A 114288-nucleotide genomic window follows, 5' to 3' on the forward strand; every position below is an offset into this window, starting at 1 on the left:
GGTACTGCAGGGGGGACCCTGTGGGAGAGTAGGACGCCGCCGAACAATTCTTCAGAAAAGGCCCACCCGGGTTCCCGGGTGGGCCTTTTCGCGTTTTCCGGGAGAAGCGGGATCCGAGGATCGGGGAGCGGGAAGCCCGGGAGCCTAGAAACCCGGAGGCCCGAAAAAGATCTTGGCCGGCCATGTCGAGAACCCGTGGCCTGCTCCGTCCCCGGGGTGGACGCGGCCACAATGGGTCGCACCAGCACCGAGGGAGAAGCACGATGGCCAAGTACCTGCTGCTCAAGCACTACCGAGGCGCCCCGACTCCGGTCAACTGCGCGCCGATGGACCAGTGGACGCCGGAGGAGGTGACGGCGCACATCACGTTCATGCAGGACTTCGCGGCCCGGCTGGAGCAGACCGGTGAGTTCGTCGACGCCCAGGCGCTCGCGCCCGAGGGAACGTGGGTCCGGTACGACGGCGAGGGGCGTCCGCCAGTGACCGACGGGCCGTTCGCCGAGACCAAGGACCTCATCGCCGGCTGGATGGTGATCGACGTCGACAGTTACGAGCGCGCGCTCGAACTGGCCGGGGAACTGTCCTCGGCCCCCGGGGCCGGGGGCAAGCCGATCCACGAGTGGCTGGAGCTTCGCCCGTTCCTGGCCATGCCGCCGACCATCACGGAGTGACCTCTCCGATGAACGAGGCCCTGATCCGGAGCCTCACCCCGGGTGTACTCGGTGTTCTCGTCCGCCGCGGAGCCGATTTCGCGGCGGCCGAGGACGCCGTGCAGGAGGCGCTGGTGGAGGCGGTCCGGGTCTGGGAGCGCGATCGGCCGAGGGATCCGAAGGGATGGCTGGTCACCGTCGCCTGGCGGAAGTTCCTCGACGCGGCCCGGGCGGACACCGCCCGGCGCCGACGGGAGGACCTGGTCGACCGGGAACCGGAGCCCGGGCCCGCGGCCGCGCTGGACGACACGCTGCAGCTCTACTTCCTGTGCGCCCACCCGTCGTTGACGCCGTCCTCCGCGGTGGCGCTCACCCTGCGGGCGCTCGGCGGGCTGACCACCCGGCAGATCGCCCAGGCCTATCTGGTGCCCGAGGCGACCATGGCGCAGCGGATCAGCCGGGCCAAGCGCACCGTCTCGGCCGTCCGGTTCGATCAGCCGGGCGATGTCGCCACCGTGCTGCGCGTCCTCTACCTGGTCTTCAACGAGGGCTACTCCGGTGACGTCGACCTCGCCGCCGAGGCGATCCGGCTGACCCGGCAGTTGGCGGCGGCGATCGACCACCCGGAGGTGGCGGGGCTGCTGGCGCTGATGCTGCTGCACCACGCCCGGCGGGCCGGCCGGACCGGGGCGGACGGCCGTCTGGTGCCGCTCGCCGAGCAGGACCGCGGCCGCTGGGACACCGGGTTGGTCGCGGAGGGCGTCGGGATCCTGCAGACGGCGCTGGCCCGGGACCGGCTGGGCGAGTTCCAGGCCCAGGCGGCCATCGCGGCGTTGCACGCGGACGCACTCACCGCCGACGAGACGGACTGGGTGCAGATCGTCGAGTGGTACGACGAGTTGGTGCGTTTGACGGACAGTCCGGTGGTGCGGCTGAACCGCGCGGTGGCGGTGGGCGAGGCCGACGGGCCGCGGGCCGGGCTGGCGGCGCTCGGGGAGCTGGACGACTCGCTGCCCCGGTACGCCGCCACCGCGGCGTACCTCCACGAGCGGGACGGGGACCGGGCGACGGCGGCCCGGCTGTACGCCGAGGCGGCCCACAAGGCGTCCAACCTGGCCGAGCGTGACCACCTGACGCGTCAGGCCGCCCGGCTCAACGCCCGGCTCAACGCCCGTCGCGGCGGCTGACGGTGGCGGGTCGGCTCACAGCCGGCCGGCCGCCTTGAGCGCCAGGTAGGCGTCCGCCAGGGCCGGGGCGATCTGGGCGGGCGGGGCGTCGAGGACGGTGACGCCGTGCCGGGTGAGCCGGTCGGCGGTGTGTCGCCGGTCGGCGCGGGTCTGTTCGGCGGCGGCGGCTCCGTAGACGGCCTCCACGGTGCCGCGGCCGGCCGCCAGCACGTCCAGGTGCGGGTCGGCGACGGAGGCGAGGACGACCTCGTGGCGCTTGGTGAGGAGCGGCAGCAGCGGGCGCAGGCCGTCCTCGACGGGCGCCGCGTCGAGCCCGGTGAGCAGGACGATCAGCGAGCGGTGCGGTGCCATCTTGAGCGCGGTGGAGACCAGCGAGCGCATGTCGGTCTCGTGCAGCGCGGGCTCCAGCAGGGCCATCGCGTTGGTGAAGGCGGGCAGGATCTCGCTGGGCGAGCTGCCGATGACGGCGGCGCGCTTGCGGGCGTCGTGGGCGAGCAGGTCGACCCGGTCGCCGGCGCGGGTGGCGAGGGCCGTGATGAGCAGGGCGGCGTCGAGGGCGGCGTCCAGGCGGGGGGCGTCGCCGACCCGGCCGGCCGAGGTGCGGCCGGTGTCGAGGACGACGAGGATGTGCCGGTCGCGTTCGGGGCGCCAGGTGCGGACGGCGACGGCGTTGCGGCGGGCGCTGGCGCGCCAGTCGATGGAGCGGACGTCGTCGCCGGGCAGGTACTCCCGCAGGGAGTCGAACTCGGTGCCCTGGCCGCGGGTCAACACCGAGGTGCGGCCGTCGAGTTCGCGCAGCCGGGCGAGCCGGGAGGGCAGGTGCTTGCGGCTGTTGAACGGGGGGAGGGCGCGGACCGTCCAGGGGACGTGGTGGGAGCCCTGGCGGCCGGCCAGGCCGAGCGGGCCGAGCGAGCGGACCGTCACTCGGTGGGCGTGGTGGTCGCCGCGGCGGCCCGGGGTGAGGATGGAGACGGTCCGGCGCCGTTCGCCGCCGGGGACGGCGAGGGAGTGCCGGGAGGCGGTCTCGGCGGTGCCGGGGCGCCACGCGGAGGGCGCCCAGGCGTCGCGGATCAGGGCCCGGAGCGGTCGCCCGGAGGGGTTGGTGACGGTGAGTTCGACCGAGGCGTCGTCACCGAGCCGGACGGTGGTGTCGCCGCCCCGGACGATCCGCAGGCTGCGGACGGGGGCGGCGAGCACCAGGTCGGCCAGGACGGCGAGCAGCAGCGCGCCGGTGACGGCCCCGATCCCGGTCCAGGAGGGCAGCAGCAGGCCCACGAAGAGCGCGCCGAGCGCGGCGATCAGGGCGGTTCGCCCGGTGAGGGCCATGCGGGTGCGCTCCTTCGGAAGCCCGGTGAATTCGAGGACCCGGTACGCCTACCGGTGGTGGATCAGCGGGGGGCGGGCGTCTGGGCGAGGACGGCCTGGATGACGGAGTCGGCGGTGACGCCCTCCATCTCGGCCTCGGCGCGCAGCGCGACGCGGTGCCGCAGGGTGGGCAGGGCGAGGGCCTTGACGTCGTCCGGGGTGACGTAGTCCCGCCCGGCCAGCCAGGCCCAGGCGCGCGAGGCGGCGAGCAGCGCGGTGGCGCCGCGGGGGGAGACGCCGATGGACAGCGACGGGGACTGCCGGGTGGCCCGGCAGAGGTCGACGATGTACGCCAGGACCTCGGGCGAGACGGTCAGCCGGGCGATCTGCTCGCGGGCGGCCGCGAGGTGCTCGGGCCCGGCGACCGGGCGGACGCCGGCGGCGGCGAGGTCCTTGGGGTCGAAGCCGGAGGCGTGCCGGGACAGCACCTGGAACTCCTGGTCGCGGTCGGGCAGCGGCAGGATCAGCTTGAGCAGGAAGCGGTCCAGCTGGGCCTCGGGCAGCGGGTAGGTGCCCTCGTACTCGACCGGGTTCTGGGTCGCGGCGACCATGAACGGGACGGGCAGCGCGCGCGGTTCGCCGTCGACGGTGACCTGCCGCTCCTCCATGGCCTCCAGCAGGGCGGCCTGGGTCTTGGGCGGGGTGCGGTTGATCTCGTCGGCCAGCAGCAGGTTGGTGAAGACCGGGCCGGGCTGGAAGGAGAACTCGGCGGTGCGGGCGTCGTAGACCAGTGAGCCGGTGACGTCGCCGGGCATCAGGTCGGGGGTGAACTGGATGCGCTTGGTCTCCAGGCTGAGCGCCGTGGACAGGGTGCGGACCAGCAGGGTCTTGGCGACGCCGGGGACGCCCTCCAGCAGGACGTGGCCGCCGCAGAGCAGCGCCACCACCAGACCGGTGACGGCGGCGTCCTGGCCGACCACGGCCTTGCCGATCTCGGCGCGCAGGGCGGTCAGTGCCGCGCGCGGGTCGGTGGTGGAGGTGGCGGGGGTGGCGGGTGCCGTGCCGGGGGTGATGCGGAGCTGGGCGGTCGCCTGTTCGGTCACGGGTTCCGTACCTGCCTTTCGAGGGCGTCGAGATCGTCGGCGAGCCGCAGCAGCGCGGCGTCGTCGGTGGGGGGCGGGCCGTACAGCAGGGCCCGGACGTCCCCGGCGGGTCGTTCGGGGAGGCGGCCGGCGACGGCCGCGCAGAGTGCTTCCGGCTCGGGTGCGCCGGCCTGGAGCGGGAGGCCCAGGGCGGGGGCGAGGCGGTGGGCGGCGGCTCGGCGCAGGGCCTCGGCGGCGCGGCCGCGGGCCCTGGCCCGCCGGTACAGGCGGGCGCGGCCCTCGGTGGTCTCGGCGGCGCGGACCACCACGGGCAGGTTCTCGCTGACCACCGGGCCGAGCCGGCGGGCGCGCCAGAGGGCGGCGAGCAGGGCGGCGACGGCGAGCTGGTAGAGGGCCCAGTGCCAGCCCTTCGGGATGAAGTCGCCGAGGGTCTTGCGCTGGGTGCCCTCGGCGACCGGCGCGGAGTAGTCGGGCAGGTGCCAGGTGAGGTGGGGCTGCGAGCCGAGCAGGCCGAGCGCGAGCGAGGCGTTGCCGTCCTCGGCCAGCCGGCCGTTCTGCAGGAACTGGCCGCTGCCGAGCACGATGACGTCGCCGCCCCCGCTGGGGGTGCTGACCAGCGGGTAGCCGTGGCTGAGCGGGTAGCAGCCGTCGCCGCGGCTGCCGCTGGTGTAGAGCGTGCCGCCCATCGAGGCGCTGCCGGCCCGGACGGCCTCGGGCAGCGCGCAGCTCGGGTGGGTGCTGCGGACGGCCGCGAAGGGGACGCCGCCGACCTCGTCGGAGGTGCGGATGCCGGGGGCGAGCGCGCTGAGGGCGGCCGGGCCCGGGTTGATCAGGACCAGCCGCTGGTGCCGGGCCGCGGCGACGGTGCGCAGCTCGGCCGGGCTGAGCAGGTCGGGTTCGGGCAGCAGCAGGGTGTCGGCGCCGTTCGCGGCGGTCGTGGGGTCGGTGCTGAGGTCGGCCTTGACGCCCTGGTGTTCGAGCAGCGCGACCACGGCGTGGGCGCCGTCGGAGTCGTAGGAGCGCGGGTCGGTCGGCGGGTAGCGGTGGCCCTGGTTGAGGACGGCGAGGCCGACGGCGGCGACCAGCAGGACGGCGAGGAAGACCAGGTACCAGCGGGCCCGGCGGATCAGGCCGCGCCCGGTGGGGGCGAGGCTGGTCGGGGTGGCGTCGGTGGGTCGTTCGGCGGGTCGTTCGGCGGCGGGGGGAGCCGGGGCGGTGCTGGTCATGCCGCTCCTCCCGGGGTCGAGGTCGGTGTCGGGGCCGCGGCGGAGGCGTGGACCGGACGGCTGCGCTCCAGCGTCCGGTCGAGGTCCAGCAGCAGCCGGTAGGCGGCCTGGTCGGCGGTGCGCTCGCCGTACGCGACGTCGTCGAAGGCGCGGGCGGCGGCGGCCAGCGCGGCGGCGTGCTCGGGCAGGGCCCGGCCGGCCTCGGCGGCGGCCTCGTCGGCGGTGCGGCCGGGCCGGGTGTCGAGCAGGGTGCGCTCCTCCAGGGCCCGGACCAGCGCGCGCATCTGCTCACGGACGGCCTCGGCCCAGCGCCCCGCGGCGGCGTGCCCGGCGGCGTCGGTGCGGTACTGCGCGGCGCTGCGGGGGCCGTCGGCGCCGTACACGCCGATGACGGTGCGGGCGGCGCGCTTGGGTGCGCCGAGGCGCCACCAGACGGCGGCGGCGATCACCACGGCGACGATCAGGAAGAGCACCAGGCCGGTGCTGCCGTCGGTGCCGCCGGCGGAGATGGTGCCCACGGCGCGGTCGATGTGGTCCCAGATCCAGTCGACGACGCGTTCCAGGATGCTCGGGTCGTTCTTGTGGTACTCGGCGTTGAGCAGCTCGTCGCGGGCGGCGTCACGGGCCGGGTCACGCGGAACGGTGACCGGGGCGCCGCCGGCGGCGAGGAGCCTGTCCCCCCAGATAGGCATCCGGTTCAGCGCCTCGCCGGGGTCTGGTCGGGGTGGTCGCTCCAGCCGGTGCCGCCCTGCTCGGCCAGTCCGGCGGCGCGGGCCAGCTCGATGTCCAGGGCCTCGCGGCGGATCCGCTGGTCGATGTAGACCAGCACGCCGACGGCGGCGAGGAAGGGGGTGGACAGCGCGGAGGCGATGATCCCGGCGATCGCGGTCATCACCATCATGCCGATGGACTCGTTGGCGGTGTCGCCGAGGCGGTCCATGGAGCCGAAGCCGAGCACCAGGCCGATGAAGCGGAACGGGATGGCGAGCGTCACCCCGACGATCCCGGCCAGGACCCGGCTCAGCAGGACGATGCCGAGGATCCGCCACCAGGAGCCGCGGGCCAGTCGCCGGGAGCGCGAGAGCGCCGTCAGCACGCCCTGCTTCTCCAGCATCAGCGCGGGGGCGGCCAGGCTGTAGCGGATCAGCAGCCAGATGCCGACCGGGACGCTCAGCAGGCCGACCAGGAACAGCAGGCCCGTGGTGCTGGGGCTGTCCGTGCCGCCGGCCAGGTAGCCGAGCAGCGGGGTGAAGCCGAGCAGCATCACGCCGACGCTCATCAGGGTGGTGAGCACGGTGAGTCCGAGCAGCTGCAGCAGCCGGGGGCGGGCGTCGCGCCAGGCGTCCCCGGCGGTTACCGACCGGCCGAGGACGGCGCGGCTGACCACGATGGTGAGCAGGGCCACGGCGAGCGCGTCGAGCAGCAGCGTCAGCGGCAGGCTGACGAGCAGGGTGAGGAGCTGGGTGGAGGCGCCGGTGCGGCCCTTGACCAGCAGCTGGGCGACGAAGGCGCCGGCCTGGTCGAGCACGGCGATGCCGAGCGAGAGGGTGAGCGCGGTGCGCCAGTGCCGGCGGACGGTGGTGACGGCTCCGTCGAGCAGTTCGCCGACGCTGAGCGGGCGCAGCGGGATGACGCCGGGCCGGGGGCTGCGGGGGACGTCCCAGCCGTACGGGTCGCGGCCGGGCGGCTGGGTGCCACGGTGCGGCTGCCCGTACTGAGCGCCCGAGCCGGGGGTGGCCTGAGGGGGTGCCGACGGCCCGGGCACGGCGGCGGGCGCGTCGGCCGGGGGCCGGGCGCCGTCGCGGGGCGGCTCGGACGAGCTGGGCGAGGCCCAGCCCGGAGTGTCGGTCATCACTGCTCCTCGGAGGGGCGTCCTGGGCGCGGCTCCGGGCGGATCTTTCGCCCGCGCGCAGCGCCCATCGTGCCATGGGGCCCGGAGACGCCCCAGGGGTATCCGGTTGCTGATCGGCAACGGGGGCCACCGGGGGGTCGGACGGCGGGTTCCGGACGGTTCGGCGGCACTCCGACGGGGGTTATTCGCCCGGTATGGCCGGAATTCGACGGCGGGGGAGTTGGCCGTTGTGGAGCATTGGCACTGCTGTGCGGCAGGTCACAATCCGGTAATGAGAAGATGGACCCATGAAGGGACGCGTCCTCGTCGTTGATGACGACTCCGCACTGGCCGAGATGCTCGGCATTGTGCTGCGTGGTGAGGGTTTTGAGCCGTTTTTCGTCGCGGATGGGGACAAGGCGCTAGCCGCGTTCCGGGAGAGCAAGCCCGATCTGGTCCTGCTCGACCTGATGCTGCCCGGCCGGGACGGCATCGACGTGTGCCGCCAGATCCGGGCGGAGTCGGGTGTCCCGATCGTCATGCTGACCGCGAAGACCGACACGGTCGACGTGGTGGTGGGCCTGGAGTCCGGCGCCGACGACTACGTCACCAAGCCGTTCAAGCCCAAGGAACTGGTGGCCCGGGTGCGTGCCCGGCTGCGCCGGGCCGAGGAGCCGACGCCCGAGCAGCTGACCATCGGCGATCTGGTGATCGACGTGGCCGGCCACTCGGTGAAGCGGGACGGGCGCAGCATCCCGCTGACTCCGCTGGAGTTCGACCTGCTGGTCGCGCTGGCTCGCAAGCCCTGGCAGGTGTTCACCCGGGAGGTGCTGCTGGAGCAGGTCTGGGGCTACCGCCACGCGGCGGACACCCGCCTGGTCAACGTCCACGTGCAGCGCCTGCGGTCCAAGATCGAGAAGGATCCGGAGCGCCCCGAGATCGTGGTGACCGTCCGCGGCGTCGGCTACAAGGCCGGACCCAGCTGAGGTGACGGACCGGGCTGAGGGCACCCCGTCGGGTACCGCGACCGACGGGGCGGGGGCCGTGCGCGGGGACGTGCTGAGTTCGACCACCCGCCGCCGCCGCGGCCCGTCCGGAATGTTCGGTCTGATGAAGCGTCAGTTTCGGCGGCCCGCGCGCCGGGTGAGCGCGCTGTACCGCCGGTCGATCCAGGTGCGCGTGGTCGCGGTGTCCCTGCTGGCCTCCATCGCGGTGGTCCTGGTGCTGGGCGTGGTCGTGGTGGCGCAGGTGCGCACCGGCCTGCTCGACACCAAGATCGACGCGGCCCGGGCGCAGGCCCGGATCGGCTTCCAGGTCGAGCAGAAGAAGATCGACGAGGCCCGGGACCAGACCCTGCGCGGCGCCGTCGACCCGACCACCGGCGAGACCGGCACCTGGCTGCTGCGCCAGGTCAACGACCTGGCCGCGAGCGGGCAGACGGTCTACTCGGTGATCGCGATGGCCCCCGGCACCGGGACGGTCGTCCCGGACAGCGCCGGCTTCGCGCCCCGCTACTCGGGCGACATCCAGCCCAGCAGCGTCCCGGACACCCTGCGCGCCAAGCTCTTCGCAGAGCCCGGCCAGATGTTCGACCAGCCGACCCGGATCCACCGCTCGCCCGAGGCCGGCGGCAAGAGCGAGCCCGGACTGGCCCTCGGCATGCAGTTCGTCGGCCCGGCCGACACCAGCTACCAGCTGTTCTACGTGTTCTCCTTCGGCCAGGAGACCGACACCCTCAACCTGATCACCGGCACCCTGGCGACCGCCGGCGTCTTCGTGGTCATCCTGATGGGCGGCATCGCCTGGGTCGTGGTGCGCCAGGTGGTCACCCCGGTGCGGATGGCCGCCGGCATCTCCGAGCGGCTCGCCGACGGGCACCTGGAAGAGCGGATGAAGGTGACCGGGACGGATGACATCGCCCGCCTCGGGGAGTCGTTCAACCGGATGGCCAACGCCCTGCAGGCGCAGATCCGCCAGCTGGAGGAGCTGTCCCGGGTGCAGCGGCGCTTCGTCTCGGACGTCTCGCACGAGCTGCGCACCCCGCTGACCACCGTCCGGATGGCCGCCGACCTGATCTACGACAGCCGCGAGGACCTCGACCCGATGGCGGCCCGCTCGGCGGAGCTGCTGCAGGGCCAGCTGGACCGCTTCGAGTCGCTGCTGGCCGACCTGCTGGAGATCAGCCGCTTCGACGCCGGCGCCGCGATCCTGGACGCCGAACCGGTCGACCTGCGCGAGATCGTCGCCCGGGTGGTGGAGGCCGCCGACCCGCTGGCCGACGCCAAGGGCAGCACCGTGGTGATCCGCGGTGACGGCGAGCCGGTGCTGGCCGAGGTGGACTCCCGCCGGATCGAGCGCATCCTGCGCAACCTGGTGGTCAACGCGCTGGAGCACGGCGAGGGCCGCGACGTCGTGGTCCGGCTGGGCTCGGCGGACGGCGCGGTCGCGGTCGGCGTGCGCGACTACGGCATCGGCCTCAAGCCGGGCGAGGCCTCCCGGGTGTTCCACCGCTTCTGGCGGGCGGACCCGTCCCGGGTGCGCACCACCGGCGGTACCGGCCTGGGCCTGTCCATCGCGGTCGAGGACGCCCATCTGCACGGCGGCTGGCTCCAGGCCTGGGGCGAGCCCGGCGGCGGCTCGCACTTCCGGCTCACCCTGCCGCGCACCCGGGGCGGCGAGATCAACCGGGCGCCGTTCCGGCTGGAGCCGGAGGACTCCCGCAACAACCGGGGCCTGGGAGCGTACGGCACGCCGTACCGGCGGGCGATCGCCCCGGCGGGCTCCACGGCGATGACCGCCGCCGAGGAGCCGGCCGAGGCGCCGGAGGGGGCCGGCAACGGGCTCGGCAGCGGGCTCGGCGGGGTGCTGAACATCGGCCCCGGGCTGGGGCGGAGCCGGATGCCGGAGGGGCCGCGTTCGGACCCCTCGGACGTGCGGACCGTGGGAGCCGGCTACGGCGCCACCGGCGCCCAGGTCATGGTGGACCCGACGCGCGGACGGCCGTCGGTGGCACAGCGGACGGCGGAACCGGACGCGACGGGTGGGACGGACCTGGAGGGGTCGCAGCGTGCGAAGGACGAGCAACAGGACTGAGCCACGGCTCGTGGCGGTGGCCGGCGTGGTGCTCGGCGCCCTGGTGGCGAGCGGCTGCGCGGCCATGCCGGACTCCGGCGGCATCACCAAGGTGGAGCTGTCCCAGGGCTCGGCCGACAAGAACCTGCAGGCCAGGGTCTTCCCGGTGGCGCCCGGCAAGGGCGCCAAGCCGCGCGAGCTGCTGACCGGGTTCCTGGACGCGGTGACCGCGGACGAGGGGTACGAGACCGCGCGCAAGTACCTCACCGAGCACGCCGCCGCGACCTGGAACCCGGACGCGGGCATCCAGGTGCTCTCCGCCACGAAGATCCCGTCCGACCAGGTGGTCGGCGACAAGGACACCGAGTACTCCGAGACGGTGTCCGGTCAGCTGGTCGCCAAGGTCGACGAGAAGCACTCGTACCTGCTGGTCACCGGGCAGAACAACAACGTCTTCGACTTCACCTTCACGCGTGAGGACGGCGAGTGGCGGATCGCCAAGCTGCCGCCCGGCGTGATCATGAACGAGACCAACTTCCGGAACAGCTTCCGGCAGGTCGAGCGCTTCTTCTACACCGCCCCCGACCCATCCGCGCCCCCCGCCGGCAGCGGCGGCCAGGAGGTGCTGATCGCCGACCCGATCTACCTGCGGCGCCGGGTCGACCCACTGGCCTCGGCCGCCAAGGCGCTGGTCGCCGGGCCCTCGAACTGGCTCTCGCCGGTGGCCCGGACGGCCTTCCCGAGCAGCACCACGGTCGACAAGGTGACCATCGACGACAGCCGGATCGCCCACGTGCAGCTCGGCGGCGCCGACCTCGGCGACGCGATGGCCTGCCGCCGGATGGCCACCCAGCTCTTCTACACCTTCGCCGACCAGGGCAAGGGGCAGGTCGAGCGGCTGGAACTGAAGGGCCAGCGGGGCTCCTGCACGGCCAGCCGCACCGACGACCCGGCCGTCGGCCCCGGCGCGCTGGCCGGCCGGCTGCCCGTGCAGCAGTACTACCAGCGCGCCGACAACGGCGTGCTGATGGCGGCCGACGAGGGGCGCGGCGGCGACCCGGTGCCCGGGGTGCTCGGCAAGCCGCACGTGAACGGCGCGCCCCAGCTGGGCACGGTCGCGGTCAGCCGGGACGGCGCCCAGGCCGCCGCGATCTCGGACGACGGCCACCAGCTCTACTCGGTGCCGCTGCAGCCCGGCACGGTGGCGCTGCCCGAACCCGTGCTCAGCTCCCCGGCGAAGGCGGGCGCCAAGGACGACGGCCTGGCCTCGCCCAGCTGGGACGGCCGTGGCGACCTCTGGGTGGTGGACCGCAATCCGCAGGGCCCGCGGGTGGTGACGGTGCGCGGCGGCAAGTCGTCCACCGTGCCGGTGACCGCGCAGACCGGGCAGCCGGTGCAGGGGGTGCAGGCGCTGAAGCTCTCCTCGGACGGCGCTCGGATCGCCCTGGTGGTCAAGTCGCCCGGGGTGAACGGCAGTTCACTGATGTTCGGGCTGGTGGAGCACGGCGGCACGCCGGCCGCGCCGACCGTGCGGATCACCGGGGTGCGCCCGGCGGCGCCATCGCTGGTCGACGTCGCCTCAGTGTCCTGGGCGGAGACCGACCAGCTGCTGGTGCTCGGCAAGGAGGCCGACCGCCCCCAGCAGCTCTACTACATCAGCACCGACGGCTCGCAGAGCACGGACAGTCAGCTGCAGACCGGCAACGGCCTGCCGTCCTCCCCGCAGTCCATCTCGACCGCGGAGTCCCGCGGGTACATCCTGGCCCAGCCCTCGCCGGTGCTCGCGGTGGCGGCGGGCACCGTCTACCGGCTGGTCAACAACCAGTGGCGGGAAGCCCAGTTGGTGGACAGGGCCCGGTCGTACTTCTACGCGGGCTGAGGGCGGACCGGCCGGCGTACCGGCCTCAGCCGGCCGGCCGCACCTCGGTGGCCGCGACCGTGGCGCCGGCCCGGGCCGGCAGTCCGGCGTCGGCCAGCGCCCGGGCCGCCTCGGCCAGGCTCGCCCCGGTGGTCACCAGGTCGTCCACCAACACCGGTTGACGGCCGGCCAGGCCCCGGCGGGCGTGCGGCAGGACGGTGAGCGCGCCGTGCAGGTTGCGCCGCCGCTCGGCGGCGTTCAGCCCGGCCTGGTCGGCGACCGGACGGGCGTGCCGCAGCAGCGGCGCGGCCCGGGCGTCCAGGCCGGCCCGGCGCAGCGACCGGGCGGCGGCCCCGGCCAGCCGCAGCGTCGGGTCGTGGCCCCGGGCGCGCACCGCCGAGCGGGCCGAGGGCATCGGCACCAGCAGCAGCGGCGGCGCGACCCCGGCCCGGGCCCCCAGGGCGGAGCGCACCGCCCGTCCGAGCGCCTCGCCGAGCGGCCCGGCCAGCCGCAGCGCGCCGCGCTCCTTGTGGGCGAGCAGCAGCTGTCGCACCGGGTCGGTGTACGGCGCGGCCGCGTGCGCCCAGGGCAGCAGCGTGGGGCCGGGGCGGGCGGAGGTCAGGGCCTGCCGGCAGGCCGGGCAGAGCTGGCCGCGTTCGGCCCCGCAACCGGCGCAGTCCGCGGGGAGCAGGACGTCCAGCAGCCCGGCCAGTGCGTGGCCGAACGGTGTCCGTGCGGACGGCGGACGGGAGGGGGAGGGGGACGGCGGCACGGCTGCTCCTGGCGGCGGCAGGCACGGAGAGTCAGCACAGGATCCGCCGTATGGGGGGCGTTGTCCAGGTATTTACCCTTACTTCACCCGCAGGAGGGTAGACAGGGTGCAACAGTTTGACCGCCCGCCTCCAGCACCGCCCGCAGTATCGGGTCATACCCATCGTTCCGCCCGGGGAGGCGAAAACCCCGCCTGAGGTGTTCGATAAGGCTCCAGGGGGTTTCAACCGTCCCTGATGGGGAGGAAGTGAGATGAGGGCCAGTCGTTCCCGCCGGTGGCGGGGGCGGGGGGCCGGCAGTGGATGGGCTGGTCCAGCTGGAGCTCAGTCCGGTCCGGTAGCACCCGGATCGGCGTCAGCACGAGGGATCGGAGTTCTGCGTGGACATCGTCGTCAAGGGCCGCAAGACCGAGGTGCCCAAGAGGTTCCGCGAGCACGTGGCCGAGAAGCTGGAGAAGGTCCAGAAGTTCGACGGCAAGGTGATCAGCCTCGACGTCGAGGTGTCCAAGGAGCACAACCCGCGGCAGGCCGACCGGTCCGACCGCGTGGAGATCACTCTTCGCACCCGTGGCCCGGTGATCCGGGCCGAAGCCGCCGCCGCCGACCCGTACGCGGCGCTCGACCTGGCCTCGGCGAAGCTCGACGCGCAGCTGCGCAAGTCCGCGGACCGGCGCCGGGTGCACAAGGGCGGCGCGAACGGCCGCACCCCCATCAGCGTCGCCGAGGCGACCGCGGCCCTGGCCGCGCTGCCTGAGCCGACGGCGCCGGAGGGCGAGACCAACGGGGTCGTCCGCAAGACCATGATGGGATCCCTGGAAGTGGAGGGCGAAGGCCCGCTGGTGGTCCGGGAGAAGACGCACTCGGCCGCCCCCATGGCGCTGGACCAGGCGCTCTACGAGATGGAGCTGGTCGGCCACGACTTCTACCTGTTCGTGGAGAAGGACAGCGGCCTGCCGAGCGTCGTCTACCGCCGGCACGGCTACCACTACGGCGTCATCCACGTGCAGCCGGACATGGCGGCCGGCGTGGCCAGTGGCGCGGGCGGTGCGATCGGCCGGTTCGACGACGAGGACTGACCGTCCCGGCAGTGACGATGGAGCGGTGACCCCGGCGGCAGTGGCCGCCGGGGTCACCGGCGTTCCGGGGCGTTTCGCCCGTACCGGGCACCGCGCGGTGGGACGGGTTCGAACGGTGCTCGGGTCCGTTGCGCCCGGGGTCACCCGATGCGGGGGAATCGGCGCCGGAGGGTGACCGCGGCGGTGGCGGGGCGTGGAATGATTGGGCGCACGTTGACCCGCGAAGGGGGAGGAGCGGATGGGGGATCACTTCGGGCTGGGGCCCGCTACGGGGCCGGTCACCGGGCTGCCACCGGGGCCGGAGGAGGAACCCGCGTACGCGCCGCGCCGGGGTGAGCCGATCCGCGTTCTGGTGGTGGACGACCACGCGTTGTTCCGCCGGGGGCTGGAGATCGTCCTGGCGGAGGAGCCGGACATCAAGGTCGTCGGCGAGGCCGGGGACGGTGCCGAGGCCGTGCTGAAGGCCGCCGACCTGCTGCCCGACATCATCCTGATGGACGTCCGGATGCCGCGCCGCAGTGGGATCGAGGCCTGTACGGCGATCAAGGACGTGGCGCCCAGCACCAAGATCATCATGCTGACGATAAGCGACGAGGAGGCCGACCTCTACGAGGCGATCAAGGCGGGGGCCACCGGCTACCTGCTCAAGGAGATCTCCACCGACGAGGTCGCCACCGCGATCCGGGCGGTCGCCGACGGGCAGTCGCAGATCAGCCCGTCGATGGCCTCCAAGCTGCTCACCGAGTTCAAGTCGATGATCCAGCGGCGCTCCGACGACCGGGACCTGGTGCCCGCCCCCCGGCTCACCGACCGGGAGCTGGAGGTACTGAAACAGGTGGCCACCGGAATGAACAACCGGGAGATCGCCAAGGAGCTGTTCATCAGCGAGAACACCGTGAAGAACCACGTCCGCAACATCCTGGAGAAGCTCCAACTGCATTCCAGGATGGAGGCCGTGGTGTACGCGATGCGGGAGAAGATCCTCGAGATAGGGTGACCGGCGCTCGCCGCCGCACCCGGGCCCGGACGGGGCCTAGTTCGCGAGCAGCTTCTCCAGGGTCGGGCGCAGCCGTTCGTCGTGCAGCGCTCCGACCCGCACTCCGTCGCAGCCGACCCAGGCGGCCGCTTCGCGCAGTGCGGTGGCCAGCACCTCGACGTGCCGGGCGCCCCGGCCTCGCTCGCGCCCGTGCTCGCCGGCGAGCGAGACCTGCCGGGCGACCAGGGTGCGCCCCTCCCGGGCCGGGTCGACCCGGCCGACCAGCCGGCCGCCGGCCAGCAGCGGCATCGCGAAGTAGCCGTGCACCCGCTTGTGCTTGGGGGTGTAGGCCTCCAGCCGGTGGGTCATCCCGAAGATCCGCTCGGTGCGGGCGCGGTCCCAGATCAGTGAGTCGAACGGCGAGAGCAGCGTGGTGCGGTGGCGCCCGCGCGGGGCGGTGGCCAGGGCCGCCGGGTCGGCCCAGGCCGCCGCCCGGGTGCCGCCCGGGCCCCAGCCCGCCACCTCGACCGGGACCAGCCCGGTGTCCGCCAGCACCGCGTCCAACTCCTCGGCACGCAGCCGGTGGTAGTCCAGCAGGTCGGCCCGGGTGGCCACGCCGAGCGCGGCCCCGGCCTGGGCGACCAGGGTGCGCACGCACTCCTCGTCGGACCGGTCCTGACCGAACAGGGCGTCGGGGATGGCCTGTTCGGCCAGTGCGTAGACCCGCTTCCAGCTCCGGCGCTCGGTGCAGACCACGTCCCCGAAGGCCAGCGCCCGCTCCACCGCGATCTTGGTGTCGGACCAGTCCCACCACTCGGAGGTCCGCTTGGCACCGCCCAGCTCGGTGGAGGTCAACGGCCCCTCGGCGCGCAGCCTGTCGAGCACCGCCCGGTACGTCTCGGGCGAGACCTGGTGGCTCCAGAGCTGACCGCGGTCGCGGTAGCGGCGGCGCCGGAAGGCGAACAGCGGCCACTCCTCGACCGGCAGGACGCAGGCCGCGTGCGACCAGTACTCGAAGCTGGTGCCCGCACCCCAGTAGGCCGCCTCGACCGCCGGGCGGCCGACCGCGCCGAGCCGGGCGTACGGCACCAGCTCGTGCGAGCGGGCCAGCACCGAGATGGTGTCCAGCTGGACCGCGCCCAGGTGCCGCAGCACCCCGCGCACCCCGGAGCGGCGGTCGGGCGCGCCCAGCAGGCCCTGGGCGCGCAGGGCGATCCGGCGGGCGTCGTCGGCGCTCAGGACGGTGACGGGGGCGGGCTCGGCGGAGGCGGCGGTCATGCCGGCGAGCGTAGCCGGGGGGACCGACAGCGGGCCCCGGTGCGGGGTCCCGATGCAGGGCCCCGGTTCAGCGCGGGCTTCGTGCGCCTTCGTGCGGCTGGTGCGGCTCGTACGCCTTCGTACGGCTCGTACGGCTCGTGTGGCTTCGTGGGGCCCGGCGCGGGCTCAGTCCAGGTCGGACGGGAGCAGCGAGGCGATCCAGGCGTCGTGGAAGACGCCGCGCTGGTCGGCGTACGACCGCAGGGTGCCCTCGTAGCGGTAGCCGACCCGCTCGGCGACCGCGCGCGAGCCCTCGTTGCCGACGTAGGCGAGCCACTGGAGGCGGCGCAGGCCGAGGTCGGTGAGCGCCCAGCGGGCGACCGCGCGGGCCGCCTCGACGGTGTGGCCGCGGCCGCGCTGCTCCTTCACCGTCCACCAGCCGACCGAGCCGGCGGCCGGGTCGTCCGGCTTGCGGACGACCGCCTGGGTGCCGACCAGGCGGCCCGTCCCGCGTTCGACCACACACCAGATGAACTCGGTGCCCCCGGCCAGCCCGCCGGGGGCCAGGGTGTGGACGAAGAATTCGGCGTCCTCACGGCGGTAGGGGACCGGGACGACCGTCCAGCGCTGGATCTCGGCGTCCTGGCAGGCGGCGAAGATCGCGTCGACGTCCGACTCCTGCGGGGCCCGTAGGACCAGGCGGTCGGTGGTGAGGGTGGGGAGGGAGGCGGGTGCACCCGGTGGTTCTTCCATGGGTGGATTATTCGTCGGCAGCGGGAACGCGGGCATCCGGATATACGGCCAACTCCCCGGTCCTTCGACCGTTTTGCCCCGGTGGGCGATGCTATCGGTCCATGTGCACGCGCGGGTGACACGGGAATACCGTGCTGACGCACCTCCCGGCGCGTTGGACTCCTCGCATACGATGGCCCGTGCGGTGGGGTGGACCCCCCGTGCAGTCGTCCAGTGCCAATACAGGCAAGGAGCCCGCTCAAGTGTCCGTCTTCGACAAGATCCTGCGCGCCGGCGAAGGCAAGATCCTTCGCAAGCTGCAGCGGATTGCTGCCCAGGTCAACTCCATCGAAGAGGACTTCGTCAACCTCACCGACGCCGAGCTGCGCGCGCTGACCGACGAGTACAAGCAGCGACTCGTGGATGGCGAGTCCCTGGACGACATCCTCCCCGAGGCGTTCGCCACCGTCCGCGAGGCGGCCAAGCGCGTGCTCGGCCAGCGGCACTACGACGTCCAGATCATGGGTGGCGCGGCCCTGCACCTCGGTTACGTCGCCGAGATGCGCACCGGTGAGGGCAAGACCCTCGTCGGCACCCTGCCGACGTACCTGAACGCGCTGACCGGCAAGGGCGTTCACCTGATCACCGTCAACGACTACCTCGCCGAGCGCGACTCGGAGTGGATGGGCCGGGTGCACCGCTTCCTCGGCCTCGAAGTGGGCGTGATCCTGGGCAACATGACGCCCGCCGAGCGCAAGCGCCAGTACGCGATGGACATCACGTACGGCACCAACAACGAGTTCGGCTTCGACTACCTGCGCGACAACATGGCCTGGTCGAAGGACGAACTCGTCCAGCGCGGGCACAACTTCGCGGTCGTCGACGAGGTCGACTCGATCCTCATCGACGAGGCCCGCACCCCGCTGATCATCTCCGGCCCGGCGGACCAGGCGACCAAGTGGTACGCCGACTTCGCCAAGCTGGTGCTGCGCCTGAAGATCGACCGCGACTACGAGGTCGACGAGAAGAAGCGCACCGTCGGCGTCCTGGAGGAGGGTGTCACCCGGGTCGAGGACTACCTCGGCATCGACAACCTCTACGAGTCGGTGAACACCCCGCTCGTCGGCTTCCTGAACAACGCCATCAAGGCCAAGGAGCTGTACAAGAAGGACAAGGACTACGTCGTCATGAACGGCGAAGTCATGATCGTCGACGAGCACACCGGCCGCATCCTGGCCGGTCGCCGCTACAACGAGGGCATGCACCAGGCGATCGAGGCCAAGGAGGGGGTGGAGGTCCAGAACGAGAACCAGACCCTGGCCACCATCACCCTGCAGAACTTCTTCCGGCTGTACGACAAGCTGTCCGGCATGACCGGTACCGGCACCACCGAGGCCGCCGAGTTCCACCAGATCTACAAGCTCGGCGTGGTGCCGATCCCGACCAACAAGACGCCGCTGCGCATCGACCAGCCCGACCTGATCTACAAGTCGGAGCCGGCCAAGTTCGCCGCCGTGGTCGAGGACATCGCCGAGAAGCACGAGAAGGGCCAGCCGGTGCTGGTCGGCACCGTGTCGGTCGAGAAGTCCGAGTACCTGTCGCAGGAGCTGCGCAAGCGCGGCATCCCGCACGAGGTGCTGAACGCCAAGCACCACGAGCGCGAGGCGCAGATCGTCGCCCAGGCCGGCCGCAAGGGCGCCGTCACCGTCGCCACCAACATGGCCGGCCGTGGCACCGACATCATGCTCGGCGGCAACCCGGACCACCTGGCGGCGGCCGAGCTGGCTCAGCGCGGGCTCTCCTCCGTGGACAACCCGGAGGAGTACGAGGCCGAGTTCCCGGCCGCGCTGGAGAAGGCCAAGGCCTCGGTCAAGGCCGAGCAGGACGAGGTCAAGGAGGCCGGCGGCCTCTACGTCCTCGGCACCGAGCGGCACGAGTCCCGCCGGATCGACAACCAGCTGCGCGGCCGCTCCGGCCGTCAGGGCGACCCGGGCGAGTCCCGCTTCTACCTGTCGCTGGGCGACGATCTGATGCGCCTGTTCAAGGCCGGCATGGTCGAGCGCGTGCTCTCGATGGCCAACGTGCCCGAGGACGTGCCGATCGAGTCCAAGATGGTCACCCGCGCGATCGCCTCCGCGCAGACCCAGGTCGAGCAGCAGAACTTCGAGATCCGCAAGAACGTCCTGAAGTACGACGAGGTGCTCAACCGCCAGCGCGAGGTCATCTACGGCGAGCGCCGCCGCGTGCTGGAGGGCGAGGACCTGCAGGAGCAGGTCGGCCACTTCATGGACGACACCGTCGAGGCCTACGTCAAGGCGGCCACCGGCGAGGGCTTCGAGGACGACTGGGACCTCGACAAGCTCTGGACGGCGTTCAAGCAGCTCTACCCGATCACCCTGGACCTGGCGGAGCTGGAGGAGGAGGTCGGCGGTCCGGCCGGCCTGACCCCCGAGTTCCTGATCAAGGTCGTCCAGGAGGACATCCAGGCGCAGTACGGCGCCCGCGAGGACACGCTCGGCGAGGAGATCCTGCGCGAGCTGGAGCGCCGCGTGGTGCTCTCGGTGCTGGACCGCCGCTGGCGCGAGCACCTCTACGAGATGGACTACCTCCAGGAGGGCATCGGCCTGCGGGCCATGGCGCAGCGCGACCCGCTGGTCGAGTACCAGCGCGAGGGCTTCGACATGTTCACCGCGATGATGGAGGGCATCAAGGAGGAGTCCGTCGCCTACCTGTTCAACCTGGAGGTCCAGGTCGAGCAGCAGGTCGAGGAGGTGCCGGTGGCGGACGCCGAGGTGCTGCTCGACAAGCTGGAGAAGGACGCCGCCCGCCCGGAGATCAAGGCCAAGGGCCTGGAGGCCCCGAAGCCCCAGCGGCTGCACTACACGGCCCCCTCGGAGGAGGTCGGCGGCGGTGTGGTCGAGGGCGACTTCGAGGACGCCGTGCCGGACGACGAGGGTGACGGGCTGACCCGCGCCGAGCGCCGCAAGGCCGCCAAGTCGGCCAAGGGCCGCCGCCGCAAGGGCTGAGCCCGCCGCAGGACGCCGCACAGGGCGCTGCTCCCGTACCGGGGCGGCGCCCTGCGCCGTCCCGTGCCCCGTGGTCGTCCTGTGCGCCGTGGTCGTCATCGGGCCTCCACGGCGGTGCACTGCCACTGGCCGGCCGGGCCGCGCTGCTCCAGCCGGAAGGCCACCATGTGGTGCCGACGGCCGAGGTCGACCCGTACGCAGGCCTCGACGGCGTCGGGTGAGGGTGACCGGTCGTGCACCGGGCCGAGCCGGGGCCGGTCGGCGGGGCCGCCGCGGCGCAGCGCACCGGCCCGGACCAGCGAGGCGAGCTGCCCGTAGCCGTCCAGGCTGGTGTGCCGCATCAGCTGGCCGGAGGGCCGGGCGCCGGTGAGCACCTCGACCAGCTGGTGGGCGAACCGGGCGGCGAGCGCCCGTGCGTCGTGCCGGACCGGCGCGGCGGTGCCGGGAGTGCCAGGAGCGCCGGGAGTGCCGGCGGCGTCGGCACAGGCGGCGCGCGGGTGGCGCGGCCGGCGCCCGGCCGGGTCGCAGCCGCCGGAGGCGCGGACCCGGCGGTGCGGGCGGGCGGCGAGGTGGGCGGCGGGATGGGTGGTGTGGTGGGCGCTGTGGTGGGTGGTGGGGCGGATGGTCACGGTGGCTCCCGGCAAGGGTGGTGCGAGTACGGACGGGTCAAGGCTGGCGGCGGTGATCACGAGCGGCAACGCGATTTCGGGCGGCTCGGGGCCCGGCGTGAAGTTCACCTATCCGGGTGAGTCGGCCAGTGCGGTGACGGGCCCGGCGATCGTTCCGGCGGCGCCCGGTTGACGTGCGGGGACGGGCCGTACGGCCCGAAAGGGGACGCCCGGGTACGGCGGACCGGGTGGCCCGGCCCCGGGCTCCCGTTGCGCCGCCCGGCCGTCCACGCGCACCATCGGAGCCTGACCCGATCCCCACGACGACGGGCGGCCGGGATGACGACAGTCGGGACGACCCCACGGGCGGTGGCTTCGCCGAGCCCGACCGCCGGGGGCGCACTCCGGCGCGGGCTGGTGCTGGGCGGCGGCGGGATGCTCGGCGCGGCCTGGACGGTCGGTGCGCTCTGCGCCGTCGAGGAGGCCACCGGACACCGGCCGGGCGAGGCGGACGTGCTGCTGGGCACCTCGGCGGGCGCGATCCTGGCCGCGCTGCTGGCCGGGGGCGTGCGCCCCGAGCAGCTGCGCGACCACCAGCGCGGCCTGCCGATCACCGAGGGCCCGCTGGCCGGGGTGGCGTTCGACTACGAGACGGCGGTGGGCGGCGCGCTGCCGCCCCGCCCCCGGGCCGGGATCGGCTCGCCCGACCTGCTGCGGGACGCCGTCCGGCACCCGCGCGAGTACCCGCTGCTGACCATGGTCTCGGCGATGGCGCCGCACGGCCGCGGCTCGCTGGCCCCGGTCGGCGAGCTGGTGCGCGGGCTGCTCGGCCCGGGCGGCTGGTCGACGCAGGGAGCGGCGGGCCCCGGCGCGGAGACCCCGGGCGCGGACGATCCCGGTGGTGAGGGCCCCGGTGGTGAGGGACCCGGTGACGAGGCCCCCGGCGACGAGGGACCCGGTGACGAGGCCCCCGGTGACGACAGCCCCGGCGCCGTGGCGCCGAGCCCGGCCGCCGCGCCGCTGCGGGTGGCCGCCGTGGACTACCGCAGCGGCCACCGGGTGGTCTTTGGTGACCCGGACGCCCCGGCCGTCCCGGTGGCCGACGCCGTGATGGCCTCCTGCGCGATCCCCGGCTGGTTCGCCCCGGTGCGCCTGGACGGCTCGGCGTACGTGGACGGCGGCTGCTGGTCGGCCACCAACGCCGACCTGCTGCTCGGCCGCGGCCTGGACGAGGTGTACGTGCTCGCCCCGATGGCCCTGCGGTTGGGCCCGCGGGCCGAGCGCCCCGACCGCGGCACCCTGGCCGTGCTGCGCGAGTGGCGGGTCCGGGACCGCCCGCGCGGCGTGCTGGCCCAGCTGGTCAGCCGCTACCGGCGCGCGGTGACCCGGCAGCTGCTGCGCGAGGCCGCGCTGCTGCGGGCCGAGGGCGTCCGGGTGCGGCTGCTCGCGCCGAACCTGGCCGACCTGGCGGTGATGGGCCCGAACCTGATGGACCCGGCCCGCCGCGGCGAGGTGCTGGAGAGCGCCCTGCGGAGCAGCCGGGAGGCGCTGGGCGCCGGGCGCGGGCCCGGCCCGAGGTGATCACGGGCGGCCCGGCGGCGCTTATTCTTGGGGCGCTGGATGCTGTGCCGTTGGACGACCACCCCGTTGGACGACCGTCCCGCTGGACGAACCCCCTGCTGGACGAACCCCCGCTGGACGAACCGGAGAGTGCCACCGATGCGCGTGTACGTGCCCACCACCCTGACCGGCCTGGCGGCGGCGCACGAGGGCGGCGCCCTGGAGCAGTCCGCCGCGTACGCCGTGACGCCCGCACTGCGCGAGTGGTACGTGAGTGACGACCTGGAGGAGCTGGAGTACGCGGCGTTGAACCGGGCCGCGCAGTCCTCGCTGCGGCTGCTGGCGGCCGACCCCGACTCCCCGCGCCGGCGCGTCGTGGTGGCGCTGGACGTGGCCGACTCGGCGGTGCGGCCCTTCCCCGGCGACGAGTACCAGGACCAGGCCTCGCTCGGCCGGGTGGTGCTGGCCGGCCCGGTGAAGCTGGCGAAGGCCGCCTCGGTGCACGCCGACGTGGCCGATGACGAGGTGGTCGAGGATGTCGCGGCGGCGGTGGCGGCGGTGGCCGCGGCCGACGCGGGCGACCAGGACGCCCAGTTCACCGTGGACGGCGCGGAGGACCACGACCTGCTCTGGTACGCGACCCAGGAGATCCCCGCGCTGCTGGCCTGAGACCGCAGTCCGGGCGCGGCCCGGCCCGCCGGGGTGAGGATCGTCCTACCGGCGTGTCGGCCGTTCGGGTTACCGTTTGATCCCGTGCGCACTCACATCGTTTGGGACTGGAACGGCACCCTCTTCCACGACATGGACGCGGTCCTCGGCGCGAGCAACGCCGCGTTCGCGACCATCGGCGTCGGCCCGATGACCATGCAGGAGTACCGGGAGCAGTACGAGATCCCGATCCCCCGCTTCTACGAGCGTCTGCTCGGCCGGATGCCCTCCGCGGAGGAGTGGCTGCGGCTGGACGACGCCTTCCAGGACCGCTACCGCGAGCTCAGCCCGACCTGTGGCCTGACCGAGGGCGTGCCCGAGCTGTTGGCGGGCTGGCGGGAGGCCGGGCACAGCCAGTCGCTGCTGTCGATGTACGTGCACGACAAGCTGGTGCCGCTGGTCGACTCCTTCGGTCTGACCGGCAGCTTCCTGCGGGTGGACGGCCGCAGCGGCCCGTCCGGCGGTCAGAAGGCGGAACAGCTGACGCGGCACCTGGCCGAGCTCGGCGAGTGGGTCGACCCGGCCCGTACGGTGCTGATCGGCGACGCGGCGGACGACGCCCTGGCGGCGCTGCACGCGGGGGCCCACGCGGTGCTGTACACCGGCGGCTCGCACACCCGGGAGAAGCTGGAGCCGGTCGGTGTCCCGGTGGTGGACAGCCTGGCCGAGGCGGTCGAGCTGGCGGGCCGGCTGGCGGGCTGAGCCGGGCCGTCCCGAACGGCGGACGTGGCGGGCGCCACGTCCGCCGTTGGCGTGTCTGGACGGGCGGATCGGTCCGGGCCTGGTCAGGCTGGTGTCGAACCCCAGCCCGAGCCCGAGCCCAACCCGAGCCCGAGCCCAACCCGAGCCCGAGCCCGACACCTCAGCCCGCACCCCCCGGCCCGAACCCGAGCCGCCGCCAGGACGGAGCCGCCATGCCCATCGACGCAGTCACCGAGGTGCCGACCCCGGTCAACGAGCCGGTGCGCGGGTATGCGCCCGGCAGCCCGGAGCGGGACCGGCTGGTCCGGCGGCTGGACGAGCTGGCCGCCGAGCAGATCCCGCTGCCGATGACCATCGGCGGCGAGCAGCGCTTCGGCAGCGGCGAGCGGATCGACGTCGTCCAGCCGCACCACCACGCGGCCAAGCTGGGTGTGCTCGGCAACGCCACCCGGGAGGACGCCCGGCTGGCGGTGGACGCGGCGCTGGCGGCCGGGCGGCAGTGGCGCTCGCTCTCCTTCGACGACCGGGCGGCGGTCTTCCTGCGCGCCGCCGACCTGCTGGCCGGGCCGTGGCGGGAGACGCTCAACGCGGCGACGATGCTGGGCCAGTCCAAGACCGCGCAGCAGGCCGAGATCGACTCCGCCTGCGAGCTGATCGACTTCTGGCGGTTCAACGTCGGGTTCGCCCGGCAGGTCCTGGCGGAGCAGCCGATCTCCTCCCCGGGGGTGTGGAACCGGGTCGACCACCGCCCGCTGGAAGGTTTCGTCTACGCGGTCACCCCGTTCAACTTCACCGCGATCGCCGGCAACCTGCCCACCGCCCCTGCGCTGATGGGCAACACCGTGGTCTGGAAGCCCGCGCCGACCCAGACCCTGGCCGCGTACCACCTGATGCGGCTGCTGGAGGCGGCCGGTCTGCCGCCCGGGGTGATCAACCTGGTCACCGGCGACGGCCTTCAGGTCTCCCCGGTGGCGCTCGCCGACCCGGCCTTCGCCGGGCTGCACTTCACCGGCTCGACCGCGACCTTCCAGTCGCTCTGGCAGACGATCGGCGCGAACATCGGCGGCTACCGGACGTACCCGAGGATCGTCGGGGAGACCGGCGGCAAGGACTTCCTGCTGGCCCACCGCTCGGCGGACCCGGAGATCCTGCGGACCGCGATGATCCGCGGGGCCTTCGAGTACCAGGGCCAGAAGTGCTCGGCGCTCTCCCGCGCCTACCTGCCGCGCAGCCTCTGGCTGAAGATCAAGGACGACTTCCTGGCCGAGGTGGACGCCCTGACGGTGGGCGACGTCACCGACCTGTCGAACTTCATGGGCGCCCTGATCGACCAGCGGGCCTTCGAGCGGAACCGGATCGCGATCGAGCGGGCGAAGGCGGATCCGACCGTCGAACTGGTGGCCGGCGGCCAGTACGACGACGCGATCGGCTGGTTCGTCCGGCCGACCGTGCTGGTCTCCTCCGACCACCGGGGCGAGATCTTCCGCACCGAGTACTTCGGCCCGATCCTGGCCGTCCACGTCTACGAGGACTCCCGCTGGGACGACGTGCTCGGCCGGGTCGACTCGGGCGCCCCGTACGGCCTGACCGGCGCGGTGATCGCCCAGGACCGTTACGCCATCGCCCAGGCGGTGGAGGCGCTGCGCTTCACCGCCGGGAACTTCTACATCAACGACAAGCCGACCGGTGCCGTCGTCGGCCAGCAGCCCTTCGGCGGCTCCCGGGCGTCCGGGACCAACGACAAGGCGGGCGCCGCGCAGAACCTGCTGCGCTGGACCTCGGCCCGGGCGATCAAGGAGACCTTCGTCCCGCCGACCCGGCACGGTTACCCGCATATGGGCTGAAAGCGAACATGGCACTCCGGTTTGGACATGGTGTCCAGGACGGACCCGACATCCTGCGGGATTGCGCCTCCCTGTCCCTGTGCACCTTCGATTGATCCGGTTAGGCTGGCTGACGTCGTCGGGTGGCTTGCAGGACGAACGAAACGTCCTACCCGCTGGGAGGGCGTTTCATGCGTGCCATGAGCCCCTTTCAGTCGGACGGTGCGGCAGGATTGCGAGCGACCCGTCGGTGTACACCCACACACCACCGAGTCACGCAACGGCGCGCGACAGGAGCCAAGAAGTCATGCAGACCAAGCTGGACGCAGCCAAGGCCGAACTGCTCAAGAAGGCAGCCGTAGCCGCTGAGAACAGCCAGGTGGGGGGAGCGGCGCCTGGGGAGGGTCTGAGCAACGGCGCTCTGACCGCGTACCTGCACCACTACTACCTGCACACCGCGCCCGAGGACCTGGTCGACCGCGACCCGGTCGACGTGTACGGCGCGGCCGCCTCCCACTACCGCCTGGGCCTCAAGCGCCCCCAGGGCACCGCCGAGGTGCGGGTCCAGACCCCCTCGGTGGAGGAGAACGGCTGGTCCTGCGGCCACACCGTGGTCGAGGTCGTCACCGACGACATGCCCTTCCTGGTCGACTCCGTCACCAACGAGCTGTCCCGCCAGGACCGCGCGATCCACATCGTGATCCACCCCCAGCTGGTCGTCCGCCGTGACATCACCGGCAAGCTGCTGGAGATCCTGGACGTCGACGCCTGCGCCCGCAGCCAGGCCGCCGGCACCGAGTGGCCCGCCGACGCGACTGTCGAGTCGTGGATGCACATCGAGATCGACCGCGAGACCGACCGCGACGACCTCCACAGCATCGAGACCAACCTGCGCCGCGTGCTCGGCGACGTCCGCGAGGTCGTCGAGGACTGGGGCAAGATGCGCGACAGCTCGCTGCGCCTGGCCGACGAGCTGGCCGAGGAGCCCCCGGCCGGCCTGGCCGAGCAGGAGGTCGGCGAGGCCTGGGAGCTGATGCGCTGGCTCGCCGACGACCACTTCACCTTCCTCGGCTACCGCGAGTACGACCTGGTCGAGCACGAGGGCGAAGAGGTCCTCAAGGCCGTCGCCGGGACGGGCCTGGGCATCCTGCGCTCCGACCCGCACAGCCACGACGACCGCCACCACTCGGTCTCCGAGGCCTTCGGCCGGCTCTCCGCCCCGGTCCGCGCCAAGGCCCACGAGAAGAAGCTGCTGGTCCTCACCAAGGCCAACAGCCGCTCCACCGTGCACCGCCCGGCCTACCTGGACTACGTCGGCGTCAAGAAGTTCAACGCCGCCGGCGAGCCGACCGGCGAGCGCCGCTTCCTCGGCCTGTTCTCCTCCGCCGCCTACACCGAGTCGGTCACCCGCATCCCGGTCGTGCGCCGCAAGGTCGAGGAGGTGCTGGACGACTCCGGCTTCTCCAGCGAGAGCCACGACGGCCGCGACCTGCTGCAGATCATGGAGACCTTCCCGCGCGACGAGATCTTCCAGACCTCGGCCGGCGAGCTGCTCTCCATCGCCACCAGCGTGCTCTACCTGCAGGAGCGCCGTAAGCTGCGCCTCTTCCTGCGCCAGGACGAGTACGGGCGCTACTTCTCCGCCTTCATCTACCTGCCGCGCGACCGCTACACCACGCGCATCCGGCTGCTGCTCACCGACATCCTCAAGGAAGAGCTGAACGGCGCCACCATCGACTACACGGTGTACGCCACCGAGTCGGTGCTGACCCGTCTGCACTTCGTGGTCCGGGTCGCCCCGGGCACCGAACTGCCCCGGCTCACCGACTCCGACATCGAGCGGATCGAGAACCGGCTGGCCGAGGCCGCCCGGTTCTGGATGGACGGCTTCCACGACCAGCTGCACACCGAACTGGGCGAGGAGAAGGCCGCCGAGCTCGGCCACAAGTACGCCAACGCCTTCCCCGACGGCTACCGCGCCGACTTCCCGCCGCGCACCGCCGTCTCGGACATCAAGCAGATCGAGGCGCTGCACGGCGAGGGCGACTTCCGCCTGAACCTGTACCAGCCGGTCGGCGCGGGCGACGACGAGCGCCGCTTCAAGATCTACCGGGTCGGCGGCCCGATCTCGCTCAGCGAGGTCCTGCCCGTCCTGCAGCGCCTGGGCGTCGAGGTGCTGGACGAGCACCCGTACGCGCTGCGCCGCTCCGACGGCACCACCGCGTGGGTGTACGACTTCGGCCTGAAGCTGCGCGAGGCCACCGAGCTCACCGACGAGGCCCGCGAGCGCTTCCAGGAGACCTTCGCGGCGACCTGGACCGGCAAGGCCGAGAACGACGGCTTCAACGAGCTGGTCCTCACCGCCGGGCTGAACTGGCGCCAGGCGATGGTGCTGCGCGCGTACGCCAAGTACCTGCGCCAGGCGGGCTCCACGTTCTCCCAGGACTACATGGAGGACGCGCTCCGCAACAACACCCACACCACCCGGCTGCTGGTCAACCTGTTCGAGGCCCGGCTGAGCCCGAGCCACCAGCTGGGCGCCGCCGAGCTGACCGAGGGCATCCTGGAGGAGCTGGCCGGCGCGCTCGACGAGGTCGTCTCGCTGGACGAGGACCGCATCCTGCGCTCCTTCCTGCACCTCATCAAGGCCACCCTGCGGACCAACTTCTTCCAGCACGACGGCACCGGCGAGTGGCACTCCTACGTGTCGATGAAGTTCGACCCGAAGGCCATCCCGGACCTCCCGGCCCCGCGCCCGGCGTTCGAGATCTGGGTCTACTCGCCGCAGGTCGAGGGCGTGCACCTGCGCTTCGGCAAGGTCGCCCGCGGCGGTCTGCGCTGGTCCGACCGGCGCGAGGACTTCCGCACCGAGATCCTCGGCCTGGTCAAGGCCCAGATGGTCAAGAACACCGTCATCGTCCCGGTCGGCGCCAAGGGCGGCTTCGTCGCCAAGCAGCTGCCGGACCCGTCGGTGGACCGCGACGCCTGGCTGGCCGAGGGCATCTCCTCGTACAAGACCTTCATCTCGGCGCTGCTCGACATCACCGACAACCTGGTGGCCGGCGAGGTCGTCCACCCGGCCGACGTGGTCCGCCACGACGAGGACGACACCTACCTGGTCGTCGCCGCCGACAAGGGCACCGCGACCTTCTCCGACATCGCCAACGGCGTCGCGGAGTCGTACGGCTTCTGGCTGGGCGACGCCTTCGCCTCCGGCGGCTCGGCCGGCTACGACCACAAGGGCATGGGCATCACCGCCCGCGGCGCCTGGGAGTCGGTCAAGCGCAACTTCCGCGAACTCGGCGTCGACACCCAGTCCGAGGACTTCACCGTCGTCGGCATCGGCGACATGTCCGGCGACGTCTTCGGCAACGGCATGCTGCTCAGCGAGCACATCCGGCTGGTCGCGGCCTTCGACCACCGCCACATCTTCCTGGACCCGAACCCGGACGCGGCCGTCTCGTACGCCGAGCGCCGCCGGCTGTTCGACCTGCCGCGCAGCTCCTGGGACGACTACGACAAGTCGCTGATCTCGGCCGGCGGCGGGGTCTTCCCGCGCAGTGCCAAGTCGATCCAGGTCAGCGCGTCGGTCCGGGCCGCGCTGGGCATCCAGGAGACCCGCCTGACCCCGGCCGAGCTGATGAAGGCGATCCTCCAGGCGCCGGTCGACCTGTTCTGGAACGGCGGCATCGGCACCTACGTCAAGGCCTCCACCGAGACCAACGCCGAGGTCGGGGACAAGGCCAACGACGCCATCCGGGTCAACGGCGAGCAGGTCCGGGCCCGGGTCATCGGCGAGGGCGGCAACCTCGGCTGCACCCAGCTCGGCCGCATCGAGTACGCGGCCACCGGCGGCCCCGAGCGCACCGGCGGCTGGATCAACACCGACGCCATCGACAACTCGGCGGGTGTGGACACCTCGGACCACGAGGTCAACATCAAGATCCTGCTCAACCAGGTGGTCGCCGAGGGCGACATGACGGTCAAGCAGCGCAACGCCCTGCTCGCCGAGATGACCGACGAGGTCGGCCGCCTGGTGCTGCGCAACAACTACGCGCAGAACGTGGTGCTGGCCAACGCCGTCGCCCAGGCGCACAGCATGGTCAACGTCCACGCGCGGATGATCAACCGCTTCGAGCGGGCCGGCCAGCTCGACCGCGGGCTGGAGTTCCTGCCCGCCGAGCGCCAGATCCGTGAGCGCCAGCAGAGCGGCCGCGGCCTGTCGCAGCCGGAGATGTCCGTCCTGCTCGCCTACACCAAGATCATCCTGGCCGAGGAGCTGCTGGCCACCGACCTGCCGGACGACCCGTACTTCCGCACCGCGCTGCACGAGTACTTCCCGAGCGCGCTGCGGGCGAGGTTCGCCGACGCGATCGACAACCACGCGCTGCGCCGCGAGATCATCACCACGCTGATCGTCAACGACACGATCAACCGCGGTGGTTGCACCTTCGCCTTCCGCCTGAAGGAGGAGACCGGCGCGACCTACGAGGAGATCGCCCGGACGCACACCGCCGCGCGGGCCGTCTTCGGCCTGGAGGAGATCTGGGCCGAGATCGAGGGCCTGGACAACAAGGTCCCGGCCCGGATCCAGACCAAGATGCGGCTGCACTCGCGGCGCCTGGTCGAGCGCGCCACCCGGTGGATGCTCAACAACCGCCGCCAGCCGCTCGACATCGCCGGCACCATCGAGTTCTTCCACGACCGGGTCCACCAGGTCTGGGGCTCGCTGCCCAAGCCGCTGCGCGGCGAGGACCTCGCCTGGTTCGAGAAGATCCAGGGCGAGCTCGCCGCGGCCGGCGTGCCGGACGAGCTGGTCACCCGGATCGCCGGGCTGTCCTCCGTCTTCCCGACCCTGGACATCACCGAGGTCGCGGACCGCTCCGGCAAGGACGTCGCCGAGGTCGCCGAGCTGTACTACGACCTGGGCGACCGCCTGCAGATCTCGCACCTGCTCGACCGCATCATCGACCTGCCCCGCACCGACCGCTGGTCGTCGATGGCCCGGGCCGCGATCCGCGAGGACCTCTTCGCGGCGCACGCGGCGCTGACCGCCGACATCCTGGCCTGCGGCCCCGAGGGCGCCACCCCCGAGGAGCGCTACAACGCCTGGGCGGACCTCAACTCCACCCTGCTGAACCGCGCCAAGGCCACCCTCGACGACATAAGGGGTTCGGACAACTTCGAGCTGTCCAGCCTCTCGGTCGCGATGCGCGTCATCCGCACCCTGCTGCGCACCGGCTCGATGCGCTGACGGACGGCTGTCCGTCAGGCTGTTCGTCAGGCTGTTCGTGGGGTTGCTCGGACGGTTTGTTCGGAAGACTGTTCGGAAAGTTGTTCGGAAGGGCCCGCGTCTGAGGATGCGGGCCCTTCCGCGTACCCCCGGAAAACCGATTGTGGGTCGTGGGCGCGCCTTCGGTACGGTGATCGCGAACGAACTTCTGGGGGGAACGACATGGGGAAGAACCGGGGACCGGTCCGCGCGGTGGGCGTGGGCGTCTCGGTGGTGCTGCTGGTCGCCGGAGCGGCGGCCTGCGGCAACGACGACAAGAAGGACGCGAAGGCGGGCGCCACGGCGGCGACCTCGGCCGCGCCCAGCAGCAAGGGGCCGGAGGCCTTCGCGGCGGCCGGTTATCGCGGGCTGAAGCCGCTGATGGCGAAGGACGCAGGGCTGGCCACCGGTGCGCTGGAGGCCGCTCCGGTCTCACTGCTCGACGGCTGCACCGACTTCGTCTACCAGGGCGGCCCCGCGCCCGACAAGACCCGGATGGACGCCGAGGCGGCCACCGAGGCCCGCTACAAGGACCTCAACGCCAAGGCGGACGCGGCGGCGGGCAAGGCACCCGCCCCGGCCGGCACCCTGCCGCCCGGCGCCTCCGCCAAGGACGCCGCCGCTGCCGCGGCCGGCTCGGCCGCCGGGGCCAAGGACTCGGCCGCCACCGCCAAGCTGATGGCCGACGCCACCCAGTCCATCGCGGACATGTGGGTGGCCCGCGAGGCCAGGGACAAGGCGTTCCTGGCCACCGGCCGGGTCTCCTTCGCCGCCACCGGCCTGCGCGAGCTGGTCGCCCCGGCCGAGGCGAAGACCGCCGAGGGCATCGGCGCCGGCTCCACCCTGGACGACCTCCAGCAGGCGTACGGCGCCAAGGGCCTCCAGCTGGCCAAGAGCGGCAAGTACGAGTTGCCGGTCGAGGGGCAGCAGGGCTGGAAGTGGGAGTTCACCGTGGACGGCGGCAAGGTCGCCGGGATGGCCGTGGCGAACCGCGACATCAAGTGCGTCTGACCGGCTGACGGTCCGCCCCGGGCCCCGACGAACCCTCCGGTTCGTCGGGGCCCGCTGGTTTCCGGTACTGGGGAACCCGGTGTGATGAGCGGACAGGTGGGGGTGTGGAACTGTCACAGCGGGGCCGATTGAGGGACAGCGGCCAGGCCAAGCGCGGCGACGTCCTGTCCTTCAGCGCCATCCAGCAGCGGGCGGTGGTGGACCACAAGGGCGACCTCCCCAAGGGCTGACCGGCCTACGCCGTAACGAGTCGCCCCCTTCTCCCGGGTCCTTTACGGAAGGGGTGACAGCGCGGCCGGATCCCCGGTCACCGGAGGCCGGGCGGGGGACAACCGGTGCCGGCTGCGGGGTGTCGAAGACGTGGGCCTCGGAGCGGACGGTGCCGTCGGCCATCCGTACGGTGTCGACGCGGTAGTACCCGGCGTCCTTCAGCTCCTTGAGCGCGCGGCGGACGGCGCCCCGCCCCTGGATGCTGGTGTCGGCCATCTGCCGGCCGTCCTCGCGCCACCCGTTCGGGCGGGAGAGCAGATCGGCGAGCAGGCCTCGGGCGGTGTAACTGAGCCGACGGTCCTGCAACAGGCCGTTGGGAAGCACGGTGAACGCGCGCGCATGGGCGCTACGATGAATCTGCATTGGGAGTGGTAGCTCCTGGTGCCGGACCCCGGGGTGTTCCACCACCGCCGGGGTCTTCTATGTTCTGTTGATGATGCGGAAAGTAGCACATCAACTACGCGGAGTGCCAAGCGTCCGCGAAATCCGCAGCTGGTCGGACCCGGCGGCCGGTCGCCATGGGGCGGGCGCGGTCCAGGAGTTCGCGCACGTGGGGGTTACGGCGGTGCGGCTCGGTCGCGGAGAGCATCGCGCGGAAGCGGCCGTCAGCCCGGCCGGACTGGACGGCGGGCCGACTTCCTGCGCAGAACAGGAGGCGGGGCCCGGTTCTGGTTCGGGCGGCCCGGCTGTGATCGGCCGGGCCGCCCGTTCTCGTCCATTCCTGACTGCTCCGCAGTGCGACGGGGTGGCGCTCAGCGGGCGGCGGCGCGTTGGAGGGCGCTGGCGAGGAGGGCGAGGTCGGTGGGGCCGTTGCCGAGTTCGCGGACCGGGCGACGGGCGGGTGGGGCGCCGAGTTGGAGGGGGTCTATCGCGACCACGGTGGGGCGCAGGGTGGCGGTGCGGGGGATGCGGCCGCTGATCCGGGCGGTCTGGAAGGCGGTGACGCCGCCGTCCGGCCGGCGCAGGTAGCCTCGGCCGGGGGTGTCCTCGGGGAGGGCGGCCGCGTCGCCGAGGTGGATCAGCAGGTCGGAGTCGGCCGGGTCGTCGGTGCGCAGGGCGATCCGCAGCAGGGCGGCCTCGTCCACCTCGGTGCCGGCGCTCTCCTCCGGACGGCCGGTGGCGACCGCGAGGTGGACGCCGAGCGGGCCGCCGCGTCGGGCGACGGCGGCGAGCGCGCGGGCCAGCGGGCGGCCGACCGGGGAGGTGGGGGAGAGCAGGGCGTCGTAGTCGTCGACGACGACGACCAGCCGGGCCGGGACGGGGCCCGGGGCGGCGGGCGTGGGGCGGGGGCCCTCGGCGCTGCGTGGCGGGATGATCCGGGGCACCCCCGCCGGCCCGGCGCCCACGGTGGCGGGCACCGGGACGGGGTTGCGGCCGTCGAGGCCCTGCCGGTCCAGGCCGTGCCCGTCCAGGCTGTGTCCGTCCAAGCTGTGCCCGTCCAAGATGCGGGTGGCGTGCCAGGAGGCGAAGTCCAGCCCGTCGAACAGCCGCTCGCGCAGGGCGAGTTCGTCCTCCAGGGCCTCGGCCGCGAGGAGCGCGGCGCGTGGGTCGGCGGCGGCGTTCACCCGGCCGGTGACGTGCGGCAGTTCGGTGCAGCCGTCCAGGCCGTCCTGGCCGTCGCCGGTCGCCCGGCCCTCGATGATGGTGACGGCGAGGCGCTCGGGCCGTTCCGAGACGGCGAGCGAGGCGACCAGGGTGCGCAGCAGTTCGGTCTTGCCGGAGCCGCGGGCGCCGCCGATCAGCAGGTGCGGGCCGCCCGGGTCGGGGGAGGGCAGGGTGAGTTCGGGGTCGGCCAGGTCGAGGGTGCACAGCTCGTCCCGGGTGGTGCCGAGCAGCGCGGTGGCGGCGCCGATGCCGCCCGCGTGGGCGGCCCAGCGGGCGGACAGCTTGGCCGGGGTGACGGTGTCGAGCTGGAGCAGGTCGAGCAGTCGCAGCGCGTCCGGCAGCGGGCCGCGGGAGGCAGGCGCGGCCTCGCGCAGCGGGGCGAGGACGCGGGCCAGCCGTTCGGCCCAGGCGTCGGAGACGGCGTCCAGCGAGACTTCGTGCAGGGTCTCCCGGCCGCGGGCGACCGGGCGGTCCAGGGAGAGCTGGGTGCCGACCTCGCCGGTGATCAGGCCGGTGGCGCCGAGGCCCCGGGGGAGCAGTTCGGGCTGTTCGGCGAGGCAGATCGGGAAGATGCCGACCGCCGGGCCCTGGCGGAGCAGCAGGTCGAGGGCCTGCCGGGCGGCCTCGGTGGCTGGGCGGCCGTCCACCACGACCACGGTGGCGGGGTGCCCGCCGAGGCCGCTGGGGCCGCTGAGCCGGGCGGTGAGTTCGGTGAGCCGGGCGGTGGCCTGGTCGTCGTCGAGGCCGAGGAGGAGTCGGCAGTCCTGGCCGTCGACGGGGCGCAGGTGGGGCAGCCACAGGGCCCAGGCCCAGGTGTCGACGCGTTCCTCGGGGCTGCGGGCCGGGTCGGCGTCGACCACGACCAGGCTCAGTCCGGTCGGCGGGTGGAGCGCGGCGAGCTGGGCGACGACGGCGCGGGTGAGCGCGTCGAGGCGTTCGCGCGGGCCGCTGAGGCCGAGGCTGCCGGCGGTCTGGAGGTCGAGGGTGACGGGGACGGCGGACAGCATGGTGCCGGGGGTGGTGCCGGCGCCGCCGGGGCGGTCGGCGGTGCCCAGGCGCAGGGTGAGCGCGTCGGGGTGGCCGGGGCCGCGTTCCCACAGTCGGGGGCCGGGGCCGACGGCGTTGAGCAGCACGGTGGCGAGGTCGGGCCAGCGTTCGCGCTGGGCGGCGGCCTGGCGCAGCCGTACGGCGGCGTGGTGGCGTTCGGCGCTCTCCTGGCCGGGGGGTTCGGCGGCGCGGCCGGGCAGCAGGGAGAACAGTCCGCGGCCGCGGCCCGGGGCCGGCTCGGGGGCGGCGGGCGGTTCGATCACCGGCGGCGCGGGCCGGACCGGGCCGGGGGCGGCGAGCTGGAGGTGGCCGTTGCCGTCGGGCAGGGCGGTGCGGGCGGCCCCGCCGAGTGGTTCGAGGACTTGCAGGGTGGATTCGCCGATCCGCAGCAGCGCGCCGTTCTCCAGCGGGACGGCGGCCTCGGGCGGCAGCGGCGGGACGATCCGGCCGTCCAGGGTGGTGCCGTTGGTGGAGCCGAGGTCGCGGACGGCGATCCGGCCGTCGTCGCCGAGGTGCAGGGCGAGGTGCAGCCGGGAGACGTCCGGGTCGTCGAGCGGGACGTCGGCCTCGCCGGAGCGGCCGATCCGGATCTCCCGGCCGTGCAGCCGGTGCACGCCGCCGGCGTCGGGGCCGCCGACCACCCGCAGTTCGGCGGCGGCGGGGGTTTCGTCGGGGTCGTCGGCGGTCGGGTCGGGCTCGTTGAGGCTGAGCACGGCGCCGTCGAGCAGCGGGGGGTGGCCGAGCAGGGTGTGCTCGTCCACTCGGTGTGTCCCGGCGTACAGGTGTACATGGGTGGCGGCCCGCGGTCCGCGCACGCCGACGGCGCCCGCGAGCGCGCCCGCGATGGCGCCGAGCGCGGTGCCGACGGGTGCGGTGACCAGCACGTCCACGTAGGGGATGGCGGAGCCGGCGGCGGTCGGGCCGCTGCGCGGTCGGAGGACGGTCAGCCGGATCTGCATCTCGCCCGCGGGTCCCTTCTGCTGGTGTGATGCCTGGTACCGCTGCCCGGTGTCGTCGCGGACGCGCGGGGCGGTCTCGGCGACCCTTTGGGCCACACGAGTGGCGAGTGTCCATCCTGCCATCCGGCGTGGACGGTCCGCGCACCGTACCGGATTTGACGATCTTGCGATCATCGCCATGGTGGAGGCGACGGAGGGTCAGGTCAACCGCCGCTCCGGCGGGCCCGCGGCGGGCCCCGGTGCGCGCCTCCGGGCAGTCCCCTAGGGGATGTCCCCCAACCCCGCTCGGATGGCCTGCCGGTCACCTCAAAAACCCGTACGGACACCGTTAGAGTGGCCGGAACACGGGCCCGGCAGGCTCACCGCACACCTGCGGGGGAGCGCCCCGCGCGGGCGGCACGGCGAGGAGTGCGACAGGTGCGGCCAGTCGGCAGCAAGTATCTGCTTGAGGAGACCCTGGGGCGGGGTGCCACCGGGACGGTCTGGCGCGGCCTGGTCCGCCAGGACGTCCAGGTGCCGGGCAGCGAGCCCGGGCAGCAGGTGGCGATCAAGGTGCTGCGCGAGGAACTGGCGGCCGACCCGGACGTCGTGATGCGCTTCCTGCGCGAGCGTTCGCTGCTGCTGCGGCTGAGCCACCCGAACATCGTCCGGGTCCGCGACCTGGTCGTCGAGGGCGAGCTGCTGGCGCTGGTGATGGACCTGGTGGAGGGCCCCGACCTGGCCCGCTACCTGCGCGCCAACGGCCCGTTCAGCCCGATCGCCGGCTCCCTGCTGATGGCCCAGGTCGCGGACGCGCTGGCGGCCAGCCACGCGGACGGGATCGTCCACCGCGACCTCAAGCCGGCCAACGTGCTGCTCGCCTCCACCGTGGTCCAGGGCACCGAGCAGATGCACCCGATGCTGACCGACTTCGGCATCGCCCGGCTGGCCGACTCCCCGGGCGTCACCCGCACCCACGAGTTCGTCGGCACCCCCGCGTACGTCGCGCCGGAGTCCGCCGAGGGCCGCCCGCAGACCTCCGCGGTGGACGTCTACGGCGCCGGGATCATGCTGTACGAGCTGGTCACCGGCCGCCAGCCGTTCCAGGGCGACAGCGCCCTGGCCGTGCTCCAGGCCCACCTGGCGCAGGAGCCGCAGCGGCCCAGCACCATGCCCGAGCCGCTCTGGACGGTGATCGAGCGTTGCCTGCGCAAGGACCCGGCGCACCGGCCGAGCGCCACCGTGCTCGCCCGCGCGCTGCGGGTGGTCGCGGCCGGCGTCGGGGTGCACGCCTCCCCGGCGGCGGTGGACGAGGCGCTCGCGGTCGGCGCCCTGCTGCTGCCGGACCCGCAGCCGACCGCCGTCCCCGGCGGCGTGCCGGCCGCGCCCGGCGGCCCGTACGGCACCGAGGACCGGACCCAGGTGCTGCCCCCGCCTCCGGGCGGCCCGCAGTACGACCCGGCCGCGGCGACCCGGGTGATGGGCACCCAGCCGCCGCCCGCGCCCCCGTACGGCACCCAGGACCGCACCCAGGTGATGCCGCCCACCGCGGTGCCGCCGCCCCCGCCCGTCGGGCCGCCCGGGCCGCAGGAGGAGACGCCGCACCCGTGGCAGACCCAGCTGCGGGCGGCGCGCGACCGCAACCAGCAGACCCAGGTCGGCTACTTCGGCCCGGAGGACTTCGAGGACCCGCAGGTCGCCCCGGCGCCCTACCAGTCCGGGCCGGGCGGCCCGGGCCGCCCGCCGCAGCCGCCGGCCGGCTACCACCCCGACCCGCGCCGGCCGGGGCCGCCGCCCGGCTACGCCCAGCGTCCGCCGGTCGCCCCGCCGCCCTATCAGGCAGGTCAGCGGGGCCAGGCCGGTCAGCGGGGCCAGGGCGGTCAGGGTGGCCACGACGGACAGGGTGGTCAGGGCGGCGGCCGTCCGCAGCCGCCCGGCGGCTACCGGCAGGCCCCGGCCGGGTACGGCCAGTCGCAGGGCGGCTACCCCCCGCCGCCCCCGCCCACCCCGGTGACCCGCCGGGCCGAGCCGCCCGCGCCGCAGTACCGGGAGCCCCGCCCGCCCCGGGAGGAGCCGCGTGAGCCGTCCCGCCGGGAGAGCGCGCCGCCGCGCGAGCGCCGGCCGCGCAGCCGCAACCGGATGTACATCCCGGGGCTGGGCTGCCTCAAGGGCTGTCTGATGGTGCTGCTGGTGCTGGCGGTGGCCGCGCTGGCGCTGTGGAACTTCACGCCGCTGCCGCACTACTGGGACAACGTCGTGGGCTGGTTCGACACCGCGCGGGGCTGGGTGACCAGCGTCTTCGGCAGTTCCGGCTCGTAGCGCGGCACCGGGCGGCGGGAGGCGGTGAGGCGGCGGCGGGAAGTGGCGGGGCGGCGGCGAAGGGGCGCGGCGGGCCGCCCCGGCGGCTGACCGGGGGTCCGAACCCCGTCCGGAAGCCAGGATTGACGCTTTGTCGACAATCTGCGAGATTTCTCGCCCCAGAGTCCCGCTCCACGGCCCCCAGGCGGCCCGCGCGGGGCGTTCGGGCGCGTAGGTTGGTCGCTGTTGTCCCGCCCCACCGAGCGCGCCCGGACCCCCGGAGCGCTCCCGCGCCGCCCACGGAGCAGCATTGGCACGCAAGATCGGCAGCCGGTACACCGTCCACCAGGTCATCGGCCGGGGTTCGGCCGGGACGGTCTGGCTCGGTGAGGGGCCGGACGGCCCGGTGGCGGTCAAGCTGCTGCGCGAGGACCTCGCCGCCGACCAGGTGCTGGTCGGCCGCTTCGTCCAGGAGCGCACCGCGCTGACCAGCCTCGACCACCCCCGGGTGGTCGGCGTGCGCGACATGGTCGTGGACGGCAGCGACCTCGCCCTGGTGATGGAACTGGTCCAGGGCACCGACCTGCGCTCCCGGCTGGAGCGGGACGGCGCCCTTCCTCCGCAGGTCGCCGCCTCGGTCATCGCCGACGTCGCGGACGGCCTGGCGGCCGCGCACGCGGCCGGGATCGTCCACCGCGACGTCAAGCCGGAGAACGTGCTGCTCGACCTCGCCGCCGCCCCCGGCCCCGGCGGCGCCCCGCGCGCCAAGCTCACCGACTTCGGCGTGGCCCGCCTGGTCGACGCCCCGCGCCGCACCCGGGCCACCCGGATCATCGGCACCCCCGACTACCTCGCCCCCGAGATCATCGAGGGCCTGGAGCCGCGCGCCGCCGTCGACATCTACGCCCTCGCCACCGTGCTGTACGAGCTGCTGGCCGGCTCCACCCCGTTCGGCGGCGGCCACACCGGCGCGGTGCTGCGCCGGCACGTCACCGAGCAGGTGCCGCCGATCCCCGGCCTGCCGGACGGGCTGTGGCGGATCATCTCCGAGTGCCTCGCCAAGGCCCCCGCCTCCCGGCTGCGCGCAGCCGAGCTGGCCGCCCGGCTGCGCGAGCAGCTGCCCTCGCTGGCCGGACTGCCGGTGCTGGCCGTGCCCACCCAGGGCCGCCCCCCGGCCGAGGAGCAGCTGACCCCGGGCGAGGCCGTCTACGCGGAGGTCGACGCCGGCCCGGGCGTCCACAAGCGCCGCCGCGGCCCGGCCGTCCCGCTGGTGCCCGGGGTGGCCCCGGACTCCACCCGGGACACCCACACCAGCCTGCGCCGCCCCTCGGCCGACGAACTGGCCGCGTACGCCGCCGAGTCCCGCGCCCAGCGCACCGCCCCGGGCCACCGCCGGGACCGCGCGGCCCTGCTGCGCCGCCGCCGGCTGCTGGCCGTCCTGCTGGCCACCGTCCTGCTGCTGGCGGGCGCCGCCGCGGCCTGGACGGCCTTCGCGGCCACCGAGCCGGGCGGCGGCCACCCGTCCCGTCCGGCCGTGCACGGCACCGCCCCGCGGGCGCCCTGAGACCGGGGGAGCCGGGGGTGTCGTCATGACCACCCCCGGAACCATTACGCTGGGGGCGTGGCAGCCGTCGATCCTTCCGAAGAGCTCAAGAACCTCGATACGACCATGGGGTCGATCGAGGCCGTCCTCGACCTGGACAAGATCCGGGCCGACATCGCGGTCCTGGAGGAGGAGGCAGCCGCCCCCAGCCTGTGGGACGACGTCGCGAACGCGCAGAAGGTGACCAGCCGGCTCTCCTTCCTCCAGGGCGAACTGCGCCGCGTCGAGGGCCTGCGCAGCCGCATCGACGACCTGGGCGTGCTGTTCGAGCTCGCCGAGGCCGAGAACGACGCGGACACCCGCACCGAGGCCGAGGCCGAGCTGGTCTCGCTGCAGAAGGCCGTCGAGGAGCTGGAGGTCCGCACCCTCCTCTCCGGCGAGTACGACTCCCGCGAGGCCCTGATCAACATCCGCGCCGAGGCCGGTGGCGTGGACGCCGCCGACTTCGCCGAGCAGCTGATGCGCATGTACCTGCGCTGGGCCGAGCGGCACGGGTACCCCACCGAGGTGTACGACACCTCGTACGCCGAAGAGGCCGGCATCAAGTCCGCGACCTTCACCGTGAAGGCGCCGTACGCCTACGGCACCCTCTCGGTCGAGCAGGGCACCCACCGCCTGGTCCGCATCTCGCCGTTCGACAACCAGGGCCGCCGGCAGACCTCCTTCGCCGGTGTCGAGGTGCTCCCGGTCGTCGAGCAGTCCGACCACGTCGACATCGACGAGGGCGAACTGCGGATCGACGTCTACCGCGCCTCCGGCCCCGGCGGCCAGGGCGTCAACACCACCGACTCGGCGGTGCGCATCACGCACCTCCCGACCGGCATCGTGGTCTCCTGCCAGAACGAGCGCTCGCAGATCCAGAACAAGGCGTCCGCGATGAACGTCCTCCAGGCCAAGCTGCTCGAGCGGCGCCGCCAGGAGGAGAAGGCCATGATGGACGCGCTCAAGGACAGCGGCAGCTCCTGGGGCAACCAGATGCGCTCCTACGTCCTGCACCCGTACCAGATGGTCAAGGACGTCCGCACCGCGTACGAGGCGGGCAACCCGCAGGCCGTCCTGGACGGCGACATCGACGGCTTCATCGAGGCCGGGATCCGCTGGCGCAAGCAGCGCGAGACCAGCGCCGAGTAAGCACCCGGACACGCAGAAGGCCCCCGACCGCAGTGGTCGGGGGCCTTCGTCGCACCTCGGGGTCTCAGCCCAGCGCCTGCCGCGCGATCAGCACCACCGCGAGCAGCCCGGCCAGCAGGGCCAGCAGCATCGCGGGGGAGAGCGTGGCGAACGGCCCCTGCTGCTCCTGCAGCCGGGCCCGGTTGGCGCGGCACACCGGGCAACGCCCGTCGCTGACGCGGCCGTTGCAGTTGGCGCACACCAGATGGTCGCACGTCATGCGATCTCCTCCTCGCTGCTACAGCCAACGCACCGGACGGGGCTTTGGTTCCCTCTTCGTACCTGACGGGGGAGTCTGCCCTGTACGGGGGAGCGACCGGACACGGTCGCCACCTCCACTCTGCCAGGTTCTGGCGCTTCCGGCTCCCGGGCTGTGAGATGGCTCCCAATTATCGGGGCACAGCCGGACATTCTCCCCCAGATTCCGGAGCCCGTCCTGGGCCGCCCCTGCGGACCGGTCGCCGGTTCGCGTATGGTCCCAGACCGGGAGCGGCCCTCCGCGCTCCCTTCGCCCGCCCTGGACCGGGCCTCCGGGGCGGATCGACCGAGGACTGGCGCCGCCTAGGATGGCCTCCGTGATGCAGCCGTGATCAGATTCGACAACGTCTCCAAGACCTATCCCAAGCAGAACCGTCCCGCCCTGGACAACGTCTCGCTGGAGATCGAGAAGGGTGAGTTCGTCTTCCTGGTCGGCTCGTCCGGCTCGGGCAAGTCCACCTTCCTGCGCCTGTGCCTGCGGGAGGAACGTCCCTCCACCGGCGCGGTGCACGTGCTGGGCAAGGACCTCGGCAAGCTGTCCAACTGGAAGGTGCCGCACATGCGCCGCCAGCTGGGCACCGTCTTCCAGGACTTCCGTCTGCTGCCGAACAAGACGGTCGCGCAGAACGTCGCCTTCGCGCTGGAGGTGATCGGCAAGCCCAAGAGCGCCATCGGCAAGGTGGTGCCCGAGGTGCTGGAGCTGGTCGGCCTCGGCGGCAAGGAGGACCGCATGCCGGGCGAGCTGTCCGGTGGTGAGCAGCAGCGCGTCGCGATCGCGCGGGCGTTCGTGAACCGTCCGATGCTCCTCATCGCGGACGAGCCCACCGGCAACCTCGACCCGCAGAACTCGGTCGGCATCATGAAGCTGCTCGACCGGATCAACCGCACCGGTACCACGGTGCTGATGGCCACCCACGACCAGGCCATCGTCGACCAGATGCGCAAGCGAGTCATCGAGCTCGACAAGGGGCTGCTCGTCCGCGACCAGGCCCGCGGCGTCTACGGATACCAGCACTGACCGACCAGCGCTGAGCCGTAGGGCCGCCGGCCCGGCCCGTCCGACCGCGCAGTACCGACCCTGGAGTTGTTTCCCGCATGCGTGCCCAGTTCGTCCTGTCGGAGATCGGTGTGGGTCTCCGACGCAACCTGACCATGACCATCGCGGTCGTGGTCAGCGTCGCGCTCTCCCTCGCCCTCGCCGGTTCCTCGCTCCTGGTCCGCGACCAGGTGAACTCCATGAAGGGGTACTGGTACGACAAGGTCGAGGTGAGCATCTACTTCTGCACCAAGGCGGATGCCCGCAACTCGCCGCAGTGCGACAAGGGCGCGGCCACCGACCAGCAGGTCCAGGACATCAAGGACCAGCTGGACAAGATGAGTTCGGTGGTCCAGTCCTCCACGTACGAGAGCTCCGCGGAGGCGTACAAGCACTGGAAGGACATGAACCCGGACAACCCGCTCATCTCCGTCCTGGGCCCGGACGCGATGCCGCAGTCCTGGCGGGTGAAGCTCAACGACCCGACCAAGTACGACGTCATCCAGAGCGCGTTCGCGGGCAAGCCCGGCGTCAAGTCGGTCGAGGACCAGCGGAAGATCCTGGAGAACCTGTTCGGCCTGCTCAACGGCCTGCAGACGGCGGCGTTCGTGATCATGGTGCTGATGCTCTTCGTGGCGTTGCTGCTGATCGTCAACACCGTCCGGGTGTCGGCGTACAGCAGGCGGCGCGAGACCGGCATCATGCGCCTGGTCGGTGCGTCGAACTTCTACGTCCAGATGCCGTTCATCGCCGAGGCCGCGTTCTCCGCGCTGCTCGGTGCGGCGCTGGCCTCCGGTCTGCTGATCGGCGGGCACTTCTTCGTCCAGAACTGGCTGGCCGACCGGGTGCAGTTCATCCACTTCATCGGCCTCGGCTCGGTGCTGGCGGTGATCCCGCTGCTGGTCGTGGTCGGTATGGGCATGGCCGGTGTCGCGGCGTTCTTCACCCTGCGCAAGTACCTCAAGGTCTGATCCCCGCAGGTTCCTTCGGCCCCGTACGGCACTGCGCCGTACGGGGCCGTCGCCGTTCCGCGCTCCGCCGTTCCGGCCCGCCGCCCGCGGCGCGGTGTCTACACTCCGGTGCCATGCTGCAAACTCCGCGCGGGGCGCGTCAGGTGGCCGCCCTCGGCCTGGTGTTCGGCGCCGTGCTGCTGGCCGGCGCCGCGACCGGTGCCTGGGGCGGCCCGGGCGACCCGCCGCGCCGCGCCTCCGCCGACCTCGCCCAGGCCGCCGCCGGGCCGCCGGCGGACCCGGCCGGCGCCGCGCTGTCCGAGCAGCAGGCCGAGCACCTGCTCGCGGCCGGCGGCGACCGCTGGGGCGCGTACTACAGCGCCCAGGAGTACGCCGAGTTCAGCCAGGGCCTGGACGGCCGCTACCCCGGCGTCGGCCTGTCGGTCGGCCGCGGCGAGGACGGTGTCACCGAGGTCTCCGAGGTCACCCCGGCCGGACCGGCCGCCGAGGCCGGGATCGCCCCCGGCGACCGGCTGCTGCGGATCGACCGGGACCAGGCCGACCGGCTGCCGGTCACCGAGGTGGTCGCCCGGCTGCGCGGGCAGGGCGACGAGCGCCGGGCCGGCTCCGAGGTCACCCTGGCCGTGCGGCGCGGCGAGGGCGAGGTGCGCGAACTGCGGCTGCGACGGGTGCTGCTGGACAGCCGGCAGGTCACCGCCGAGCACCTGGAGCGGGGCGTGCTGCGGATCACCGTCCGGGCCTTCACCACCGGCGTGGCCGACCAGGTGCGCGCCGCGCTGCGCGCCCCGCACACCGGCGTGGTGCTCGATCTGCGCGGCAACTCCGGCGGGTTGCTGGACGAGGCGGTCGGCACCGCCGGGAGCTTCCTGGACGGCGGCCCGGTCGGCTCGTACCAGGAGCGCGGCGAGAAGAGGGAGTTGACGGCCCCGCCGGGCGGCGACCGGCGCACCCCGCTGGTGGTGCTGGTGGACGGCGGCACGATGAGCGCCGCCGAACTGCTCGCCGGGGCCCTCCAGGACCGCAGCCGCGCCGTCGTGGTGGGCTCGCGGACCTTCGGCAAGGGCACCGTCCAGCAGCCCAGCAGGCTCGCCGACGGCGCGGTGCTGGAGCTGACGGTCGGCCGCTACTACACCCCGGCCGGGCACTCCCTGGACGGCACCGGCCTGACCCCGGACGTCCCGGCCGGCGCCGGCGAGGACGCCGACGCGCTCGCCCTGCGGGTGCTCGCCGGCATCGGCACCCGGTCCTGACGCGGCCGCCCGCCCCTAAAGCAGCTGCCCGACCGGGCGTCGAAGTGCGAGAATGACGGCGCTATGGCAAAGGAAACCGGACACAAGCTGATCGCGCAGAACAAGAAGGCGCGGCACGAGTACACGATCCTCGACACCTACGAGTGCGGCCTCGTACTCACCGGCACCGAGGTCAAGTCACTGCGGGAGGGGCGGGCCAACCTGGTCGACGGCTACGCCTACATCCAGAACCACGAGGCGTGGATCGACAACGTCTTCATCCCCGAGTACACCCAGGGGACGTGGACCAACCACGCGGCCCGGCGCAAGCGCAAGCTGCTGCTGCACAGGCTGGAGATCCGCAAGATCGAGACCACGGTCCGCGACGCGGGCCACACCCTGGTGCCGCTGTCCCTGTACTTCAAGGACGGCCGGGTCAAGCTCGAACTCGCACTGGCGGTCGGCAAGAAGCTGTACGACAAGCGCCAGACGCTGCGGGAGAAGCAGGACACCCGCGAGACGGCACGCGCGGTGGCGGCGGCCCGGCGGCGCCAGCGTTAATCCGCTGGACCCTCGACCGTCGCCTCGCGTACTATGGCGCAAGCAACACGGACGGTCATCGTCCGAGCTGTTTCTCAAAAAAACATGGGGATGATCGGTTTCGACAGGGGATGTTGAAACAGGGGAAGCGAGCCGAGGAACGCGGCAATGATCTCGTTAACCACGTGTCGCAAAAAAATAATCGCCAACTCTAAGCGCGATTCCCAGCAGTTCGCTCTCGCTGCCTAATAAGCACCGATAGCGCTTGGGTGTCAGACCGGGGAGTTCCCGACCCGGACCCTGGCATAATCTAGGGAACTCAACCGTCCGCCCGGGCTGCGAGGGTGGATGGGAAATCAAACAGCAGCTGGGCCTGTTGGCGGCTTGTCCGTGTGACCGCCAGGGCCGAGAAAAGCACAGCGGACTGCGCTCGGAGAAGCCCTGAATTAACTCCACTGGACCCGGGTTCGATTCCCGGCATCTCCACCACCCCATGTTCACACCGAAGGCCGTCCACCGCTGATGCGGAGGGCGGCCTTCGATTTTGTACGTTCCGGAGCAGCGCGTGCGGGGGGTCGCGGCGTAGGATCATCCGTCCGCTCGTTTTCCGGAGCCGGATTCCGTCGCAACCCCCGAGGCCATGCAGAGCAACACGGACACCACCCCCGCCACCGATCACGAGACCGTCCGCGAGCGCGAGATCGCCGGTGAGCAGCAGCACCTCGACACCGTCTACCACCGGCTGGAGGAGAAGCTCGCCGAAGCCGAGTACATCCTCGAGGACGCCGCCAAGCGGGTGCAGGTCGGCACCCCCGGCGCCCTCGCCGAGCGTGACGCCCAGGTCTACCGGGCCGGCGCGCACCTCCAGCGGCTCAACAACGAGTTCGAGGACTTCCTCTTCGGCCGGATCGACCTCCAGCAGGCGGACGCCCCGGAGGAACACGGCATTCCCTCCGACACCCCGCTGGACCCGGCCGACCCGGCCGTCGCCGAGACCCTTCACATCGGCCGCCTCGGCGTGCTGGACGCCGAGTACGGCCCGCTGGTGATCGACTGGCGCGCCCCCGCCGCCGCGCCGTTCTACCGCGCCACCCCGGTCGAGCCCGGCCGGGTGATCCGCCGCCGGGTGATCCGCTCCAAGGGCCGCAAGGTGATCGGCGTCGAGGACGACCTGCTGCGTCCCGACCTCACCCCGACCCTGGGCGGCGAGGAACTGGCCGTGGTCGGCGACGGCGCGCTGATGGCCTCGCTCGGCCGAGCCCGCAGCCACTCGATGCGCGACATCGTCTCCTCCATCCAGAAGGAGCAGGACGAGGTGATCCGGGCCGCCGCGGCCGGGGCCACGCTCGTCACCGGCGGCCCCGGCACCGGCAAGACGGCCGTCGCCCTGCACCGCGCCGCGTACCTGCTGTACCAGGACCGCCGCCGCTACGCCGGGGGCATCCTGGTGGTCTCGCCCACCCCGCTGCTGGTCTCCTACACCGAGGGCGTGCTGCCCTCGCTCGGGGAGGAGGGCCAGGTCGCGATCCGCGCGGTCGGCTCGCTGGTGGACGGCGTCGAGGCGGCCACCTACGACAGCCCGGAGGCGGCGAGGGTCAAGGGCTCGGCCCGGATGGTCCAGCTGCTGCGCCGGGCCGCCCGGGCGGCGCTGGAGCTGGGCGCCCCGCAGGAGCTCAAGGTGGTCGCCCGCGGCGAGGTGCTGAAGCTGGACGCGGGCCGGCTGAGGGCCGTCCGCGGCAACGTGGTGGGCGCCGGCGGCACCCCGCTGAACCTGCTGCGCCCGCGCGCCCGCCGGCTGCTGCTGGACGCCCTGTGGCAGGAGGCCACCAGGCACCTGCCCAGGCCCGCCGACCACTACGCCCGGGAGCAGCGCCAGGAGGAGAAGGAGTCCTTCGACGACTACGTCTCGGACGAGTCGTCGTTCCTGGACTTCCTGGACGCCTGGTGGCCGCCGCTGACCCCGCGCCGGGTGCTCGGCACGCTCAAGCAGACCCGGCACACCAACCGGATCGCCCGCGGCGCCGTCACCCCGGACGAGGCGAGGCTGCTGGCGGCCTCCTGGCGGCACCTGTCCCCGCAGGGCGAGGGCGAGCTGTCGGCGCACGACGTGGCGCTGGTGGACGAGCTGCAGGTGCTGCTCGGCGAGGCGGCCCGCCCGAAGGTCCGCGAGGTGGACGCGGTGGACCTGCTGAGCGGCCTGGAGGAGGTCACCACCTTCGCCGACCGCAACTCCCGTCAGCGGGAGCGCCAGCCGGTGGAGCGCAAGGAGTACGCCCACGTCATCGTGGACGAGGCCCAGGACCTCACCCCGATGCAGTGGCGGATGATCGGCCGGCGGTCCCGGATGGCCACCTGGACCATCGTCGGCGACCCGGCGCAGTCCTCCTGGCCGTTCCCCCAGGAGGCCCAGGCCGCGCTGGACGAGGTGCTGGCCGGCAAGCCGCGCCGCCGCTTCACGCTGACCGTCAACTACCGCAACCCGGCCGAGATCGCCGAGGTCGCGGCCAAGGTGCTGGCCCTGGCCGCGCCGGGCACGCCCTCGCCGAGCGCGGTGCGCCACGTCGGCGTGGAGCCGCGCTTCGCGGCCGTCGGCGACCCCGCGCCGGAGGCCTTCGGCCGGGGCGCCCGGGCCGAGCTGGAGCGGCTGCTGGGCGAGGTGGACGGCACCGTGGCGATCGTGGTGCCGATGGACCGCCGGGCCGAGGCGGCCGGCTGGGCCGAGGGCCTGGACGAGCGCGTGGTGGTGCTGGGCAGTCTGGAGGCCAAGGGCCTGGAGTACGACGCGACGGTGGTCGCCGACCCGACCGGCATCGCCGGCGAGTCGGAGGCCGGCCTGCGGGTGCTGTACGTGGCGCTGACCCGGGCGACCCAGCGGCTGACCGTGCTGTCCGGTCCTGACGACCTGCCGGACGCGGCCGGCGTGCCCGCGCTGCTGCACGGCTGACGCACCCACGACGAAGGCCCCTCACCGGTGGTGAGGGGCCTTCGGACGTTTAGGACACCGACCCGCCATGCTCGCCTCGCGGCAAGTGGTCCCTCTAAGGGACGAAGGTTGGGCCCGGGGGCTTGGATCGAGCCGGTGTCCCGTCCAATGTAACGCATCGGCCGGGAGAGGCAAGGAGTGTGCGGCCGGAGACTGTGGGCAAGCCGGTCCGGTTGTCGGATCCGCACACTCAATGAACGTTATTTCTGGCAATCCCTTGGAAGGTGCGACGATCGAGGTCTAGCATGCGCAGGCGATGCCTTCAACAAAATGTTGAGCCTGCGGGACAGACGGAAGAAGGAAGCGTCGATGGCGACGGTGCCCAGTGTCTCCAACTCGATCACGGTGCGACTGGAGGTCCCGGCCCGCGGCAACGCGGTCAGCGCGATCACCACGGCCGTGGAGTCCTCCGGCGGATCGGTGACCGGTCTCGACGTCACCGCCTCCGGCCTGGAGGCGCTGCGGATCGACGTGACCGTGGCGGCCTCCTCCGTGGCGCACGGCGAGGAGGTCGTCGAGAAGCTGCGGGCGATCGACGGCGTGTCGATCGGCAAGGTCTCGGACCGCACCTTCCTGATGCACCTCGGCGGCAAGATCGAGATGTCCTCGAAGCTGCCGATCCGCAACCGTGACGACCTGAGCATGATCTACACCCCGGGCGTGGCGCGGGTCTGCATGGCGATCGCCGAGAACCCCGAGGACGCCCGCCGCCTGACCATCAAGCGCAACAGCGTCGCGGTGGTCACCGACGGCTCCGCGGTGCTGGGCCTGGGCAACATCGGCCCGGCCGCCGCGCTGCCCGTCATGGAGGGCAAGGCGGCCCTGTTCAAGCGCTTCGCCGGGATCGACGCCTGGCCGCTCTGCCTGGACACCCAGGACACCGACGAGATCGTGGCCATCGTCAAGGCGATCGCCCCGGGCTTCGCCGGCATCAACCTGGAGGACATCTCCGCGCCGCGCTGCTTCGAGATCGAGGCCCGGCTGCGCGAGGCCCTGGACATCCCCGTCTTCCACGACGACCAGCACGGCACCGCGATCGTGGTGCTGGCCGCCCTCACCAACGCGCTGAAGGTGGTCGGCAAGGAGATCGGCGACATCCGTGTGGTGATGTCGGGCGCCGGCGCCGCCGGCACCGCGATCCTCAAGCTGCTGCTGGCCGCCGGTGTCGAGCACGCCACCGTCGCCGACGTGCACGGTGTGGTCCACCTGGGCCGTGAGGACCTCAACGAGAGCCTGCGCTGGATCGCCGAGCACACCAACCGCTCGGGCCGCACCGGCAGCCTCAAGGAGGCCGTGGCGGGCGCGGACGTCTTCATCGGGGTCTCGGCCCCGAACGTCCTGGACGGCGACGACCTGGCCACCATGGCGGACCGGTCGATCGTCTTCGCGCTGGCCAACCCGGACCCGGAGGTCGACCCGGCGGTGGCCCGCCAGACCGCCGCCGTGGTCGCCACCGGCCGTAGCGACTTCCCGAACCAGATCAACAACGTGTTGGTCTTCCCGGGTGTCTTCCGCGGCCTGCTGGACGCCCAGAGCCGCACGGTCAACACCGAGATGATGATCGCCGCCGCCCGCGCGCTGGCCACCACCGTCGCCGACGACGAGCTGAACGCCAACTACATCATCCCGAGCGTCTTCCACAAGGACGTCGCCAAGACCGTCGCCTCCGCGGTGCGCGAGGCGGCCATGGCGGACGCCCAGGCGCCCGCCCCGGCCCGTCCGACCCCCGGCATCGTCGGCACCCTCGACACTTCGGCCTTCCCGACCATCAAGCTCTGAGGACCGCCGCCGGGCCCGCGCCGGTCCGCCCTGACGACGTGTCGCCGATCGGTCAAATGTCCGATTAGCGGCCATACTCGCCCGATCCCGCCCCGAACCCTTGCGACACAAGGGCGAGGGGCGTGTTTGGGCTTGTCGTGCCTAGGGCGTACGGTAGCCCTGCACGGGGCAGGCGTGTCCGACAAGTACGGAACGTCCCCCTGGTCTTCCGGCGTGTCGTCCCGACCGCCGTCCGCGCCCGGTCCGCCGGAGCCGACGGAGCGTCACACCTCCAACGGGCGGGCGATATTCGGGTGGCTCGGCCGGGGCCCGATTGGCTTTCTCGGGGCCGGTCGGGGCAGGATTCGTTCCCAGGCAGGCGGCGGGCCTCTTCGACGGCTCCGGCGCGCGGCATCGGGTACGGACCCGGCCTGCGACCACGCAATGCCTGCATGAGCACAGTGTGCGGACCTGCGGCCTATCCGGGTGCCCCCCGGTGGGAGCACCGATGGGCCCCCGCACACCGCAAGCGAACAGACCACAGGAGTACACATGAACCGCAGTGAGCTGGTGGCCGCGCTGTCCGAGCGCGCCGAGGTGACCCGCAAGGACGCCGACGCCGTTCTGGCCGCCTTCGCCGAGATCGTCGGCGAGGTCGTCGCCAAGGGCGACGAGAAGGTCACCATCCCCGGTTTCCTGACCTTCGAGCGCACCCACCGTGCCGCTCGTACCGCCCGCAACCCGCAGACCGGCGAGCCGATCCAGATCGCGGCCGGCTACAGCGCCAAGGTGAGCGCCGGCTCCAAGCTGAAGGAAGCCGCCAAGGGCGTCTGAACCACCCCTTGAACGCCCGAGAGGCCGGGCTCCCCGCGGGGAGCCCGGCCTCTCGCCGTGCGCGCGCTCGTTACGCGTCGACCAGCTGCTCGCTGGGCAGCTCGACGTGGGCGCCGAGGTCCCGCAGCTTCGCCATGAAGTTCTCGTAGCCGCGGTTGATCAGGTCGATGCCGTGCACGGTCGAGGTGCCCTCGGCCGCCAGCGCCGCGATCAGGTACGAGAAGCCGCCGCGCAGGTCGGGGATGACCAGCTCCGCGCCCATCAGCTTGGACGGGCCGGAGACGACCGCGGAGTGCAGGAAGTTGCGCGCGCCGAAGCGGCACGGGGTGGCGCCCAGGCACTCGCGGTAGAGCTGGATGTGCGCCCCCATCTGGTTGAGCGCGCCGGTGAAGCCCAGCCGCGACTCGTACACCGTCTCGTGCACGATGGACAGCCCGGTGGCCTGGGTCAGCGCGACCACCAGCGGCTGCTGCCAGTCGGTCTGGAAGCCCGGGTGGACGTCCGTCTCCAGGGCGATCGCCTTGAGCTCGCCGCCCGGGTGCCAGAAGCGGATGCCCTCGTCGTCCACCTCGAAGGCGCCGCCGACCTTCCGGAAGGTGTTGAGGAAGGTCATCATCTCCAGCTGGCGGGCGCCGCGGACGTAGATGTCGCCCTTGGTGGCGAGCGCCGCGCAGGCCCAGGAGGCGGCCTCCAGGCGGTCCGACAGGGCGCGGTGGGTGTAGCCGTTCAGCTCGTCCACACCGGTGATCAGGATGGTGCGGTCGGTGCCCAGGGTGATGATCGCGCCCATCTTCTGCAGCACGCAGATCAGGTCGACGATCTCCGGCTCGATGGCCGCGTTGCGCAGCTCGGTGACGCCCTCGGCGAGGACGGCGGTGAGCAGCACCTGCTCGGTCGCGCCGACCGAGGGGTAGGGCAGCTCGATCTTGGTGCCGCGCAGCCGCTGCGGGGCGACCAGGTAGGTGCCCTGGGGGTGCTTCTCGATGGTGGCGCCGAACTGGCGCAGCACCTCGAAGTGGAAGTCGACCGGGCGGCCGCCGATGTCGCAGCCGCCCAGGCCCGGGATGAAGGCGTGGCCGAGGCGGTGCAGCAGCGGGCCGCAGAACAGGATCGGGATCCGCGAGGAGCCGGCGTGGGCGTCGATGTCGGCGACATTGGCGCTCTCGACGTGCGAGGGGTCGAGGATCAGCTCGCCGTCCTCGTCGCCGGTGCGCACGGTCACACCGTGCAGCTGCAGCAGGCCGCGGACCACCTTGACGTCGCGGATGTCCGGGACGTTGCGCAGTCTGCTGGGGCCCTGGCCGAGGAGCGCGGCGACCATGGCCTTGGGGACCAGGTTCTTCGCTCCGCGGACGCGGATCTCGCCTTCGAGGGGGTTTCCGCCGTGGACCAGCAGGACGTCGTCGGTCATCGTTCTCGCAATCCGGGGTGCCAGAGGAATGGGAACGGCTCCGGTACGGAGCCGCAGGTGGACCGGTGGTACGGGCGTACGGGCGCGTTCGGGCCCCCGGAGAATCCGAGTCGGCACCGTAGAGGGGCGTCCACCATCCGTAGATGGTAGTGGGCGTGCCGATGGTTCCCGTGAGCCTCTCCCGTGATGGTGCTCTCTCCGGCCCGGCTCCCGCCCGCCGGTACGGCCGTACGGGTGTTCGTCCGGCGTGGCGTGGTTTCGGGTGTTGCGGTGTCCGACCGGTGCCGTTCTGCGGGATCATGTGTGGCATGACGGCGGCCCATTCGCACGGAGGCCGGTCCCACACCGGCCGTCTGCTCGTCGCGACGCCCATGCTCACCGACCCGAATTTCGCCCGGGCGGTGGTGCTGCTCCTCGACCACGACGTCGAGGGGGCGCTCGGCGTGGTGCTCAACCGGCCCACACCGGTCGAGGTGGGCAGCGTCCTGGACGGCTGGGGCGGACTCGTCGGGCAGCCCGCGGTGGTGTTCCAGGGCGGGCCGGTGGCGCTGGACTCGGCGCTCGGCCTGGCGGTCGCTCCGGGGGAGCCGGGCACCGGCCAGCCGCTCGGCTGGCGGCGGGTGCACGGCGCGATCGGCCTGGTGGACCTGGAGGCGCCGCCCGAGGTGCTGGCCGGGGAGCTGGGCAGCCTGCGGATCTTCGCCGGGTACGCCGGCTGGTCGCCGGGCCAGCTGGAGAGCGAGCTGGAGAGCGGCGCCTGGTACCTGGTGGACTGCGAGCCCGGGGACGTCTCCAGCCCCGATCCGGAGCGGCTGTGGCGCTCGGTGCTGCGCCGCCAGCGCGGCCCGCTGGCCCTGCTGGCGACCTACCCGGACGACCCGACGATGAACTGAGCGGCCGCCCCCGGGCCCGGGGGCGTCGCATGACACTGGCCCGGTTTCCGGGGGCGCCCATAGACTTGGCACCTATGAGCACTCTTGAGCCCGAGCGCGGCCTCGGCACCGGCACCCTGGTCGAGCCCGTCCCCCAGGTGTCCCACGGCGACGGCGACCACGAGCGCTTCGCGCACTACGTCCAGAAGGACAAGATCATGGAGAGCGCGCTCTCCGGGTCCCCGGTCGTGGCGCTGTGCGGCAAGGTGTGGGTGCCCGGTCGCGACCCGAAGAAGTACCCGGTCTGCCCGATGTGCAAGGAGATCTACGACGGCATCGGCAAGCCGCAGGGTGGCGACGGGGACAACAACAAGTAGTCCGGCGCCGTCCGCGGAACACCGTTTTGCATAGCACCGCGATTCCGCAGTGGTCTATGCCAATCGTTCCGGGCCTGGGCAGGATGTCGGAATGGACCTCATTCCCGCACCTTCGAGTGCCGTCCGGCGCCCGGGCGAGGACTTCCCGCTCGACGCCACCACCACGCTGACCGCGCCGCCCGGGCTGGCCGACGCCGAGCGGTGGCTGCGCGGCACGCTGTCCGCCGCCACCGGACTGCCGCTCGCCCCGGGCCGCCCGGGCGCCGGCATCGAGCTGGTCCTGGACGACACCCTGGCCGCCGAGGCGTACCGGATCACGGTGCGCCCCGGCCACGCCCTGCTCACCGCGGGCGGCACGGCCGGCGCGCTGTGGGCGGCCCAGACCCTGCGGCAGCTGCTCGGGCCCGACGCGTACCGGCGCTCCCCGCTGCGCCGGGAGGCCTGGGTGCTGCCCGGCGCGGACATCGCCGACGCGCCCCGGTTCGGCTGGCGCGGCGCGCTGCTGGACGTCGCCCGGCACTTCCTGCCCAAGTCCGACGTGCTGCGCTTCGTCGACCTGCTGGCCGCGCACAAGCTCAACGTGCTCCACCTGCACCTGACCGACGACCAGGGCTGGCGGATCGAGATCAAGCGCTATCCGCGGCTGACCGGGCGCGGCGCCTGGCGGGAGCGCTCGATGGTCGGCTACCGGGCCGGGCAGCGCCGGGACGACCGCCCGCACGGCGGCTACTACACCCAGGACGACCTGCGCGAGATCGTCGCCTACGCGGCCGCGCGCGGGATCACCGTCGTCCCGGAGGTCGACCTGCCCGGCCACACCCAGGCCGCCGTCGCCGCCTACCCCGAGCTGGGCAACACCGACGTGGTGGACACCGCCGCGCTCGGCGTCTGGACGGACTGGGGGGTGAGCCACCACGTGCTCAACGCCTCCGAGGAGACCCTGCGGTTCTTCGAGGGGGTGCTGGAGGAGGTCCTGGAGGTGTTCCCGTCCGAGTTCGTCCACCTCGGCGGCGACGAGTGCCCCAAGGAGCAGTGGAAGGACAGCGCCGCCGCCCAGGCCCGGATCCGCGAGCTCGGCCTGGCCAACGAGGACGAGCTGCAGAGCCACCTCATCCGGCACTTCGACCGCTGGCTGGCCGAGCGCGGGCGCCGGCTGATCGGCTGGGACGAGATCCTGGAGGGCGGGCTGGCCATCGCCACCGCGCCACAGGGGGCGCCGGAGGCAGGAGCGCCGGTGTCGGGTGCCGAGCGCCCGGCGGCGTGGGGGCGGTCCCGTGCGGCCGTCTCCTCCTGGCGCGGCTTCGGCGGCGGGATCGCCGCCGCGAAGGCCGGGCACGACGTGGTGATGTGCCCCGAGCAGCACGTCTACTTCGACCACCGGCAGGCGGACGGGCCGGACGAGCCGATCCCGGTCGGCTTCGTGCGCACGCTGGAGGACGTCTACCGCTTCGAGCCCGTCCCGGAGCAGTTGGACGAGGCCGCCGCCCGGCACGTCATCGGCACCCAGGCCAACCTGTGGAGCGAGTTCATGGACAGCGCCCGGGACATCGACTACCGGGCCTTCCCCCGGCTGGTCGCCTTCGCCGAGGTCGCCTGGTCCGAGCTGCCCGCCCGGCCGGCCGAGCGGGACTACCCGGGCTTCGAGCGGCGGCTGCGCGCCCACCTGGAGGTGCTGGACGCGCTGGGCGTCGAGTACCGCCCCGTCGACGGCCCGCACCCCTGGCAGCGCCGGCCCGGCGTGGTGGGGCGGCCGATCGAGGGGCCGCCGCCGGTGCGCTAGCCGGTGCCGCCGGTGTGCTGACGTGTCCGTCGGGAACTTATGGACGGTCATCTGACGTCAAGAAGAGATGAACATCTGACCCTGGCCCGTTCGGGCCGGGGCAGATACCGCCCGGTATCCGTCCCAAACGGGCAGTCCCGTTCACCGGCCCCGAAATGATCATCGAGCATTGTGTGCCAGAGTTGCCCAACCCGGCCCGATCGCCCGTACCCTACGGCCAGGCCGGGCTGCTGACGCGGACAGTGCGGCCACGGCCGCGGGCGGCAGACGATCGATGAGCAAGTGGAGCACGGTGGGACCCAGGTGAACCGGACGATCATGCTGCCGGCCTCGCTCGACGAGGCCGTCGACGCGCTGGCCGCCGCCCCGGCCGCGGTACCGGTGGCCGGCGCCACCGACCTCATGGAAGCCGTCAACGCCGGACGGCTGCGCCCCGCCGCCCTGGTCGGCCTCGGCCGGATCACCGAACTGCGCGGCTGGCGCTACGAGGACGGCGGCACCGCCGTCCTCGGCGCCGGACTCACCCACGCCCGGATGGACCGCCCCGACTTCGCCGCGCTCATCCCCGCCCTCGCCGACGCCGCCCGCACCGCCGGCCCGCCGCAGGTCCGCAACGTCGGCACCCTCGGCGGCAACATCGTCACCGCCGCCCCGGCCGGCGACACCCTCCCGGTGCTCGCCGCCCTGGAGGCCAGCGTCACCCTCGCCCGGGCCGGCGCCAGCCGCGAGGTGCCGGTCAGTCACCTGCTCACCGGCCTCGACCCGGTGCGCCCGGGCGAACTGCTCACCTGGGTGCGCGTCCCGCTGCTGCACGCGCCGCAGGTCTTCCTCAAGGCCACCGGCCGCAGCGGCCCGGCCCGCGCCACCGCCTCCGTCGCCCTCGTCCTCGACCCGGCCCGGCGCGCCGTGCGCTGCGCCGTCGGAGCCGTCGCCCCCGTCCCGCTGCGCCCGCTGGAGGCCGAGGCCTGGGTGGCCGGCTGCATCGACTGGGACGGCAGCCGGGAGATCGACCCGGCCGCGGGCGCCGCCTTCGGCGAGTACGTCGCCGCCGCCTGCGTCCCCGACAACTACGGCGCCGAGGGCGCCTGGGAGGCCGTGACCGAGGGGCCGACCGCGGCCGCCGTTCGGCTACGGCGTACCGTATCGGTGCTGGCCCGACGGGCACTGGGAAGGGCGCTGAAGTGACCACAGACCCCATCGAGACCCTCGACGCCGAGCCGCTCGGCCTCACCCCCCAGGTCAGCCGGGAGCTGCGCCCGTGCGCCTCCTACACGCTGCGGGTCAACGGTTCCGAACGGCCCGTCACCGACGCCTGGATCGGCGAGAGCCTGCTCTACGTGCTGCGCGAGCGGCTCGGCCTGGCCGGCGCCAAGGACGGCTGCGAGCAGGGCGAGTGCGGCGCCTGCTCGGTACAGGTGGACGGCCAGCTGGTGGCCGGCTGCCTGGTGCCCGCCGCACTGGCCGCCGACAGCGAGATCAACACCGTCGAGGGCCTGTCCGCCGCCGGCGGCGCGAGCGACGTCCAGCAGGCGCTGGCCGCCTCCGGCGCCGTGCAGTGCGGCTACTGCACCCCCGGCATGGCGATGGCCGTGCACGACCTGCTCCAGCGCAACCACCGGCCCACCGAGGTCGAGGCCCGGCAGGCGCTGTGCGGCAACCTGTGCCGCTGCACCGGCTACCGCGGCGTGCTGGCCGCCGTCCAGACCGTCGCGGACGCCCGCGCGCTGGAGGCCGAGGAGGCGGAGGGCGCCGCCGCGGCCGCCGCCGAACCGGCCGCCGAGGCCGGGGCACCGGCCGACCAGGCCTCCCCGGCCGAGCGGCAGCCCGCCGCCGTCGAGCCGCCGGTCTACTCCGACGAGGCCTGGATCGAGCACGTTCCCCAGCCGCCCGCCGAGGCCGCGGCCGCACCCGTCCAGGCACCCGCTCCGGCCCCCGCCCCGGCCGAGCAGCCGTACGGCGACGGCGGCTACGACACCGGCGTGTACGACACCTCCGCCCTGACGGCGATGCAGCCCGGCATCCCCGCCCAGGCCACCGGCGACCAGGTGTACTACCCGCCGCAGGGCTACCCCGAGCAGCCGTACCAGGCCACCCCCGCGCACGGCACCTACGTGCCGGCCGGCTACCCGGACGGCCACCAGCAGCACCACGGCTACGACACCGGCTACGACGCCCCGGTCTACGAGCCCACCCCCGCGCACGGCACCCCGCTGCCCGGCGCCGTCCACGACGGCACGCCCCCGCACGGCACCCCGTACACGGACCCGCACGGCACCCCGGCCGAGGCCGGCGTCCCGACCACCGGCGTCCCCTACGGCGCCACCCCCGCCCACGGCATCCGGCTCTCCGAGGACGACCACGCATCATGACGTCGCCTACCGACATCGGCGCAGCACTCCAGCAGGACGGCGGCGAGGGCGGCGCCGTACCGGAGCCGTTCGGCCTGGGCAGTTCCCCGCTGCGCAGCGACGCGCTGCCCAAGGCGCTCGGGATCTACCCGTACGCGGCCGACCTGTGGGCCGAGGGGCTGCTGTGGGGCGCGGTGCTGCGCTCGCCGCACCCGCACGCCCGGATCCGCGGCATCGACACCTCGGCCGCGCTCGCCCTGCCCGGGGTGCACGCCGTCGTCACCGCCGCCGACCTGCCGCCCGGCCCGGACGGCACCCCGGACGGCGCCCCGGCCGGCCCGATCGTCGCCGACCGCCCGGTGCTGGCCGCCGGCGTGGTGCGCCACCACGGCGAGCCGGTCGCCGCGGTCGCCGCCGACCACCCGGACACCGCCCGGCTGGCCGTCGGCCTGATCGCGGTCGACTACGAGCCGCTGGAGGCGGTCACCGACCCCGAGCAGGCCTTCACCGCGCCGGCGCTGCACCCGGACGGCAACCTGTTCCGCCACCTGCCGCTGCGCACGGGGGACCCGGACGCGGCCGGCGAGATCATCGTCGAGGGCCTCTACCAGGTCGGCCGGCAGGACCCGGCCCCGCTCGGCGCCGAGGCCGGGCTGGCCGTGCCGCGCCCGGACGGCGGCGTGGAGCTGCACCTGTCCTCCACCGACCCGCACGGCGACCGCGAACGCACCGCCGCCTGCCTGGGCCTGGAGCCCGACCGGGTCCGACTGGTCGTCACCGGCGTGCCCGGCGCGACCACCGACCGCGAGGACATCTCCTTCCAGGTCACCCTGGCGCTGCTGGCGCTGCGCACCGGCCGCCCGGTCAAGATGACCCTCACCCGCGAGGAGTCCTTCCACACCCACACCTCGCGCCACCCCGCGCTGCTGCGCTACCGCCACCACGCCGACGCCGACGGCACCCTGGTGAAGGTGGAGGCGCAGATCCTGCTGGACGGCGGCGCCTACGCGGACGTCTCCGCCGAGGCGCTGGCCGCCGCGACGGCCTTCTCGGTCGGCCCGTACGTCTGCCCCAACGTGTTCGTGGACGCCTGGGCGGTGCGCACCAACAACCCGCCGGCCGGGCGGATGCGCGGCGAGGGCGCGCTGCAGGCCTGCTTCGCGTACGAGTCGCAGCTGGACCAGCTGGCCGCCCGGGTGGGCGTGGACCCGGTGGAGATCCGCCGCCGCAACGCGATGTCCACCGGCGACCCGCTGCCCACCGGACAGGCCGTCACCTGCCCGGCGCCGGTGCGGGCGCTGCTGGACGCGGTGGCGGCGGAGCCGCTGCCGGCCCTGCCGGTGGACGACCCGGACGCCGAGTGGCTGCTGCCCGGCGGGCCCGGCGGCGCCGGGGACCCGTCTGCGGTGCGCCGCGGCATCGGCTACGCCGTCGGCATGGTGCACATGCTGGGCGCCGAGGGCGATGACGAGGTGTCCACCGCCACCGTGCGGGTCAGCGGCGACCACGCCACGGTGATCTGCGCGGCCGTTGACGCCGGGCAGGGCTTCGCCACGCTGGCCCGGCAGATCGTGCAGACCGTACTGGGCGTCAGCGAGGTCTACATCGCGCCGGCCGACAGCGACCAGTCGATCGCCGGGCCGTCCGCGCGGGGCCGGCACACCTGGGTCTCCGGCGGGGCGGTCGAGCGGGCCGCGCTGATGGTCCGCCACCAGCTGCTGCAGCCGATCGCGGCCAACTTCGGGATGTCGGTGGAGCTGCTGCAGATCGCCGACGGCAAGATCACCTCCTACGACGGGGTGCTCGGGATGCCGGTCGCCGAGGCGTTGGAGGGCAAGGAGCTCTGGGCCACCGCGCAGTGCCGTCCGCACCCGACCGAGCCGCTGGACGAGTCCGGGCACGGCGACGCCTTCGTCTCCATCTCCTTCTGCGCGATGCGCGCGGTGGTGGACGTGGACATCGAGCTGGGGGCCGTCCGGGTGGTCGAGATGACCGTCGCCCAGGACGTCGGCCGGGCGCTGAACCCGCGCCAGATCGAGGACCGGATCGAGGCGGGCGTGGCCCAGGGCGTGGGCCTGGCGCTGATGGAGGACCTGCGCACGGAGGACGGGCTGCTGGGCAACCCCTCGCTCACCGGCTACCGGCTGCCCACCTCGCTGGACACCCCGGAGGTGCGGATCGCCGCGCTGCTGGAGGAGCGGGACGTGGTCGCCACCTTCGGCGCCAAGGCGGTCAGCGCCGTGCCCGCGGTGGTCGCCCCCTCGGCCGTCGCCGCCGCCGTCCGGGCCGCCACCGGCCTGCCCGTCGGCCGGCTGCCGATCCGCCCGGAGGACGCCGTCACCGCCTGAGCGGGGCGCGGGCGGGAAAGCGGAACGGGAAGACGGAACAGGGAATGCGGAATTGCCGGTCGACTTTCGAGTCGACCGGCAATTCCCGTTTCCGAGGCCGTGGCGGGAATTGAACCCGCGTACACCGCTTTGCAGACGGTTCCCTGAACCACTCGGGCACACGGCCAGTGAATTCAGGATGGCCGATCCCCGGAATGAGGTCAACGAACTTCTGTAAATTCTGTGTGGCAATGTGTGCTACCGTCGGAGTCGGTGGCTGTATTCCCGCCACCCCGGACGAGAGCGTCGTACCCGGTGACGACAAGACGACGCAGTTCAGCGGCAATCCGGCCGCTGTGGACTGCGGAGGTACGGCCGTCATGGCTTGGCTCGTTCTGATCGTCTCGGGTCTCCTGGAGACCGTCTGGGCGGTGGCCCTGGAATCGTCCAAGGGTTTCTCCCGCCTCGTTCCCAGCCTCGTCTTCGGCGTCGCGCTGCTGTTCAGCATGGGCGGACTGGCGTACGCGATGCGCACCATCCCGATCGGCACCGGCTACGCGGTCTGGGTCGGCATCGGCGCGGTCGGCACCGCGCTCTACGGCATGGCCGTCCTGGGGGACGCGGCGACCATGGCCCGGATCGGCTGCCTGCTGCTGATCGTCTCCGGCGTGGTGGGGCTCAAGGTGCTGCACTGAAGCCGTGGGCCCAGGGCCGGCGACTGACCCGGTCAGGGACCGCGGTCAGGAGTCACGGAGGCGGACGGCTCTTACGATGTCACGTATGACCACTGCCTCCCCCACCTCGGTCGACTCCCCCTCGATACCCTCCGGAACCGACCCCGGCGGCGGAGTCATGAGCGGCCGCTACCGCGCTCTGACGCTCGGGATCGTGTCGGTGGTCCTGGTGATCGCCTTCGAGGCGACCGCCGTCAACACCGCGATGCCGACCGCGGCCCGGCAGCTGAACGGCCTCGGGCTGTACGCCTTCGCCTTCTCCGGCTACTTCACCACCACGCTGTTCGCCCTGGTCGTCTCCGGCCAGTGGTGCGACCGGCGCGGCCCGCTGCGGCCGCTGTTCACCGGCATCGCGGTGTTCGGTGTGGGCCTGGTGCTGGCCGGGACGGCGCCCGGCATGTGGGTGTTCGTGGCCGGGCGGGCCGTCCAGGGGCTGGGCGGCGGGCTGGTGATCGTCGCGCTGTACGTGGTGGTCGGCCGGGCCTACCCGGAGCGGCTGCGGCCGGCGGTGTTCGCCGCCTTCTCCTCGGCCTGGGTGCTGCCTTCCATCGTCGGACCGCTGGTGTCCGGGGCGGTCACCCAGCACCTCGGCTGGCGCTGGGTCTTCCTCGCGGTGCCGGTGCTGATCCTGCTGCCGCTGGTGGTGATGGGCCCGGCGCTGGCCCGCTCCGAGCGGGACCACCCGGTGCTCAAGGGCGCCGGGTTCGACCGCCGCCGCACCCTGCTGGCCGCCATGGCGGCGGTCGGCGCCGGCCTGCTGCAGTACGCGGGCCAGCGGCGCGACCTGGTCGGGCTGCTCCCCGGTATCGCCGGGGCGGCGCTGCTGGTGCCGGCTGTGCTGGGGCTGCTGCCGAAGCGGACCCTGCGGGCCGGGCGCGGGCTGCCGACGGTGATCCTGCTGCGCGGCCTGGCGGCCGGTGCGTTCCTCGGCGCCGAGGCCTTCGTCCCGCTGATGATGACCACCCAGCGGGACCTCTCGCCGACCCTGTCCGGGCTCACCCTGACCAGCGGCGGGCTCACCTGGGCGCTGGGCTCCTGGCTGCAGGGGCGGCCCGGGGCCGAGCGCTACCGCGAGGCGATGATCCGGGGCGGCTTCGTGCTGACCGCGGTGGCGATCGCGGGCGTCGCGCTGGTGCTGGTCCCGGCGGTGCCGGCCTGGGCGGCGTCGGTGGCCTGGGGCGTCGGCGGCATCGGGATGGGGCTGACGGTCGCGAGCGTCAGCGTGCTGATGATGAAGCTCTCCGCGCCGGAGGACGCCGGGGCCAACTCGGCCGCGCTGCAGATGAGCGACGCGCTGGGCAACGTGCTGCTGACCGGTCTGGCGGGGGTGCTGTTCGCGGCGCTGGGCGGCGGCTCACTGGCCGCCGCCCACGAGGTCGCCGGGGCTGACGGCTCGCCCGGCGCCTTCGCGGTGATCCTGCTGGTGATGGCCGCGGTGGCGGCGCTGGGGGCGCTGCTGTCCGGCCGGGTCCGTACCAGGGGCTGAGGTCAGCCGGCGGCGGCCGTGGCGGTGGGGGAGGGGGCCGGCGGCGCCGCCGGGGTGCCGAGGAAGCTCTCCCAGCCGCCGGCCGGGGACTGGCCCGGGCCGAGGCCCTGCAGCTTGCGCAGCACGGCCGGATCCTGGGCGTCCAGCCAGTCCACCAGCTGGCGGAAGGAGACCAGCCGGACCTCCGGCTTGCCCGCGATCGACTTGAGCACGTCCTCGACGGCGTTCATGTAGATGCCGCCGTTCCACTCCTCGAAGTGGTTGCCGATGACGTACGGCGCCCGGTTGCTGTTGTAGGTGCGGTCGAAGCCCATCAGGTAGGAGTCCCGGGCCTGGGCCTGGAAGCCCGGGTAGAGCGCCGGATCGGCCTTGGTGTTGGGGCCGCACTGGTTGAACATGATGTTGTAGTCCATCGACAGCACCTGGAAGGTGTGCCCGGGGAAGGGGATGGACTGCAGCGGGAGGTCCCACAGTGCGCCGCCCTGGATCTTCTGCGGCCACACCTGGGTGCCGTTGCCGCTGCTGTCGTAGCGCCAGCCGCGCTTGACGGCGGTGGGCAGCAGGTTGCGCTGGCCCTCCAGGCACGGGGTGCGGCTGCCGATCAGCTCCTTGCGGTAGTCGAAGGGCAGGGCGGGCAGGTCGGTGAAGCCGGTGTTGGTGCGCCAGTTCGTCACGAAGTCCATCGCCTGCTGGATCTCGCTGTCCCACTCCTCCGGGGACCACTTGCCGACGCCGGTGGAGCCGCAGAAGTGGCCGTTGAAGTGGGTGCCGATCTCGTGGCCCTCCAGCCAGGCGGCGTGCACGTTCTCCAGGGTGTCGTGGATGTGCTGGTCGCTCAGGTAGCCGATCTCGGAGGCGCCGACCTTGTGCTGCGGGGGGCGGTACAGGTCCTTCTTGGACTCCGGCAGCAGGTAGAGGCCGCTGAGGAAGAAGGTCATCGAGGCGTTGTGCTCCTGGGCCAGCCGGCGGAAGCGGGCGAACAGGCCGTTGTCGAGCTCGCCGGCGCCGTCCCAGGAGAAGACCACGAACTGCGGGGGCCGCTGGCCGGGCTGGAGCTGCTCGGGGACGGGCTGGCGGGGCTGGGCGCCGGTGTCCGAGGTGGAGCCGTCGCCGATCAGCACGACCTGGGGCTTCTGCGGGACCGGGGCCGGGGTGGCGCTCTGCCCGCCGGGGGCCGGGGCGGGCAGGTCCGCGCCGGCCGCGTGCTCCCCGCCGCCGGCCCGGTCGGTGCCGCAGCCGGCCGCCAGGGTGGCGGCGGTGGCCGCTCCGGCGGCCAGCAGGGTTCGGCGGGAGAGCGCGTCCATGGTCACTCCGTTCGTGAGGCGTTCGGCGGGCGGCCGGCTCGGGTGCCGGGTGCGCGCGGCGTGCGGAAGTCCGGATCGACCGGAGGGGGATGGGGCCCGTGACCGGGTCAGCATGGCATGTGGTCCGGAACGGTCGGAGAGGCGCAGCGGACGGTCGGGATCGATCGCCCGATTGACGCAACCGAACCGGCGGGCCGGAACGTCGATGCTGTTCGAAGGGTGGTAGGGCCGCGCCGGTACGCGGGACGGGGGAGTCACGTTCCGTGGCTCCGCGGGCACTCGGCGCAGGACCAGGGCCGTCATCCCTGCCGATCGGCGGGTGCGGATACGACCGTCGTGGGGACGTGCCATAGGGTCCGATCCGATTGAATGAGTTCTCAGGAAACTCTCAGGAATGGGATCCGGGCCGGCAGAAGGGAGCACCCGTGGCCGTCCAGCAGAGCAGGAGCCCCTGGCCGGGCACCCTCGCGGCCGGTACGGCGCTGGTGCTCGGCGCCTGGCTGCTGCACGACGGCGGCTCGCTCGTGCTGCCGCCCGCGCCGAGCGGCCAGGCGCTGTCCGGCTTCGCCCCGGTCTCCGTCGTCCCCCCGCTCGGCCCGTCCGCCCCGACCAGGATCCGCATCCCGGCCGTCCGCCTGGACGCCCCGGTCACCGAGCTGGGCCTGGACCCCGACGGTCACCTCCAGGCCCCGCCCGCGGCCGACCGCAACCTCGCGGGCTGGTACCGCGGCGGCGCCAGCCCCGGCCAGCGCGGCACCGCCATCCTGGCGGGGCACGTCGACAACAAGTCCGGACCGGCCGTCTTCTACCATCTGGGAGCGCTCCGCCGGGGCGACCGGATCGAGATCGCCCGCGCCGACGGCGCCACCGCCGTCTACCAGCTGTACGCCATCGAAGTGCACGACCGAAAGGACTTCCCGGACGACCGGGTCTACCGCCAGGCCGCCGACGCACAGCTAAGGGTGATCACCTGCGGCGGCGCGTACAGCGAGGAACACGGCTACGAGGGCAACGTCGTCGCCTACGGATTCCTGGCCGACACCACACCACCGGGCAAAGCCGCATGACCACGCTCACTCTCGCCACCCGCTGGAACCCGATCGACTGGCCGCTCACCCACGGCCCGATCCCGTACGCCGTGCTCGCCGCCGGCTGGGCCGCGCTGGCCGTGCTCGCCGTCCGCCGCGGCCGGGACTGGTGGCGGTTCCGCCTGCCCGCCGCACTGGCCACCGCGGCTGCGCTCAGCCTGCTGCTCGACGTCCTGGTGGACGGCTGGTGGCACCCCTTCCCCGAGGGCACCCCCCGGTACGTCACCAGGTGGATAGCCGTCGCCCTGCTGGGCTTCTGCCTGGCGGGCTACCGGATGCGCCGGCTGCGCTGGCAGCGTCGGTCGCTCACGTTCGGCCTGAGCCTGCTGGTGCTCCTGATGGCGGCCTCCCAGGTCAACATCGGGTTCGGCCAGTTCCCGAACGGCCGGGTGATGCTCGCACCCTGGCTGACCAGGACCGATTCGCTGATCGCCGACAAGGTCGGCCAGACCGTGGCAGCCCCGCCGGACAAGGCGCTCGACGAGGTCTGGCACCCGCCGGCGAACCTGCCGGAGAAGGGCTCCGTCTCGGTGGTGCCGATCCCGGGCGCCAAGTCGGGCTTCAAGGCCCGCGACGCGTACGTCTACCTCCCGCCCGCCTACCAGGCCACCCCGCGGCCGCTGCTGCCGGTGGTCGTCATGATCAGCGGTCAGCCGGGGATCCCGGGGGACTGGGTGCTCTCCGGGCAGATCAACGAGGCGCTGGACGCGTTCGCGGCCGAGCACGGCGGTCTCGCGCCGATCGTGGTGATGCCCGACCAGCTCGGTTCCACCTGGGCCAACACGCTCTGCCTGGACTCGAAGATCGCCAAGGTGCAGACCTACCTGGCCGTGGACGTCCCGAACTGGATCCAGCAGAACCTGCAGACCGCCACCGGCCGCAAGGCCTGGGCGATCGGAGGCGCCTCGATGGGTGGCACCTGCGCGCTCCAGCTGGGAGTCAACGCGCCCGACGTGTACGGCACCGTCCTCGACATGTCAGGGCAGACGGAACCGACCCTGGGCACCCGGGACGAGACCGTCAAGGCCGCCTTCGGCGGTGACGAGAACGAATTCGACGCGGTCGATCCGCTCCATGTGATGGCCCGCAGGAAATTCCCGGACACCAGCGTCGCCCTGGTGGTCGGCGAGACCGACGAGGAGTTCCGGCCGCAGATGGAGAAGGTCTACCAGGCTGTGCAGGAGGCGGGGATGAAGGCCAGGTTCGAGCTCATGCCGGGCAGTCACGGCTGGGTCGTGTTCCGCCCCGGTATCGTCCGGCAGATCCCGTGGCTGGCCCAGCAGACCGGGCTGACCAGGTGATCGGGGCCGGGCTCGCGCCCGTCACCGAGCGCGCGCGGACACAGGACCGGAGCACCGGCCGCGGGCCCGACCGGGGCACCGACCTCGGCCCGGTCACCCGGACGCCGGAACCGGGCCCGCAGCGGTTCCGCCGGGCCGCCCGGGCGCTCCGCGACCGGCTGCGCTCGGCGCCGCTGACCCTGGCGCTGCTGGCCGGGCTCTGGGTGCTCGGCGCGGCCACCGGGAGCCTGTCCGGCGGGCCGTCGGCCCGGCTGCTCGCCCGCACCGGCGTCGGCCTGAGCACGCTCGGCGAGGGCCGCTGGTGGACGCCGGTCACCTCGCTGTTCTGGTGCTCGGGCATCGGCTCGTACGTCTTCGCCAGCCTGCTGCTGCTCCTGGTCGGCCCCGGCGCCGAGCGCCGGCTCGGCCGGCTGCGCACCCTCGCGGTGCTGGCCGGCGGGCAGGTGGCCGGCACCCTGCTGGGCACCGCGCTGGTGGCGGTCGGCTCCTCGGCCGGGGAGCAGTGGACCGCCTCGGTGGCCGACCAGACCGCGGTCGGGCCCGCCGTCGGGCTGTTCGCCCTGGCCGGGGTGCTCGGCTACCGGCTCACCGTGCTCTGGCGCCGTCGGCTGCACCTGCTGGTGCTGCTCGTCCCGCTGGTCATGACGCTGTACGTCGGCCACCTGCAGAGCGTCCAGCGGTGCGCCGCCGCGCTGTTCGGCCTCGGCCTGGGCGCGCTGCTCAGCCGCGGCCGCCCGTACCTGCGCAGCCACCGCTCCTCGCACACCGAGACCCGGGTGCTGGTCGCGCTCTGCCTGGTCGCCGCCGCCTGCGGGCCGCTGATCGCCTCGCTGTACGACAACGCCAGCGGGCCGTTCAACACCTTCTCCGAGCTGTACTTCTCGCACCGGCTCAGCCCGGACGAGGTGGCCGAGTTCTGTGCCGTCTCGGCGCACGACTGCGCCCGGGCGCACGCCGTCGAGCGGATATTCGACACCCCCGGCCGGCTGATGGCCGCGCTGTTCCCGGCGCTGCTGCTGGTGCTCGCCGAGGGGCTGCGCCGCGGCCTGCGGTTCGCCTGGCGGATCAGCGTCGCCACCGAGCTGCTCTGGGCGGTGCTGCTGGCCTGGCTGTACTTCGAGGCCGGGCCGGTCAGCGGGGACGTCGTGCAGTACTTCGTCGAGGCGATGCTGCTGCCGCTGCTGACCACCGCCCTGCTGCTGGCCACCCGGCAGCGGTTCCGGCTGCGGCTGGCCGGCCGGGCGGTGCGCCGGCTGGCCGTGGTGGTCGGCGGGGCCGCGCTGGTGGCCTCGGCGGCGTACGTGGGCCTGGGGCGGGTGGTAGCCGGGCAGTTCGAGCCGGGCGCGGGCCTGCGCGGGCTGGTGCACGGGCTGCCGGCCCAGTTCCTGCCGCCCGCGTACAACGACCTGCTGCCGGACTACCCGATAGCGGTCGGCCCGGTGGCGCTGTTCCTGGAGACGTACTGCGGGCTGGCGTTCTGGCTGGTCGCGCTGGTCGCGCTGCTGACGGCGTTCCGGCGGCCGGTGCTGCGCACCGACCCGGCCGCCGTCGCCCGGGCCCGGGCGCTGCTCGCCGAGCACGGCGGCGGGACGCTGTCCTTCATCACCACCTGGGACGGCAACCACTACTGGTTCGACGAGGGGGGCCGCGCGGCCGTCGCCTACCGGGTGGTCGGCACCGTCGCGCTGACCACCGGGGACCCGTTCGGCGCCCCGGAGGACCGGGCCCGGGCGGTGGCCGGCTTCGCCCGCTACTGCGACGCCCGGGGCTGGACGCCGTGCTTCTACAGCGTCTGCGCCGACACCCGGGCGGCCGCCGTCCAGCTGGGCTGGCGCTCGGTGCAGGTCGCCGAGGACACCGTGGTGCCGCTGCCCGAGCTGGCCTTCACCGGCCGCAAGTGGCAGGACATCCGCACCGCCCTGAACAAGGCCGGCAAGCAGGGCATCACCGCCGAGTGGTGGGCCTACCACGAGGCGCCGCTCGCGCTGCGCGAGCAGATCCGGGCGATCTCCGAGGAGTGGGTCTCCGAGAAGGGCCTGCCCGAGATGGGCTTCACCCTCGGCGGGCTGGAGGAGCTGGACGACCCGGACGTGCGGGTGCTGGTCGCGGTGGACCAGGACCGGGTGGTGCACGGGCTGACCAGTTGGATGCCGGTGTACGAGAACGGCGAGCCGGTCGGCTGGACGCTGGACTTCATGCGGCGGCGCTCGGACGGCTTCCGCGGCGTGAACGAGTTCCTGATCGCCTCGGCCGCGCTCGGCTTCAAGGGCGAGGGCGCCCGGTTCCTGTCCCTGTCGGGGGCGCCGTTGGCCCGCGCCCGGCAGGACGAGGAGCCCGCCGGACTGCAGCGGATGCTGGACTGGATGGGCAAGGTGCTGGAGCCGGTGTACGGCTTCCGCTCGCTGCTGGCGTTCAAGGCGAAGTTCCAGCCGGAGTACCGGCCGATGTACATGGCCTACCCCGACCCGGCCGCGCTGCCCGGCATCACCAGGGCGATCGGCAAGGCGTACCTGCCGCACCTCACGGCGGCGCAGGGCGTCCGGCTGATGCGCAAGCTGTCCGGCTGATCCGTCCGGGGCCCGGGCGGCGCTGACGGCCGGAAGCGCGGGGGCGCTCCCGGACGCCGTCCGCGTCGTCGGTGTCGGCAGTGCCGTGGGTGCCGTGGGTGCCGTCAGGGTCGTCGGCGTGGTCGGCGTGGTCGGCGTGGTCAGCCGAGCAGCTGGGCGAGCGCGCGGTCGGCGTCCAGGTGCAGGTGCTCCTCGCCCTCCGGGACGAGCAGCCGGCTGCGCCACAGGAAGCGCCGCAGGTCGGTGGTGTCGAACCGGAGCAGCGCGGTGCCCTCCGGGGCCCGCAGCTCGACCATGGTGCGCCGGCCGGGCGCGGGCCGGACGTGCACGTCGCCGGGCCCGGCCGGCAGCTCCAGGCCGGCGGAGAGCAGCTGGCGGGCGAACACCCAGACGATGTCCTCGGCGTCCTGGCCGTCCGCGACGTCGTCCAGCGAGAACTCGGCGGGGAAGGCCATCCGGACCGCGAACGGGTCCTCCGGCAGGTAGGACAGCACCACGCGCAGCCGGGCGGAGCGTTGCGGGGAGAGGATCAGGCGGGCCTGGACGGTCTCTTCGACGACGGAGCTCAAGGGTGGGTCCCTTCGTTCGGCGGCCGCCCGACGGCAGGTGGGGTTGGGGCGGCCTCACCCTGGTGAGAGTGCCGGGGGTGCTGGGGATTACCCGGTTTCACGGATGATCCGACGTGACCTGCATCACATCGATTTCCGGCCGTCCGGGCCCGGCGCGGAGCTCGGCCTGGAGGCCCGAACGGCCTCGGGCCGGTAGGCTGGGCGGGTTGTCCGATCGCCGCCCGACCGCGGGACGGGGCCGCAAAACCGCCTCTGACCTGCGATGATCCCCCTCGGAGACCGTGAGTACTGCCGCCGCCTCCTCGATGCCGCTGTTCTCCGACGTACCGGAGCCGCAGGAGCCCGTCCGGGCCGCCGGCCATGCCGCCCCAGCCGCCTCGCACCACCTCTCCCCGGCCTTCCCCGGCCGTGCCCCCTGGGGCACCGCGGGCAAGCTGCGGGCCTGGCAGCAGGGTGCGCTGGACAAGTACATCGAGACCCAGCCGCGCGACTTCCTCGCGGTCGCCACCCCGGGCGCGGGAAAGACCACCTTCGCCCTCACCCTGGCCTCGTACCTGCTGCACAACCACCTGGTGCAGCAGGTGACGGTCGTCGCACCGACCGAGCACCTGAAGAAGCAGTGGGCCGAGGCCGCCGCGCGGATAGGCATCCGGCTGGACCCGGCGTACTCCTCCGGTCCGCTGTCCCGGGACTACCACGGCATCGTGGTCACCTACGCGGGAGTCGGGGTCAACCCGATGCTGCACCGGAACCGGACCGAGGCCCGCAAGACCCTCGTGATCATGGACGAGATCCACCACGCCGGTGACTCCAAGTCCTGGGGCGAGGCCTGCTTCGAGGCCTTCGAGCCGGCCACCCGCCGGCTCGCGCTGACCGGGACGCCGTTCCGCTCGGACACCAACCCGATCCCGTTCGTCGCCTACGACGCGGGCAGCGACGGCATCCGCAAGTCCATCGCCGACTACACCTACGGCTACGGGCATGCGCTCGCCGACCACGTCGTCCGCCCGGTGATCTTCCTCAGCTACAGCGGCAACATGCGCTGGCGCACCAAGTCCGGCGACGAGCTGGAGGCCCGGCTCGGCGAGCCGATGACCAAGGACCTGATCGCCCAGGCCTGGCGCACCGCGCTCTCCCCGCAGGGCGAGTGGATCCCCTCCGTCCTCCAAGCCGCCGACCGGCGGCTGACCGAGGTCCGCAAGGCCATCCCGGACGCCGGCGGACTGGTGATCGCCACCGACCAGAACGTGGCCCGCGCCTACGCCAAGATGCTGCGCGAGATCAGCGGCGAGAAGGTCACCCTGGTGCTCTCCGACGAGGCCGAGGCCTCGAAGCGGATCTCCGACTTCTCGGAGGGCACCTCGCGCTGGATGGTCGCGGTCCGGATGGTGTCCGAGGGCGTCGACGTGCCCCGGCTGTCCGTCGGGGTGTACGCCACCTCGATCTCCACCCCGCTGTTCTTCGCCCAGGCCGTCGGCCGCTTCGTCCGCGCCCGCAAGCGCGGCGAGACCGCCTCGGTGTTCCTGCCGACCATCCCGATGCTGCTGAGCTTCGCCAACGAGATGGAACTCCAGCGCGACCACGTGCTGGACCGGCCGAAGAAGGAGGGCGACGGCCTCTTCGACGAGGAGGACCGGCTGCTCGCCGAGGCCGAGCGGGCCAACGACGGGCCGGACGGCGCCGGCGGCGAGGAGTTCTCCTACGAGGCGCTGGGCTCCGAGGCGGTCTTCGACCGGGTGCTGTACAACGCCATGGAGTTCGGCATGCAGGCCCACCCGGGAAGCGAGGAGGAGGAGGACTACCTCGGCATCCCGGGCCTGCTGGAGCCGGACCAGGTGCAGATGCTGCTGCAGAAGCGCCAGCACCGGCAGATCCAGCGCAGCAAGACCAAGCCCGCCGAGGAGGCCGACCTGCTGGAGCTGCCGGCCGAGCAGCGGCCGGTGGTCACCCACCAGGAGCTGCGCGAGCTGCGCAAGGAACTGAACGCGCTGGTCGCCGCCTGGCACCACCGCACCAACCAGCCGCACGGCACCGTCCACAACGAGCTGCGCCGCCAGTGCGGCGGCCCGCTGACCGCACAGGCCACCGCCAACCAGCTGAAGGCGCGGATCGCCAAGATCCGGGAGTGGGCGAAGTAACGGTCCGGCGGGCGGATCCGGGCCGGACCGGCCCGGACCCCGCCCCTCCGGGGTGTCCGGACTTCGGACCAGGGTCGAACCGACGCCCGAGCCCGGGCCGGTGGTTTGGTGGGTTTCGTCCGGAATTCCCGGCGGCGCCGCTGCCGATCACGACCGAATTTTGGACAACCACTTCCGCCGCGACATTTCCTTCACTACCTTTCCCCCACGCTCTTCCGCCGGGCAACCCCCGAGGGACGGGCTCCGCAGGACCGTGCGGTCGTCAGGGACGACACCGCGCGGCCCGAGCGCGGCCACCCCCACCTGCGCGCGACGCCGACCTTTGGGCCCGGCGCCGCCCGCCCCGCGAGCGCCGCGGAAAGGACCGCCCGTCGTGACTGCCGAGACCTCCCAGACGTTGGACCGCGGCGTCCGCGTCCTCAAACTCCTCGCCGACTCCGAGCGCGGGCTCACCGTCACCGAGCTGGCCGCCCGGCTGGCCGTCAACCGCACCGTGGTCTACCGGCTGCTCGCCACCCTGGAACAGCACGGCCTGGTCCGACGCGACATCGGCGGCCGGGCCAGGGTCGGCCTGGGCGTGCTGCGGCTCGCCCACCGGGTGCACCCGCTGCTGCGGGAGGCCGCGCTGCCCGCCCTGCGCAGCCTCGCCGAGGACCTCGGCGCCACCGCCCACCTGACCCTGGTGGACGGCAGCGAGGCGCTGGCCGTCGCCGTGGTCGAGCCCAGCTGGACCGACTTCCACGTCGCCTACCGCACCGGCCTGCGCCACCCGCTCACCGAGAGCGCGGCCGGCCGGGCGATCCTGGAGGCCCGCACCTTCCCCAGCCAGCGCCGGCCCGAGCAGGGGTTCGTCATCACCCGTGCGGAGGAGCAGTCCGGAGCCAGTGGAGCCGCCGCCGCGCTGCTCGGACTGAGCGGCATCGAAGGCAGCGTCGGCGTGGTGATGCTCAACGGGCTGGTGCCCGAGCGGGTCGGCCCGCGGGTGGTGGAGGCGGCCACCGAGGTGGCCGACGCCCTGAGGTAGGACCCGGGCGTCGCGCGCGGGCGAATCACGGCGTCCGGTGTGTTTGGATTCCCCTTGTGTCCGACACCAAGCTGCCCAAGGCCCTCTCGTCCCCGCGGACCCGCTCGCTCGCGCTCTGCGGGGTGCTGGTCGCCGCACTGTTCGGCGTGGCGGCCTTCGTCCCGCTGCCGTACACGATCACCTGGCCGGGCCTGACCGCGGACACCCTCGGCAGCTACCAGGACCGGCCGGTGCTCACCATCACCGGGGCGCCGCTGCGCAGCACCGACGGCGAGCTGCGGATGGTCACCATCTCGGCCACCAATCCGGGGCAGAAGACCACCTTCGGGCGGGCGCTGAAGGCCTGGTTCGACCCCGACGAGGCCATCCGCCCGACCGAGACGGTGTACCCGCAGAGCAACCCGGCCAAGGCCGAGCAGGTGACGGCCCAGCAGATGGCCGAGTCGCAGGACAGCGCCACCGCGGCCGCGCTCGGCTACCTCCACCTCTCGCCGGACCAGGTGAAGGTCAAGGTCGACCTGGGCGACGTGGGCGGCCCGAGCGCCGGGCAGATGCTGGCGCTGGGCATCGTCGACAAGCTCGCCGGCGACGGCAAGGGCGGCGACCTCACCGGCGGGCTCAAGATCGCGGGGACGGGCACCATCGACGACAAGGGCACCGTCGGCCCGGTCGGCGGCGTCCCGCTGAAGACCCAGGCGGCGGCCCGGGACGGCGCGACGGTCTTCCTGCTCCCCAAGGACGAGTGCACGGACGCCAAGGTGAACACCCCCAAGACGCTGCGGCTGGTGCCGGTGGGCACGCTCGCCGAGTCGGTCGCGGCGCTGGAGGCGCTGAGGAGCGGCGGCAGCGTCCCCAGCTGCTGACCCTCCCGCCCGCAGCGGGCCGGCCGCCCGGGCTCGGGGCCCGAAGGCCACCGGGGCGAAGTCGTCGCCCGGCCCGGTCCGCAGCCGGGCCGCGATGCCGGCCAGCCGGTGGGCCCGGGCCGTCGGCAGCGAGTGGGCGTGGGCCGGTCCGCCACCGGTGCCGGTCGATCAGCGGCGCGCCGGGGGCCTCGGCAGCGCCGGCCGGCTCCACCTCGCCATGGCGGTACCAGGTGAAGCGGACGGCGGCGGAGAGCTCCTCGGCGAGGGTGCCCGGCAGGGTCTCCAACCGGGCCCGGCCCGGCGCCGGACCGTCCTACTCGGCGGCAGCCTGGTCCACCAGCGGCAGGATCCGGTAGGGCACCGGGTTCTCCAGCACGATCGCGGTGGAGGAGCGGACGATCCCGTCGAAGCCCACCACCCGGTCGATCACCCGCTGGAGGTCCGCGTTGGAACGGGCCACGATCCGCACCAGCATGTCCCCGATCCCGGTGATCGTGTGCAGCTCCAGCACCTCCGGCACCCGCGCCAGGTGTGCCCGCACGTCCGCGCCCTGGCCCTGGGAGATCTCCAGGGTGGCGAAGGCCGTCACCGGGTAGCCGATCGCGGCCGGGTCCACCTCCGGGCCGAAGCCGCTGATCACCCCCTTGGCCTGCAGCCGGTCCAGCCGGGCCTGCACGGTGCCCCGGGCGACCTGCAGCCGGCGCGAGCACTCCAGCACGCCGATCCGGGACTCCTCCGCCAGCAGGCGGATCAGCCGGCCGTCCAGGGCGTCGATGGCGTCGTTCCCGCCGCCGGCCGGGGCCGGGGAAGCGCCGTGGGGGGCGTCCTGAGGGGCGTCCTGGGGAGCGGGCGAGCCGGGGGAGCCGGGAGAGCTGGGGGAGTGGGCGGGGGGCATCGCGGGGCCGTCCTCCGGTGGGCATTCTGTACAGCGGCGCCGCCGATTCTCCCGCCCCGGGGCTCACCTTGACCAGGAGGAAACGGAACAGTTGCGCGTCGGTCGGCTCGGCGCCACCCTCCAGCCACGATCCCGTGCCCTGGGCCCCACCCCGGGCGCCCGGTGGTCCGTACGCCTACCGTCCGCACACCCAGAGGGGGCCGTCATGACCGACACCGCCGCCGAATCCGTCCTGCTCACCGCGGGCCCGGCCGGGGGAGCGGAGGACGCGGGACCGCTGCCGATGGGCCGGGCCGACGCGCTGGTCTTCGCGGTCGGCGACGCGGAGCGGGCGGCCCGCCGCTACCGCGCGGCGCTCGGGCTGCGCTGCACCGCGCACGCCGGGCCGGAGACGGGCGATCCGGACGTGGTCTCGTACGTGCTCAGCGGGCCCGGGACACGGATCGTGCTGACCTCGCCGGTGCCGGGCGGCGGCCCGCGCGGGCGGGAGCTGGCGGCGCACCTGGCCCGGCACGGGGACGGGGTGCTGGACCTCGCGGTGAGCGTGCCGGAGGTGCACTACGCGTACGACTACGCCGTCGACCGGGGCGCGCTGTCGCTGGCCGAGCCGTACGAGGTGCGGGACCGGTTCGGCTCGGTGGTGCTGGCCACCATCGCGGTGCCCGGCGGCACCCGGCACACCCTGGTCGACCGGGCCGGGTACGCGGGGCCGTACCTGCCGGGGTTCGAGCCCTTCGCGGGCTGGTGACGGGCTCGGGGCCGGTTCAGCGGACCGCCGTCTCCACGACCGGCGGGTGGCCGTTCCAGTAGACGAACACCGAGTTGGCCTGGTTGTCCTTGGTGAAGTCCACCCGCATCCAGCGGTCGCCGTTCCACACCTGCATCTGCCAGCCCGGGTCCGGGGTGGCGGAGACCAGCGAGGCGCTGTCGGCCCGGATGTCGAGGGCGACCCGGCCGCCGGGGATCGGGTAGCTCTTCACCGTGGACGTGGTGCCGGCGGTGGGTGCGGGCCGCTTGGCCGGCGGGGCCGCCGTGGTGCCGGCCGGGGCGTGCGCGGCGGTGGCGGCGGCGCTCGTGGTCGGGCCGGGTACGGCCGGCGGGCTCGGGGGGTCGGCCGTCGGCGCCAGGCCGGGGGTGGCGGTCGCGCCGTACGGGGTGCTCCCGGCCTTCGGGGAGGGCAGCGGCAGCGCGTTGGGCTGCTCGAACGCGGCCCCGGTGAGCACCGCGTGCACGCCGAGCCAGGACAGCGCCACCGCCGCCCCGGTGGCCGCCGCCCAGGCGCAGAGCTGTACCAGTCCGTTCCGCATCGTCCGCACATCCTGCCGTACTTCCCGGTCGGCGGTGACCGGCACCCCTGGTGTTCGGCAGGGCAGTTGCACGCTGTCCGGACCCCGCCCGGACCCACCCCCGAGGTACAGACCACTGCCCACCGATGGCGTACCGTGCAGGGCCATGGCAACAGTGCTCGTGGTCGAGGACGACCCCTTCGTACGGTCCGCGCTCATCCGCCACCTGACCGACACCGGTCACGCGGTCCGCAGTGTGGGCACGGCCCTGGAGGCGCTGCGGGAGGTCGCCCAGGTCGGCTGCGACCTGGTGATCCTGGACCTGGGCCTGCCCGATCTGGACGGCAGCGAGGCGCTCAAGATGATCCGGGGCCTGACCGACGTCCCGGTGATCATCTCCACCGCGCGGGACGACGAGGCCGAGATCGTCCGGCTGCTGAACGACGGTGCCGACGACTATCTGGTGAAACCTTTCTCCGGAGAACACCTGAGCGCCCGGATGGCCGCCGTGCTGCGCCGGCTCGGCAGCGGCGCCGCCCCCGTCGCCCAGGTGCTGCGGGTCGGCGGCCTCGCCATCGACCTCCAGCGGCGCGAGGCCGTCCTGGACGGGCGGCTGCTCGACCTGACCCGCCGTGAGTTCGACCTGCTGGCCTTCCTGGCGGCCCGGCCCGGCGTGGTGGTGCCGCGCAAGGAGATCCTCGCCGAGGTCTGGCAGCAGACCTACGGCGGCGACCAGACCATCGACGTCCACCTCTCCTGGCTGCGCCGCAAACTCGGCGAGACCGCCTCCAACCCCCACTACCTGCACACCGTCCGGGGCGTCGGGGTCCGGCTGGAGGCCGTCGCGGGCCCCGCGGAGCACCGGACATGAAGCGGTTCGCGCACTCGCTGCGCTGGGCCATGATCAAGGCCGCGGTGGCCGGGACCACGATGGTCGCACTGGCCTTCCTCATCCCGCTCGGCCTGATGGTCCAACAGACCGCCCGGGACCGGGCGTTCACCGCCGCCGAGCGGCAGGCCGCGGCACTCGGGCCGGCGCTGGCGATCACCACCGACCAGGACGCCGTCAACCGGGCGCTGGCCAGCACCGACGCCGGGGCGCAGGGGCGGATGGCGGTGCACCTGCCGGTGGCGGTGGGGCCGGTGGGGGCGGTGGGGGCGGCGGTCGGCGGAGCGGCGGTCGGGGGCGGGGGAGCGGCGGTCGCGGGAGCGGCCCCCGACGGCCCGACCCTCGGGGAGGCGCGCGCCACCGCGGCCGACGTGGCCACGGCCGGCGGCCAGGGCCGGGCCTTCACCGTGGCGGTGCCCGGCGGCTACGCGCTGCTCCAGCCGGTCGCGGTGGACACCGGGCGGACCGCCGTGGTCGAGGTGTTCGTCGCCGAGAGCGACCTCACCCGGGGCGTCTCCACCGCCTGGCTGGTGCTCTCCGCGGTCGCCCTCGGCCTGGTCGCCATCTCGGTGCTGGTCGCCGACCGGATGGGCGGCCGGATCGTCGCCTCCGCCCGCCGGCTCGCCTCGGCCGCCCGCTCGCTCGGCGCCGGGAACCTCGCGGTGCGCGTCCCGGTGGAGGGCAAGCAGGTCGACGGCAGCCCCGAGGAACTGCGCGAAGCCGGCCACGCGTTCAACACCATGGCCGACCGGGTCGTCCAACTCCTCGCCGCGGAGCGCGAGTTGGCCGCAGACCTGTCGCACCGGCTGCGCACCCCGCTGACCGTGCTGCGCCTCAACGCCGCCTCCCTCGGCGACGGCGACGCGGCCGACGCCACCCGGCACGCGGTGGCCCAACTCGAGCGCGAGGTCGACCAGATCATCCGCTCCGCCCGCCGCGCCCCCTCGGACGCGCCCACCGTCACGGTCGGCTGCGACGCCGCCGAGGTGATCCGCGAACGGGTCGGCTTCTGGTCCGCGCTGGCCGAGGACGAGGGCCGCCGCTGGCAACTGGCCGGCGCCGAGTGCGCCGCACCGGTGCCCGTCCAGCGCGGGGACCTCGCCGCCGCCGTCGACACGCTGCTCGGCAACGTCTTCCGGCACACCGCCGTCGGCACCGCCTTCTCGGTGGACGTCCTGGCCACCGACAGCTCGGTGATCGTGCTGGTCGGCGACGCCGGACCGGGCTACAGCGACCCGACCGCCGCGCTCAGACGCGGCGAGGGCCACGGCGGGGAGGGCTCCACCGGCCTCGGGCTGGACATCGTCCGCAAGCTCGCCGAGTCCACCGGCGGGGACCTCGCGCTCGGCCGCTCCGCCGTGCTCGGCGGCGCGGAGACCCGGCTGCGGCTGCGCACCCGCCCGGAGGAGGCCCCGCCCGCCCGCGCGGGTCGGCGGCGGTCGCGGGGCGCGCTGTTTCCGAGGTGACGGCGGGTCGGTGGCGGTCGGGGGCGCGCTGTTCGCGAGGTGACGGCGGGTCGGTGGCGGTCGGGGGGCGCTGTTCCCGAGGTGACGGCGGGTCGGCGGCGGCGCCGCGTGCGCGGAGGGCTCTTCCTTAACGGCGGCCTAAGGGAGCTTCACCCCTCGCTCAGCCCGCCCGTCCGGCCCCCCGGGCGCCGCTAGCGTCGGTCGCGCCGGTCACCCGACCGAGCCGGGCCGGCCGCCCGGGACGTCCGTACCCACGCGTACGCAGCCCGTCCGACGGCGGCCGACTGACGGCACCCGCCACGGTGCCGACCGCAGGCACCCGCGGAGGTAACGCGCCATGACCACCCAGCCCACCCGCCGTTCCGGCCACCGCCGCCGCAGCCGCAAGGGGACGATCATCGGGGCCTCGGCGGTCGCCGCCGTCCTGGTCGCGGGCGGGGTCGTGGTGCTCGCCTCCTCGGCCAGCGCCGCCTCGCTCGGCGCCGTCTACAGCCGCACCAGCAGCTGGGACTCCGGCTACACCGGCCAGTACCTGGTCAGCAACCCGGCCGCCGACCCGATCGACGACTGGACGCTCAGCTTCGACCTCCCGGCCGGCGCGAAGATCGACTCGCTCTGGAACGCCACCTTCACCGCCGACGGGCAGCACGTCACCGTCAAGCCGGAGACCTGGAACAAACGGCTGGAGCCGGGCCGGAGCGTGGTCGTCGGCTTCGTCGCCCAGGGCGCGGGCGCGGCGCAGGCCGAACCGGGCAACTGCCTGATCGACAACACCTCCTGCAAGGCCGGCGAGGGCCCCGCGCCCACCCCCTCCGGGCGGCCGACCGGTACCCCCACGGCGGCTCCGACCAACACCGCCTCGCCGACCGCGACCGCGACCGCCACGTCCACCGCGACCGCGGCGCCCGGCCCGACCGCCACCGCGAAGCCGACCACCCCGGCGCCGACCCCCACCCCGACCGTCACCCCCACGGCGACCGGTGTGCCCGTACCGCCGGTCGGCGCCGGGGCCGGCTTCGCCCCGTACGTGGACACCTCGCTCTACCCGCCGTACGACCTGGTCGCCACCGCCAAGGCCACCGGCGTGAAGAACTTCACCCTCGCCTTCGTGGTCTCCGGCGGCGGCTGCGTGCCCAAGTGGGGCGGGGTCAGCGACCTCTCCGCCGACGCGGTGGCCGCCCGGATCGGCGAGCTGCGGGCGATCGGCGGCGACGTCCGGGTCTCCTTCGGCGGCGCCAACGGCAGCGAGCTGGCCCTCGCCTGCGGCTCCACCGCCGAGCTGGCCGCCGCGTACCAGAAGGTCATCGACGCGTACGGCGTGACCAGGCTCGACTTCGACGTGGAGGGCGCCGCGACGGCCAACACCGCCGCCAACACCCGGCGGGCCCAGGCCATCGCCCAGCTGCAGCGCACCGCCGCCGCCAAGGGCAAGCCCCTCGATGTCTCCTTCACCCTGCCCGCACTGCCCTCCGGCCTGACCCAGGACGGCGTCGACCTGGTCACCGGCGCCAAGGCCGACGGGGTCGCGATCGGCGCCGTCAACATCATGGCCATGGACTTCGGCGACGGCGTCGCCCCCGACCCGCAGGGCCGGATGGGCACGTACGCGATCGCCGCGGCCACCGCCACCCAGGCCCAGGTCAAGAGCGTCCTGGGGCTGGACGACGCGGCCGCCTGGCGCAAGGTCGCGGTCACCCCGATGATCGGCGTCAACGACGTCGCCAGCGAGGTCTTCACGGTGGCCGACGCCAAGCAGCTCGCCGACTTCGCGGCGGGCAGGCACCTCGCCTGGCTGGCCATGTGGTCCGGCACCCGGGACAAGGCATGCGAGGGCGGGGCCAAGGGCTCCGCGGACGCCGGCTGCAGCAGCATCGTCCAGCAGCCGCTGGACTTCACCCGGGCTCTCGGCGGCTACACCGGCTGAGGCCGCTCCGGTTCCGCCGGCCTGCCCCGGTGGCCTGCTCCGATGGTCAGGGCCCGGGGTGAACTCCAAGCCTCCCTGACCGCCCCGACCGCCCCGACCGCCCGTGCTCAGCCCGCAGCCGAGCACGGTCGGTCGGGGCACCTTCGTCACCGTGCGTAGTCGATCCTGCCCAGGCCAGGGCGGGCCGCATCCGGTATCGTCGCTGGTTGGCCGAGCGGTGGACGGAGTGGACAGTGACAGCGGTGCAAGACGAGCGCAGCCCGGTGGGGACCGTACCCGCCGCGCCTTCGCCCGCCCCCCTGTCGGACCGGCTGCGGATCGCGCTCGGTGCTCCGGTGCGCGCACTGCGTGAGGCCCCCCGTCGGCCGATGCTGGTCGCCTCGTCCGTGGCACTGCTGTCACTGCTCGTGTACGCAGTGGTCCGCCACTTCGTCCACACCTCGATGGTCGACATGATCGTCTACCGGGCGGAGGGCGCCGCCGTCGCCAACGGCACCGACCTGTACGCGCTGCGCGTCACCGAGTGGAACCTGCCCGCGACCTACCCGCCCTTCGCGGCGATGCTGTTCGTGCCGACCACCTGGTTCCCGATCCCCGTCCTCCGGGTGGCGATCACTCTCGGCAACCTCGGACTGCTCGCCCTGCTGGCCCACCTGTCCTTCAAGCTGGTCGGCTGGCCGCGCCGCGAGCTGCGGCCGATCGGCGTGGTGCTGATCACCGGCCTCGGCGTCTGGCTCGAACCCGTCTTCACCACGCTCCGGTACGGCCAGATCAACCTCGCGCTCGGCTGCCTGATCCTCTGGGACCTCACCCGGTCGGACGGCCACCGCGGCAAGGGCATCGCCATCGGCATCGCCGCCGGCATGAAGCTCACCCCCGGCCTGTTCGCCGTCTACCTGCTGATCACCGGCAGGGTCCGGGCCGCCTTCGTGGCCGGCTTCACCTTCCTCGCCACCTTCCTGATCGGCACGCTCTTCCTGCCCGACGCCACCTGGGGCTTCTGGACCAAGTACCTCTACGACTCCTCCCGGGTCGGCAAGACCGAGATCGTCGACAACCAGTCGCTCCGCGGCGCCTTCGCCCGCCTGCTGCACAGCGCCGACCCCGGCACCCTCGCCACCCTCGGGGCCGGGCTGGCCGCACTGGTCGGCCTCGCCATCGCCGCCTGGGCTGCCCGCAGCGGCCGCTGGCTGCCCCGGGCCGAGGCCTGGGGCGTCTGCGTCACGGCCGTCACGGCCGTGCTGATCTCGCCGATCAGCTGGACCCACCACTGGATCTGGTGCGTACCGGTGCTCGTGCTGCTCGCCACCGAGGCCTCCGTCGAGCACGCCCGCCCAGCGGGCGTCCGCCGGCTGCGCTGGCGGGCCGCCTTCTGGGCCACCCTGCTGGCCTTCCTGTCCTTCGCGATGTGGGCGGCGAAGCCGGTCGGCGCGGCGGTGCTCCACATGTCAGCACTGCGCCAGCTGCCGACCTCGATCTATCCGTGGGTCGGACTCTGCTTCCTGCTCGCCGCCGCCATCCGGATAAGGGCCCGGCGGCGCTCCGCCGGCGCCCCGCTCGTCCGGCTGCCCGGACAGCGCGGCGGCGGCGGCCCCGACGCCGCCCGCGGTCGTCAGCAGGCCCCCGCGGCCCGCTGAGCCGGCGGGGGCGCCGTCGCTCCCGCTCCCCGGGGGCACCTGGCCCCGGGCGCGCTCGCGCTCCCGCGCGGGCCCGTCCTCGGGTGGGTGCCCGTGTTCCCGTCCGTCTTCGTGCCGCTGGTCGGCCCGGTACTGGTGGACGGTCCAGTGCACGCTGCGGCGCACGACCCGCACGCCTACGCGAGCAGCTCGGCGAGCGAGCCGTCCATGTCCAGGGCGGCCAGCTCGCTGCCCGGCGGGACCAGCCGGTGCGCCCGCTCCAGCCAGGCCGCGACCACCGGCAGCGGCGCCTCCAGCAGCGCGTCCCCGGCGGGCGAGCTCAGCGCCATGCACAGCACGCTGCGCCGGCCCGAGCGGGTCGGCCAGATCCGCACGTCGCCCTGGCCGCACGGGCGGAAGGTGCCCTCGACCAGCAGCTCGCGGGCGAACACCCAGGTCACCGGGGAGCCGGTGTCCAGGTGGAAGGTGATGTACACGGCGTACGGGTCGTGGCTGCCGTAGGTCAGCCGGGCCGGGACGGGGACGCTGTGCTCGGGCGAGAGCACCAGGTTGAGCTCCAGCTCGTGCTCCACGACGGTGACGGGGCGGTCCATGATCGTCTTCCTCTCTGCCTTCGGTTCGTGCCCGGTTCCGAGCCCGATGACCTTTGAGAGGGCGGTCCACGCCGGTTCTTACACACGTTTCCGGGATTTCTCCCGGAAGTTTCGTGCGGGGTGGTGAACGGCCGGGGCCACGGCGCGTGACCGCCCGCCGCGCGCCCCGTTCCTTACCCCGGGCGGCCCTCCGTTGTCCGGGGAATCGCCAACTTTCCGTCGGCACTCCGGCGAGGCACTACCCTTTGTGACTGTCCGACGACTGTCCGCCTTCGGTGGTGCCCCCACGTGCGCGCCGAGTGCCCCCGGGGCGTGCGCGGGCGTGCCGTAGCGGCTCGCCGTGAGTCCGACGTTCGATCCGATCCAGCTCGCTTCGACCCGTTCCAACCCTTTCGACCTGTTGGGGCCCGCCCCCCGCCGGCCCTCGTCAGGACCTGACAGGAGAAGACCCCCATGACGGACCGCCCCTTCGCCGTCGACGGCGACCCGGCCGTCGCACCCGGGCCCGGCTACTACCCCGACCCGTCCATCCCCGGCTTCGTCCGGTACTGGGGCGGCTCGGCCTGGGTCCCCGGTACCAGTCGGCCCGCGCCCGCCGAGGGCGAGCTGCTGCAGCCGCCCCGGTTCGTCACCCGGCGGTCCGCCCCCGACGTGGCGGCGGCGCGGACGGTGCCCCCGCCGGTGGTGCCGGTGCCGCCCGCGCGTTCGGAGTCGCCGGTGCCGGTGCCGGTGTCAGCGCCGGTGCCGGTGGCCGCATTCGAGGCGCGGGAGGCGCGGGCGGCGACGGGCTCGGGGGACACCGGGCCGGTCTACCTCGACCAGACCACGGGCGGGGCGTCCTTCGTGGTCGGGCCGAGGGTGGCGGAGGTGATCGGCGGGCCGGTCTTCCGGGCCGTCGAGCCGGTGGGGGAGGAAGTGCCCGGGGCGCCGGGGGCCGCCGAAGCGTCCGGGTGGCAGGTCGATCCGCAGGCGCAGCGGGGACTGACCGAGACGGGTGGGGCACCGCACTGGGTGTCCTGGGGGGTGCTTCCGGGGGCGCTCGAGGACGACGAGGGGCGCGCGGAGGGCGGGCGTGCTGCGATTGCCGTGGAGGTCGCGGCGGAGGCCGTCGCGGAGGCCGCTGTGGCCGTCACACCCGCCGTGGCGGTGGCGGTCCGTGCGGCGCCCGCGCCGGTCCCGGTCGCCGTCGCCGTGGCGCCGGTCGAAGCGGCGGCCGAACCGGACGCCGAGACCGCGCCCGCCCCGGCCCGTACGGTGACCTCGCCGGCGACCTTGCCGGCGCCGGCCACGACCCCCGTCCCCGCGCTGCCCGTGGCGCGGCCGGCCCGGGAGGCCCCCGCCCGCCGACGGGCCACGGCCCCGGTGCCCGCCGGGCTGGGGCGGCGGCTGGCGGCCCGGGCGGTGGACACCGGGGTGCTGCTGGTGGTCGCCGTCGCGGCCGGGATCCCGCTCGGCGGCTCGGTCTCCGACCACCTCCAGCAGAAGGTGGACCAGGCCAGGATGGCCAGTTCCCTCACCCGCCGTCAGGTGCAGGTCTGGCTGGTGGACGACGTGGTGCTGGGCAAGCTCGCCGCCCTGATCGGCATCCTGGTGTTCGTCAGCCTGGTCTACGAGGTGCTGCCGATCGCCCGGACCGGCCAGACCTTCGGCAAGCGGCTGGCCCGGATCCGGGTGGTGGACGCCGCCGGTGCCCGGAGCCGGCTGAGCCTCGGCCGCTCGCTGCTGAGGTGGGCCGTCCGGCAGCTCGGCACGGTGCTGCTGCTCGGCCTGGTCTGGCCGGTGTTCGACCGTCCGGCGCGGCGCGGTTGGCAGGACCGGGCCGCCCGTACCCGGGTGGTCCGCAGCTGAGACGGCCGTCGACCGAAGCCCAAAACAGATAAAATGTCCCAAACCTTGAGAATGTGCGATGTTCTACTCGAGGGATGAGCACCCACGACCCCTCAGGCCCCCAGCCGGAGGGGGGCGGTCAGCCCTCCTCCGACAAGCAGCCCCCGGCCCCGGGTGGCGGCACGCCGGAAGGCGAACCGCCGGGCCCCACCCCGTCCGGCACCCCCACCGAAGGCCCCGGCGCCTACCAGGGAAGCTACGGCGGGCCGACCCCCGGTCAGAACCCCTACGGCCAGCCGCACGACCAGCCCCCGCCCGGCTACGGCACCGGCCCCGGCCCCGGCACGTACGGCACCCCCGGCGGCGGCCCCGTCCCCGGCATGCCGCCGATCGGCACCTGGCCCAAGCGGATCACCGCCCGCCTCCTCGACTACGTCCTCGTGCAGGTCGTCGGCGTCATCATCGTCAGCCCCTTCGTCGACCTCAGCACGCGCCAGGGCACCACCGAAGCCTTCTGGCTCGGCTGCGCCATCTACCTCGTCTACGAGGCCCTGATGCTCAGCCGGGACGGCCAGACCCTCGGCAAGAAGGCGATGAAGATCCGCGTCGCCATGCTCATCGACGGCAACTCGCCCACCCAGGCCGCGGCCTGGACCAGGGCCGCCGTCTTCATCCTCCCCGCCGTCCTGTGCTGCGCCGCCCTGTGGTGGGTCGTCGACGGCCTGTTCGGCGTCTTCGACAAGCCCTACCAGCAGTGCATGCACGACAAGGCGGCGAAGACCGTGGTCGTCACCACCGAGATCTGAACCCGGCGGCGGGACGGCGCCCGGCGGCGGATCAGCGCTGCCGGGCGTACTCGCGCCCGGCGCCGGCCGGGGAGGCCCCGGACCGGTCGGCGGGCCCGGCCGAGCGGGCCGAGACGGACGCCGAGAGCACCGTCACCACGGTGCCGAGCGCCAGCGCGAACCCCACCAGCACCGCGACCTCCAGGACGCCGGCGGCGCCGGAAACGGCCAGCAGTGCCACCGTGGTGGCGACGACGGTGAACGAGCCGAGGCAGAACTGGGCAGCGGACGGACGCGGCATGGCGGGGGTCCTTCGCACGTCGGGGGAAACGGGCGGGAATGGTGTGCCGATTGCCAGAAGTCCTACCCGGCAAGGGAGTTCGGTAAGGCAAGGCTATCCCGCGAGTCCGGGGGCACAGGGGGCGCACGGACTCACCCCGGGGTCGTCCGCACCCCTCGGTACGGTGGAGCCCGACCGACACCAAGCAGACCGGGGGAAACCGACCGTGCCCATCCCCGCCGACTGGCCCACCACCGAGGCCCAGGCGCTCGCCGAACAGGAACGGCTGCGGCCACTCGTCCGCGCCCACGACGACGACACCCCGTACCGGCTGATCGCCGGCGTCGACGTCGCCTACGACGACGACCACGACCTCGTCGTCGCCGCCGCCGTCCTGCTCGACCGGGACACCCTGGACGTCGTCGAAGAGGCCACCGCCGTCGGCCGGATCGCCTTCCCCTACGTCCCCGGCCTCCTCGCCTTCCGCGAACTCCCCGCCGTCCTCGACGCGCTGGCCGCCCTCACCCGCACCCCCGACACCGTCGTCTGCGACGGCTACGGCCTCGCCCACCCGCGCCGCCTCGGCCTCGCCAGCCACCTCGGCGTCCTCACCGGACTGCGCACCCTCGGCGTCGCCAAGACCCCCTTCACCTTCGACCACCACGACCCCGCCTCGGAACGCGGCTCCTGGACCCCGCTCACCGACCCCGCCACCGGCGAGGAGGTCGGCCGCGCCGTACGCACCCGACCCGGCGTCAAACCCGTCTACGTCTCCGCCGGCCACCGCATCGGCCTCGACACCGCCGTCCGCACCACCCTCGACCTCGCCCAGCGCTACCGGCTGCCCGAAACCACCCGGCACGCCGACTCCCTGTGCCGCCGCGCCCTCGCCACGGCCCTGAACACCGGGACGCCTGCGAACTGACCCTGCGCCGGGCGGAATCCGGACCCGATGTGTTAGACATGAGACGACCGGGGCCCGGCCCCGACCGCCAGGAACGGACGCACGGGGGGCGCCGCAATGGGATCAGGGACCGGATCGACCGGGGGAGCCAACCAGGGTTACCGGGTCGAGGTCGAGCAACTGCGCACCTTCGCCGGCCAAGTACGCATCCTGCTCAAGGAGTTCGAGAAGGACGCGAACGGCAGCGCCACCCACGGACGCAGCGGCCTCGGCAAGACCGCCTTCGGCACCTTCGCCGAGGCCACCGAGATCCACGGCCGCTACAGCACCATGCGGGACGCCCTGCGCGACGTGCTCAACCAGCTCCAGCAGGCGATCGACGAGGCCCAGAAGAAGGCCGAACTCACCGCGACCAACTACGAGGAGCACGAACAGCACGTGAGCAGGAAGCTCACGCTGTCCGGCGACGGCTGGTCCGTCGCCCAGCCCTCCGCCACCAGCGAAGTCGCCTACCAGGCGAACCAGGTCCCGGCCAAGCGCGGCAACGCCACCATCTGACCCACCACCCGACCGGAGGTGAACCACCCGTGGTCTACACCGACTTCACCAAGTACAGCCACGCCGATCTCCGCACGATGGCGCAGGCCCTCGACCCCGGCGCGGTGATGGCCGCCGGCGACCCGTGGCGCAAGGCCGCCACCACCCTCAAGGAGATCCGCAAGACCCTCACCAACGCCAGCACCGAGGCCGCCACCTCCTGGGACGGCACCAGCAGCGACTCCTTCCACACCGCGATGCTCACCCTCGCCGGCAACATCAACGAAGCCGCCGCCTACGCCAACGACGCGGCCAACACGCTGCACAACATGTCCGAGGCGATGGCCAAGGCCAAGCGCGACATGCCCGAGGAACCCGGCAACTGGGACCAGATCAAGGACAAGGTCGGCGACTTCTTCAGTACCGAGGACGACCACATCCAGATCACCGACCGGAAGAAGGCCGAGGCGGCCGAGGTCATGCAGACCCTCGCGATGCACTACCGCATCGCGACGCCGGCGCTGAAGGCTCCGTCGGCGCCGGGTACTCCGCCTAAGGGAACGCCGGGGACGTACAGCGACGACACCCGTGATGTCGGATCGCAGAACGACCCAAGTGGGGCGGCGGCTATGGCAGCCGCTGTGATTTCGGGATCCTCATTCGGAGCGGGGGGAGCGCCGGCTAGGCCTGCGTCCGTCGCCGCGTCGCGGCGGTCTGCGTCCTCCACGCCATCAGTGGCCGGCTCTTCGTCTAGGAACGCAGCCGTCCCGACGGACTCTGGGATCAAGGGTGGGACGGCGCAAGCCCCGCCAAAGCCGCCAACGATGACCAGCGGTGGTCGCGATGCGGGTATCTCGGGCGCTCCGGCGCCTCGTCCCGGGGGAAGTGTGCCTAGCCCCGTAACCTCCGGGACCCAGATGTCCGGCCTGAGCGGTACCCCGCTCACGGGCCCTACGAGCGGACCGATCACCGGCGTCGGTGGGCAGACAATTGCCAACCCCGCGGGGCCGACTGCGCAGAGCACCCCGATCAGGCCCGACTTCGGCCAGAGCACGACCGGCTTCGGAGGCAAGGACTTTTCCGTCGGTGCGACGCCGGTGGAGGGTTCGCGCCCGCGTGGGGGCCGAGCTGTCAGCACTGGTGGTGGCGGTGAGGCCTATTCCGGCATCGGCACCGGTGGTCGTGGGGTGTCTGGAGCCGAAAAGGTGGGAGGCTCTCTGGCCCGACCTGGTGGCGCTGTCCGCGACACGGTGCCACCTGGCGCTGGAGCGCGGGGCAGCCAGGCCTTCACCGAAGGCGGATCCGGACTGGGGACTCGGAACCGGCTGAGCGTCGAACCGGCTGGTGCCCGTGGCATCGGGGGTATGGCTCCTGGCATCCCTCTGAGCGAGGCACAGCACCGCAGGAAGGATCGGGGAAAGGGCGGAAAACGGCCGGACTACCTCGTAGAGGACGAGGAGACCTGGGCGTCGGACAAGCCCGCCAATCCGAACGTGGTGGAATGAGGCCGGTCCGTAGACGGACGGGTGATCTGATCGCATCCCGCAGGCCGGTTAACTGCGGGATGCCTCGTGAGTGGGGTGACCGGGTTTGACGAGCCGCCTGTTGGCGCGCAGTACGGCGGTCCTCGCCGCTGGGGCAATGGTCTGGGCCGTTGCCGCACCGGGGGCGTCAGCTGATCAGATCAGGGACCATCAATGGGCTCTGAAGACCTTCGATGCTGAGACGAAGATCTGGCCGGTCAGTGGAGGCGACGGGATTGTCGTCGGCGTGATCGACTCTGGGGTGAATCAAGATCACCAGGATCTGACCGGGCAGGTCCTCGCTGGAGCCGATTACTCCGGTGGAAATACTGATGGTCGCGTGGACACCAAAGGCCATGGCACCGGAATCGCGAGCCTGATTGCGGGGCATGGGCACGGGGGGCAATCCGGGGTCATGGGCCTGGCCCCTCAAGCGAAGATCCTGCCGGTGAAGGTGGGGACGGAAGGTGATGGTTCCGACCCCCGGCAGACTGGGTTCGCGGACGCGATCCGCTTTGCGGTCGACCACGGCGCGACGGTCGTCAACATGTCCCTCGGCGGGAAGTTTCGCCTCGACCCGGACCTTCGAAAGGCTGTCAACTACGCAGTCTCGAAGGATGTCGTACTGGTGGCCGCGGTCGGCAACTTCGGCGAGGACCTGGACGGCATCCGGTACCCAGCAGCCTTTCCCGGGGTTGTGGCAGTAGGAGCCGTGGACTCAAAGGGGGGTGTCTGGGATCGGTCGACGCCAGGTCCCGAGACCACGCTCGTTGCGCCTGGCGTGGACATCTACCTCGCCACGACCAAATCTTCGACGAGTTATGGAGCCGGAGACGGTACTTCCGAAGCCACGGCCTATGTCTCCGCCACTGCTGCGCTCATTCGCTCCAAGTACCCGAACCTGTCCGCCGGTCAGGTGATCAACCGGATGATCAAGACGGCTACCCCTCCCGCCAACGGGACGGTGGTGCCCAACAACCACTACGGCTACGGGACCGTCGCGCCCGCGAAGGCGCTGGAGGCGAACCCGGCCGTGGATGACGGGCCCCGCGAGAATCCGCTGCTGAAGCGGGTGGAATCGCACGGCACGCCGCCGAGCGACGACGACACCGATGCGACGGACCAGCCCACCGCGGCACCGGTCCCCCAGGCCGCCTCCGGTGGCGGGGGTGGTGACGTCACCGGGCTGGTGGTGGCCGCTGTGGCGGCCGGTGCCGTGGTGGTGGGGGCGTCGGCGGCCGCGGTGGTGATGGCGCGGCGGCGGAGGCAGGCGGCGGCTGCGGTGCCGTATCCGCCGCAGCCGCCCTACGGTGGGCCGGGTCGGTGAGTGCTGAGCCAGTCGTCGCGTAGGGCGGCCGTGTGGAGGACGTCCCAGTAGCGGTCGTCCCAGTGGTGGGTTTGGCGCGCGCGGCCTTCGAGGGTGAAGCCGGCCTTGGTGTGGGCGCGGGTGGCGCGTTCGTTGTACTCGAAGACTTCGAGGCGGACGCGGTGGAGTCCGACGGTGGCGAAGGCGTGGCGCAGGACGAGGCGGGTGGTCTCGGCGCCGATGCCGTGGCCGGTGCTGTCGGGGGTGAGGGCGATCCGGTACTCGGCGGAGTGGTTGTCCGGGTCGACGTCGGTGAGGGCGGTGTCGCCGAGGAAGCGGCCGGTGGCGGGGTCTTCGACGGCGAGGTCGAGCCGGTCGGGCTGGTCGGCGCGGGTGGTGCACCACTGGGCGATCCGCTCGCGGGTGAAGGCGGTGCGGGTGCCGGTGAGGCGCCTGGTCCCGGGGTCGGTGCAGAGCTCCCACCGCGGGCCGGTGTGCCGGGCGTCCAGGGGGACGAGGCGGACGGTGGGGCCGTGCAGGGTGGGTTTCACCGCGAGGGCGGAGAGGTCCGTGTGGCCATGGCGCCCAGGATGCCGGGCGGGGACGGTTCGTGCGGGGATTTTCGGCCGGGGCCTATTCGGCGACGGCGATCTGTTCCCGGTGACGGGTGGGGGTGGTGAGTTCGTCGACGATGGCGAGGGCGAGGTCGGCCTGGGCGATCCGGGGGCCGAGGACGTGGGGGCCGCCGACCCGGTAGTGGCCGGTGCCGGGGGCGGTGCGGTCGAGGTCCATCGGCGGGGTGACGACGACCCAGTCGAGGGTGGCGGGGGAGTCGTGGAGCAGGTCGAGGGCGGTGGAGTGGCCGAGCGAGAAGGTGCGGTAGGCGTCGGGGAACTCGGGGTCGTCGTGGACGGCGACGCCGGGGGCGGTCTGCAGGGTGGTGGCGACTCCGACGCTGAGGAGGCGGGGTACGCCGGCCCGGCCGAGACCGGTGACGAGGGCGGTGGTGGCGGCGCGGTAGAACTCGGCGGAGGGGGTGTCGGGGGTGTAGACGGAGCTGATGGCGGTGGGGTGGCCGGGGGCGGTGGCGGCGACGGCGGCCGGGTCGGTGACGTCGCAGCGCACCAGGGTGACGCCGTCGGAGGCGAGGTCGGCGTGCCGCTCGGGGTTGCGGACGGCGGCGGTGACGGTGAGACCGCGTCGGCGGGCCTCGGCCACGACGGCGCGGCCGACCTGCCCGCCGGCGCCGTAGACGATGACGTCCGCGGGGTGCTGCTGTCGGGGTGCGGTGCTGGTCATGGGGGTCTCCCGGTGGGTCGGTGGCGGGCGTTGTCGTCCGCCGGTGCGGTGACGGTAGACCGGGGGGTGCCGGTTACTTCAACGGAACCGGCTTCAACGGAACCGGCTTCGGCGGAACCGCCTGCGGCGGAACTGCCTGCGACGGAACCGCTCTCGTCTCCACACGGCCGGTCGTCCGGGTACCGTCGGGGGCATGACGCAGACCGTGCCGCCGCCACTGCCGGCGGACTTCCTCCCGGCCGACTGCCCGGTGCAGTCGGTGCCGGTGCTGGGCAGCCGGAAGTGGGCGTGGCGGATCATCCGTTGTCTGGAGGGCGGGCCACGCCGGTTCTCGGAGCTGCGGGTGCCGTTGGCGGGGATCACCGCGAAGGTGCTGGCGGAGTCGTTGCGTTCGATGGAGCAGGACGGTGCGGTGGTCCGCACCGAGTATCCGGAGAACCCGCCGCGGGTCGAGTACGCGCTGACGCCGTTGGGGCGGACGCTGCTCGGGCCGATGGACGCGGTGTGCGAGTGGAGCCGCGAGAACCTGGGCAGTCTGCTGGCGGCCCGGCTGGAGTACGAGCGCGACGCGGGCTGACGGTACGGACGGCCCGGCCTGGCAGCATTTCGGCGGTCGCTGGCGTCCTTGCCGCTGGTGGGCGGGCCTGCGGGGCGGCCATGCTGGGCCCATGAGCACTCCTGAGCACCTCGTGAGCCCCGTCGACGCGATCGTCCCCGACACCAAGGACTGGACCTGGGTGCTGGAACGCCCCTGCGCCGACTGCGGGTTGGACACGCCGGGGGTGGTGCCCGCGGATGTCGCCGGGATGATCCGGGCCAATGCGGCGAGCTGGCTGGCGGTGCTGGCGGGCGATGAGGACGGGCTGCGCCGTCGGCCGCGGCCGGAGGTCTGGTCGGATCTGGAGTACGCCTGCCATGTCCGGGACGTCTTCCGGCTGTTCCTGGTCCGGCTGGAGCTGATGCTCGATCAGGACGGTCCGCTGTTCCCGAACTGGGACCAGGACGAGACGGCGGCCGCCGAGCGCTACCGGGAGCAGCCGCCGCGCGTGGTGGCGGGGGAGCTGGCGGAGGCCGGGGAGGCGCTGGCGGCGGCCTTCGAGGCGGTGTCGGGGGAGCGGTGGCGGCGGACCGGGGTTCGCAGTGACGGGGCGCGGTTCACCGTCGAGTCCTTCGCCCGCTACCTGATCCACGACCCGGTGCACCACCTGTTCGATGTGACCGGCGAGCGGGTCTGAGTCCGTCGCCGCGGGTCACCAGCCGGAGGCCTCGCGGAGCATGGTGCGCCGGAGCCGGCCGGCGACGCTGGCGGTGTCGGTGCCGATGACGTCGGCGATCTCGGGGGCGGCGAGGCCGACGACGTAGTGGAGGATCGCCAGGTCGTCGTCGGCGGGGTGGTGGTCGGTTTCGGCGGCGGCCGCCTGCCGGGTGTGTTCGGCGACGGTGCCGCGCAGGATCTGCCAGGAGAGCGCGGTGGGGTTCGGGCTGGTGAGCAACTCGCGCCACTGGACGGCGATTTCGGCGAAGGCCTGTTGGACGGCGATGGCCGCGTCGGCGTGCTCGGTCAGCCACACCCGGGCATAGCTGAGGTACCGGGGGCGGTGGAGTTCGCAGAAGGCCGCGAACTCCAGTGGTACGTCCTCCGGTTCGTCGGCCCTCGGGGTAGGGCTGGCGGCGCTCGTGTGACGGTTGGTCATCTCGTCTTCTCGGCAAGGGAGATGGGTTTCTGACGGTCGATCGTCTGTGCTCACTCTACGGTAGGCCCTCGGTGCGCTGGGTGACCAATCTGATGGAATGCCCGGAACCCGCCGCCGCTCGTCCGGTTCCGACGCCGGTCGGTGCGGTGTGGCGGCGGTACTGCCGGTCGGGGCCGGTCGGGGGAGTGCTGCGCAGTGCTGCGGGGGACGCGGCTGGGAGCGTGTCGCGGCTGGTCAGAGGGTGTGGGACGGCTGTGGTCGCACGGCAGTTGAGGTGCCACCGTAGGGCCTGCCGGGGCCGGCGTCCACGCCCAGGGCGCGAAGTCGCGTCCGCACTACCGCCTGTGCAACCGCACTCACCGCGGGGGTTGCGACGGGGCGGGTGGGGGCGGGTGCGTCGAACGCGCCCCGGCGGCTCGTTGGCGACCGGGGCGCGGGGCGGGGCGGCGCGGTGCCGCCCGGTCAGGAGTTCGGGAGCGCCTCCGTCGGGGAGATCCGGTCGTCGGCGGTGTTGCCGCGTTCGACCTGGGCGGGGAAGGCCTCGACGGCTCGCCGCCGGGCGCGTTGGGCGGCCGCGGCGGCCGCGGCCGCAGCCGCGGTGGCGGCTCCCGCGGCGGCTTCCTCGCGCTCGCACCGGCGGGTGCCGGGCGCCCCGGGGGTGTGGGTGCCCGTGGTGTGCGCACCTGCCGTATGCGTACCGGCCGCATGGCCGCCGGGGGCGTGGGAGCCGGTCGCATGCCCCCCCATGGTGTGCCCGCTGCCCGGGTGCGCCCCTGCGGTGTGCGTCGCGCCGGAGTGCGCCCCCGCCGCGCGCCGGCGGCGGCCGAGCTCGACCCGCTCGGCGTGTTCCTCGGCCGCCTGTCTAGCGGCCAGGTAGGCCTGCACGGCCGCCATGCCGTAGACCGGCTGGATGAGCTGGTGTCCCTTGAAGAAGGGTCTGGCCGGGGCGAACCCGGCGGCGACCACGAGGTCGCGGATCTCTGCTATCTCGGCCTCGCTCCGGGCGGTGAAGCGGACCTCCCAGCCCTTCTTGTACGTATGGCCCTTTTCACCGCTGCGGCGGGCCGGGTCCGGGCGGCGGACGTATCCGGGCAGACGGCCGAGGCGGAGCTGGGCCGCGCGGAGGCCGGCGGTCTCGTCACGTGACATGACGTAAGCCTAGGCAATCCGAGAGGTGCGATTGACGCCCGGAGGGTCCCTCGCCGTATGCCCTTGGTCACGCTGGGTCAGACGGCCAGGTCGGCGATCGTTTTCGATCAGATCCGATAGCCATATGAACGTCATTTACGCCAAATGAGTGAGGGTATGAGGACTTTAGTGCAGGCTGATCCCGGTTTCGCGACGGTTGCGTAACAGTGCGTCAGGCGGGCGCACATGGGTCGCGGGGGTTGGGGATGGTGGGCGCATGAGCGAACGAAGTGAGCGGGTCATCGAGGGCCGCGCATGGGCGAACGCCCCTGCCGGGAGCGGTGGGGTGGGCGCATGAGTTACCGGATCCCCACGCCGCCGCCGTCCCTGGAGGAACTGGCGAAGCGTCAGCAGAACGTCGTCACCGCCAGTCAGCTGCGCGCCCGGGGTGTGCCGGCCCGGGTCATTTCCGGACACTGCCGCCGGGGCGGACCCTGGCAGCGGCTGCTGCCCCGGGTCTACCTGCTGCAGTCCGGCGAGCCCACCCCGGAGCAGCGGATGTGGGCCGCGCTGCTGTACGCGGCGCAGAACGGCCGGGAGGAGGGCCGCCGCGAGGGTGCGGTGATCACCGGTACGGCCGCGCTGGCGCTGTACGGCTTCGCCGTCGTGCCCCGGCTGCCCGCGGTGACCGGGGTGGACGTCCTGGTGCCCCGGCAGCGCCGGCTCAAGGACGCCGGGGAGGTGCGGATCCGGCGCACCGAACGGGAGTTGGTGGCCCGCTCGGTGCACGGCCTGGCCTGCGCGCCGGTCGCCCGGGCGGTCGCCGACGCGCTGGCCGAGTGGACGGTGGACGGGGCTCCGGCGGGCGCCCCGGTGCCGGTGCGCGAGCTGCTGCGGGAGGCCGTGTCCCGCCCGGATAGCCGGTGCACGGTACGGGAGTTGGCCACCGAGCTGGTCGAGTCGGGGCTGACCGGGGAGCCCCGGGTGCGCGCCGCGCTGGACGAACTCCTGGCCGCCGAGCGGGACTTCGTGCTGGAGCGGGTCGACCGGCTGGTGGACGAGTGGCTACTGCCCGCCCCGCTGGCCATCCCGGAGCTGCGGATGCGCGGCGGCACCTACATCGGCGTCCCGGACCTCTACTGGCCGGAGCGGGGCGTCGCGGTGGAGGTGGACTCGGACCTGCGCTGCGTCAGTGAGGGCGAGGCCGCCTGGGTACGGGGCGGCCAGCACCGGATGGAGTACCTGGGCATCCGGGTGGTGTACGTCTCCGGAGCCCGGCTGGCCGCCGACCCGGACGCGGTCGGCGGTGAGCTGCGCGAGGCCTACCGGGCCGGCGGGACGGACGTGGTGGAGCTGCTGGTGGTCTGAGTCCCGCCCGGCAGCACGCCTCGCGGCACGCCCGCAGCACACCTCGCGACCTGCCCGGCGGCTCGCCCGGCAGCCCGACCGGCGGGGCCCGGGCCGCGGGTTCAGGCGGGACGGACCACCGGCGCGCCGACCAGCTCGACCCCGGCCGCCCGCAGTTCCTCCAGCGCGGCGGCGGTGGTCTCCGCCGAGACCCCGGCGGTGAGGTCCAGCAGTACCCGGGTGGCGAAGCCGGCCCGGGCGGCGTCCAGGGCGGTGGCCCGGACGCAGTGGTCGGTGGCGATGCCGACCACGTCGACCTCGTCGACCTTGCGCTCGCGCAGCCACTCCACCGGGCCGCGGTCGTTCTCGTCCAGCCCCTCGAAGCCGCTGTAGGCCGCCGAGTAGGCGCCCTTGTCGAAGACCGCCTCGACCGCCCCGGAGATGACCGCGGGCGCGAAGTTGGGGTGGAAGCCCACCCCTTCCGTCCCGGCCACGCAGTGCACCGGCCAGCTGTCGACGTAGTCCGGTTCGGTGGAGAAGTGCGCGCCCGGGTCGATGTGGTGGTCGCGGGTGGCGAGGATGTGCCGGTAGCCGGGGGAGGACTCGGCGATCAGGTCGGTGATGGCGGCGGCCACCTCGGCGCCACCGGCGACGGCCAGGCTGCCGCCCTCGCAGAAGTCGTTCTGCACGTCGACGACGATCAGTGCCCGGTGCATGGCTCGCATCCTCGGATGTGGGGGCGGTGCGCCCCGGCGGCGGGGCCCTCGCGAACTCTGGGGGGCTCGGGAGGAACTCCAGGGGAACTCTACGGCTGACTCTAGGGAGTGGCGCGCGGGGGCGGAAGGCTTGGGGTCCGTCTTCGGACTCCCGCCGGCGGGTGGGAGCGAGGGGGAGTCCGGGGACGGGCCCCGCGAACCGCTGCCGGTCCGCGCGAACCGCCGCCGGTCCGCGCGGACGCCCGTCGGGGTGGACCGGGTGGACCGGGTGGGCCGGGCGGACCGGCCGGACCCGGAGCGGATCAGTCGATCAGCTCGGTGGGGATGACCGGATCCCCCTTGGAGAGCTGGGTGGCCGACAGCGGCAGCGCGGCCCGGGCCCGGACGTGCCGGTCGCGGGCGGCGGTCAGCGGCTCGCGGCCGATGGTCTCGCCGGCCAGCACCAGCGGCACCTGCACCAGGTGCGGCCGCAGCTCCTCGGGGACCGGCCCGGTGCCGACCACCTCGGCCTCGGCCACCCCCTCGGCGTCGGGCCGGCGGGCGGCCCACTTGCGGCCGCCGATGCTGGTCTTGCCGCCGGCCGCGCGCTTGGCCACCGGCACCAGCGGGCCGTCCGGGGTCTCGGCGCGGGCGACCAGCTTGTAGACCATTGCGCAGGTCGGGTGGCCGCTGCCGGTGACCAGGCTGGTGCCGACGCCGTAGCCGTCCACCGGGGCGGCGGCGAGGGCGGCGATCGCGTACTCGTCGAGGTCGGAGGTGACGATGATCCTGGTCTGCTCGGCGCCGAGCTCGTCCAGCTGACGGCGGACCCGGTGGGCGGCCAGGATGAGGTCGCCGGAGTCGATCCGGACCGCGCCCAGTTCGGGCCCGGCGACCTCGACGGCGGTGCGGACGGCCTCGCGCAGGTCGAAGGTGTCGATCAGCAGGGTGGTGCCCTTGCCCATCGACTCGACCTGGGCCCGGAAGGCGTCCCGCTCGCTGTCGTGGACCAGGGTGAAGGCGTGCGCGGAGGTGCCGGTGGTCGGGATGCCGTGGAGGTAGCCGGCCTCCAGATCGGAGGTGGCGGCGAAGCCGGCCACGTAGGCGGCCCGGGCGGCGGCGACGGCGGCCTGTTCGTGGGCCCGGCGGGCGCCCAGCTCGATCACGGGCCGGCCGCCGGCCGCTGCGGTCATCCGGGAGGCGGCGGCCGCGATGGCGGAGTCGAAGTTGAGGATCGAGAGGATCACCGTCTCCAGGATCACCGTCTCGGCGAAGCTGCCCTCGACGGTGAGCACCGGCGAGCCGGGGAAGTAGACCTCGCCCTCGGGGTAGCCGTGGATGTCGCCGCGGAAGCGGTAGTCGGCGAGGAAGCGCAGGGTGTCGTCGTCGATCACGCCCTGGTCGGACAGCCAGTCCAGCTGGGCGGTGTCGAAGCGGAAGTTCTCGACGGCATCCAGCACCCGGCCGGTGCCGGCCATGACGCCGTAGCGGCGGCCGCCGGGCAGGCGTCGGGTGAACACCTCGAAGACGGAGCGGCGGTGCGCGGCCCCGCTGCGCAGGGCGGCCTGCAGCATGGTGAGCTCGTAGCGGTCGGTGAGGAGCGCGGTCGAACCGGCCGCGCGCACTGAAGTGGCGTCCATGCGGATGATGCTACTACCACTTAGCGTCAGAGTGACGATTTCTCGCGACGCGACCTGGGTCGGAATCGCCCGGGTGTCCCCCGGATGGCAGCATGGGGCGTGAGGAGCAACGGACGAGTGTGCAGTGAGGAGGCCCGGCGGTGAGTGTCGCGCCCGTGGAGATCGAGCGCCCGGAGGTCGAAGGACAGCCGGTGACGGAACCGGACACGCCCTGGGTGACCATCGTGCACAACGATCCGGTCAACCTGATGAGCTACGTCCAGTACGTCTTCCAGGCCTACTTCGGCTTCCCGAAGGACAAGGCCCGGAAGCTGATGATGGACGTGCACACCAAGGGCCGGGCGGTGGTCTCCAGCGGCTCCCGCGAGGAGATGGAGCGGGACGTCCAGGCGATGCACGGCTACGGCCTGTGGGCGACGCTGCAGCACGACTGACCGCCCACCCGGCGCACAGCTGACTGACCGCCCGCCGGCCCGGCGGCGCGGCCGAAGACGACGAAGACGGGCTGACCGATACAGATGGCTGGGTTGTTCGAGAGCACCGGCGATGGCGGCGCGGCGATCGCGCTGGACGAGGTGGAGGCCTCCATCCTGCGCTCGCTGGAAGTGCAGATGCTGGAGCTGATCGGCCCCGGCCCGGGCGGGCCCGACGACGATCCGCTGGCGGCGCTGTTCGCCGAGGGGCCGAGCGAGGCGCCCGCCGACCCGGCGCTGGCCCGGCTCTTCCCGGACGCCTACGGCGGCCCGGGCGCGCCGGAGGACGACGAGACGCGGGTCGCCGCCGCCGAGTTCCGCCGCTACACCGAGCTGGACCTGCGGGCCCGCAAGCGGGACGACGCGCTCCAGGTGGTCCGGATGCTGGACGGCCTCGGCGGTGGCGGGATGCTCAAGCTGGCTGCCCCGGACTGCCTGCGCTGGCTGGGCGCGCTCAACGACCTGCGGCTGACCCTCGGGGCGCGGCTGGAGATCACCGATGAGGACGAGCAGGGCCTCTACGGGCTGCCGGACGGCGACGAGCGCAAGCCGCTGGTGATGGCCTACCTGTGGCTGGGGGCGCTCCAGGAGTCGCTGCTGGAGGCGATCACCGACTGACCGCGGGGCGGTTCCCGCCGCTCCGGCCGGCGTGCTCCGCCCGGCGTGCTCCGCCCGGTGTGTCCGCCTGGCGTGCTCCGGCAAGTGCGCTCCGCCCGGCGATCCTGCCCGCTTTCGGGCAAGCCCCGGCCGTTCCGTCCAGCATGTGGACAATCGGCCGGGGCATTTTTTCATAAATCGGGCAAAACCTAGCAGGGCATGCTCAAATATCGCTCAGATGAACACCGGTGTCCGGATCGGGCGTGGTACGACTTCTCCCCACAAACGAGACCCACCCAGGACGGTGACCATGGCCGAGCAGATCTACGACCAGGTGGTCGACGAAAAACCGGACGAGGAGGGCTACGAACGGGGGCTGGGCAGCCGCCAGATCCAGATGATCGCGATCGGCGGCGCCATCGGCACCGGCCTCTTCCTCGGCGCCGGCACCGCGATCTCCAAGTCCGGACCGAGTCTGATCCTCTCCTACGCGGTGGCGGGCCTGGTCATCTTCGTGATCATGCGCGCCCTCGGCGAGCTGCTCACCTACCGCCCGGTCTCCGGCAGCTTCGCCGAGTACGCCCGGGAGTTCCTCGGCCCCTTCGCCGGCTACGTCACCGGCTGGACGTACTGGCTGTTCTGGGTCGTCACCGGCATGGCGGAGACCACCGCCGCCGCCGTGTACGTCAAGTTCTGGGCGCCCGGCATCCCGCAGTGGGCCAGCGCGTTGACCTTCCTGGTCATCCTCTACGCGGCCAACCTGATCTCGGTGAAGCTGTTCGGCGAGATCGAGTTCTGGTTCTCCATGGTCAAGGTCACCGCCATCATCGGCATGATCCTGATCGGCATCGGCGTGCTCACCCTCGGCTTCAGCAAGGCCGGTGACACCGCGTCGATCACCAACCTGTGGCAGGACGGCGGCTTCTTCCCCAAGGGCATCGGCGCCACCGTGATGACCCTGCAGATCGTCATGTTCGCCTACCTGGGCGTCGAACTCGTCGGCGTCACCGCGGGCGAGAGCGAGAACCCCGAGAAGACCCTGCCGCGCGCCATCAACACCCTGCCCTGGCGCATCGCGCTGTTCTACATCGGCGCCCTGGTCATCATCCTGTCGCTGGTGCCGTGGCAGGAGTTCCAGCCCGGCGTCAGCCCGTTCGTCGCCGCCTTCGGCAAGATCGGCATCCCGGCCGCGGCCGGCATCATCAACTTCGTGGTGCTCACCGCCGCCCTCTCCTCCTGCAACTCCGGGATGTACTCCACCGGGCGCATGCTGCGCGACCTCGCCCTGCGCGGCCAGGCCCCCGGACAGCTCACCAAGCTCAACAGCCGTCGCACCCCGGCCGTCGCGATCACCCTCTCCTGCGTGCTGATGGGCGCCGGCGTGGTGCTCAACTACCTCGTCCCGGCACGGGCGTTCGAGTACATCACCTCGGTCGCCACGGTCTGCGGGCTGTGGACCTGGGCGATGATCCTCATCGCCCAGATCCGCTACCGCAAGGCCTGGCGGGCCGGCCACCTGCCGCCGCCCACCTTCAAGGCCCCCGGCGGCGCCTGGGTCAACTGGGCGGCCCTCGCCTTCCTGGCCATGGTCGTGGTGCTGATCGCCCTGGACAAGGACAACCGGATCTCGCTGTACGTCTTCCCGGTCTGGGCACTGGTGCTGGTGATCGGCTACCAGGTGCTCCGCCGCCGCAACCCGCAGTCCGTCCACGGCCCCTCCCACGACCACCTGCACGCGGGCAGCGGCAGCTGACCCCGGGCCCGCCCCCACCCCGCGACCGGGTGGCGGACACCCGGTGACCGGGCCTCGGACGCCCCGGCGGACGCGCGCCGGGGCGTGGCATCCTGACCAGCATGCTGACCATCACCCGAGAACTCCGCGACCGGATCGTGGCCCACGCCCGCGCCGACCACCCGGACGAGGCCTGCGGCGTGGTCGCCGGACCGGCCGGCAGCGGCCGGCCCGAGCGGTTCATCCCGATGCTCAACGCGGCCCGCTCGCCCACCTTCTACGAGTTCGACTCGGGCGACCTGCTCAAGCTCTACCGCGAGATGGACGACCTGGACGAGGAGCCGGTCATCGTCTACCACTCGCACACCGCCACCGAGGCCTACCCCTCGCGCACCGACGTGAGCTACGCCTCCGAGCCGTTCGCCCACTACGTCCTGGTCTCCACCGCCGAGGGCAACGGCGAGGACGACCCCTACCAGTTCCGGTCGTTCCGCATCGTGGACGGAGAGATCACAGAGGAAGACGTCCAGGTCGTCGAGGCCCACCCGGCCTGACCGGCACCCACCTGGACGCGGCCCGCCGACCCTCCCCGAGCGGTCGGCGGGCCCGTGCCGTCCCGGCGGAATCCCATCAGTCGAAACGACAACATCCGGATCACGAGACGGGCATGTCGAAGCGGGCCCGGGAATCTATACGATGAGCCCATGCGTTCCGTCGATGTGAGCAACCAGGCCCCGGGCACCCGCCTCGTGGCGCGCCTGCACATCGACCTGTGCCGGCACGCCGGTGCGATCTGTCCCGGCACGCCCGCGCGCTCGCGCTGAGAGCCGCCCCGCCCCAACCGGGCCCCGCCACCTCCCCGGCGGCGCCGAGGCCCGGGCACCCTCCGCCCCGCCGCGCCCGCTGCGGCCCACCCACCTCCACGACTCGCACAGGAGCGCACCCATGGCCATCGAGGTCCGCATCCCGACCATCCTCCGCACCTACACCGACGGCGCCAAGGCCGTTGAGGGCAACGGCAGCAACCTCGGGGAGCTCTTCACCGACCTCGACGCCCGCCACCCCGGCATCGCCGCCCGCCTGCTCGACGGCGGCGAGCTGCGCCGCTTCGTCAACGTCTACCTGAACGACGAGGACGTCCGGTTCCTGGACGGCATCTCCACCGCCCTCGCCGACGGCGACAGCGTCACCATCCTGCCCGCCGTGGCCGGCGGCGCCCGCTAGGCCCAAGGCCCCCGGCTCCCCCGCCCCACCGCCCCGCGGGGGAGCCGACCCTCTTCACCCTCACCGCCGTGGCCGGAGGCCTCCCTTGCGATACGACAGTCCGCTCGAAGCCGTCGGCAACACCCCGCTGGTCCGCCTGCCGCGGCTGTCCGCCGCCGTCCCCGGCAACGACGGCGGCCTGGTGAGCCTCTGGGCCAAGCTGGAGGACCGCAACCCGACCGGCTCCATCAAGGACCGCCCGGCGCTGCACATGATCGAGCGCGCCGAGGCCGACGGCCGGCTCACCCCCGGCTGCACCATCCTGGAGCCCACCAGCGGCAACACCGGCATCTCGCTCGCCATGGCCGCCAAGCTCAAGGGCTACCGGATGGTCTGCGTGATGCCCGAGAACACCAGCGAGGAACGGCGCGAACTGCTCCGGATGTGGGGCGCCGAGATCATCCCCTCCCCGGCGGCCGGCGGCTCCAACACCGCCGTCCGGATGGCCAAGGAGATCGCCGCCGAGCACCCGGACTGGGTCATGCTCTACCAGTACGGCAACCCCGACAACGCGGGCGCCCACTACGCCACCACCGGCCCCGAGATCCTCGCCGACCTCCCGACCGTCACCCACTTCGTGGCCGGCCTCGGCACCACCGGCACCCTGATGGGCGTCGGCCGCTACCTGCGCGAGAAGGTGCCCGGCGTGCGGATCGTCGCCGCCGAACCGCGCTACGACGACCTGGTGTACGGGCTGCGCAACCTCGACGAGGGCTTCGTGCCGGAGCTGTACGACGCCGCGGTGCTCACCACCCGCTTCTCCGTCGGCTCCGCGGACGCCGTCCGCCGCACCCGTGAACTCCTCCAGCAGGAGGGCATCTTCGCGGGCGTGTCCACCGGCGCCATCCTGCACGCCGCGATCGGCGTCGGCCGCAAGGCGGCGGCCGCCGGGGAGCGTGCGGACATCGTCTTCGTGGTCGCGGACGGCGGCTGGAAGTACCTCTCCACCGGCATCTACACCGCCGAGTCCACCGAGGCCGCGGTCGAGGCCCTGCAGGGCCAGCTCTGGGCCTAGCCCTGCCCCTGGGCCCAGCTCTGCCCCAGGCCCAGCTCTGCCTCCGGGCCTGGCTGTCTCCGGGCCTAGCTTTGCAGGGCCCGCTGGGCCCGGGCCCAGACCTGCCGGTCGACGGCGCCGGCCCGGCGGCGGAAGGCCGACAGCGGCACCTCGCGCAGTTCGTCGGTCTCCAGCCAGCTGGTCCGGCCCTGCCGGTCGCCCACCGAACCGGGCGGCAGCGGCAGCACGCCCGGGCGCTCGGCGTGGTGCTTGCTGGTGATCTTCGCGACGGTGGCCGTCCGGCCGTGCACCCGCAGCACCAGGCAGGGGCGGTCCTTGGAGCCCGGGCCGTCCTCGAACGGCACCTCGGCCCACCAGATCTCCTGCGGCTCCGGGCCGGCCTTGGTGCTCGGGCGCGGCCGCGGGCCGGTGGGGCCGGTCGGCCGCGACGCCGGGCGGGTGCGCCTGACCAGCGCCGCCGCGACGGCTGCCAGCACGGCGACGCCCGCCAGCAGGAGAACGATCCAGATGCCAGTCATGCGGCGACCGTACCGGCCCGGTGGTGAACGCCTCCACCGTGGGCGGCTGTGACAGTTGAGCATTTGTCCGTAGGTTGCTCCCGGTTCGTCACGGATCCGCCACGACGCCCGTTCCGTCGGCTACGCCCCGGTGCCGTCCGGAAAGGCTGCCTCACGAACGTCCGCCCCCGCCCCCCGGAGGTGCTTTCGTGAGCGGGAACGAACTCTGGTCGTACGCCGAGATCGCCCGGCACATCAATGTCCGGCCCGAGACCGTCCGCAACTACCGGCGGCACGGGCTGCTGCCGGAGCCGGACGTGATCGACGGCAGCGGACACCCCCGCTGGTATCCCGGGACCATCCGGACCTGGGCCCGCAACCGCCCCCGGCACCGCTGATCCCACGCCGCCGCCCCCGCCCCGGCGGTCTGGGTGATTCCAGCCACAGCCCGGCACGGGGACGGGGGCAAAGCGCCGGTTCGCCCTTACCCTCAACACACCAATGCAGTGCCACCGGCCGGTCCACCGGCCCGGCCTGCGGTTTTCCATGCTGTTTTCGATGCCGTTTTCCAACAGCAGCCAGGACGTGTCGGGGCGGAGGGGCTCGGATGAAACTGACCGTGGTGGGGTGCTCGGGGAGCTTCCCGTCCGCCGACTCGCCGTGCTCCAGCTACCTGGTCGAGGCCGACGGCTACCGCGTGGTGCTGGACCTCGGCAACGGCGCCCTCGGCGCGCTGCAGAAGTACACCAGCCTGTACGAGGTCGACGCCGTCCTGCTCAGCCATCTGCACGCGGACCACTGCGTCGACCTGTGCGCCTACTGGGTCGCCCGCAACTACCGCGCCGAGGGCTGTCCCGAGCTGCTGCCGGTGTACGGCCCGGCCGGCACCGCCGAGCGGCTGGCCCGCGCGTACGACATGCCGGAGAACCCCGGAATGAAGGAGGTGTTCGAGTTCCGCACGCTCACCCCGGGCAGCTTCCGGCTCGGACCGTTCCGGGTCACCGTCGCACAGGTCAACCACCCGGTCGACGCCTTCGCCTTCCGGCTGGACCACGAAGGCCGCTCGCTGGTCTACTCCGGCGACACCGGCGAGAGCCCCGAACTGGTGGAACTCGCCCGCGACACCGACCTGTTCCTCTGCGAGGCCGCGTACCTGGACGGCCGCGACACCTACCAGGCGGTGCACCTCAACGGGCGGGAGGCCGGCGAGCACGCGGCCGCCGCCGGGGCCCGCCGACTCGTCCTCACCCACATCCCGCCGTGGACCGACGCCGAGCACAACCGCCGTGACGCTGCTGCCGTCTACCCCGGCCCGGTCGAGCTGGCCCGGGCCGGCGCGGTGTACGAGGTCTGAGCCACCGCCCCGACGTCGTCCGTCCTGGCCTGGCGCCGTTCGGGCACCGGGAGGCCGAGGTGGTCGCGCAGGGTCGGGCCGGTGTAGTCGGTGCGGAAGACGCCGCGTTCCTGGAGCAGGGGGACGACCCGGTCGACGAACTCGTCCAGGCCGCCCGGGGTGAGGTGGGGGACGAGGACGAAGCCGTCGGCCGCGTCGTTCTGCACGAAGTGGTCGATCTGCCCGGCGACGGTGGCGGGGGAGCCGATGAAGGACTGCCGGCCGGTCACCTCGATGACCAGTTCGCGGCTGGTCAGGTTCTTCTCGGCGGCCACCGCACGCCACCGTTCGGCGACGGCCAGGGGGTCGCCGAACCGGACCCGGCCCTGGACCAGCGCGCCGTCCGGGTCGGGGTCGACGGCGGGCAGCGGCCCGTCCGGGTCGTGGCCGGACAGGTCGACGCCCCAGACCTGCTCCAGGAAGTGGAGCGCGGTCTGCGGTCCGACCTGGGCCCGGCGGACCTCGGCGGCGCGCTCCTGGGCGTCGGCGTCGGTGTCGCCGAGGACGAAGGTGGCGGCCGGCATGATCTTCAGCTCGTCCGGCTTACGGCCGTAGGCGGCCAGTCGGCGTTTGACGTCGGTGTGGAAGGCCTGGCCGTCGGCGAGCGTGGAGTGCCGGCTGAAGATGACGTCGGCGGCGGCCGCGGCGAACTCCCGGCCCTCGTCGGAGTCGCCGGCCTGGATGACCACCGGGTGGCCCTGCGGCGGGCGGGGCAGGGAGAGCCGCCCCCGGACCGCGAACTGTGGGCCGGTGTGCTCCACCGTGGCGCCCCCGGCGTCCCAGAACTTCCTTGCCAGTTCGACGAATTCGGCGGCCCGGGTGTAGCGGTCGGCGTGCGCCAGATAGCCGCCGCGGCGGAAGTTCTCCCCGGTGAAGGCGTCCGAGGAGGTGACCACGTTCCAGGCCGCCCGGCCGCCGGAGAGGTGGTCCAGGGAGGCGAAGCGGCGGGCGAGTTCGTACGGCTCGTTGAAGGTGGCGTTCACCGTGGCGGCCAGGCCGATCCGTTCGGTGACGGCGGCCAGGGCGCTCAGCACGGTGATCGACTCGGGGCGGCCGACCACGTCCAGGTCGTGGACGCGGCCCTTGGTCTCGCGCAGCCGCAGGCCCTCGGCGAGGAAGAAGAAGTCGAACTTCCCGCGCTCCGCGGTCTGTGCGAGGTGGCGGAAGGACGCGAACTCGATGTGGCTGCCGGAGGCCGGGTCGCTCCACACCGTGGTGTTGTTGACGCCGGGGAAGTGGGCGGCGAGGTGGACCTGCTTGAGCGGACGGTCCGTCATCGGGTCACCTCGGCCAGGGCGGCGGAGAGGGTGGGGGCGGGGGAGCCGGTGCCGGTGGGGGCGGCGGGCACGGTGGCGTAGCGGCCGGCCGGGCGGGCCAGGCCGAGGTGGTCGCGCAGGGTGCGGCCGGGGTAGCCGGTGCGCAGCAGTCCGGTGCTGCGCAGGGCCGGGGCGATCCGCGCGGCGAGGGCGGCCAGGTCGCGCTCGGGGTCGGCGGGGACGAGGTGGAAGCCGTCCACGCCGGTGCCGGTGGCGGCGAGTTCGGCGAGCAGCCGCTGCTCGGCGGCCCGGTCGGGCAGGGCGGTGGCGAGCCGGGCCAGGATGCGCAGGTGTTCGCCGGAGCGCAGCCGCAGTTCGGTGGCGGCGGTCAGCCGGGTGGCCCGGTCGGGGGCGTCCAGCAGGACGACGTCGGCGTACCGGATCGCGGTGGCGACCCGGGCGCGCCCGCCGGGGGAGGCGTCCCGGGCCAGGTCGGCGGCGGCCACCGGCACCGCGACCACCGGGCGGCCCTGCGGCGGGCGCGGGGTGATGGACGGGCCGCGGACCGAGAAGTGCCGGCCCGCGAAGTCGATGTAGTGCAGCTTGTCGCGGTCGATGAACCGGCCGGTGGCGGTGTCCCGGATCTCCGCGTCGTCCTCCCAGCTGTCCCAGAGCCGGGCGGCCACCTCGGCGGCCTCGGCGGCCTCGGCCCACAGTTCGTCCTCGGGGGCGACCGGGCGGCGGCCGAACGCCCGGGCCTCGGCCTCGGTCCCGGAGACGCCGACCAGCCAGCCGGCCCGGCCCTCGCTCACCCAGTCCAGGGTGTTGAGCGAGATCGAGGTGTGGAACGGCTCGGTGTGGGTGGTGGTGACGGTGGGCACCAGCCCGATCCGCTCGGTCAGCGGGGCGATCCGGGCCAGGGTGGCGAGCGCGTCGGGGCGGCGCGGCTCGGCGGCGAAGGAGTCGTCGAGGGTGACGAAGTCCAGGCCGGCCCGCTCGGCGAGGCGGGCGAGGCCGGCGTAGTGGGCGGCGTCGAGGCGGCCGGGGCCGGCGGTGTCGGCGTCGGCGGCGGTGTCGATGGCGGCGGAGAGGTGCAACGGGCGGGGCATGGCGAGCCTGGCTTTCCTCGTGCGGACGTGCGCGGACGCGGCTCCGTACGGATGCGGGTACGGGGGTGCGGTCGCGCGCGGGTGCGCGGTGACGGCCCGTGGGCAGGCGGAGGCCCGCGACGGGCGGGGGAGGACGGCCGGCGCCGGGCGGGGACTCAGCCGGGCGGCGGCGGGGGGAGGGGTCGGCTCAGCCGCGACACGCCGCGGACCACACGCGACCGAAGTCGATGTGGCTGCGGGTCACCAGCGGGCACGAGGGGTACACGACTTCAGTTGACCAGGGCTTCCGGCGGTTCGTCAACCGCCTTCGTCGTCCGCCGTCGTCCGCCGTCGTCGTCCGCCGGACATGCCGAAGGCCCCGCCCGGCCGCCGGGTGAGCGGCGGTGGGCGGGGCCTTCGGGGCGGACGGGACCGGCGTCAGGCCTTGGTCACGTCCTCGATCTCGCTGTCGTCCTCGCGACCGGGGGTCTTGAGGTTGAACTTGGTGATCGCGAAGCGGAACGTGAAGTAGTAGATCGCCGCGAAGACCAGGCCGATCGGGATGATCAGCAGCGGGTTCTTGGCCAGGCTGAAGTTGATCGTGTAGTCGATCAGACCGGCCGAGAAACTGAAGCCGTGGTGCACGCCGAGGCCCCAGGTGACGGCCATCGAGACGGCGGTCAGCACCGCGTGGATCGCGTACAGGACCGGGGCGATGAAGAGGAAGGTGAACTCGATCGGCTCGGTCACACCGGTGACGAAGCTGGTCAGCGCGATCGAGATCATCATGCCCATGACGGCCTTGCGGCGCTCGGGGCGGGCGCAGTGGGCGATCGCGAGGGCGGCGGCCGGCAGCGCGAACATCATGATCGGGAAGAAGCCCGCCTGGAACTGACCGGCCGTCGGGTCGCCCGCGAGGAAGCGGTTGATGTCACCGTGCACGATGGTGCCGTCCGGCTTGGTGAAGTCACCGGTCTGGAACCAGGCGTAGGTGTTGACGAACTGGTGCATGCCGATCGGGATCAGCGCGCGGTTGACCAGGCCGAAGATGCCGGCGCCGAGCGCGCCCGCGCCCACCAGGCTGTTGTTGACGTGCGAGATCGCGTCGCCGACGGGCTGCCAGCCGAGGCCGAACAGGACGCCCAGGCCGGTGCCGACGAAGGCCATGATGATCGGCACCAGGCGGCGGCCGTTGAAGAAGCCCAGCCAGTCGACCAGCTTGGTGCGGTGGAACCGCTGCCACAGGATGGCCGCGAGCAGACCGACCACGATGCCGCCGAGGACGCCCGGGTCCTGCGGCTTTCCTGCGGGGAGGGCGGCGGTGACGGTGCCGTCCGCCGGGAAGGCGGTCAGCACGTTCTTGAACACGAGGTAACCGACCAGCGCGGCCAGCGCCGTGGAACCGTCCGCCTTCTTGGCGTAGCCGATCGCGATGCCGACGCAGAACAGCAGCGGCAGCGCGCCGGTGATGGCGGTACCCGCGGCGCCGAAGACCTCGACGAGCTTCGCGGGGAAGTGCCACTTCTCATGGACGTCGGGCTGGCCCAGACGCGCCAGCAGACCGGCCGCCGGGAGCACGGCGATCGGCAGCTGGAGGCTGCGGCCGACCTTCTGGAGACCAGGAAGGACGCTGTTGCCGAACTTCTTGATCGGCGTCGGAGCCTTGGCGGGCGCCGGTGCCTGCGCAGACTGACTCATGGGGGTGGGTTCCTAACGGCATGGCGGTCGGTCGGGGGGAGGCACAGGGGCCAACCGCGAACTGGTCTACACCACACGTGGTGTAGACCAGTTTTGTAGCACGGGTGGAGAAGTCGGGGAACCCCGGATAGCGCCGCCGCCGGGAAGCGCTATGAAATCGAAACCTGGATGCGGAGCGACGATCATGATTTCAGTCGGGATTGGGATTTTGGCTATTTGCGCAACAAAAAGCGCGGAGCCCTTGCGGCGCCCGGGTCGAGGCCGGTGCCGGGGGTCCGGCCGGGTCGGGCCCGGACGATCCGGCCGCTCCGGGGCGCGCACGGTGGCTGCTGAGAGTGACCGGAGGGTCGCGGACGTGCCCGAGGGGACGTCCCCCGCCCGTGGTCGGCACCCCTCCGGAGCGCCCGCTGTCCGGTCGGATCGCGACCGAATTGCCTTTTCGGCGAGTCCCGGTAGGGAATTCCGTCCTTTCCCGAAATGCCGAAGGCCCTCGGACCGGCGGGTCCGAGGGCCTTTGCGAGTGGTGTTCCGGGCGGCGGCCGAATCGGGGGTGAATCAGGCTTTGGTGACGTCCTCGACTTCGGCCTCGTCCTCCCGGCCCGGTGTTTTCAGGTCGAATTTGACGATGATGAACCGGAAGAGCGCGTAGTACACCGCGGCGAAGCACAGCCCGATGACGATGATCATCCACGGTTTGGTGGCGAGTCCCCAGTTGATCACGTAGTCGATCAGGCCGGCCGAGAAGCTGAAGCCGTCGTGCACCCCCAGCCCCCAGGTGACCGCCATCGAGGCGCCGGTCAGCAGTGCGTGCACGCCGTACAGGGCCGGGGCGATGTAGGCGAAGGAGTACTCGATCGGCTCGGTGACGCCGGTGACGAAGGAGGTCAGGCCGACCGAGAGCATCAGGCCGTAGATCTCCTTGCGGCGGTGCGGTTTGGCCGAGTGGGCGATCGCGAGCGCCGCGGCGGGCAGCGCGAACATCATGATCGGGAAGAATCCGGACTGGAACTGGCCGGCCGTCGGGTCGCCCGCCAGGAAACGCGGGATGTCGCCGTGCACGATGCTGCCGTCCGGCTTCGTGAACTCGCCGAACTGGAACCAGACGAAGGTGTTCAGCAACTGGTGCATGCCGATCAGCAGCAGTGCGCGGTTGCACAGGCCGAAGATGCCGGCGCCGCCCGCGCCCAGATCGGCCAGGGTCTGCGAGAAGTCGTTCAGGCCGCGGCCTACCGGCGGCCACACCCACAGCGCGACCACCGCGGTCAGCATGCCGACCAGGGCGGTGATCATCGGCACCAGGCGGCGGCCGTTGAAGAAGCCCAGCCAGTCGACCAGTCTGACGCGATGGAAGCGGACCCAGAGCCAGGCCGACATCAGACCGATCAGGATGCCGCCCAGCACCCCCGGGTTCTGGTACGTCGCATTGGCGGCCTTCGCCGAGGAGTAGTCCACGCACTGGTCGCTGATCAGCACCGTCGGCGGCTTGCACTTCTCCGGGAAGGCGTGCAGCACCTTGTAGAAGACGAGGAAGCCGACCACGGCCGCCAGCGCCGTCGAACCGTCCGCCTTCTTGGCCATGCCGATCGCCACTCCGACGCAGAACAGCATCGGCAGGCCGAGTGAGGAGTCGAGCAGTGCGCCGCCGGCCGCCGCGAAGACCCTGGCGACGTCGTTCCAGCCCAGGCCGTCCTTGCCGAACACGTCGGGCTGTCCGAGCCGGTTGAGGATGCCCGCCGCGGGGAGGACCGCGACCGGCAGCTGCAGCGAGCGGCCCATCTTCTGGAGGCCGCCGTAGAAGGTGTGCCACCACGTGGTCTGCGGGGCCGTGGCGCCTGCCGAGCTCATCCTTCGCCCTCCGGGAGCAGTTGCCGACCGGCGGGCCCCTGCGGGACCCTCGGGCGGGGGCCAGGAACACCCGGTGCCGTTCCCGCGTTCATCGGAGTACACATATATTGGTGTAGACCACTTTGGGACGCGGGCCGGACGCCGGGACGCGAGCCCCCGCTGATCGTCATCCTCGGGTGGCGGCCGGGAGCCTGCGCGCCGGAATGGGCCAAAAGTGGACTAACGTGGCAGACCGGCCCGGCTCGGGTCATGCTGGTCGCGCTGCCCGGCAGCGCGACCGCAGCTGAACCCGCGTCAGCCACCGGCACGGACCTCACCACCCGACGGTCGAGGACCCACCCAGCACAGCGCACGACGGCACCCGGCAGAGCCGCCGAAGAGCCGAGACAGAGGGAGAAAACCAGATGGCCAGCAAGGCTGAGAAGATCGTCGCCGGTCTGGGCGGCATCGACAACATCGAAGAGGTCGAGGGCTGCATCACCCGCCTGCGCACCGAGGTCAAGGACGCCTCCCTGGTCGACGAGGCCGCCCTCAAGGCCGCCGGCGCCCACGGCGTCGTCAAGATGGGCACCGCGATCCAGGTCGTCATCGGCACCGACGCCGACCCGATCGCCGCCGACATCGAGGACATGATGTGAGCTGAGCCACCCAGGCTCGACCACCCGCGGCCCGCCGACCCGCTCAGGGAGACGGCGGGCCGAGGCACATCCGGAACCACCCACCCGAGCGGCTACGCTCAGTGGCTATGTCACGCATCGACGGCCGCACCCCCGACCAGCTCCGCCCCATCACCATCGAACGGGGCTGGAGCAAGCACGCCGAAGGCTCCGTCCTCGTCTCCTACGGCGACACCAAGGTGCTGTGCACCGCCAGCGTCACCGAAGGCGTCCCGCGCTGGCGCAAGGGCAGCGGCGAAGGCTGGGTCACCGCCGAGTACTCCATGCTCCCGCGAGCCACCAACACCCGCGGCGACCGCGAGTCCGTCAAGGGCCGCATCGGCGGCCGCACCCACGAGATCAGCCGGCTCATCGGCCGCTCGCTGCGCGCCGTCATCGACCACCGCGCCCTCGCCGAGAACACCATCGTCCTCGACTGCGACGTCCTCCAGGCCGACGGCGGCACCCGCACCGCCGCCATCACCGGCGCCTACGTCGCCCTCGTCGACGCCGTCTCCTGGGCTCGCGAGCGCAAGCTGCTGCGCGCCAAGGGCCAGCCCATCACCGGCGGCGTCAGCGCCGTCAGCGTCGGCATCATCGACGGCGTCCCGATGCTCGACCTCCAGTACGAGGAGGACGTGCGCGCCGAGACCGACATGAACATCGTCTGCACCTCCGACGGCCGCTTCGTCGAGGTCCAGGGCACCGCCGAGGGCGCCCCGTTCGACCGCGACCTGCTCAACCGGCTGCTCGACCTCGGTACCCTCGGCTGCGCCGAGCTCGACGAGATCCAGCGCAAGGCGCTGGAAGGCTGAACCCCCGGCGGCTGAACGCCTGTACGGCCCGCTGTACACGCCCGGCCCCCAGCCCGTACGGTTCCCGCAGCACCCCCGCTGCGGGAACCGCGCCGCAGGCGGAGTGCGTCCCTCCCCATGGAACCCCCGCCCACCAGGAGGACCGGATGCCGTCGAGCATCGCCCGCCCCGCCGCCCTCGCCGTGGCCGGACTGATCGCCATCCTCCCACTCAGCATGGTGAGTTGCTCCGCCGCCCAGAAGGCCGTCGACTGCGGCAACACCGCCGTCAAGGTCACCGGCGACCTCGCCGACCTCACCAAGGCCTACGACGGCTCCAGCAACGACTCGGCGGCCGCCGGCAAGGCACTGCAGAAACTCAAGGGCGACCTCGACCAGATCGGCAGGAACGCCAAGAACACCGACGTCGCCAAGGCCGTGACCGACCTCCAGAAGCAGGCCGACAAGGCCCAGCAGGCCGTCGACCGCAAGCAGGCCCCCGACCTCAAGCCACTCGGCGACGCGGCCGGCAACCTCACCTCCGTCTGCACCGGCTGATCGCTCCTCCCCGCTGGATAGCTGGATAGGGTGAGCGATATGTCCACCCGTCTGATCCTCGCCACCCGCAACCAGCACAAGGTCGCCGAGCTGCGCGCCATCCTCACCGAGGCCGGCCTCGACGTCGAACTCGTCGGCGCCGACGCCTACCCCGAGATCCCGGACGTCCCCGAGACCGGCGTCACCTTCGCCGAGAACGCCCTGCTCAAGGCCCACGCCCTGGCTCGCGCCACCGGCCTGCCCGCCGTCGCCGACGACTCCGGCCTCTGCGTGGACGTCCTCAACGGCGCGCCCGGCATCTTCTCCGCGCGCTGGTCCGGCAAGCACGGCGACGACCTCGCCAACCTGAACCTGCTGCTCGCCCAGCTCTCCGACATCGCCGAACCCCACCGCGGCGCCCACTTCTTCTGCGCCGCCGCCCTCGCCCTGCCCGACGGCACCGAGCGCGTCGTCGAAGGCCGGCTGCTGGGCACCCTGCGCACCGCCCCGGCCGGCGACGGCGGCTTCGGCTACGACCCGATCCTCCAGCCGCTGGGGGAGAGCCGCACCTGCGCGGAGATGACGGCGGACGAGAAGAACGCCATCAGCCACCGCGGCCAGGCCTTCCGGGCGCTGGCGCCGGTGGTCAAGGACCTCATCGGCTGACGGGCCACAGGAGCAAGGATGGCCCGCTCCCCTTCGAATCGAAGGGGAGCGGGCCATTTGACTCAGTACGCCCGGAGGGATTCGAACCCACGACAAAGCGGACCTAAACCGCTCCTCTCTACCGCTGGAGTACGGGCGCATGCCGCATCAAGCCTACCGGTAGATGGAATCGACCGAGGACAATTCCTCACCCGGCAGATGGCCGGGTGACGGTGCGGTTCTTGCTCCGCCCGCAGTAGGTGGGGGTGATGGAGTGGCAGTTGGGGCAGAGCAGTCGGAGGTTGTCCGGCCGGTTGTCCGACCAGTCGCCGTTGATGTGGTCGACCTCAAGTGTCATCGGCCGCCCGCGCCACTCCGGGCCGGTGCCGCAGTCCTGGCACTCCTCCGGGCGACCGAGCTCCGTGAGGGCTCGGCGGACGCGGAAGCCGGGCAGTCGATTGGCCTCCGCTGGGCGCTGGATGAGGACCTCCCCCGGGGGCAGGCGGCGAGGCGACGGCTTGCCGCGATTGTGCGCTTCTCCGGTGAAGTGGGAGGTGTCGATTCCAAAGTCCTTGATGCGGCGGCCGACAAGGGCCTGCGTGCCGCCGCCCTGGCGCCGATTGAGGTGGCGGAGCACTCCGGCCACGCTCTGCGAGGCCGCAACGGCCTCCTCCAGGAGCTCCTTCGTGTAGAAGGTCCCGGGCTCGGGGAAGTGCGAGGCGTCGATGCCGTACGCCTTGATCCGCTGGCGCAGGTACGAGCGGTTGTACGGGTTCGGCTCGCGGTCGAGCGCGATCAGTATCTCGTCCAGCGTGGTCGCGGCCGCCGCAGCGGCGGCGAGCAGGTCGCGCGTGTACTTGACCGGCATGGCGGTCTCCTTCGGGCAGTTGTCGTGCCCCTTCCCCGGTGTGCGAACGATCGGGAGCCCGTTTGGTCACGGGCTGGCCGGGGTTTGCCGAGTGATGACCAATTGGTACAGACCTATTGACCTGTGTGGTTCAGACCACATAGCTTCGGCGCCAATTGTGAATCCCCCACGTGCGTGCTGCCCCACAGGCACGCGCCGACACTCTCTCCTGGAGGACCGAGTGTTGATCCGAAGCACGGCGCAGCGGCGTCCCACCGCCGCTCGGCGCGGTAAGAGTCCGGTGGCCCGGGCGGGTGTCCTGTCGTTGGCGGCGGCCTCGCTGGCCGGGCTGTTGATGGCGACGCTGGGTGCGGCGCCCTCGCAGGCGTCGGCGGCCGTCGACAACGCGGCCTGTCGCCCGGACGGGCTGTACCAGACGCCCGGGGTGGACGTCCCGTACTGCTCGGTCTACGACACCGGTGGGCGCGAGAGGATGGGCGCGGACCACCAGCGCCGTATCATCGGGTACTTCACCGGCTGGCGCACCGGCAAGAACGGCGACCAGCCCTATCTGGTGAGCGACATTCCCTGGGACAAGGTCACCCACCTCAACTACGCCTTCGGGCACGTCGGCGGCGACAACAAGCTGTCGGTCGGCGCGGACGGTCCGACCAATGCGGCGACCGGGACGGACTTCCCGGGGGTGCCGGGTGCGGAGCTGGATCCGACGCTGCCGTACAAGGGCCACTTCAATCTGCTGACGAAGTTCAAGAAGCAGTACCCGAACGTCAAGACCCTGATCTCGGTGGGTGGTTGGACCGAGACGGGTGGCTACTTCGACGACGGTGGCAGCCGGGTGGACTCCGGCGGGTTCTACTCGATGACGGTCAACCCGGACGGCAGCGTCAACCAGGCCGGCATCGACACCTTCGCCGCCTCGTCCGTCGACTTCGTCCGCAAGTACGGCTTCAACGGCGTCGACGTCGACTACGAGTACCCGACCTCGATGAAGGACGCCGGCAACCCGCTGGACTGGCAGCTCGCCAACGCCAAGCGCGGCTCGCTGGCCAAGGGGTACGCGGCGCTGATGAAGACCCTGCGGGAGAGCCTGGACAGGGCGGGTGCCGCCGACGGCCGGCACTACCTGCTGTCGGTCGCGGCACCGTCCTCCGGCTACCTGCTGCGCGGCATGGAGACCTTCCAGGTGGCGCAGTACCTGGACTACGTCAACATCATGTCGTACGACCTGCACGGTGCCTGGAACAAGTACGTCGGTCCGAACGCCTCGCTCTACGACGACGGCAAGGACGGCGAGTTGGCGGCGGCCAACGTGTACGGCACCGGGCAGTACGGCGGCATCGGCTACCTGAACGCCGACTGGTCGTACCACTACTTCCGCGGTGCGATGCCGGCCGGCCGGATCAACGTCGGCCTGCCGTACTACACCCGTGGTTTCAAGAACGTCCAGGGCGGCACCAACGGCCTCTGGGGCACCGCCTCGGCGACCGGCTGTCCGGCCGGTTCCGGGCTGACCTCCTGCGGTGACGGCGCGGTCGGCATCGACAACATCTGGAACGACAAGGACACCGCGGGCAAGGAGTCCCCGGCCGGGTCGAACCCGATGTGGCACGCCAAGAACCTGGAGAAGGGCATCCTGCCCGACTACCTGGCCAGGTACGGCGTGACCGACACCGCCCTGCAGGGCAGCTACACCCGCAACTACAGCTCCAGCCTGGTGGCGCCGTGGCTGTGGAACGACGCCAAGAAGGTGTTCCTGTCCACCGAGGACGAGCAGTCGGTGGGTGCCAAGGCGGAC

The 114288-nt window shown here is 73.0% G+C and carries 95 protein-coding genes, 2 tRNA genes, 1 other RNA gene, 2 pseudogenes and 1 riboswitch (1 of these 101 only partly in view); of the genes and pseudogenes, 68 read left to right on the forward strand and 32 right to left on the reverse strand.

The window, feature by feature from the left end:
• Positions 1 to 263: 263 nt before the first annotated feature.
• Entirely contained in the window at positions 264 to 671 is a 408-nt protein-coding gene (locus ACZ3YL_RS15055; protein ID WP_188307198.1) for a YciI family protein, read from the forward strand.
• 8 nt (positions 672 to 679) lie between these two features.
• Positions 680 to 1837 (forward strand): RNA polymerase sigma factor, encoded by a 1158-nt coding sequence (locus ACZ3YL_RS15060; RefSeq protein WP_465657858.1) that lies wholly within the window; start codon positions 680 to 682, stop codon positions 1835 to 1837.
• A gap of 15 nt (positions 1838 to 1852) precedes the next feature.
• Here ACZ3YL_RS15060 and ACZ3YL_RS15065 read toward each other — a convergent pair whose 3' ends face one another.
• The 5 genes from ACZ3YL_RS15065 to ACZ3YL_RS15085 form a co-directional block, all read right to left on the reverse strand.
• Positions 1853 to 3163, reverse strand: coding sequence for a DUF58 domain-containing protein (locus tag ACZ3YL_RS15065; RefSeq protein WP_188307199.1), 1311 nt, complete (start codon positions 3161 to 3163; stop codon positions 1853 to 1855).
• Between the two features lie 62 nt (positions 3164 to 3225).
• On the reverse strand, positions 3226 to 4215 hold the full coding sequence (locus tag ACZ3YL_RS15070; protein ID WP_188307202.1) for an AAA family ATPase: 990 nt from the start codon (positions 4213 to 4215) through the stop codon (positions 3226 to 3228).
• Between the two features lie 26 nt (positions 4216 to 4241).
• Positions 4242 to 5471: a DUF4350 domain-containing protein gene (locus ACZ3YL_RS15075; protein WP_465657601.1), complete on the reverse strand. Its 1230-nt coding sequence runs from the start codon at positions 5469 to 5471 to the stop codon at positions 4242 to 4244.
• Positions 5468 to 6163 carry a DUF4129 domain-containing protein gene (locus ACZ3YL_RS15080; protein WP_465657602.1) on the reverse strand — a complete coding sequence of 232 codons (696 nt, stop codon included), beginning with the start codon at positions 6161 to 6163 and terminating at the stop codon, positions 5468 to 5470. Before ACZ3YL_RS15080 ends, ACZ3YL_RS15075 begins: the two co-directional genes overlap by 4 nt.
• Positions 6164 to 6168: 5 nt before the next feature.
• On the reverse strand, positions 6169 to 7323 hold the full coding sequence (locus ACZ3YL_RS15085; protein ID WP_188307014.1) for a DUF7847 domain-containing protein: 1155 nt from the start codon (positions 7321 to 7323) through the stop codon (positions 6169 to 6171).
• Between the two features lie 287 nt (positions 7324 to 7610).
• On the opposite strand from ACZ3YL_RS15085, the gene mtrA reads away from it, so the two are divergent.
• The 3 genes from mtrA to ACZ3YL_RS15100 all read left to right on the forward strand — a co-directional run bounded on the left by mtrA (position 7611) and on the right by ACZ3YL_RS15100 (position 12253).
• Positions 7611 to 8288 carry an MtrAB system response regulator MtrA gene (gene mtrA / locus ACZ3YL_RS15090; RefSeq protein ID WP_030283937.1) on the forward strand — a complete coding sequence of 226 codons (678 nt, stop codon included), beginning with the start codon at positions 7611 to 7613 and terminating at the stop codon, positions 8286 to 8288.
• Between the two features lie 124 nt (positions 8289 to 8412).
• On the forward strand, positions 8413 to 10395 hold the full coding sequence (gene mtrB / locus ACZ3YL_RS15095; RefSeq protein WP_223242794.1) for an MtrAB system histidine kinase MtrB: 1983 nt from the start codon (positions 8413 to 8415) through the stop codon (positions 10393 to 10395).
• Positions 10396 to 10405: 10 nt separating this feature from the next.
• A complete protein-coding gene (locus ACZ3YL_RS15100; protein WP_465657606.1) occupies positions 10406 to 12253 on the forward strand; it encodes an LpqB family beta-propeller domain-containing protein in 1848 nt (615 codons plus the stop codon).
• Between the two features lie 25 nt (positions 12254 to 12278).
• Here the strand turns inward: ACZ3YL_RS15100 and ACZ3YL_RS15105 are convergent, their stop codons facing one another.
• Entirely contained in the window at positions 12279 to 13004 is a 726-nt protein-coding gene (locus ACZ3YL_RS15105) for a ComF family protein (protein ID WP_465657609.1), read from the reverse strand.
• A gap of 378 nt (positions 13005 to 13382) precedes the next feature.
• On the opposite strand from ACZ3YL_RS15105, the gene hpf reads away from it, so the two are divergent.
• Positions 13383 to 14078 carry a ribosome hibernation-promoting factor, HPF/YfiA family gene (gene hpf, locus ACZ3YL_RS15110; protein WP_188306609.1) on the forward strand — a complete coding sequence of 232 codons (696 nt, stop codon included), beginning with the start codon at positions 13383 to 13385 and terminating at the stop codon, positions 14076 to 14078.
• A 238-nt stretch (positions 14079 to 14316) separates the two neighbouring features.
• Positions 14317 to 15075 carry a response regulator gene (locus ACZ3YL_RS15115; protein WP_188306608.1) on the forward strand — a complete coding sequence of 253 codons (759 nt, stop codon included), beginning with the start codon at positions 14317 to 14319 and terminating at the stop codon, positions 15073 to 15075.
• A 36-nt stretch (positions 15076 to 15111) separates the two neighbouring features.
• Here ACZ3YL_RS15115 and ACZ3YL_RS15120 read toward each other — a convergent pair whose 3' ends face one another.
• Both ACZ3YL_RS15120 and ACZ3YL_RS15125 read right to left on the reverse strand, forming a co-directional pair.
• Positions 15112 to 16332 (reverse strand): winged helix-turn-helix domain-containing protein, encoded by a 1221-nt coding sequence (locus tag ACZ3YL_RS15120; protein WP_465657614.1) that lies wholly within the window; start codon positions 16330 to 16332, stop codon positions 15112 to 15114.
• A gap of 165 nt (positions 16333 to 16497) precedes the next feature.
• Positions 16498 to 17064: a GNAT family N-acetyltransferase gene (locus ACZ3YL_RS15125; RefSeq protein WP_188306606.1), complete on the reverse strand. Its 567-nt coding sequence runs from the start codon at positions 17062 to 17064 to the stop codon at positions 16498 to 16500.
• A 242-nt stretch (positions 17065 to 17306) separates the two neighbouring features.
• On the opposite strand from ACZ3YL_RS15125, the gene secA reads away from it, so the two are divergent.
• Positions 17307 to 20069, forward strand: a complete 2763-nt coding sequence (secA, locus tag ACZ3YL_RS15130; protein WP_188306605.1) for a preprotein translocase subunit SecA — start codon at positions 17307 to 17309, stop codon at positions 20067 to 20069.
• 95 nt (positions 20070 to 20164) lie between these two features.
• On the opposite strand, the gene ACZ3YL_RS15135 is transcribed toward secA, so the two are convergent.
• Complete coding sequence (locus ACZ3YL_RS15135) at positions 20165 to 20698, reverse strand: Rv3235 family protein (RefSeq protein ID WP_465657622.1); 534 nt, start codon at positions 20696 to 20698, stop codon at positions 20165 to 20167.
• 348 nt (positions 20699 to 21046) lie between these two features.
• Here ACZ3YL_RS15135 and ACZ3YL_RS15140 point away from each other — a divergent pair, with 348 nt between their 5' ends.
• The 7 genes from ACZ3YL_RS15140 (at position 21047) to ACZ3YL_RS15170 (ending at position 31983) form a co-directional block, all read left to right on the forward strand.
• A complete protein-coding gene (locus ACZ3YL_RS15140; RefSeq protein ID WP_465657625.1) occupies positions 21047 to 22258 on the forward strand; it encodes a patatin-like phospholipase family protein in 1212 nt (403 codons plus the stop codon).
• Between the two features lie 138 nt (positions 22259 to 22396).
• Positions 22397 to 22906, forward strand: coding sequence for a DUF6912 family protein (locus ACZ3YL_RS15145; RefSeq protein ID WP_465657627.1), 510 nt, complete (start codon positions 22397 to 22399; stop codon positions 22904 to 22906).
• Between the two features lie 84 nt (positions 22907 to 22990).
• On the forward strand, positions 22991 to 23647 hold the full coding sequence (locus ACZ3YL_RS15150; protein ID WP_465657630.1) for an HAD family hydrolase: 657 nt from the start codon (positions 22991 to 22993) through the stop codon (positions 23645 to 23647).
• Between the two features lie 218 nt (positions 23648 to 23865).
• The gene (pruA, locus tag ACZ3YL_RS15155; RefSeq protein ID WP_188305401.1) at positions 23866 to 25491 is read left to right on the forward strand and encodes an L-glutamate gamma-semialdehyde dehydrogenase; all 1626 of its coding nucleotides are present in this window, start codon (positions 23866 to 23868) and stop codon (positions 25489 to 25491) included.
• Between the two features lie 286 nt (positions 25492 to 25777).
• Positions 25778 to 30724 (forward strand): NAD-glutamate dehydrogenase, encoded by a 4947-nt coding sequence (locus ACZ3YL_RS15160; protein WP_188305398.1) that lies wholly within the window; start codon positions 25778 to 25780, stop codon positions 30722 to 30724.
• A gap of 201 nt (positions 30725 to 30925) precedes the next feature.
• Positions 30926 to 31753 (forward strand): hypothetical protein, encoded by an 828-nt coding sequence (locus ACZ3YL_RS15165; protein WP_188305397.1) that lies wholly within the window; start codon positions 30926 to 30928, stop codon positions 31751 to 31753.
• A 104-nt stretch (positions 31754 to 31857) separates the two neighbouring features.
• On the forward strand, positions 31858 to 31983 hold the full coding sequence (locus tag ACZ3YL_RS15170) for a hypothetical protein (RefSeq protein WP_262986022.1): 126 nt from the start codon (positions 31858 to 31860) through the stop codon (positions 31981 to 31983).
• Positions 31984 to 32775: 792 nt separating this feature from the next.
• Here the strand turns inward: ACZ3YL_RS15170 and ACZ3YL_RS15175 are convergent.
• Positions 32776 to 35634 (reverse strand): FHA domain-containing protein, encoded by a 2859-nt coding sequence (locus ACZ3YL_RS15175; protein WP_465657861.1) that lies wholly within the window; start codon positions 35632 to 35634, stop codon positions 32776 to 32778.
• A 417-nt stretch (positions 35635 to 36051) separates the two neighbouring features.
• On the opposite strand from ACZ3YL_RS15175, the gene ACZ3YL_RS15180 reads away from it, so the two are divergent.
• The 3 genes from ACZ3YL_RS15180 (at position 36052) to prfB (ending at position 40645) form a co-directional block, all read left to right on the forward strand.
• Positions 36052 to 37932, forward strand: coding sequence for a serine/threonine-protein kinase (locus ACZ3YL_RS15180; RefSeq protein ID WP_465657635.1), 1881 nt, complete (start codon positions 36052 to 36054; stop codon positions 37930 to 37932).
• A gap of 289 nt (positions 37933 to 38221) precedes the next feature.
• Entirely contained in the window at positions 38222 to 39475 is a 1254-nt protein-coding gene (locus ACZ3YL_RS15185) for a serine/threonine-protein kinase (RefSeq protein WP_465657639.1), read from the forward strand.
• A gap of 57 nt (positions 39476 to 39532) precedes the next feature.
• Entirely contained in the window at positions 39533 to 40645 is a 1113-nt protein-coding gene (gene prfB / locus ACZ3YL_RS15190; RefSeq protein ID WP_188307675.1) for a peptide chain release factor 2, read from the forward strand.
• 64 nt (positions 40646 to 40709) lie between these two features.
• Here the strand turns inward: prfB and ACZ3YL_RS15195 are convergent, their stop codons facing one another.
• The gene (locus ACZ3YL_RS15195) at positions 40710 to 40904 is read right to left on the reverse strand and encodes a hypothetical protein (RefSeq protein ID WP_188307674.1); all 195 of its coding nucleotides are present in this window, start codon (positions 40902 to 40904) and stop codon (positions 40710 to 40712) included.
• Between the two features lie 366 nt (positions 40905 to 41270).
• On the opposite strand from ACZ3YL_RS15195, the gene ftsE reads away from it, so the two are divergent.
• The 8 genes from ftsE to ACZ3YL_RS15235 all read left to right on the forward strand — a co-directional run bounded on the left by ftsE (position 41271) and on the right by ACZ3YL_RS15235 (position 50293).
• Complete coding sequence (gene ftsE / locus ACZ3YL_RS15200; RefSeq protein WP_188307673.1) at positions 41271 to 41960, forward strand: cell division ATP-binding protein FtsE; 690 nt, start codon at positions 41271 to 41273, stop codon at positions 41958 to 41960.
• 77 nt (positions 41961 to 42037) lie between these two features.
• Positions 42038 to 42949 carry a permease-like cell division protein FtsX gene (gene ftsX, locus ACZ3YL_RS15205; RefSeq protein ID WP_188307672.1) on the forward strand — a complete coding sequence of 304 codons (912 nt, stop codon included), beginning with the start codon at positions 42038 to 42040 and terminating at the stop codon, positions 42947 to 42949.
• A gap of 113 nt (positions 42950 to 43062) precedes the next feature.
• Positions 43063 to 44199 carry a S41 family peptidase gene (locus tag ACZ3YL_RS15210; RefSeq protein WP_465657643.1) on the forward strand — a complete coding sequence of 379 codons (1137 nt, stop codon included), beginning with the start codon at positions 43063 to 43065 and terminating at the stop codon, positions 44197 to 44199.
• 63 nt (positions 44200 to 44262) lie between these two features.
• Positions 44263 to 44739: an SsrA-binding protein SmpB gene (gene smpB, locus ACZ3YL_RS15215; RefSeq protein ID WP_188304143.1), complete on the forward strand. Its 477-nt coding sequence runs from the start codon at positions 44263 to 44265 to the stop codon at positions 44737 to 44739.
• A gap of 86 nt (positions 44740 to 44825) precedes the next feature.
• Positions 44826 to 45207, forward strand: a transfer-messenger RNA (tmRNA) gene (gene ssrA / locus ACZ3YL_RS15220).
• A gap of 151 nt (positions 45208 to 45358) precedes the next feature.
• Positions 45359 to 47662 (forward strand): HelD family protein, encoded by a 2304-nt coding sequence (locus ACZ3YL_RS15225; RefSeq protein WP_465657646.1) that lies wholly within the window; start codon positions 45359 to 45361, stop codon positions 47660 to 47662.
• A gap of 348 nt (positions 47663 to 48010) precedes the next feature.
• Positions 48011 to 49480 (forward strand): NAD-dependent malic enzyme, encoded by a 1470-nt coding sequence (locus ACZ3YL_RS15230; RefSeq protein ID WP_188304145.1) that lies wholly within the window; start codon positions 48011 to 48013, stop codon positions 49478 to 49480.
• A 531-nt stretch (positions 49481 to 50011) separates the two neighbouring features.
• Positions 50012 to 50293 carry an HU family DNA-binding protein gene (locus ACZ3YL_RS15235; protein WP_188304146.1) on the forward strand — a complete coding sequence of 94 codons (282 nt, stop codon included), beginning with the start codon at positions 50012 to 50014 and terminating at the stop codon, positions 50291 to 50293.
• A gap of 70 nt (positions 50294 to 50363) precedes the next feature.
• On the opposite strand, the gene murA is transcribed toward ACZ3YL_RS15235, so the two are convergent.
• Positions 50364 to 51704, reverse strand: a complete 1341-nt coding sequence (gene murA / locus ACZ3YL_RS15240) for a UDP-N-acetylglucosamine 1-carboxyvinyltransferase (RefSeq protein WP_188304147.1) — start codon at positions 51702 to 51704, stop codon at positions 50364 to 50366.
• A 299-nt stretch (positions 51705 to 52003) separates the two neighbouring features.
• On the opposite strand from murA, the gene ACZ3YL_RS15245 reads away from it, so the two are divergent.
• The 6 genes and pseudogenes from ACZ3YL_RS15245 to ACZ3YL_RS15270 all read left to right on the forward strand — a co-directional run bounded on the left by ACZ3YL_RS15245 (position 52004) and on the right by ACZ3YL_RS15270 (position 59429).
• Positions 52004 to 52597, forward strand: a complete 594-nt coding sequence (locus ACZ3YL_RS15245; RefSeq protein WP_411292936.1) for a YqgE/AlgH family protein — start codon at positions 52004 to 52006, stop codon at positions 52595 to 52597.
• A 74-nt stretch (positions 52598 to 52671) separates the two neighbouring features.
• Positions 52672 to 52953, forward strand: a complete 282-nt coding sequence (locus ACZ3YL_RS15250) for a DUF3039 domain-containing protein (protein ID WP_465657650.1) — start codon at positions 52672 to 52674, stop codon at positions 52951 to 52953.
• A 91-nt stretch (positions 52954 to 53044) separates the two neighbouring features.
• On the forward strand, positions 53045 to 54733 hold the full coding sequence (locus ACZ3YL_RS15255) for a beta-N-acetylhexosaminidase (protein WP_465657652.1): 1689 nt from the start codon (positions 53045 to 53047) through the stop codon (positions 54731 to 54733).
• A gap of 318 nt (positions 54734 to 55051) precedes the next feature.
• Entirely contained in the window at positions 55052 to 55918 is an 867-nt protein-coding gene (locus ACZ3YL_RS15260) for an FAD binding domain-containing protein (protein WP_223242080.1), read from the forward strand.
• Between the two features lie 68 nt (positions 55919 to 55986).
• Positions 55987 to 56568 (forward strand): annotated as a pseudogene (locus tag ACZ3YL_RS15265) ((2Fe-2S)-binding protein); the annotation flags it as partial.
• Between the two features lie 530 nt (positions 56569 to 57098).
• Positions 57099 to 59429 carry a xanthine dehydrogenase family protein molybdopterin-binding subunit gene (locus ACZ3YL_RS15270; protein WP_188304151.1) on the forward strand — a complete coding sequence of 777 codons (2331 nt, stop codon included), beginning with the start codon at positions 57099 to 57101 and terminating at the stop codon, positions 59427 to 59429.
• A gap of 94 nt (positions 59430 to 59523) precedes the next feature.
• Here ACZ3YL_RS15270 and ACZ3YL_RS15275 read toward each other — a convergent pair.
• Positions 59524 to 59595, reverse strand: a tRNA-Cys gene (locus ACZ3YL_RS15275).
• A gap of 83 nt (positions 59596 to 59678) precedes the next feature.
• Positions 59679 to 59744: riboswitch (guanidine-III (ykkC-III) riboswitch) on the forward strand.
• Positions 59745 to 59788: 44 nt separating this feature from the next.
• Between ACZ3YL_RS15275 and ACZ3YL_RS15280 the strand changes: the two genes are divergently transcribed.
• Positions 59789 to 60103 carry a DMT family transporter gene (locus tag ACZ3YL_RS15280; protein ID WP_188304152.1) on the forward strand — a complete coding sequence of 105 codons (315 nt, stop codon included), beginning with the start codon at positions 59789 to 59791 and terminating at the stop codon, positions 60101 to 60103.
• A gap of 85 nt (positions 60104 to 60188) precedes the next feature.
• Complete coding sequence (locus ACZ3YL_RS15285) at positions 60189 to 61628, forward strand: MFS transporter (RefSeq protein ID WP_188304153.1); 1440 nt, start codon at positions 60189 to 60191, stop codon at positions 61626 to 61628.
• A 2-nt stretch (positions 61629 to 61630) separates the two neighbouring features.
• Here ACZ3YL_RS15285 and ACZ3YL_RS15290 read toward each other — a convergent pair whose 3' ends face one another.
• Entirely contained in the window at positions 61631 to 62932 is a 1302-nt protein-coding gene (locus ACZ3YL_RS15290) for a polysaccharide deacetylase family protein (RefSeq protein ID WP_465657654.1), read from the reverse strand.
• 425 nt (positions 62933 to 63357) lie between these two features.
• Here ACZ3YL_RS15290 and ACZ3YL_RS15295 point away from each other — a divergent pair, with 425 nt between their 5' ends.
• From ACZ3YL_RS15295 to ACZ3YL_RS15305, 3 genes are read left to right on the forward strand one after another with little or no spacing between them, the layout of a single operon-like run.
• A complete protein-coding gene (locus tag ACZ3YL_RS15295; RefSeq protein WP_465657656.1) occupies positions 63358 to 63999 on the forward strand; it encodes a class F sortase in 642 nt (213 codons plus the stop codon).
• Complete coding sequence (locus ACZ3YL_RS15300; protein WP_188305662.1) at positions 63996 to 65321, forward strand: alpha/beta hydrolase; 1326 nt, start codon at positions 63996 to 63998, stop codon at positions 65319 to 65321. The genes ACZ3YL_RS15295 and ACZ3YL_RS15300 overlap by 4 nt, the downstream gene beginning before the upstream one ends.
• On the forward strand, positions 65288 to 67888 hold the full coding sequence (locus ACZ3YL_RS15305) for a rhomboid family intramembrane serine protease (protein WP_188305663.1): 2601 nt from the start codon (positions 65288 to 65290) through the stop codon (positions 67886 to 67888). Before ACZ3YL_RS15300 ends, ACZ3YL_RS15305 begins: the two co-directional genes overlap by 34 nt.
• Positions 67889 to 68028: 140 nt before the next feature.
• Here ACZ3YL_RS15305 and ACZ3YL_RS15310 read toward each other — a convergent pair whose 3' ends face one another.
• A complete protein-coding gene (locus ACZ3YL_RS15310; RefSeq protein ID WP_188305664.1) occupies positions 68029 to 68457 on the reverse strand; it encodes an SsgA family sporulation/cell division regulator in 429 nt (142 codons plus the stop codon).
• 305 nt (positions 68458 to 68762) lie between these two features.
• Here ACZ3YL_RS15310 and ACZ3YL_RS15315 point away from each other — a divergent pair, with 305 nt between their 5' ends.
• The 3 genes from ACZ3YL_RS15315 to ACZ3YL_RS15325 all read left to right on the forward strand — a co-directional run bounded on the left by ACZ3YL_RS15315 (position 68763) and on the right by ACZ3YL_RS15325 (position 72482).
• Complete coding sequence (locus ACZ3YL_RS15315) at positions 68763 to 70595, forward strand: DEAD/DEAH box helicase (RefSeq protein ID WP_223242466.1); 1833 nt, start codon at positions 68763 to 68765, stop codon at positions 70593 to 70595.
• Positions 70596 to 70968: 373 nt separating this feature from the next.
• Positions 70969 to 71619: an IclR family transcriptional regulator gene (locus tag ACZ3YL_RS15320; RefSeq protein WP_188305665.1), complete on the forward strand. Its 651-nt coding sequence runs from the start codon at positions 70969 to 70971 to the stop codon at positions 71617 to 71619.
• Between the two features lie 56 nt (positions 71620 to 71675).
• Positions 71676 to 72482, forward strand: coding sequence for a S16 family serine protease (locus ACZ3YL_RS15325; RefSeq protein ID WP_465657660.1), 807 nt, complete (start codon positions 71676 to 71678; stop codon positions 72480 to 72482).
• A gap of 313 nt (positions 72483 to 72795) precedes the next feature.
• Here the strand turns inward: ACZ3YL_RS15325 and ACZ3YL_RS15330 are convergent, their stop codons facing one another.
• Positions 72796 to 73377, reverse strand: coding sequence for an Lrp/AsnC family transcriptional regulator (locus tag ACZ3YL_RS15330; protein ID WP_465657662.1), 582 nt, complete (start codon positions 73375 to 73377; stop codon positions 72796 to 72798).
• 205 nt (positions 73378 to 73582) lie between these two features.
• Here ACZ3YL_RS15330 and ACZ3YL_RS15335 point away from each other — a divergent pair, with 205 nt between their 5' ends.
• Entirely contained in the window at positions 73583 to 74125 is a 543-nt protein-coding gene (locus ACZ3YL_RS15335; RefSeq protein ID WP_465657664.1) for a VOC family protein, read from the forward strand.
• A 16-nt stretch (positions 74126 to 74141) separates the two neighbouring features.
• Here ACZ3YL_RS15335 and ACZ3YL_RS15340 read toward each other — a convergent pair whose 3' ends face one another.
• Positions 74142 to 74684, reverse strand: a complete 543-nt coding sequence (locus ACZ3YL_RS15340) for a hypothetical protein (RefSeq protein WP_465657666.1) — start codon at positions 74682 to 74684, stop codon at positions 74142 to 74144.
• 145 nt (positions 74685 to 74829) lie between these two features.
• On the opposite strand from ACZ3YL_RS15340, the gene ACZ3YL_RS15345 reads away from it, so the two are divergent.
• From ACZ3YL_RS15345 to ACZ3YL_RS15360, 4 genes are all read left to right on the forward strand, one after another.
• Positions 74830 to 75534 (forward strand): response regulator transcription factor, encoded by a 705-nt coding sequence (locus ACZ3YL_RS15345; protein ID WP_188308353.1) that lies wholly within the window; start codon positions 74830 to 74832, stop codon positions 75532 to 75534.
• Positions 75531 to 77018, forward strand: coding sequence for a sensor histidine kinase (locus ACZ3YL_RS15350; RefSeq protein WP_465657668.1), 1488 nt, complete (start codon positions 75531 to 75533; stop codon positions 77016 to 77018). The genes ACZ3YL_RS15345 and ACZ3YL_RS15350 overlap by 4 nt, the downstream gene beginning before the upstream one ends.
• Positions 77019 to 77355: 337 nt before the next feature.
• Entirely contained in the window at positions 77356 to 78942 is a 1587-nt protein-coding gene (locus ACZ3YL_RS15355) for a glycoside hydrolase family 18 protein (protein WP_465657670.1), read from the forward strand.
• Between the two features lie 233 nt (positions 78943 to 79175).
• Positions 79176 to 80579, forward strand: a complete 1404-nt coding sequence (locus ACZ3YL_RS15360) for a glycosyltransferase 87 family protein (protein WP_188307043.1) — start codon at positions 79176 to 79178, stop codon at positions 80577 to 80579.
• A gap of 176 nt (positions 80580 to 80755) precedes the next feature.
• Here ACZ3YL_RS15360 and ACZ3YL_RS15365 read toward each other — a convergent pair whose 3' ends face one another.
• Positions 80756 to 81172 (reverse strand): SsgA family sporulation/cell division regulator, encoded by a 417-nt coding sequence (locus ACZ3YL_RS15365; RefSeq protein ID WP_465657672.1) that lies wholly within the window; start codon positions 81170 to 81172, stop codon positions 80756 to 80758.
• Between the two features lie 453 nt (positions 81173 to 81625).
• Here ACZ3YL_RS15365 and ACZ3YL_RS15370 point away from each other — a divergent pair, with 453 nt between their 5' ends.
• Both ACZ3YL_RS15370 and ACZ3YL_RS15375 read left to right on the forward strand, forming a co-directional pair.
• Positions 81626 to 83020: an RDD family protein gene (locus tag ACZ3YL_RS15370; protein WP_465657674.1), complete on the forward strand. Its 1395-nt coding sequence runs from the start codon at positions 81626 to 81628 to the stop codon at positions 83018 to 83020.
• A gap of 74 nt (positions 83021 to 83094) precedes the next feature.
• A complete protein-coding gene (locus tag ACZ3YL_RS15375) occupies positions 83095 to 83805 on the forward strand; it encodes an RDD family protein (RefSeq protein WP_465657675.1) in 711 nt (236 codons plus the stop codon).
• A 31-nt stretch (positions 83806 to 83836) separates the two neighbouring features.
• Here the strand turns inward: ACZ3YL_RS15375 and ACZ3YL_RS15380 are convergent, their stop codons facing one another.
• Positions 83837 to 84085, reverse strand: a complete 249-nt coding sequence (locus ACZ3YL_RS15380) for a hypothetical protein (RefSeq protein ID WP_188306163.1) — start codon at positions 84083 to 84085, stop codon at positions 83837 to 83839.
• Between the two features lie 205 nt (positions 84086 to 84290).
• On the opposite strand from ACZ3YL_RS15380, the gene ACZ3YL_RS15385 reads away from it, so the two are divergent.
• From ACZ3YL_RS15385 to mycP, 4 genes are all read left to right on the forward strand, one after another.
• Positions 84291 to 84989, forward strand: coding sequence for an endonuclease V (locus ACZ3YL_RS15385; protein WP_465657677.1), 699 nt, complete (start codon positions 84291 to 84293; stop codon positions 84987 to 84989).
• Positions 84990 to 85085: 96 nt separating this feature from the next.
• The gene (locus ACZ3YL_RS15390; RefSeq protein WP_188306161.1) at positions 85086 to 85526 is read left to right on the forward strand and encodes a hypothetical protein; all 441 of its coding nucleotides are present in this window, start codon (positions 85086 to 85088) and stop codon (positions 85524 to 85526) included.
• 29 nt (positions 85527 to 85555) lie between these two features.
• A complete protein-coding gene (locus ACZ3YL_RS15395; RefSeq protein WP_465657679.1) occupies positions 85556 to 87010 on the forward strand; it encodes a PPE domain-containing protein in 1455 nt (484 codons plus the stop codon).
• An 85-nt stretch (positions 87011 to 87095) separates the two neighbouring features.
• On the forward strand, positions 87096 to 88355 hold the full coding sequence (mycP, locus tag ACZ3YL_RS15400) for a type VII secretion-associated serine protease mycosin (protein ID WP_465657681.1): 1260 nt from the start codon (positions 87096 to 87098) through the stop codon (positions 88353 to 88355).
• Here the strand turns inward: mycP and ACZ3YL_RS15405 are convergent.
• Positions 88334 to 88885 carry a GNAT family N-acetyltransferase gene (locus ACZ3YL_RS15405; RefSeq protein WP_465657684.1) on the reverse strand — a complete coding sequence of 184 codons (552 nt, stop codon included), beginning with the start codon at positions 88883 to 88885 and terminating at the stop codon, positions 88334 to 88336. The genes mycP and ACZ3YL_RS15405 overlap by 22 nt on opposite strands.
• An 82-nt stretch (positions 88886 to 88967) precedes the next feature.
• A complete protein-coding gene (locus ACZ3YL_RS15410; protein WP_465657687.1) occupies positions 88968 to 89633 on the reverse strand; it encodes an NAD(P)-dependent oxidoreductase in 666 nt (221 codons plus the stop codon).
• Positions 89634 to 89826: 193 nt separating this feature from the next.
• On the opposite strand from ACZ3YL_RS15410, the gene ACZ3YL_RS15415 reads away from it, so the two are divergent.
• Positions 89827 to 90210 carry a winged helix-turn-helix transcriptional regulator gene (locus ACZ3YL_RS15415; RefSeq protein WP_188306156.1) on the forward strand — a complete coding sequence of 128 codons (384 nt, stop codon included), beginning with the start codon at positions 89827 to 89829 and terminating at the stop codon, positions 90208 to 90210.
• Between the two features lie 91 nt (positions 90211 to 90301).
• Positions 90302 to 90868 (forward strand): DinB family protein, encoded by a 567-nt coding sequence (locus ACZ3YL_RS15420; RefSeq protein WP_188306155.1) that lies wholly within the window; start codon positions 90302 to 90304, stop codon positions 90866 to 90868.
• Between the two features lie 15 nt (positions 90869 to 90883).
• On the opposite strand, the gene ACZ3YL_RS15425 is transcribed toward ACZ3YL_RS15420, so the two are convergent.
• Positions 90884 to 91327, reverse strand: coding sequence for an RNA polymerase sigma factor (locus ACZ3YL_RS15425; RefSeq protein ID WP_465657691.1), 444 nt, complete (start codon positions 91325 to 91327; stop codon positions 90884 to 90886).
• Between the two features lie 462 nt (positions 91328 to 91789).
• Positions 91790 to 92476, reverse strand: a complete 687-nt coding sequence (locus ACZ3YL_RS15430) for a hypothetical protein (protein WP_465657693.1) — start codon at positions 92474 to 92476, stop codon at positions 91790 to 91792.
• A gap of 333 nt (positions 92477 to 92809) precedes the next feature.
• Between ACZ3YL_RS15430 and ACZ3YL_RS15435 the strand changes: the two genes are divergently transcribed.
• A complete protein-coding gene (locus tag ACZ3YL_RS15435; protein ID WP_188305568.1) occupies positions 92810 to 93823 on the forward strand; it encodes a hypothetical protein in 1014 nt (337 codons plus the stop codon).
• 101 nt (positions 93824 to 93924) lie between these two features.
• Here the strand turns inward: ACZ3YL_RS15435 and ACZ3YL_RS15440 are convergent, their stop codons facing one another.
• Positions 93925 to 94518 carry an isochorismatase family protein gene (locus ACZ3YL_RS15440; protein WP_188305569.1) on the reverse strand — a complete coding sequence of 198 codons (594 nt, stop codon included), beginning with the start codon at positions 94516 to 94518 and terminating at the stop codon, positions 93925 to 93927.
• Between the two features lie 302 nt (positions 94519 to 94820).
• Positions 94821 to 96137, reverse strand: coding sequence for a nicotinate phosphoribosyltransferase (locus ACZ3YL_RS15445; RefSeq protein ID WP_465657698.1), 1317 nt, complete (start codon positions 96135 to 96137; stop codon positions 94821 to 94823).
• Between the two features lie 140 nt (positions 96138 to 96277).
• Here ACZ3YL_RS15445 and clpS point away from each other — a divergent pair, with 140 nt between their 5' ends.
• From clpS to ACZ3YL_RS15480, 7 genes are all read left to right on the forward strand, one after another.
• The gene (gene clpS / locus ACZ3YL_RS15450) at positions 96278 to 96571 is read left to right on the forward strand and encodes an ATP-dependent Clp protease adapter ClpS (protein ID WP_188305571.1); all 294 of its coding nucleotides are present in this window, start codon (positions 96278 to 96280) and stop codon (positions 96569 to 96571) included.
• 84 nt (positions 96572 to 96655) lie between these two features.
• Positions 96656 to 97228: a DUF2017 domain-containing protein gene (locus ACZ3YL_RS15455; protein ID WP_188305572.1), complete on the forward strand. Its 573-nt coding sequence runs from the start codon at positions 96656 to 96658 to the stop codon at positions 97226 to 97228.
• Between the two features lie 289 nt (positions 97229 to 97517).
• Positions 97518 to 98960 carry an amino acid permease gene (locus ACZ3YL_RS15460; RefSeq protein WP_188305573.1) on the forward strand — a complete coding sequence of 481 codons (1443 nt, stop codon included), beginning with the start codon at positions 97518 to 97520 and terminating at the stop codon, positions 98958 to 98960.
• A 101-nt stretch (positions 98961 to 99061) separates the two neighbouring features.
• On the forward strand, positions 99062 to 99493 hold the full coding sequence (locus ACZ3YL_RS15465) for a M67 family metallopeptidase (RefSeq protein ID WP_188305574.1): 432 nt from the start codon (positions 99062 to 99064) through the stop codon (positions 99491 to 99493).
• A gap of 150 nt (positions 99494 to 99643) precedes the next feature.
• Complete coding sequence (locus ACZ3YL_RS15470; protein WP_317621128.1) at positions 99644 to 99763, forward strand: putative leader peptide; 120 nt, start codon at positions 99644 to 99646, stop codon at positions 99761 to 99763.
• Between the two features lie 121 nt (positions 99764 to 99884).
• Positions 99885 to 100163 carry a MoaD/ThiS family protein gene (locus tag ACZ3YL_RS15475; RefSeq protein WP_188305575.1) on the forward strand — a complete coding sequence of 93 codons (279 nt, stop codon included), beginning with the start codon at positions 99885 to 99887 and terminating at the stop codon, positions 100161 to 100163.
• Positions 100164 to 100248: 85 nt separating this feature from the next.
• Positions 100249 to 101217: a PLP-dependent cysteine synthase family protein gene (locus tag ACZ3YL_RS15480; RefSeq protein ID WP_188305576.1), complete on the forward strand. Its 969-nt coding sequence runs from the start codon at positions 100249 to 100251 to the stop codon at positions 101215 to 101217.
• Positions 101218 to 101282: 65 nt separating this feature from the next.
• Here ACZ3YL_RS15480 and ACZ3YL_RS15485 read toward each other — a convergent pair whose 3' ends face one another.
• A complete protein-coding gene (locus ACZ3YL_RS15485) occupies positions 101283 to 101735 on the reverse strand; it encodes a type II toxin-antitoxin system PemK/MazF family toxin (protein WP_188305577.1) in 453 nt (150 codons plus the stop codon).
• Between the two features lie 188 nt (positions 101736 to 101923).
• Here ACZ3YL_RS15485 and ACZ3YL_RS15490 point away from each other — a divergent pair, with 188 nt between their 5' ends.
• Both ACZ3YL_RS15490 and ACZ3YL_RS15495 read left to right on the forward strand, forming a co-directional pair.
• Positions 101924 to 102112, forward strand: coding sequence for a MerR family transcriptional regulator (locus tag ACZ3YL_RS15490; protein ID WP_188305578.1), 189 nt, complete (start codon positions 101924 to 101926; stop codon positions 102110 to 102112).
• 209 nt (positions 102113 to 102321) lie between these two features.
• A complete protein-coding gene (locus ACZ3YL_RS15495) occupies positions 102322 to 103068 on the forward strand; it encodes an MBL fold metallo-hydrolase (protein ID WP_465657707.1) in 747 nt (248 codons plus the stop codon).
• On the opposite strand, the gene ACZ3YL_RS15500 is transcribed toward ACZ3YL_RS15495, so the two are convergent.
• The 4 genes from ACZ3YL_RS15500 to ACZ3YL_RS15515 form a co-directional block, all read right to left on the reverse strand.
• Complete coding sequence (locus ACZ3YL_RS15500; RefSeq protein ID WP_465657710.1) at positions 103017 to 104384, reverse strand: LLM class flavin-dependent oxidoreductase; 1368 nt, start codon at positions 104382 to 104384, stop codon at positions 103017 to 103019. The genes ACZ3YL_RS15495 and ACZ3YL_RS15500 overlap by 52 nt on opposite strands.
• Positions 104381 to 105472 carry an LLM class flavin-dependent oxidoreductase gene (locus tag ACZ3YL_RS15505; protein ID WP_465657711.1) on the reverse strand — a complete coding sequence of 364 codons (1092 nt, stop codon included), beginning with the start codon at positions 105470 to 105472 and terminating at the stop codon, positions 104381 to 104383. Before ACZ3YL_RS15505 ends, ACZ3YL_RS15500 begins: the two co-directional genes overlap by 4 nt.
• 417 nt (positions 105473 to 105889) lie before the next feature.
• Entirely contained in the window at positions 105890 to 107149 is a 1260-nt protein-coding gene (locus ACZ3YL_RS15510; RefSeq protein ID WP_188306408.1) for a PTS transporter subunit EIIC, read from the reverse strand.
• Between the two features lie 555 nt (positions 107150 to 107704).
• Positions 107705 to 108994, reverse strand: coding sequence for a PTS transporter subunit EIIC (locus tag ACZ3YL_RS15515; protein WP_188306407.1), 1290 nt, complete (start codon positions 108992 to 108994; stop codon positions 107705 to 107707).
• A 374-nt stretch (positions 108995 to 109368) separates the two neighbouring features.
• On the opposite strand from ACZ3YL_RS15515, the pseudogene ACZ3YL_RS15520 reads away from it, so the two are divergent.
• The 4 genes and pseudogenes from ACZ3YL_RS15520 to rdgB form a co-directional block, all read left to right on the forward strand.
• Positions 109369 to 109632, forward strand: a pseudogene (locus ACZ3YL_RS15520) (PTS sugar transporter subunit IIB); the annotation flags it as partial.
• A 107-nt stretch (positions 109633 to 109739) separates the two neighbouring features.
• Entirely contained in the window at positions 109740 to 110465 is a 726-nt protein-coding gene (rph, locus tag ACZ3YL_RS15525) for a ribonuclease PH (protein WP_188306406.1), read from the forward strand.
• A 146-nt stretch (positions 110466 to 110611) separates the two neighbouring features.
• The gene (locus tag ACZ3YL_RS15530; RefSeq protein WP_188306405.1) at positions 110612 to 111001 is read left to right on the forward strand and encodes a hypothetical protein; all 390 of its coding nucleotides are present in this window, start codon (positions 110612 to 110614) and stop codon (positions 110999 to 111001) included.
• Positions 111002 to 111040: 39 nt separating this feature from the next.
• Complete coding sequence (gene rdgB / locus ACZ3YL_RS15535; RefSeq protein ID WP_188306404.1) at positions 111041 to 111646, forward strand: RdgB/HAM1 family non-canonical purine NTP pyrophosphatase; 606 nt, start codon at positions 111041 to 111043, stop codon at positions 111644 to 111646.
• 66 nt (positions 111647 to 111712) lie between these two features.
• On the opposite strand, the gene ACZ3YL_RS15540 is transcribed toward rdgB, so the two are convergent.
• Positions 111713 to 111785, reverse strand: a tRNA-Leu gene (locus ACZ3YL_RS15540).
• Between the two features lie 48 nt (positions 111786 to 111833).
• Complete coding sequence (locus ACZ3YL_RS15545; RefSeq protein ID WP_465657714.1) at positions 111834 to 112493, reverse strand: HNH endonuclease signature motif containing protein; 660 nt, start codon at positions 112491 to 112493, stop codon at positions 111834 to 111836.
• Between the two features lie 226 nt (positions 112494 to 112719).
• On the opposite strand from ACZ3YL_RS15545, the gene ACZ3YL_RS15550 reads away from it, so the two are divergent.
• A protein-coding gene (locus tag ACZ3YL_RS15550) for a chitinase C-terminal domain-containing protein (RefSeq protein ID WP_465657863.1) crosses the window boundary here: on the forward strand, positions 112720 to 114288 show its 5' portion. The gene runs 915 nt beyond the window's last position; 1569 of the gene's 2484 nt are visible here — the first part of the coding sequence; its start codon is at positions 112720 to 112722; its stop codon lies off the right edge, out of view.

The organism is Kitasatospora sp. NPDC023176 (genome assembly GCF_055560495.1).

Coding starts and splice junctions, on each gene's coding strand:
- ACZ3YL_RS15435 (WP_188305568.1), top strand. CDS start 92,810: ATGAGTTACCGGATCCCCACGCCGCCGCCGTCCCTGGAGGAACTGGCG.
- ACZ3YL_RS15345 (WP_188308353.1), top strand. CDS start 74,830: ATGGCAACAGTGCTCGTGGTCGAGGACGACCCCTTCGTACGGTCCGCG.
- ACZ3YL_RS15255 (WP_465657652.1), top strand. CDS start 53,045: ATGGACCTCATTCCCGCACCTTCGAGTGCCGTCCGGCGCCCGGGCGAG.
- ACZ3YL_RS15115 (WP_188306608.1), top strand. CDS start 14,317: ATGGGGGATCACTTCGGGCTGGGGCCCGCTACGGGGCCGGTCACCGGG.
- ACZ3YL_RS15375 (WP_465657675.1), top strand. CDS start 83,095: ATGAGCACCCACGACCCCTCAGGCCCCCAGCCGGAGGGGGGCGGTCAG.
- rdgB (WP_188306404.1), top strand. CDS start 111,041: ATGTCCACCCGTCTGATCCTCGCCACCCGCAACCAGCACAAGGTCGCC.
- ACZ3YL_RS15290 (WP_465657654.1), bottom strand. CDS start 62,932: ATGGACGCGCTCTCCCGCCGAACCCTGCTGGCCGCCGGAGCGGCCACC.
- ACZ3YL_RS15365 (WP_465657672.1), bottom strand. CDS start 81,172: ATGGACCGCCCCGTCACCGTCGTGGAGCACGAGCTGGAGCTCAACCTG.
- ACZ3YL_RS15475 (WP_188305575.1), top strand. CDS start 99,885: ATGGCCATCGAGGTCCGCATCCCGACCATCCTCCGCACCTACACCGAC.
- ACZ3YL_RS15080 (WP_465657602.1), bottom strand. CDS start 6,163: ATGCCTATCTGGGGGGACAGGCTCCTCGCCGCCGGCGGCGCCCCGGTC.
- ftsX (WP_188307672.1), top strand. CDS start 42,038: ATGCGTGCCCAGTTCGTCCTGTCGGAGATCGGTGTGGGTCTCCGACGC.
- ACZ3YL_RS15420 (WP_188306155.1), top strand. CDS start 90,302: ATGAGCACTCCTGAGCACCTCGTGAGCCCCGTCGACGCGATCGTCCCC.
- ACZ3YL_RS15055 (WP_188307198.1), top strand. CDS start 264: ATGGCCAAGTACCTGCTGCTCAAGCACTACCGAGGCGCCCCGACTCCG.
- ACZ3YL_RS15390 (WP_188306161.1), top strand. CDS start 85,086: ATGGGATCAGGGACCGGATCGACCGGGGGAGCCAACCAGGGTTACCGG.
- ACZ3YL_RS15195 (WP_188307674.1), bottom strand. CDS start 40,904: ATGACGTGCGACCATCTGGTGTGCGCCAACTGCAACGGCCGCGTCAGC.
- ACZ3YL_RS15455 (WP_188305572.1), top strand. CDS start 96,656: ATGGCTGGGTTGTTCGAGAGCACCGGCGATGGCGGCGCGGCGATCGCG.
- ACZ3YL_RS15235 (WP_188304146.1), top strand. CDS start 50,012: ATGAACCGCAGTGAGCTGGTGGCCGCGCTGTCCGAGCGCGCCGAGGTG.
- ACZ3YL_RS15060 (WP_465657858.1), top strand. CDS start 680: ATGAACGAGGCCCTGATCCGGAGCCTCACCCCGGGTGTACTCGGTGTT.
- ACZ3YL_RS15430 (WP_465657693.1), bottom strand. CDS start 92,476: ATGTCACGTGACGAGACCGCCGGCCTCCGCGCGGCCCAGCTCCGCCTC.
- ACZ3YL_RS15495 (WP_465657707.1), top strand. CDS start 102,322: ATGAAACTGACCGTGGTGGGGTGCTCGGGGAGCTTCCCGTCCGCCGAC.
- ACZ3YL_RS15075 (WP_465657601.1), bottom strand. CDS start 5,471: ATGACCAGCACCGCCCCGGCTCCCCCCGCCGCCGAACGACCCGCCGAA.
- ACZ3YL_RS15250 (WP_465657650.1), top strand. CDS start 52,672: ATGAGCACTCTTGAGCCCGAGCGCGGCCTCGGCACCGGCACCCTGGTC.
- ACZ3YL_RS15315 (WP_223242466.1), top strand. CDS start 68,763: ATGCCGCTGTTCTCCGACGTACCGGAGCCGCAGGAGCCCGTCCGGGCC.
- ACZ3YL_RS15545 (WP_465657714.1), bottom strand. CDS start 112,493: ATGCCGGTCAAGTACACGCGCGACCTGCTCGCCGCCGCTGCGGCGGCC.
- ACZ3YL_RS15145 (WP_465657627.1), top strand. CDS start 22,397: ATGCGCGTGTACGTGCCCACCACCCTGACCGGCCTGGCGGCGGCGCAC.
- ACZ3YL_RS15085 (WP_188307014.1), bottom strand. CDS start 7,323: ATGACCGACACTCCGGGCTGGGCCTCGCCCAGCTCGTCCGAGCCGCCC.
- ACZ3YL_RS15300 (WP_188305662.1), top strand. CDS start 63,996: ATGACCACGCTCACTCTCGCCACCCGCTGGAACCCGATCGACTGGCCG.
- murA (WP_188304147.1), bottom strand. CDS start 51,704: ATGACCGACGACGTCCTGCTGGTCCACGGCGGAAACCCCCTCGAAGGC.
- ACZ3YL_RS15380 (WP_188306163.1), bottom strand. CDS start 84,085: ATGCCGCGTCCGTCCGCTGCCCAGTTCTGCCTCGGCTCGTTCACCGTC.
- ACZ3YL_RS15125 (WP_188306606.1), bottom strand. CDS start 17,064: ATGGAAGAACCACCGGGTGCACCCGCCTCCCTCCCCACCCTCACCACC.
- ACZ3YL_RS15415 (WP_188306156.1), top strand. CDS start 89,827: ATGACGCAGACCGTGCCGCCGCCACTGCCGGCGGACTTCCTCCCGGCC.
- ACZ3YL_RS15460 (WP_188305573.1), top strand. CDS start 97,518: ATGGCCGAGCAGATCTACGACCAGGTGGTCGACGAAAAACCGGACGAG.
- ACZ3YL_RS15350 (WP_465657668.1), top strand. CDS start 75,531: ATGAAGCGGTTCGCGCACTCGCTGCGCTGGGCCATGATCAAGGCCGCG.
- ACZ3YL_RS15530 (WP_188306405.1), top strand. CDS start 110,612: ATGCCGTCGAGCATCGCCCGCCCCGCCGCCCTCGCCGTGGCCGGACTG.
- ACZ3YL_RS15505 (WP_465657711.1), bottom strand. CDS start 105,472: ATGCCCCGCCCGTTGCACCTCTCCGCCGCCATCGACACCGCCGCCGAC.
- ACZ3YL_RS15120 (WP_465657614.1), bottom strand. CDS start 16,332: ATGACCGCCGCCTCCGCCGAGCCCGCCCCCGTCACCGTCCTGAGCGCC.
- ACZ3YL_RS15425 (WP_465657691.1), bottom strand. CDS start 91,327: ATGACCAACCGTCACACGAGCGCCGCCAGCCCTACCCCGAGGGCCGAC.
- ACZ3YL_RS15165 (WP_188305397.1), top strand. CDS start 30,926: ATGGGGAAGAACCGGGGACCGGTCCGCGCGGTGGGCGTGGGCGTCTCG.
- ACZ3YL_RS15065 (WP_188307199.1), bottom strand. CDS start 3,163: ATGGCCCTCACCGGGCGAACCGCCCTGATCGCCGCGCTCGGCGCGCTC.
- ACZ3YL_RS15330 (WP_465657662.1), bottom strand. CDS start 73,377: ATGCCCCCCGCCCACTCCCCCAGCTCTCCCGGCTCCCCCGGCTCGCCC.
- ACZ3YL_RS15510 (WP_188306408.1), bottom strand. CDS start 107,149: ATGAGTCAGTCTGCGCAGGCACCGGCGCCCGCCAAGGCTCCGACGCCG.
- ACZ3YL_RS15285 (WP_188304153.1), top strand. CDS start 60,189: ATGACCACTGCCTCCCCCACCTCGGTCGACTCCCCCTCGATACCCTCC.
- ACZ3YL_RS15230 (WP_188304145.1), top strand. CDS start 48,011: ATGGCGACGGTGCCCAGTGTCTCCAACTCGATCACGGTGCGACTGGAG.
- ACZ3YL_RS15270 (WP_188304151.1), top strand. CDS start 57,099: ATGACGTCGCCTACCGACATCGGCGCAGCACTCCAGCAGGACGGCGGC.
- ACZ3YL_RS15500 (WP_465657710.1), bottom strand. CDS start 104,384: ATGACGGACCGTCCGCTCAAGCAGGTCCACCTCGCCGCCCACTTCCCC.
- ACZ3YL_RS15370 (WP_465657674.1), top strand. CDS start 81,626: ATGACGGACCGCCCCTTCGCCGTCGACGGCGACCCGGCCGTCGCACCC.
- ACZ3YL_RS15515 (WP_188306407.1), bottom strand. CDS start 108,994: ATGAGCTCGGCAGGCGCCACGGCCCCGCAGACCACGTGGTGGCACACC.
- ACZ3YL_RS15335 (WP_465657664.1), top strand. CDS start 73,583: ATGACCGACACCGCCGCCGAATCCGTCCTGCTCACCGCGGGCCCGGCC.
- ACZ3YL_RS15485 (WP_188305577.1), bottom strand. CDS start 101,735: ATGACTGGCATCTGGATCGTTCTCCTGCTGGCGGGCGTCGCCGTGCTG.
- rph (WP_188306406.1), top strand. CDS start 109,740: ATGTCACGCATCGACGGCCGCACCCCCGACCAGCTCCGCCCCATCACC.
- ACZ3YL_RS15245 (WP_411292936.1), top strand. CDS start 52,004: ATGTGTGGCATGACGGCGGCCCATTCGCACGGAGGCCGGTCCCACACC.
- ACZ3YL_RS15160 (WP_188305398.1), top strand. CDS start 25,778: ATGCAGACCAAGCTGGACGCAGCCAAGGCCGAACTGCTCAAGAAGGCA.
- ACZ3YL_RS15410 (WP_465657687.1), bottom strand. CDS start 89,633: ATGACCAGCACCGCACCCCGACAGCAGCACCCCGCGGACGTCATCGTC.
- ACZ3YL_RS15260 (WP_223242080.1), top strand. CDS start 55,052: ATGCTGCCGGCCTCGCTCGACGAGGCCGTCGACGCGCTGGCCGCCGCC.
- ACZ3YL_RS15175 (WP_465657861.1), bottom strand. CDS start 35,634: ATGCAGATCCGGCTGACCGTCCTCCGACCGCGCAGCGGCCCGACCGCC.
- ACZ3YL_RS15440 (WP_188305569.1), bottom strand. CDS start 94,518: ATGCACCGGGCACTGATCGTCGTCGACGTGCAGAACGACTTCTGCGAG.
- ACZ3YL_RS15280 (WP_188304152.1), top strand. CDS start 59,789: ATGGCTTGGCTCGTTCTGATCGTCTCGGGTCTCCTGGAGACCGTCTGG.
- ACZ3YL_RS15355 (WP_465657670.1), top strand. CDS start 77,356: ATGACCACCCAGCCCACCCGCCGTTCCGGCCACCGCCGCCGCAGCCGC.
- mtrA (WP_030283937.1), top strand. CDS start 7,611: ATGAAGGGACGCGTCCTCGTCGTTGATGACGACTCCGCACTGGCCGAG.
- ACZ3YL_RS15470 (WP_317621128.1), top strand. CDS start 99,644: ATGCGTTCCGTCGATGTGAGCAACCAGGCCCCGGGCACCCGCCTCGTG.
- ACZ3YL_RS15225 (WP_465657646.1), top strand. CDS start 45,359: ATGCAGAGCAACACGGACACCACCCCCGCCACCGATCACGAGACCGTC.
- mtrB (WP_223242794.1), top strand. CDS start 8,413: ATGAAGCGTCAGTTTCGGCGGCCCGCGCGCCGGGTGAGCGCGCTGTAC.
- ACZ3YL_RS15445 (WP_465657698.1), bottom strand. CDS start 96,137: ATGGACGCCACTTCAGTGCGCGCGGCCGGTTCGACCGCGCTCCTCACC.
- ACZ3YL_RS15465 (WP_188305574.1), top strand. CDS start 99,062: ATGCTGACCATCACCCGAGAACTCCGCGACCGGATCGTGGCCCACGCC.
- smpB (WP_188304143.1), top strand. CDS start 44,263: ATGGCAAAGGAAACCGGACACAAGCTGATCGCGCAGAACAAGAAGGCG.
- ACZ3YL_RS15210 (WP_465657643.1), top strand. CDS start 43,063: ATGCTGCAAACTCCGCGCGGGGCGCGTCAGGTGGCCGCCCTCGGCCTG.
- ACZ3YL_RS15340 (WP_465657666.1), bottom strand. CDS start 74,684: ATGCGGAACGGACTGGTACAGCTCTGCGCCTGGGCGGCGGCCACCGGG.